Here is a 112265-nt window from a genome sequence, read left to right on the forward strand (position 1 = left end):
CGGCATGCCGTACGGTCCGAGCGCCCACGGCGCGCTGTACGCACTGCCGATGTCGAACGTGACCGCCGGCGGCACGATCGCCGCTGTCACCACCTACCAGCCCGGCTCCGGTGGCCTCCCGGCCGTCGGCGCCCGCTTCGGCCACGCGGCACGGTAGACGCGGCACGTCGAACAACGGGCACGCACCCGTCACGTGCGTGGGAGCCGTCGGGGCCCGTACAGGGGCTTCGGCGGCTCCAGCCCGTTCCGGCCCCGGCACGGCGCGCCTCAGGCCGACGCCGGCGGCTCAGGCTGAGCGGACGTCGGCAGACGTCGTCCACCGGGCGGGCGGGGGCCGCCGCGCGGCCGACGAGGCTGCGCGGCGGTCCGTGGGCTCCGGGAAGCCGCGGCCGGTCCCGGGGCGGAGCGGGCGGGTCAGCCGCCGGTGGCCGGCAGGCCGTGACCGCCCCGTCCGGCGTAGACGCTGTCGTAGACGGGCCTTTCGACTCCTCCCGGGTCGGCGAGCACGTTCTTGACCTGGCCGTCGACCACGAACGTGGTGGAGCCGCCACCGTCCAGGTTGAGTGCGTCCACGGCTCCGAGATCCTGCATGATCTTCGCCAGGTCGTGGATCGGCACACCGAGGCGCTCGCCCTCGGTCTTCGACGTGACGACGACGAGGAGCGTTCGGCCTGTAGCGTCCGTGCCGATCGCCGTACGGGGGTCCGGCCTCTCGTTGCCGCCTTCCTCCGGGGGCACGACCTCGTTGTCGCGCATCAGAAGGTGGGTGCCGTTGACGACGTCGACGGACGGATGGGCGGGATCGAGGGCGAGGTCTTCGTCGTCGGCAGGGTCGGTGTTGAAACCGATGTCGGTGACCTGCTGCGTCCTGACGAGTTTCGTTCCCACCTTGGCGTGCTCGTCAAGCCACTTGGCTCCGGCCTCGTCGCCGTTCTGCGCCGAGCCGATGCCCTGGAGGACCATTCCGTTCGCGGGAATGGCGGTGCCGCCTCGCTTGGCCGTCTTGCTGACGACGTAGCCCCCGGCGTCGACGGCGACCTCGACGCCCTCGGCGTTGTCCGCCTTCACGAAGGGCGTGTGATCGGGGTACGGCGTCCGCAGGCCGTAGCCGGAGGTGAAGACGACGATCTCGCCGTCGTCCTCGTAGTAGGGCCCGCTCTTGATCACCCTGCCCTTCTCGTCCACGTACTGGAGCTTGCCGGCGGCGTCCCGGACCGGCTGCCCGTCGGCGTCCTTGAGGAAGGGAGGCAGCCTGTCGTCGGCGCTTTGTCTGCAGAACGGGATCCAGCCCGGGTACCGATTGACTCCGTCGAGCGTGCGTATCGCGTCGTCGGCGTCGCCCGCGGTGGACCCGAGGGATTTGATCTGCAGCGTGGTGGTGATCCTGGTGAAGTGCGGCCGACCGTGCTGGAGGACGACGGCGTTCTGTCCGTTCGTGCAGGACGCTCCCTGCACGACGTCCTCCTGGACCGAGGCCACCATGGGGATCGACCGGTCCTCGAGGATCCCCTTGCCGGCGGCGTCCTCGTCCTTGTAGGCGACGGAGTAACCGCCGTTGACGCCGACATGGGGTCGGTCGGCCGCCGAGGCGCCGACGGTGGCCAGCATCTTGGTCGTGGCTTCCTTCATGCCCACTGCCGCGCCCACTGTGCTGCGCACGGAGACCGCCCCCTTGTCGGGGTCGATGACCGCGACACGGACCACGAGGGGTGAGGAGTCGGCGGAGTACGTCGTCCGCTCGACCCCGTCCGCCACGACCAGGTGATGGGGCGTCAGTCCGTCCAGGATCGAGGTCACCGGGTCAGGTGCGGGGGTGGCGATCGCGCTCGCCGCGGACTGGGTCAGCGCCAGAGTCACCAGGGCGACGGGCAGCGCCGCGACACGGCGCACACGCTGTGCACGGGGTCTGCGAGCGATGACGGCTGTGACGGCCGGAGTACGCGTAATGCCGGATGTGTTCGCCATGGTCAGCACCCCGACTCGGAGTCGGCGAGCTTGTGGGAGCTGAATTTCGATCGGAGGGGCGTGGGAAGGGTCGTCTCCTCGCCGGGCAGCAGGACGTAGGCCCGGAAGGACGTCCCCTGGTCCTGCCACCTTCCGGTGTAGCCGGGCTCCGGATAGAAGCAGGCGACCTTGTCCGACCGGTTGGAGACGGACACGACCGCGTCGTTCCAGGTCTTGGAGTAACTGCTGTTGCCGGACACCCCGTTGCCGAGGTCGTCCTGCGTGGTGACGCCGCCGACACCGCGTCCGCTGGGGCCCTTGAAGATGCACACGCGCGTGGCGGTGCAGCGCTCGAACCCGGTTCGGCAGGCCGACTGCGACTTGACGAACTTGTGCGAGGCGGGGGTCATGTTCGAGAAGTCGGCGCCGAGCGTGGCGTCGCCGGTTCGCTCGGGCGTGACGGCCTGCATGGCGGTGCCGCCGTACTCGGGATCGTCGTACAGACAGCCCCACAGAAGGGTACGGTTGCGGACCGACCGGAAGGTCTTGCCCTGCAGGCGTGCGTCGGTGGCGTAGTCGAGTTCGACGCCCGGCGAGATCGCGACCATGTCGCCCTTGCCGCCGGGCTCGGTGTACAGGCAGAACTTCGTCGGCTCGCAGTCGGCGTAAGCCGCCTGTGCCGACCCGGTCTGCAGCCACACGAGGGACGCGGCGAGAGTCACCACCGCCAGGCCTGCCAGAGACAGGCGGTTGAATAAACGTCTGATCGTGTTCATGGGCGTGAACGATATAGGGGTTGGACCGCTCATCACCCACTAAATGATCGATCACCTCGCCCTGGACGGGACGGCTGCCGCCTCCTTGTCCGCGATGGCACGGTGCGCGATCGCGTCGCCCAAGTCGTCGGCAGCCCCACGTAGTTGTCCGCCGGCACCGGTCGGACGGGTCACCGGCCGGCCGAGCCGTCGGGCTCGACCACCCGGAAGCGTTCCGCGACGACGAGAGTGTCGTCGACGACGACCGGGGTGTGCCCCAGGTACTCGCTCACGCCCTCGCTCCGCGTGACCGTGTCCCCGGCTCGCGCGAAGTCGTCGTCGATCTCCTTCATGGGAACGACGCGCACGCCGACGAGCTCGACGGTGACGGCCGGACGACCTTCGGAGTCGATGACCGGGAACCGCTGACCGGTCACCGGCACCGCCTCTCCGGCGTGCTCGTGGATCTCCAGGAGACCCCGTGAGCGGGGCCTTCCTCGGACCGGTGCGCTCACTGTGCCTGAGCGGCGGATTCCGCGGAGGGAGCATAGCCTTTCGAGTGGGACGGCACTCCGGGACCGCGCCGCAGTCTCCCTGTCAACCGCGGCCGGCTCTTGTGTGTCGGCGACGCGTGAGGGGTGGAAGGAGCAGACCAATGAATGCACAACGCGTGAGGCGTCTCCTCGCGGCCTCCGCGGTCGGAGTTCTCATGGCCGGGGGTGCCACGGTCGGCGCAGCGAGTACAGCCTCAGCCGCCCCGGCGCACCCTTCACCCCTGGTCAACCGTGACTGGTGCGATCACCACCGCTGGTGGAACGACGATTGCAACTTCCACGACAACTTCAACGACGGCGCTGTCGTCGTCATCGTGGTGGTCTGAACGGCATCGGGACGGAGCACGACCGAGGGCCGCCGCTGCACTGCAGACGGCGGCCCTCAGCTCTGTCCTCCTCCGTCAGGGCCTGCCGGCTCCACCCGGGGTCCTTGACGATCCAGGACGTCAGAAGGAGGAGTTGGCGAACCAGTGGGCCAGCAGTCGCTCGTCTCCCTCGTGGGCCAGGGCCTCTGCCTCGTAGGGCAGTCGGCCGTAGAGGAGAAACAGCAAGTCGGCGGCGGTTCCCCGGACGGTCGCGTCGGCGGCGGCCGCGGCCGGGTGGGCGGTGTCGAGGCCGAAGCCGTCGGGCCGCAGGCGGACGACCCAGGCGTCGTCACCGTCGGTCGCGCGGAAGCGGATGGTGCTGTCGCTGCCGGACAGGTTGGCCACCTTCGGGGCAAAAAAGGCGGCGAAAGGCAGATTGACGAGGAACTCGTCGATCCCGTCGACCGCGGCCGGGCGGTCCACGGCGGGCCGGAGCCCGAGTGCGAGCTCCGCGTCGGCCCGGTGCAGCAGTGTCTCGAAGAGCATCCGGCGTGCCCAGAACCGGGCGTGCTGGTCGGCGCCCCATGCCCACATCGGCAGGTCCGGGTCGGTGGCCGCGAAGGCGTCCGCGGCCACCGTCGCGCTCTCGGCCAGCCAGTGGGCGTATCCGTTCACACGGTCCGGGAGCCGAAGGCCCACTTCACGTGTACGCGGGGGTTCCTGGATACGTGCCCGCAGCAGGACGGAGAACCAGCGCTGGACGCTGCCCGCGTGCTTGACCAGGTCGGCCAGCGTCCACCCGGGGCAGCTCGGCACCGCTGTGGCCATGTCCGCGTCCTTGATCACTGCGACGAAGCGGGCGGTCTCCGCTTCGACCGCCGCGCGGTGGTCGATCGTGCTGACGACGGACGCGTGCTGGGTGGGGTCGGACGGCTTCATGGTGAGCATGCCTTTCGGGGAAATTGCGCGTGGCCTTCATGGTGGCCGCCGCGGGCGGGAACCTCACGGCCGGGGTGGGACCCGGCGTACCCCGCCGAGCCCCCACCCGGTCACCTTCGGCGTGGCGCTGCCGATGGCGAACCGCCCTGCACCGTGGTCCGCCACGCCGAGTGCCCGATTCCTCCGGCACGGCCGGACATGCCGAATACCTCCGCTCAGGCGGCGGCAGTTCGGCCCGGGCCGGGGACCGTAGGAAATCGGAACGGTTCCGGGTCGCGGCCGGGCTGGATGAACCAGCACTCCCCCGTGCCGTCTCCGGTGACGATCCGCAGCACCGTGTCCGCCACGACCTCGGCCGGGATGATCGGCAGTCCCTGGCTGGAGAGGATGTCGCGCAGCGGGTCGATGATGCGCGACTCCGCGAAGCCCGGGCAGACGGCGTTGAAGCGCACGCTCTCCGGGGCGAGAGCCGGCCCCAGGGAGCGGGCGAGTCCCACGACCGCGTGCTTGTTGGCCGCGTAGACAGGGTCGAGCGGTACGGCCGTCAGCCCGGCCAGGGACGCGGTCGCCACGATCGAACCGCCGCCGCGGGCCCGCAGCGCCGGCAGGAAGGCGTGAGTGCCGAAGACCACGCCGTCGAGGTTGGCGCCCATGGCGCGCCGGTAGCGTGCCAGGTCGAAGTCGTCGCCGAGGCCGCATCCGGTCGCCACCCCGGCGTTGAGCACCGCGATGTCGACGCCGCCGCACTGCTCCACGGCGAAGTCCACGAGCGCGCGGTTGGCGTCGGGGTCGGAGACGTCGCAGGCGAGGAAGTGGCCGCCGGTCAGGTCGGCCACCTCGCGGCCGCCCCGTTCGTCGAGGTCCGCGACGACCACGCGCGCGCCCGCCTGCGCCAGCGTCAGCGCCGTGGCGCGGCCCAGGCCGCCGGCGCCGCCGGTGACGACGGCCACCTTGCCCCGGAGCGCGGCGCCGTCCGCGGGTCCTTGCCGCTCGGCGGCGTCGCTCTCGACGGCGGTCACGCCAGTTCCAGGACGAGCTTGCCGACGTTCTCGCCGCGGAAGAGCATCCCCAGCGTCTCGGGGAAGTCGTCCACGCTTCCCGTCACCACGTGTTCCTTGACCTTGATGCGGCCGTCCGCGATCCAGGCGGAGATGTCCTGCGCGGCCTGTGCGTAGCGCTTGGCGTAGTCGAAGACGACGAAGCCCTCCATGCGGGCGCGGCGCACGAGCAGCGAGAGGTAGTTGGACGGGCCCTTGACCGGCGTGGCGTTGTTGTACTGGCTGATCGCGCCGCAGATCACGACGCGCGCGTGCATCGCCAGCCGGGTAAGGGCCGCGTCGAGGATGTCCCCGCCGACGTTGTCGAAGTAGACGTCGATGCCGTCGGGGGCCTCGCGTCGCAGCGCCTTCCTGACGTCCTCGGCGCGGTAGTCGATCGCCGCGTCGAATCCGAGTTCGTCGGTGAGCATGGCGCACTTGTCCGGCCCGCCGGCGATGCCCACGACCCGGCAGCCCTTGGCCTTGGCGATCTGACCGGCGATGGTGCCGACCGCTCCGGCCGCGCCCGACACGACGACGGTCTCGCCGTCCTTGAGGGCGCCGACGTCCAGCAGGCCGAAGTAGGCGGTCATGCCGGGCATGCCCAGCGCTCCGAGGTACGTCGAGGGCGGGGCGAGGGAGGTGTCGATCTTCAGTGCGCCCTTGCCGTCGGAGACGACGTACTCCTGGACGCCGAAGGTGCCGACCACGTGATCGCCGGGCTGGTAGTCGGGGTGGTTGGATGCGGTGACCTCGATGACCGATCCGGCGCGCATCACCTCGCCGATGCCCACCGGCGGCAGATAGGAGGGGCGGTCGTCCAGCCAGCCCCGCATGGCAGGGTCCAGGGAGATGACGCGCGTCCGGCCGGCGAACCGGCCCGGGCCCGGCTCGTCGGCGGGCTCGGAACAGTGCTGCCAGTCTTCGGGCTTGACCTCGCCCACGGGGCGGGCTGCCAGACGGATCTGGCGGTTGGTCGCAGACATCGCGTCTCCTGTCGTTCACGGCTTCGCCCTCGCAGGGTACCGACCAGTAGGTATGTAGGGGGGCGTGACCTTCGCCACAGACCACATCGGCGGACATCGAGCCGGCCGACGTCGAGAGCCGGTGGCGGCCGGGATCAGCTGGTGCGCCGCCTGCGCAGGCGGGGTTCTTCACCCCAGGAATGCCGCGGTGGCCGCCACGAACCGGTCGGCGTCGTCGACCCAGGGGTAGTGGCCCGCTCCGGGCTGAACCACGAGGCGGGCGTCGGGGAACAGCGCCGCGAACTCGGCCGCCGACCGAGGAGGGCTGTTCATGTCGAACTCTCCGGTGAGCAGCAGTACGGGGGCCTCGCGGGCGGCGAGCGCCGCACGTGTGGTCTGCGGGTCGAAGGCGCCTTCGGCCGCGAAGAGCGTGACGGCTTCCTCGTTCTCCGGCCGGCCGGCCGAGTGGAGGCGCCGGGCCGTCGCGTCCCATCGGCCCCAGAAGAAGGGAGCGAGGGCTTCCCAGTCGCCGCCCGCGCCCTCGGCGATCGCCTCCAGAGCGGCGAACGCCTGCGGGAACCACGACTCGTGCGCACGGAGCAGCGCAAGCTCCCGCCGCGTCTGCGCACTGACCGCGATGCCGACGGCCCGGGGACTGGGGCCGATCAGGGCGAGTTTGCCGACGTTCTTCGGATACCGGGCCGTGTACTGCGTCGCGATGTTCGTCCCGGCGGAGTGGCCGAGCAGGTCCATCCGAGGGAGCGCGAGGTGCTCCCGTAGAGCCTCGACGTCGTCGACCAGATGATCGCAGCGGTAGGTGGAGGTGTCGTCGGGGATCGCGGACCGCCCGGTGCCTCGGAGATCGGGAATGATCAACTTGCGGTGGGCGGACAGGCCGCCCAGGTCTGCGAGGTAGCGGGAGCCGGCGGGACCTCCCGGGAGGCAGACGAGCGGGTCGCCGTCTCCGGTCACACGGTAGGCGAGCCGGGTTCCGTCAGGTGCCGAGAAGGTGGGCATGGCGCGGATCCTGTCAGTCATAACCCGGTTGTACAACTGGGTTATGACACCGGGCCGGTTCGGTGTATAACCGGGTCATGGCAGGCGAGGAGCACGCGCACCATCAGCCCGGGACGCTGACCGAGGAGCAGGCGAAACGCATGCTCGCCGGCATGAACGAGGTCATCCGCGCGGGCGAGGAGATGCGCCGGCTGCGCGCCGACATGGTCAAGCTGTTCGCCGACTTCGGCTGGACCCAGGACAGGATCGCGCGGCTCACCGAGATGAGTCAGCCCGCCGTGTCCAAGCAGGTCATGAAGTACAGGACGGGCGAGCCGCTCCCCCCGACGACGTTCTCCCTCGACCAGTACGACGTGCCCTGGCTCGAAGGACGCCTCTGGGGCCTCGCCGAGGAGATCGCCGAGAACCATGACAGCGCCCGCTGCGCTCGCTGTCTCCACGCCCTCGCCAGAGGCAAGAAGCGCTTCACGCCCCAGAACGTCGACGAGTTGCGGCGCCTCGTCGAAGAGGACCTCATGGCGCACCGGACGGAGATGCCGAGCAGTTACCGCAGCGCATACGACGAGATCAGTCGCGGACTCGACATCCCCGCGAGGGTCACCGCCACCGGATCGGCTTCCATGCGACGTGCCCTCGCCTGCCAACTCCAGCGCGACCGGCTCAGAGGCGACTCCTGAGCGGTTGTCACGACGACCGGAGCTCCGCGCCCTGACCGATCCGGGACGGCGTCCGCACGCGCGGCCTGTCCGGCGCCCGGCGCCCCGCCGCGTCCGGCGGCCTCTCGCCGTACGCGGCCAGTCAGCGCAGGAAGTCCAGCAGCGCCTGACCGAGCTCGGCCGGCGCCTCTTCGGGCAGGAAGTGGCCGGCTTCGGGGATGACCAGCCCGGTGACGTCCGTGGCCACCATGCGCATGGTCTCCTCCGGCATGGCGCCTGTGCTGTACTGGCCGCCCACCGCCAGGACCGGGATGGTCAGCGGGCCCTCGTCGCGCCAGCGCAGGACGTGTTCGGCGGATGTCTCCAGAGTCCGGTAGAACTCGAAGCTGGCCCGCAGGGCGGCAGGGTCGCGCAGCTGGTCGACGTAGACATCGATGACGTGCTGCGGGATGGCGCCGGGGGTGGCGGTCCTGGACGTGAAGGTGTGGCCGAAGTAGATCTCCTCGCGGCCGGCGACCATGCGCTCGTTGATGTCCTGCAGCCGGTTGAAGGCGAAGTGCCACAGGAATTCGTTGGTGGCCGGGTCCGACATCAGCGGCGGGGACGGCGAGACGCCGGGGAGGATCGACTCGGCGCCGACGAGCCGGGTGACGCGGTCGCGGTGACTCGCGGCCAGTGCGTGGCCGACCAGCATGCCGAGGTCGTAGCCGACGACGGCGAAGCGGTCGCGACCCAGCGCGGTCATCAGGGCGGCCATGTCGTCGGCGAGCGTGGCGGCGTCGTCACCGGTGGCGGGCTTGTCGCTGGCGCACCAGGTCGAGGACCTCTGGGCCCGTCTGCCGGCGACCTCGCCGCCTCCGCGCGGGACGCCGATCCGTCATCGCACGCCGGCGCACCTGAGGCCCGACCGGGCGATCGCCCGGGTACCTAACCGGCACGCACCTCGGTGTTCTGGCATGCGTGCAGCAGCCACCTGCCGTCGTCCTGCTTGGTCATGACGTAGAGCGGAGCTCCTTCGCTGTCGCCCTCTGCCGAGTGGTACACCTGGCGGACCTTGACGGCCGCCACGTCGGGCCGCAGGAACTGCGTGTGCACCGCCTCGTAGGTGACCTCACCGTCCCAGCTCGCGGTGGGCAGGACGGTGCGGGTGAACGCGGCGATCGCGTCGAAGCCGATGAGGACCTTGCCGTGTGCGGTGGTCCACAGGGCGTCAGGATGGAACAGCGCGAGGAAACCCTCCACGTCCTTGGCGCGCTGGGCGCGCTCGACGGCGGCCACGACCTGTTCGATGGCTTTGATGTCTGCGGTCTCGGTGGTCATGCAGGCCACTTTGGCACCTCAAGCACGCTTGAGGTCAAGGACCACACCGAAAGCAGGGCAGACAAGTCGGTTCAGTGTCAGGGCAGTTGGGGGCGGACGGCGGCAGCATCGTCGGAACGCCGCTCCGTCAGACATGGATTCCGTGATGGCTGACCACGCCGGGCGCGGTCAGCGTGGTGAGGGGCACGGACGGTGACTGACGAAGGTCCTGGACAGAGGAGACGTAAGCCGTCCTGATGTTCCAGACGCCGTCACGGCACGTGAGGTGGACCGTGCGCAGGGGCGGCACCGGAAGTTTCCAGAATGCCCGCAGCGGCGCGGCCAGGGCGTGGACGAGCACGGCCTGCAGCACGGGCGCTTCGACGATGGCCAGGGTGCGGGCGGTGTCCGGCGGCAGCTCGCTGAGCCAGTCCCCGATCCGCTCGCAGAGCCGGCGCGTGGTCTCGCCGCCGTGCGGGGCGGCGTCCGGGTCGGTCAGCCACCTGCTGTACCCGTACGGGTCCGCGGCGACGATCTCGGCGACCGTGCGGCCACGCCAGGCGCCGTAGTCGATGTCGCGCAGCTCGGGCTCCACCGCGGCCCGCAGTCCGAGGGCTGTGGCGACCAGCGCGGAAGCCACCGAAGGGGACATCAGGGTCGCCGTGTGCGCGGGAAGCGACGCCAGGGAGGCGCCCGCGCCGTCGAGGTCACGCTCGCTGAGCGGTGCGGGGCCGAAGGTGGTGTGCGTCGGACGCACGCACAGAAGTGTCAAGCGGATCGTCATGCGGACGCCTCCTCGTCGGCCCGGTGCTGGCGACAGTGCAACGCCATGCTCCCCAGGGTTCGGGCACGGGCCTGCCGCAGCAATCCGCCAGGAGACCGGAACACCCCCGCCGACCGGCGTATCGACGTCACACCCGACGTAATCTCTTTCCGTGCCGACCTCCCGCCTCCATCGTGTCGCCGTCCTCGTGCTCGAGGGCGCCAAGCCGCTGGATGTCGGGATTCCCGCGCAGGTGTTCACGACCCGGGCGAGCATGCCGTACGAGGTGCGGGTGTGCGGGGCGACACCGGGGCTCGTCACCGGCGGGGACGGTCTCGCCTACCACGTCGGCCACGGTCTCGACGCGCTCGCGTGGGCCGACATCGTCTTCGTCCCCGGGTACCGGTCCCCGGACCGCGACGACCCGCCGCGGGCCGTCGTCGACGCCCTGATCGCCGCCCACGCCCGGGGTGCGCGGCTGGCCGCCATCTCGACGGGCGCCTTCGCGTTGGCCGCAACGGGCCTGCTCGACGGCCGGCGCGCCACGACGCACTGGCACTACACGCGTGCCCTCGCGGCGGGGCATCCGCTCGTCCGGGTCGACGAGAACGTGCTGTTCGTCGACGAGGGCAGTGTGCTCACCTCGGCCGGCGCCGCCTCCGGGATCGACCTGTGCCTGCACATCCTGCGGGGCGACCTCGGCGTGGCCGCGTCCAACCACGCGGCCCGGCGCCTGGTCGCGGCTCCCTACCGCAGCGGGGGCCAGGCCCAGTACGTGCCGCGCAGCGTCCCCGAACCGATCGGCGAGCGCTTCGGCGCCACCCGCGAGTGGGCGCTGCACCGGCTCGGTGAGCCCCTCACCCTCGACCTGCTGGCGCGGCGGGCGGGGGTCTCGCCGCGCACGTTCTCCCGGCGCTTCGTCGAGGAGACCGGTTACACCCCGATGCAGTGGGTGATGCGCGCCCGTGTCGACCTGGCCCGTGAACTGCTCGAAAGCTCGCAGCGCAGCGTCGAGCAGATCGCCGCCGACGTCGGGCTCGGCACCGGCGCGAATCTGCGCCTGCACTTCCAGCGCATCCTGGGCACCACACCGAGCGAGTACCGGCGCACCTTCACCCTGGGTGAATAACCCGCCCGGCGCGCTCGCCATGGCGAGATCCTTTTGAACCGTGGCGATCACGCCACTGTCAGCGGTGCCGGACGCGCAGGAGTCTGGTGGCGAAGGGAAGGGACATCACTCATGACTCGCATCGCCATCAACGGATTCGGCCGCATCGGACGCAATGTGCTGCGTGCGCTGCTGGAGCGCGACAGCGCCCTCGAGATCGTCGCCGTCAACGACCTCACCGAGCCCGCCACCCTCGCCCGGCTGCTCGCGTACGACAGCACGGCCGGCCGGCTGGGGCGCCCGGTGACCGTCGACGAGGGCGCGCTCGTCGTCGACGGCCGTCGGATCAAGGTGCTGGCCGAGCGCGACCCGGCGCAGCTGCCGTGGGCGGAGCTCGGCGTCGACATCGTCCTGGAAGCCACCGGCCGCTTCACCTCGGCGAAGGCCGCCCGCGCGCACCTCGACGCGGGCGCCAAGAAGGTGCTCGTCAGCGCTCCGTCGGACGGCGCCGACGTCACGCTCGCGTTCGGGGTCAACACCGATGCCTACGACCCGGCCGTGCACACGGTCGTCTCCAACGCCTCGTGCACCACCAACGCGCTCGCACCGCTCGCCGCGGTCCTCGATCGGCTCGCCGGCATCGAGCACGGGTTCATGACGACGGTGCACGCCTACACGCAGGAGCAGAACCTGCAGGACGGCCCGCACCGCGACGCCCGTCGCGCACGGGCCGCCGGGGTCAACATCGTGCCGACCACGACCGGTGCCGCCAAGGCGATCGGCCTGGTGCTGCCGAACCTCGACGGCAAGCTGTCGGGCGACTCGATCCGCGTACCGGTGCCGGTGGGCTCGATCGTCGAACTCAACACGACCGTCACCCGTGATGTGACGCTCGACGACGTGCTGGCGGCGTACCGCACCGCGGCCGAGGGGCCGCTCGCCGGGATCCTCGAGTACTCGGAGGACCCGCTCGTGTCGTCCGACATCACGGGCAACCCGGCGTCGTCGATCTTCGACTCGGCCCTCACCCGCGTCGACGGCCGACACGTGAAGGTGGTCGCCTGGTACGACAACGAGTGGGGCTTCTCCAACCGAGTGATCGACACACTCGAGTTGCTGGGCGCCCGCTGACCGGACCGGGCTCCATCCCGGCTGACGTCTCGCGGGGCACGGCGGCCGCCGCCGTGCCCCGCGAGACGGTCCCCGAGGTGTCGCGGGTGGGCCGGTCGGGCGGCGTCCCCGATATCCGAGTGAATATGGGGAAGTTGCTGCGTAGGGTGACGAGCGTGGACCCAGCTGACTTCTACACCGGCATCGTCGCGGAGATATACGGACCGCTGAAGTCCTTCCCTCAGGACCACGAGCCCTACGCAGCCTTCATCCGACAAGCGGGCATGCCTGCACTGGAGTTGGGGTGCGGGGACGGTGATCCCCTGCTCGAACTGCGCCGCCTTGGCCTGGACGTCGACGGCGTTGACTCGTCCGCCGACATGCTGGAGCGGCTGAGACGCCGGGCAGACGAACAGGGCGTCCGCGTCACCGTGTTCCACCAGCGCATGGAGGCTCTGAACGTGCCTCGCCGCTACGGGGCGATCTTCCTCGCCGGGCCGACCTTCACGCTGCTCCCCGACGACGCGACAGCGACGGCCGCCTTGCGCGGCATCCGCGCTCACCTGGCTGACGGCGGTACCGCCCTGGTGCCTCTGTTCACTCCCGCTCCGACCCCTGCGGAACAGATCGGCCGGGTGCGCACGGCCGTCGGTCCCGATGGCGCCGAATTCCGGGTGTCTGTCGTCGCCGAACAGCGGGACGAGGCAGCCCGGACACAGACGACGCTGCTGCGCTACGAACGCCACCATGGCTCGGACAGCATCGTCGAGGACCGCCCGTGGACCATGCACTGGTACCCCCGGGAGCGGTTCGAGGAGCTCGCGGCGGCTGCCGGCCTGGCCGTGACGGCGGTCACCGATACCGCCGGCAGGCCGGCCCCTGCCGATGCCGCCGAGTTGCTGTACTTCCGGCTGCACGTCGCCTGACCTCCCCGCCTGAGAAGTCAGGGGACCACCTGCGCGACAGTGCCACAGCACGCGACGGTCGGGGGCCCGCTCGTCACGGCGGCCCGATACTGCTCCGTCAGGCTGTGCACATACCCGGAACTGTGGCTTCCACCACGGCGAGTGCGGTGTTGTGCTGGTGAGATCGCGGGATGCTCGGTTTCCTCATCCGTCGCCTGCCGTTCTCCCGCGAATTCCCGAACGCCCCGCTCATTAGGGCGTGGAGAGCACTCCGGTGAAGAGCGAGGTCGGCTTTGCTGACCATGTGTCAGTCAGGGCATGGCAGAATCCCCGGCATGCCGTTGTGCGACTACTTCTCCGCCGCTGACGACGAGGCTGCCGTCGCCGTCCTCCGGGTTCCGGAAGGGCCGGGTCGGTCGGGCCTCGACGTGGTCTCGCTGAAGAACATCGACCCGGTCGTCGCGATCGCCCGGCTAGAAGCGATCATGACGGGCTGCAGCTTCGCGGAGGCCGGCGGTCGTCCGCGATCCGGGCAGCTGCTGTCCGACCCGGAGGAAGGCGGGGCGTTCGTGGTCAGCCTGACGGACACCTTGGCCGCCGCCCTCGCTTCGGCGTCGCAGGACGACCTCGACCGCTTCGCGGAGCCGTGGTCGAAGACGGACGAGCTCCGGCAGACGGGCATCAGCGTCGAGTCCACGACTGGCGTTCTGCAAGCCCTGGCCGGTCTGGCTCAGCGCGCTCACACCTCCGGCCGGCGGCTGTACTGCTGGTGGGCTCTGTGACTCACCGACGTCCGGTCCGCACGGGCCGCCGCCCGGGGACCGAGGAGGCGGCCGGACCGGCCATCACCCCGCATGCCGTTCACCGGCGTGTCGCTGTACCCTCTCCGACCCGTTTGCGGCGCACCAACTCATCCGCCGCCTGCGGCCATTGTGCGTACCAGAAGTCGAAGCCTGCCTGAGTCAGTCGGCCCGGAACGACACGGCGGCTCTTCAGCAGCAGTTCGGTGTCGGAACGCAGAGCGAACGCGCCGACCTCGGCCATCCACTTGGTCGCGGGGAGACCCACCGGTACACCCCACGCGGAGCGCAGGGTGCGCATGAACGCGCGCTGCGGCAGAGGATGAGGTGCCGCCAGGTTCACCGGCCCTGCGATGTCCTCCCGGTCGATCAGGAATTCCACCGCGCGCACGAAGTCGTGTTCGTGGATCCACGACACGTACTGCGCCCCGCCGGCGACCGGGCCTCCGAGCCCCAGGCGGGCCAGTCCCAGCAGGACGGCGAAGACCCCGCCGGGGTCCGGGCTCATCACCATGGCCGAGCGCAGCGCGACCTTGCGTGTGGCCGGCGTTTCGGCCTGCTGCTGAGCCTGCTCCCAGGCCTTGGCGATCTCGACGCTGTACGCCCAGTAGTCCGGAACGCCCGGCTCGGTACCGCCGATCAGGCCGGCGGCCTCGTCGTTGGGGGCGTCAAAGCGGTGTGCGTACACCGTGGCGGTGCTCATCTGCAGCCAGACCCGGGGCGGTCGGGTGGCGCCCGCGATCGCGGCGCCCACGACCCGGGTGGAGTCGACCCGGGAGTTCATCATTTCGTGCAGGTTGGCGGGCGTGTAACGGCAACTCACAGTGCGCCCGGCCAAGTTGATCACAACATCACTGCCGTCCACCACCTCCGCCCATGGCCCCAGGGTCCGACCGTCCCATTGGATCTCGCCCTCGCGCCCGGGGCGTCTGGTGAGAACCACGACCTCGTGGCCGGCGGCGTCCAGTGCGCGCTTCAGGACCGCGCCGACCTGCCCGGTCCCCCCGGGAATCACAATCTTCACCGGCTGCCCCTCCTTCGTCCGAGGTGAGCCTAGACCTAAAGCTGAACACGTTCAAAATTCGGGGACGCGGAGGGCTGCGACGTCGACGGTCCAGACCTCCTGGTCGCAACACCCTTGCCTGATCGCGGCGAACAGCATCGTCGGCCTCCGGCGCGGCCACGTCTACGCTGGCGGCATGACCTTGGTGTGGGTGACGGGCAATTCAGGGACCGGCAAGTCCACGGTCTGCGGGATGCTGCGAGAGCGCGGCCACGTCGCGCTCGACGCCGACGAGGACGGCTTCAGTCGCTGGTTCGACCGCGCCGACGGCGAGGTGGTGACAGACCCTCCCTTTCCAGTTCCCGGAGGTTGGCTCGATCGCTACGGGTGGGCGATCGTCCGCGAGCGCGTTCAGAATCTCGTCGATGAGTCTCGTACCGGAGTCATGTTCTTGTGCGGGTCGGCGGAGAACGAGGCAGACGTCCTCGACCTCTTCGACATTGTCGTGTGCCTGGTGATCGACGAGGCCACGCTTCGCCACCGACTCGCGACCCGCACCACGAACCCGTTCGGCCGGCATCCCGAAGAGCTCGCAGCGGCACTCGAGTGGAATCCTCGGATGCGAGCGATGTACGAAAGCCGCGGTGCGACGATCATCGACGCCTCCAAGCCGGTGACCGAGGTGGTGGACAGCGTGATCGACGCGGTTCAGGGACTGGGAGGCAATGCGTAGGACTCGCCGTGAGGCCGAGATCCGTCACAGGCCGGCCCAGTAGGGTCGTGGCATGACGACTTCCGTTGCCGGCAGCGCTTTCGACTCACTCCAACTCGACGCCGTGCGCGATCAGGAGACGCTGCGCCGGGCCTACGAACTCCCCAGCGACGCGGCGATGCGCAAGCAGATGACCGAACTCACCGAGCAGACAAGGCGGTTGATCGGCTGCTCGTCGCTGGTTCTGATCGCCAGCGCGGACGCCGAGGGCAATTGCGACGTTTCCCCGCGCGGCGGCCCTGCCGGGTTCGTCGCGGTCCTGGACGCGCGGACGGTGGCCATACCGGACGCGACCGGCAACAAGCGTCTCGACACCCTGCAGAACGTCATCGCCACCGGGCGGGCCGGGCTTTTGTTCATGACTCCGGGGCGCACCACGACGCTCAGGGTGAACGGCCGGGCCTGCGTCTCCACTCGCCCGGAGCTGCTGTCACAGCTGACCGCCGTGGGCAAGCCGCCGGCCAGTGCACTGGTGATCGGGATCGAGGAGGTCTACCCGCACTGTCCCAAGTCGCTGCTGCGCAGCGGGGCTTGGAAGCCCGAGCAGTGGCTGCCGGCGGATGCACAGCCGACCTCGGCCGAGGTGACGCTGGCCCAACTGCGGATGCCAGGGCTGACGATCGCCGACATCGAGCAGGCCGAGGCGGATTCGCTGAAGTACCGGTACGAGTGACGGCCGACCGGCCAGGGGTCACCTGACACCTGTCAGGCGCTCCTCCCGCGCTTTCGGCGGGAGTCGGCAGCGCCTGACAGGGCCCGGCAGACGGATCACGCGGCGTTCGCCGGGCTGTGCGGGCAGAGCAGTTCTCGGTTGCACCGCGCAACGACCGCCGGACGCCGTTTTCGCGCGGTCGCATGGCTTCCTCGACGCAAGCAGCGGCGCGGCTGACGGCACCCGAAGCGTGTTGGTCCGGTAGGTCGGTCGGTCAATGATCGGAATAGCTGAAGTCGCCCACTGTCCAGGCACTCACGTCCTCGATGGCGACGCGGTACATCCCGCCCGTCTCCGGGATACCCACGGTGCCCTGCAGGATCCGGGCGACGTGGAAGTGGAGATGAGTGGGCGGCCCGTCCCCTTTCGCCGCGGCGTCGAAGACCGCGGAGAACTCGCCGAGATCGGCGGAGTCCGTCAGCACCTCCGAGACCCTCTGCCTCCACATGGCTTCTGGAGCAAGCCGACCGGTGATGACAGCACCACCGGTGACCACGGTCAGAGACATCTGACTGCTCTGCCCGGACTCCACAAGAGCGGCGATGTCAACGATCAGCTCGTCAGGCTTCGACATGAGACCTGATTCTATCCACCCGCCCGGCGCGCGGCTGCGGCAATGCCACTGAGCGAGGCGTGGACAGCGCCGTCCCGGTGGACGCTTCTTCAGTCCTGGCAGCCGCATCCGGCGGCACTCTTGGCCTCGGTCACGGTGACGGAGGGGTCGGCCGCCTGTTCGCCCGGGGTGCAGCAGGCGGTGACGCCGCAGCAGGAGTCGCCTGTCGTGGAGGTGTCCGGTGCGGTGGCAGGGGTGGGCTTGGTGGCGCGAACGATGGCGGAGTGCATGCCGTCGGCTACCGGGTGGGTCGGGGTGATCTCGATGTCCTTGAAGCCGGCCGCCTCCAGCCCCGCGCGGTATTCGGCGAAGGACAGTGCGCCGGCGATGCAGCCGACGTAGTCGCCGCGTTCGGCCCGCTGTTCGGTGGTGAGGGTGTCGTCCGCGACGACGTCGGAGACACCGATCCGGCCGCCGGGCCTGAGGACGCGGAAGGTTTCGGCGAACACGGCGGGCTTGTCGACGGACAGGTTGATCACGCAGTTGGAGATCACGACGTCGATGGTGTTCGCGGGCAGCGGGACCGCCTCGATCGCGCCCTTGAGGAACTCGACGTTCGTCGCGCCGGCCTCCGCGGCGTTGGCGAGGGCCAGCGCGAGCATCTCCTCGGTCATGTCGAGCCCGTACGCCTTGCCGGTGGGTCCGACGCGGCGGGCGGAGAGGAGGACGTCGATTCCGCCGCCCGAGCCGAGGTCGAGGACGCGTTCGCCCTCGCGGAGTTCGGCGACGGCGGTGGGGTTGCCGCAGCCCAGGGAGGCGGCGACCGCCGCGACCGGCAGGGCGTCGCGCTCGTTGGCGGCATAGAGGGTGGAGCCGAAGTCGTCGTCGATCTCGACCGGCTCGGGCCCGCAGCAGGCGGTGCCTCCCCCGGTGACCTTCACGGCCGCCGCGGCGTACCGCCGGCGGACGGTTTCACGCAGGTCGGCGGTGGTCTGCTCGCTCATGACTCACTCCTAGACGATGGGCCGCACATGGGTCCGGAACGGCCTGTATCGATGTTCATTGATGCAACCTTGCGCCTTGAATCGAAAAACGTCAACATAGAGGCATGTCGAAACAAGAGCTTGCTGTGATCGGCCAGGACGCCGGCTGCTGCCCGGGCCTGTCCGCCGCCCCCCTGGAGGAGGACCAGGCCGCCGAACTGGCGAAAGTGTTCAAGGCACTGGGTGACCCGGTCCGGCTGCGGCTGATGTCGATGATCGCCTCGCGCGGTGAGGGCGGGGAGGTGTGCGTGTGCGAGCTGACTCCGGCCTTCGAGCTGTCCCAGCCGACGATCTCCCATCACCTGAAGCTGCTGCGCCAAGCCGGCCTCATCGACTGTGAGCGCCGCGGGACCTGGGTCTACTACTGGGTGCTGCCCGGCGTTCTCGACAAGCTCGCCGCGTTCTTGACCACCGCCCAGCCCGCCGGGGTCACCGCGTGAACGCCTCCCTCGGCCGCAGGGTCGTCGCCGAGGCGGTCGGCACCGGCCTGCTGGGGGCGGTGGTGGTCGGCTCCGGCATCCAGGCGACCGAGCTGTCGCGGGACGTCGGTGTGCAGCTGCTCGCCAACTCCTTCGCCACGGTCCTCGGCCTGGGCGTGCTCATCCTGCTGCTCGGGCCCGTCTCCGGCGCGCACTTCAACCCGGTCGTCACGCTCGCCGCCTGGTTCGGTGGCCGTCGCGATCCAGACGGCCTGGCCCTGCGGGACGTCGCCGCGTACGTGCCCGCCCAGATCGCGGGCGCGATCGGCGGCGCGGTCCTGGCCGACGCGATGTTCGCCGAGCCGCTGGTCGAGTTCTCCACCCACGATCGGTCCGCCGGGCACCTGCTGCTGGCCGAGGTCGTCGCCACGGCCGGGCTGGTCCTCCTGATCTTCGGCCTCAGCCGGATCGGCCGCGCCGCGCTCGCCCCGGCCGCGGTGGCCTCCTACATCGGGGCCGCGTACTGGTTCACCTCCTCCACGTCCTTCGCGAACCCGGCGGTGACCATCGGCCGGACGTTCACCGACACCTTCGCCGGCATCGCCCCTGCCTCCGTCGCCCCGTTCATCGCGGCCCAGCTGCTGGGAGCCGTGCTCGGGCTGGGGGCCGTCGCCGTGATCTACGGCCGCCCTGCCCCCGCCCCGGATGACATCGTCGTCCCGCACGGCGAACCGGAACCCGCCGTCTCCTGATTGATCCGATCTCCCGAGAAAGCCCCCGCCCATGAGCTCTTCCGCCACGCCGCGTCCGTCGGTGCTCTTCGTCTGCGTCCACAACGCCGGCCGCTCCCAGATGGCCGCCGCCTTCCTCGCTCACCTCGCGGGCGGCCGCGTCGAGGTTTGCTCCGCCGGGTCCTCCCCCGCCGACGACGTCAACCCGGCCGTTGTGGAGGCGATGAGGGAGGTCGGCATCGACATCTCCGCCGAGACCCCGAAGATCCTCACGGTGGAGGCCGTCCAGGCGTCCGACGTCGTGATCACCATGGGGTGCGGCGACACCTGCCCCGTCTTCCCCGGCAAGCGGTACCTCGACTGGCAGCTCGACGACCCGGCCGGGCAGGGTGTCGAGGCCGTACGCCCCATCCGTGACGCGATCGAGGCCCGCGTCCGGGTGCTGATCTCGGAAGTGGCGCCGGGCTGACGGTCAGGTCGCTCCCTTCTCCATCCGCTGGACATGGGCGACGAGCCGGGTGCTGCGCGCCTGCCCGGTTGCGCCGGATGGATCGAGGATGCGCTGGACCGTTTCCCGGACCGGTCCGAACGTCAGGTCCTCGCGCTATGGGCGATGCGATACAGCACGTTCGGACGCAGTGGCCCTTCGGGAGCGGTGGGGTCGTCGAAGTCGTCGGCAGGGTCCCGGGTCATGCCGATCCGTCGCATCACCGCCTGCGAACGGAGGTTGGTCGCCGTCGTGACAGCGAGGATCTCGGAAAGTCCAAGAGTGTCGAAGCCGTGGGCCAGGACCGTCAGCGCGGCCTCGGTGGCGTAGCCCTGGCCCCAGGCCGGGCGGGCGAGCCTCCAGCCGATCTCCACGCCTGTGAACGGCATGCCGTCATCCACCTGGTCCAAGCCCGCGAAGCCGATGAACTCGCCCGTCGCCCGCACCTCGACCGCCCACCACCCATGGCCTCGCTGGTCGAACTCGGCCTGGAACCGAGCGACGGAGGCATCGCACTGTTCGCGGGTGAGCAGGTCGCCCAAGTGCTCCCGAACCTCGGGGTCGGCATTCATCGCCGCCCATGGTTCAAGGTCGGAGTCCCGCCATCGACGGAGAGTGAGGCGATCGGTACGCAGTTCAGCCATGCTGCCCAGCCAACGTGAGCTGTGCGCCCGAGGCAATCCCTTTTCCCTCAGGACGACATCTCCGCGCAGGAAGAAGAACCGGCACGGCTCGCTCTCAGGCGACCTTGTGCGGCCACAGCGCCAGCGCCGCGTCAGTCACCGTCGGCCTGCCGCGACCGTGTCGCCGGTCACTGGTCCTCAGCCGTCTCTCTCCGCGGTCTTCCGCGGATCGTCCGCCAGAATGCGGTCCGCCAGCCGCCCGACGAACCGGTGGCCTCGCTCGAACTGGTCCACCGCCCCGGCGACGGACCGGTCGACGTGGGCAGCGGTTTCGACCACCTCGCGATCCAGGTGGAAGCGCTCGCCACCACTCTGGAAGCGCTCACCGAAGCCGGCCTGAGGCCCGGCCCCCTCCAGCACCCGGGCGGCCCCCACGGCCCGAAGGCGTCGTGGCTCACGGAGTTGGGGACCATTGGTGCAGCCGTTGGCGCTGAACGGCGTCCGGCGCCGATTGCTTGAGTCTCCAGCAAGGGGAGACCTGAAGGTGGGGACATGAACGGTCACACGCTCTACTCGATCGGCGAACTGGCCCGGCGAACCGGTATCACGGTCAAAACCATCCGGTTCTACTCCGACCGCGGGCTCATCCCGCCCACCGACCGCAGCCCGGCGGGCTACCGCCTCTACGACAACGGCGCCGTCGCACGCCTGGACCTTGTCCGAACCCTGCGCGAGCTGGGCCTGGACCTTGACGCCATCCGGAAGGTCATGGACCGGGAACTCCCGCTGCCGGAAGTCGCCGCGGCGCATGTCGAGGCGTTGGACGTGCAGATCCGCATCCTGCGCCTGCGGCGCGCAGTGCTGGCTGCCGCAGCGAGGCGTGAGGCCACCCCTGAGGAGACGGATCTGATGCACAAGCTGGCAAAGCTCTCTGAAGCGGAACGCCGACGGCTGGTCGGTGACTTCCTCGACGCCGTCTTCGGTGGCGTGGGAGCCGGTTCGGTGTTCGTGGGGATCAGGCGCTCGATGACTCCGCAACTGCCGGACGACCCCGATACCGAACAGCTCCAAGCGTGGGTGGAGCTGGCCGAACTGGCCGAAGACCCGGAATTCCGTGCCCATGTGCGGCAGATGGTCGAGGACCAGGCGGCCGGGTGCATCCCGCACACTCCCCCCAGCCGGCACAGCGTTTTGGCCGTGATCGTCCGCGACCAGATCGCCCCGGCTGTAGCAGCCGGCATCGAACCGGCCTCGCCCCAGGCCGATCCGATCGTCTCGGCCCTGGTGACCCGCTGCGCACACCTCTTTGAACACCGGGACGATGCCGAGTACCGGCGGCATCTCCTCACCCGGCTGGAACGCTTGAACGACCCTCGCAGAGAGCGGTACTTCTCGCTGCTCGCGGTGATCAACGGCTGGCCTGGCCCGGAGAGTCTTCAGCCGGTGCTCGACTGGTCCGTCCACGCTCTGCGAGCACGGACACAGCGATGACGGGCGGCCGGAGCATCGCCTGCACCGCGTCTGTCATCGGCGGCCTTCCGCTTGCGCGTCACTCCTTCGCCAGTGGTGTGAGGAAGATCCACACGTGGCCGAACGGGTCGCGCAGCGTCGACTGGCGTGCGCCGTAGGGCATGTCGGCGGGCTTGGTGAGCAACTCGGCGCCGGCGGCCGCTGCCGTCGCGGTCAGGCTGTCCACGTCCGGCACGTAGACGTGCAGCGCAACCGACGGCGCGGTCCGGTCGGGAGCCGAGAAGGGTGCGTCGGCGTCTCCCAGCATGAGCGTGGAGCCGTGGATGCCGATCTCTGCGTGCGTGATCCGCCCGGCCTCGCCTTCGAGCCGGAAGAGCTCGACCGCGCCGAACGCTTTCGCGTAGAAGTCGATCGCCTCAGCGGCGCCGTCGACCATGATGTGGGGAATGACCGCCTGCCTGTGGTGCTCGGGTATCTCCATGTGGATCACGGTAGGGCGGCTGCGGGCGCTGGAGATCGGGCCACGGCCTCACCCTGCCTAGGACCTTGGGCCTAGGGTCCTCGCTCAAGCGGGCTGCCGGTGAACGCATCTTTCAGTCGGGCCGCGTGAAGTCGATGGTCTGCTCGCTCGTCGCGGGACCGGTGGTCTGCCATTGTTCGGGGCTGAGCAGGCGGGTTCGTGCGGCGAGGCGGCGCAGGGCGGCGATGGCGGCCTCGTCGAACGGGGCGCCGCTGTAGCCGACGTACGCCACGACGCCGGGCGTCGGCTCCCACGCCAGGGCGCCGTTGCCGCCGAAGGCGGACGTGATGACAGCGGGCTTGCCGTTCACGGTTCCCGCGGGCCGGGCGCGGGCGGCGTACAACTGGTCTTCGAGTCCGCCGCATCGGGTGGCTCCGGTGAAGGTGAGGCCGCCTGAGAGGGCGTCGGCTTCACCGGTGTCGGTCGAGTCGTACCGGGTCTCGTGCAGGTAGGGCGGTCGCGAGGTGCCCGCGGCCGTGATCGAGAGTCCGGGCGGTGGTTCGACGTGAGGGCGGCCCGAGGCGATGCCGGTGGCGGAGGCGACCGCGATCAGCTCGGGACGGGGCAGGTCACCGCGGACCCGCGCGTATGAACCCGCGATCGGCCAGGTGATCTCATGCTCCAGGGCCCTTCCCGCGACGCCGCCGACCTGGACCGTGCGTCCCTCCTGCGGCGCCGGCACGGGGAAGGTGACTACCGCGCCGTGCCGCCCCAGCGATCCGTCCCGGCGTCGTACGACCACTGTCGCCGGGCCTGCGGAGGCCCTGCGGTCACGCCTGATCAGCGTGGCGCCCTCGGGCAAGGGCACCCCTGCGATCACCAGGCCGGGGGTCTGTCCCGCCCTGACCACCGCGTCCGGCCCCGCCGGAAAGGCGCTGCCGGAAGGCGGCGCCGACGTCGGGCTCGCAGGCGCTGCCGGGGTCTGCTCGTCCGGTCCACCGCCCACGGTCGTCACGCCCACCGCGAGCGCCGCCGCGAGGATCACGACCGCGACCGCGATGCTCAGTCTGCGTGACGGCCTCCAGGGCGGGCGATCCGGTCCGTTGCTGAGCACATCCCCCATGTCCGCAGTCTCCCCCAAGGTTTCGGGGATGTACAGGTCGGCGGCAACCGGGGGCGCTCTGCGGCGCGACGGTGGGTCAGGGTGTGTGCCGGGGCGGTCGGCGTGGCGTGCGAGGTGTGCGGATGCGTCGGGCGGGTTCGCACGCTCCCTGTCCGGGGTGCGGCTGCGCGCGGCAGGGTGTGCGGGGTCGGTTGGCCATGGGGAGGTGGGCGCGGGTGAGCGATGTTCGTTTCGACGGCCGTGTGGTGGTCGTGACGGGGGGAGGCCGTGGACTGGGCCGGGAGTACGCCCTGTTGCTCGCGGCGCGGGGCGCGCGCGTCGTCGTCAATGACGTGGGGACCGGGATCGACGGGTGTGGGGCGTCGCCGTCACCGGCGCACGCGGTGGCCGAGGAGATTCGTGTGCTGGGCGGGGAGGCGGCGGCCGACGTCCACGACGTGGCGACCGTGGGCGGCGCTCGCGCTGTGACCAGGGCCGCCGTGGAGCGTTGGGGACGGCTGGACGTGCTGGTCAACAATGCGGGCATCTCGATTTTGCGCCCGCTGGGGGATCTGTCCGACCAGGAGTGCCGGCGTGTGCTGGACACCCATGTGGGCGGGACGCTGAACATGGTGCGGGCCGTCTGGCCGCACATGGTCGCGGCGGGGTACGGACGGATCGTCAACACGTGTTCCGACGCCGTCTTCGGCGATGCGGGGCTGAGCGTCTACGCCGCCGGAAAGGGCGGTGTGCTGGGGCTGACCACGTCGCTGGCCGCCGAGGGAGCCCCGTACGGCATCAAGGTCAACGCGGTCGTGCCGATCGCCGCGACCCGCATGTCCCTTCAGGCGCTTCAGGGCGACGAATCGACGGCCGGCCTGCTCGTCGACATGTTCCCCGCCCGCCTCGTCGCGCCCGTGGTGGCCGTCCTGGCCCATGAGGACGTGCCCTGCACGGGCGAGTTCCTCCACGCGGCGGGCCGTCGTGTCGGGCGGGTCTTCCTGGGGGCCACCGAGGGAGTGGTGTGGAAGGAGGACCCCACACCCGAGTCGGTCCGCGATCAACTGCCCGGCGTCCGCAGCACCGAGGAGTTCCGCACGCCGCAGAGCGTTCGCGCGTCCATGGCGTTCAGCCTCGAGCGGCTCGGGATCGGGGGCGGTGAGCCGCTCACGCTGGACCTGACGACGCCGGAGGCCGTGGACGAGGGTCGCGTGAGCCCGGTCGAAGACTGAAGCCGGCGGGGCCGGAGCGCTCCAGCTCGTCGGCGGCCGCGCGGGCAGAGCCGCGCCGCGTGCACACCGGGTGAGCCGGGTCGCCCTGGGACGTCGGCGCATCCCTGGCGGTGACCGGGGCCGCCGAGGCCGCCGCCGTCTCGTCGAGGCCGCGACCCGGGCCGTGCAGCTCTTCAGAAACTCCGGGAGGACTCCGTGCCGCAGGACGTCGACTTCGACCTTCCCGACGCCGTGGCGCCGAGTCCCGGGCTTGACGAGGCGCGCCGTCGCAATCTGGCATGGGTGCGCCGCATGGGCCTGGTCACGGACGACCGATCCGTCGCCTGGTACACCTCCTGGGACATGCCGCGGCTGGCCGCTCTCGGCTTTCCCCGTGCCCGGGGGCGCGCTCTGAGGCTGTGCGCGGACACGATGGCCTTCTTCTTCGTCTTCGACGACCAGTTCGACGGCCCGCTCGGCAGGGACCCCGCGCGCACCGCCCGCGCCTGCCGGCGGCTGACAGACATCGCTCACGGCGCGGCTCCGCCCGCCGGGGCCGATCCCTGCACGGCGGCCTTCGCCGACATCCGTGCCCGCGGTGTGCGCGGCGCCCACCCCGCCTGGATCGCCCGCACCGCGCACGAGTGGGAGTACTATTTCGCCGCACACGCCCACGAGGCGATCGGCCGCCTGCGCGGGGCGCCCGCCGACATGGAGGCCTACCTCGAGGTCCGCCGGGGCGTCGCCGCCACCGATCTGCCCCTCTCCCTCGGGGAGCGCGCCGCCGGCATCACCGTCCCCGCGGCGGCCTTTCACGCACCTCACCTGAGGATCATGCGCCGGACGGCGATCGACGTCACCTTGATGTGCAACGACGTGTACTCGCTGGAGAAGGAGGAGGCTCGCGGCGACATGGACAACCTGGTCCTCGTCCTCGAACACTCCGGCTCCCTCACCCGCGCCGAGGCCGTCGCGGCCGCGGTCGACCGAGTGAACCGGTGTGTGGGACGGTTCGGGGAACTCGCCGCCGAGACGCCGGCCTTGTGTGCCCGACTCGGGCTCAACCGCAGGGAACAGGCCGCTGTGGACGTCTACGTCGACCTCATGGCCGCGTGGATGAGCGGCTACCACACGTGGCAGCGCGAGACGCTGCGCTATCGCACCGCTCACGAGGTGGTCCCACCGTCGGGGCCCGGCTATTTCGACCAGGTGCTGTAGCGCGGCCGCACGCCGGCCGCGTCCCGGTTTGCCGCTCCCCCTCGTCCTCCTCGTGCGCCCGGCCCGCTCGGCACTGTTCGCCATGGCCCCCCTGAACTCCGCCGACGGCCGCAGCGGCCCCGCCTCAGCCGACAGCACCGGCCGCGCCCGGCTGCGTGCCCGGAGCCGGCGGTGACGGTCCATTCGGGGCAACGGCGGGCGTCGTACTGCGGGGCGCGCGGGGCGCGGTCCTACATTGGGGCGTCATGACAGACGTAGCGCCTGATCACGCTCTCGGCCCAGGACGACGCAGCGCCCTTTCCGGGATCCTCGGCGTGGCGGGGGCCACCGTGCTGGCCGCGGGGTGCACCCCCACGCGGGCCTCCTCCGCCCAGGCTCCCACGAGCTCGGCCTCCGCCTCCGCCTCCGCCGGCGGGCCGGCGCCCGGCGTGATGACGCTCTTCGACGACCCGGAGTTCAATTTCGGCGGGCTCCTGGCGCTCGGTGGGGCCGATCAGGGCAGCGCCGACGTGGGCGAGGTGCTCACCGCCGTGAACACGATCAACAAGGCGGGACTGTCGGCGCAGAGTTACGTCGACACCTTCAGCAAGCTCGGCGACCGGCTGATGAAGGCGCCCGAGGGCGGGCGTCCTGACCAGGAGACCACGCGCTTCCGGGCGTTGAGAGCGTCGCAGTACTACGCCCAGGCGCTCTTCTTCGTCCTCGGTTCCCGGGACCCCGGCCGCGAGGAGGACCTGTACAAGGCGTGCCGCGGCGCATGGGGCACCTTCTGCAGGCTGTGCGACCCGGCGCCGGTGACGGCGAAGGTCGCGTACGGGAAGACCTCCATGCCCGTGTGGCTCTTCCGCCCCGACGCCTCAGGGCGGCGGCGCCCCACGGTGATCCTCACCAACGGCAGCGACGGGCAGAACGTCGACATGTGGACGTACGGTGTCGCGGCCGCCCTGGACCGGGACTTCAACGCCCTGGTCTACGACGGTCCCGGCCAGGGGCAGATGCTCTTCGTGGACCAGGTGGTGTTCAGCCCGCGCTGGGAGACCGTGGTCACGCCGCTCGTGGACTGGCTGACGGCCCGTTCCGACGTGGACGCCGGCAAGATCGCTCTCACCGGCCTGAGCATGGGAGGCGACCTGGCGCCCCGCGCCGCGGCCTTCGAACAGCGGATCGCCGCGTTGGCGGCGATGCCCGGATGTCTGAATCCGTGGCTGGCCTTCGGGGAGCTTCAGAAGGTGCTCACTCCGGACAAGGAGGAGACCAACACCATCTGGAACAAGGAAGTCGCGCCCCAGCTGTCTCCTCCCGAGGCCGCGACGGTGAAGAAGCGCTTCGAGCCCTTCTCCGTGCCGGCGATGCTCGCCGCTCGGCAGGGCAAGATGTTCACCGACTTCTACACGCCTGCCAAGCTCATCCAGTCGATGGACATCACGGACGTGGTGGGCCGGATCAAGGCGCCCACCCTGGTCCTCGACTACGACTTCGAGCAGTTCTATCCCGGCCAGCCGCGCCAGATGTTCGACAAACTGACGGCTCCCAAGGAGTATCTGAAGCTCACCACGGCGACCGGCGCGCAGCTGCACTGCTCGCCGATGGCTCCCCGGCAGCACTGCGAGGTCGTCTTCGACTGGCTGCAGGAGACACTCCAGGGCGGCTGACCCCCGAGAGCGCAGCGCCGGGCCGGGCTGCGCTCCCCCGGGCATCCGGCCGTTCCGCGATGGCTACCGCCGGTCCGCGTCGTCCGCGGTGAAGCGAGGCGGGGTCAGGCGCTCTGAGCCGAAGTCACCTGAGATCATGGCCTCATGAGCACACCACCGGACGGGTTGCCCGTCTACCGAGTTCTGACCGGCCCGGACGACGAGACGTTCTGCCGCCGTGTGAGTGAGGCGATCGGGCTCGGCTACGAGCTGCATGCCGGCCCTGCCGTGACGTTCGACGGCGAGAGGGTCGTCGTCGCTCAGGCCCTGGTGTGGCCGGCACGGTCATGACGGCACCTCGGCCGGACTCACCGCTTCCGGTCCAGTAGCCTGTCATCGGTGACGACACGTCGGCGGCCGTCCACCGTTCGCCGGTCTCCAGCAGGGCAGCCCTTCTCGGGTGCTGTTCGTCTGTTCGCGGGTTGACCACCTTGTGTGAACCGGCCGCGTCCGTTCGGACGCAGCTGTGGCGCGCCCCCGTGTGCCCGCCCCTCCCCGTGGTTTGAGTGATCCCGTCTTTCCGGTCGATCCGTGGCGCCGTTTTCCGGCGGGCCGCGGGATCGCCCGGTCCGCCGGGCCCATGTGGGAGGTTCAGTGAAAGCGTCAAGGTGGTGTGCCGGCGTCGTCGCAGCCGCCGGTCTGTCCGGTTCGCTCGTCATGGGGGCGTCCGCCCCGTCGGCCGCGACCGCGGCCGGCCACGGCGGTGGAGCGGAGACCCCCGGGCCGGCCCGGTCGAGCATGTCGACGCCCGCCCCGGTCGGGTCGCTCGCGCAGCCGGGAGACGGGCAGGACGGGTACGGTGAGCCGCGCGCGTGCAAGGGCCTGGTGCCGTATCCGATCCTGGAGGCCTACCGCCGGTACTACTTCTGCGGTGACTGGCGGCTGGGCCCCCGGCAGTTGCCGGACCGCGGTCCGGTGGGTGACATCCTCAAGGGCTACAAGCGGCTCGGCGGCCTCACCGCGGTGGAGTTCCTCGACCGGTGGTGGAACCCGGCCGCCGATTCCGGCCAGGGCGACTGGCGCTATCCCGCGGACGACGGCTTCGCGCACAACGCCCAGGGCGGTGTGATCGCGGCGGCGCTGGTGCTCCACGCGGGGCAGGACATGATGCTCGACCGCTTCGGCAACGAGGCGGGACGCTTCCTCGCCCCGGCCGGTACGAAGTACGGGCTGCGGGCCCTTCCGCCGTCGAACCTCAACACCTCGGACCCCCGCTACCCGCACGACTACCACCTGTACCGGCTGGCCAAGGACGTCACCGTGTGCGCGGGTCCGCAGGCGCCGGCGTTCGAGCAACCGGGCACCGGCACCCAGTACGTGACGTCGAGCAAGTTCTGCCCGGACATTCCCCCGACGCGCGTCATCGACCTGGTGAACAACGGCACCCTCGTACGGCTGAAGACGACGCAACCGTCTTCGCCGTGATCGCGACGCTCCCGGTGGGAGAATCGCTTCATGGACCGGTTCGAGTTGTGCCGCGCCCTTCGGGCGGCCGGGGTGCCGGAGGCGTACTACGAGATCCAGGACTGTCATCGCGGGCCTCATCCGGCCGACCGCTACTTCCTCGAGAAGCGCGGTGGCGTGTGGGTGGTGGGCGTCCGTGAGCGGGGTTCGCGGGACGTGCTCGAACGGTTCACGGACGAGGACCAGGCGTGCCGGTGGCTCCACTCCCGGCTGACCGAGGAGGGGCCGCCGCCCGTCCCGCCCACTGCCGAGGAGATGGATCAGCTTCTGCACGACAGTGACGGGATTCAGCGCCGGGCCCGGGAGGCGCTGGAGCGGGCTCTGGCCGAGCCCCGCGATCGGCCCGCCGAGGGGCCTCCCGCCGAGCGGCCTCCCGCTGGGAAGCCCCGCACATCGGAGCCTCCCGCCGACGAGGGTCGTACACAACCCCCGTCGGCGGGATGACCCCGTCCCCGCGCGTGGCGGGGCCGCGTCACGCGACGGCGGTGCCCTCCAGTTCGACCATCAGGGTGGGGATCGCCAGCCGCGTCACCCCGAGCATCGTCGTGGTCGGCGCCACCCGCGCGGCACCCAACCGCGCCGCCAGCAACCCGTAGTGCTGGAAGAGCAGGTCGACGTCGGTGGTGCAGACGTTGAGCCGGACGAGATGCGCGAGGGACATGCCGGCCTCGCTGAGCACCGCCTCCAGATTGTCGATGCTCAGCGTCAACTGCGCCGCCATGTCACCGTCGTGCTGGGGCTTGCCTTCGGCGCTCATCGCTGTCTGCCCCGAGATGTACAGGGTGCGGCTGTGCCCGGACACCACCTCACCCTGGTTGAATCCCAGCTCCGTCGACCACGTCACCGGGTTGACCGCTGTTCGTTCCATCACCACGTCAGCTCCGTTCACATCGTCAGAAGTACGCGCGCACGGCCGTCAACTCGACTGTCGGAGACAGATGTTGACGTCGTGCGGCATGAGCCTCTCGCCTCATCACGACATCCTCTGTCAGGTATCTCGCTAGTGTTCTCGCATGCGAGCCGACCGGTTGGTCTCACTTGTGCTGCTGCTGCGCCGGCACGGCAGGCTTACCGCGGACGCGCTGGCCCGCGAGCTGGAGGTCTCGACCCGCACCGTGCTGCGTGACGTCGAGGCGCTGTCCGCGGCAGGTGTGCCCGTCTACGCCGAACGCGGCCGGCACGGCGGTTACGCGTTGATGCCCGGCTTCCGGACCGAGCTCACCGGGCTGAACCACGACGAGGCCCTTGCTCTGCTGACGGCCGGATCGGGGCGCGGTGAGCAGGTGTTCGGCCTCGGCTCGGCGCTGGCTTCGGCGATGCGGAAGGTGTTCGACGCGCTGCCCGAGAGCCATCAGGCGACCGCGAGCGACGCGGCCCAGCGTTTCCTCTTCTCCCCTGAGAGCGACCTGCTCTCGCGCCGGCTGGTCACCGATGAGGTGCCGGACGCCACCATGATCGAGGTGCGGCGCGCGGTGCTCGCCGGACACAAGCTGCGCATCCGTTACGCGGCCACGGGCGAGGCTCCCCGGTGGCGTACGGTCGACCCGATCGGCCTGGTCACCGTACGCGACCGGGGCTACTTGCTGGCCACGAGGTCCGGCGAGGACCGCACCTACCGGCTGTCGCGGCTGTCGGCCGCCGAGGAACTTCCCGAGGCGGCGCAGCGGCCGAACCGGGTCGACCTGGACCGCGTCTGGCGGGAACGCTCCGCCGGGTTTCTCTCCGGTGGCGACCACATCACCGTGCTGGTGCGGGTGAACCCGGAGCGGAGGGAGGAGTTGCTGGACACCGCGCTCGCCGTCCGCGCGGAAGAACCCGGCGCGGACGGTCGGCTGCGGCTGGAGGTGACGTTCCAGGACGCACGGCACGCCGAGTGGGCGCTGTGGCAGCTCGGTACGGACGCGGAGGCCCTGTCCCCGACGTCGCTGCGCGCCGCCCTGCGCGACCGGGCGGCCGCGGTTGCCGCCCTCTACACGGCCTCGCCCGGAGAGTGAGAGGCCGGCTGTCCGTGTGTCCGGGAGCCGCTCGCCCAGCCGTTGTCTCGAGAGTCCTCCGAAACACTTCCTTCATTCGGGAAGCGTTCAGGAGTAACGACCGGCTCCTAGCGTCCCCCTTCATGGACGCAAGGGAGTTCACGCGTCCACCCCCCACAGCAGTCCCCCACCCGCAGCAAGGAGGCGCGGTATGAGCACCGAGCCACGACTGGCAGAGGTCACCGAGCCGGGACCGGCGAAGAAGACGGAGCCCGGTGCCGACCAGGCCGTCAGGGAGACCTTGGAGGACTACACCCTCCGCTTCGCGCCCCGCAGTTACCGCCGCTGGACCCCGATGGTCGTGGCCACCACGGCGCTCGGCGGCATCGCGTACATGGCCGACTTCTCCATCGGCGCCGGCATCGGCCTGGCCCACGGCACCGGCAACGCTCTCGTCGCGATCGCCGTCGCCGCGGTCGTCATCTTCGTCACCGGCTTCCCGCTCGCCTACTACGGCGCCCGCTACAACATCGACCTCGACCTGATCACCCGTGGCTCCGGCTTCGGCTACTACGGTTCGGTCCTCACCAGCGTCATCTTCGCCAGCTTCACGTTCATCTTCTTCGCCCTCGAAGGCTCGATCATGGCCCAGGGCCTCAAGCTCGGCCTCGGACTTCCGCTGTGGCTGGGCTACTTGGTCTCCACGCTGATGGTGGTTCCGCTGGTCGTCTACGGCATGAAGGCGCTCAGCAAGCTCCAGGTGTGGACCACGCCCGTCTGGCTGGTGCTGATGGTCGCCCCGCTGGGCTATCTGATCGCCACCGACCCGGGCACCGTGGACCGCTTCCTCTCCTACGCCGGCACCGACGGCGAGGGCGGCGTCGACACCGCCTCCGTCCTCCTGGGCGCAGGTGTGTGCCTCTCCCTCATAGCGCAGATCGGTGAGCAGATCGACTACCTGCGCTTCATGCCGCCCAAGACCGAGGCGAACAAGCGCGCTTGGTGGACGGCCGTCGTCATGGCCGGGCCCGGCTGGGTCGTCCTCGGCGCGCTCAAGCAGGCCATCGGGGTCTTCCTCGCCGTGTACATTCTCGCCGAGGTCGGCGCGGAGGCCGCGCCCGAGCCGATCCAGCAGTTCCGCGGCGCCTTCGACGCGATGATGCCGTCCTGGCTGGTCGTCCCGCTCGCCGTGGCCCTCGTCGTGATCAGCCAGATCAAGATCAACGTCACCAACGCCTACTCCGGCTCGCTGGCGTGGACCAACTCCTTCACCCGGGTCACCAGGCACTACCCCGGCCGCATGATCTTCGTCCTGGTCAACCTCGGTTTCGCGCTCGCGCTGATGGAAGCCGACATGTTCAGCTTCCTCAACGACATCCTCGGCTTCTACTCCAACTGCGCCATCGCCTGGGTCGTCACCGTCGCGACCGACATCGGCGTCAACAAGTACCTGCTCGAACTGTCCCCGATCCAGCCCGAGTTCCGGCGCGGCATGCTCCACGCGGTCAACCCGGTGGGCGTCGTCGCCTTCGTGGCCGCCTCCGGCCTGTCCATCGCCATGTACTTCCACGCCCTCGGCGACACCCTGCAGCCGTACTCCCCCGTCGCCGCCGCCGTCATCGCCTTCGTCCTCACCCCGATCATGGCGATCGTCACCCGGGGCAGGTACTACCTGCGCCGCACCGACGACGGCATCACCGAGCCGCTCCTGGACGCGGACGGCAACCCCAGCGCCGTGACGTACCAGTGCCATGTGTGCCGAGAGGATTTCGAGCGACCCGACGTGGCCGCCTGCGCGACGCACGACGCCGTCGTCTGCTCGCTGTGCCTGAGCACCGACGGAGTCGGCGACCACGTGCTGCCGGATGTTGGTCGGCGTCCGTCCCCAAGAGGCAGCGCTGCGTGACGGGGGCTCTTCGCGGCGGGGACATACAGGATCTAACAGTGGCGAAATGACCGCCATCTGCGGTTGCCTCTGGCAGAGTCGACGCGTGTTCAGGGGCCGCGAAGCCAGGCGCCCCGTGCGCCCAGCTATCCGGGGAATGCCATGCGCGACGTACGAGGCGGCTGCGGCCGGAACAGGGGCCGGAGGGCCCCGGACGGTGCTCTCCGCCTGATCAGCGAGGCCGTGAGTGCGGTCGCGTCCGGCCGGAGCCGTGCGATCGTCGTCAACGGCGAGGACGAGGGCGGCGTCGCGGCCGTGGCGTCCGCGTGACATCCACCGACCAGCGGGCCGAGGGCGCGGGACCGTTCACCACCCGGCTCACCTGGCGTCTTCCCGGCGGCGGCACCGCGGTGTGGGAGTCACGGGCCGCCCGGCGGCGCGGCGTCATCGCCGTCCGCGCGCCCGGCGCGCCCACCGGTCGGCATGCCACCGCCGACAAGGTCTCACTCAGCCGTTTGCGCCGGCTCAACGCCGTCGCCGCGACCGCCTTCGTGATCGGCGGCGCGCTCTTCGCCGTCGGGGCCGGCGTCGCCCGGTTCGGCTCCGGGGACGCCGTCTCGTCCGCCTCGGTCTACTTCGCCGGCGGGTTGTTCTTCAACACCGGCGGCTACGTCTCGCTGCTCCAGGTCGTCAACGCCCCCCGCCATGTGCCCGGCGGTACGGGCCGGCTCGTCACGCGCGACTGGCGCTGGTGGAGCTACGAGCCGACCCGGGTGGACTGGCTGAGCGCGTTCGTCCTGTTCGCCGGCACACTGGTGTTCGCCGTCGACCTGCTGGACTCCTTCCTCCAGGGTTTGAGCGTCCGGCAGGTCAACCGGTTGATCTGGGCGCCTGACGTGATCGGCTGTGTGCTCTTCCTGGTCTCCGGTCGTCTCGCGTTCGTCGAGATCTGCCACGGTCGCAGGCACTGCGTGCGCCGGCGCAGTCTCGGGTGGTGGATCGTCGCCGTGAACCAGCTCGGCTCGGTTCTCTTCATGGTCTCGGCTCTCGCCGCCTACACCCGTCCCGTCACCGGCAGCATGATCAACGCCGACATCGCCGACTGGGCCACCCTTCTGGGCGCCGTGTGCTTCTCTCTCGGGGGCGTGCTCCAGCTCTACGAACGCCCGTGACGGGGGCGGTGTCCAGTCGGCGTGCCTCAGTACGGCGCGGACGGTCACGCTGGAGGGGGCCAGCCGGAGTCCGGTGTTGCGCAGGGCCACGGCCAGGGGGTGTGCCAGCTGCTGGCCCATCCGGCCGGCCTGGCGTGCGGCTCGGGCCACGGCCTCGGTGCGGGGGCGGCGTTCGGCGTCGTAACGGGTGAGCGCCGATTCGACAGTGGGTTCGGAGGCGAGCGCGGCGGCCAGTGTGGCGGCGTCCTCCAGTGCCTGGCACGCTCCCTGGCCGAGGTTCGGGGTCATGGCGTGTGCCGCGTCGCCGAGCAGTGCGATCCGGCCGTGGGTGAAGGAGGGCAAGGGCGTTGCCAGTTCACGGATGTCGTGGTGCAGGACGGCGTCGGCCCGGGTCGCTTCGAGCAGGGCGGGGATCGGGTCGTGCCAGCGGCCGAACCGGCGGCGCATGACGGCGAGCGCGTCCGTGTGGCGGGTGCCGGGCGGTGAGTTGAGCACCGCGTGCCATTCGGCTCTGCCGTCGGCGAAGGCGATGTGGCCGAACTCGGCGCCCCGGCCCCAGGTCAGTTCGAAGTCGGTGGCCAGCGTCACCGGATGCTCGGTCACGGCCCGCAGGACGGTGGAGCCGGCGTACACGGGGCCGGGGTGGCCGGGGAACAGCCGGCCGCGCAGCCGGCTGTCCACGCCGTCGGCCGCCACGACCAGGTCCGCGTCCAGGACGCCCTCCTGGACCGGCACGCGTGCCCGGCCGGGGTCGGAGCAGTCCACGGACATCACCTCGGCCCCGATGACCAGGCACTGGGGTGGCAGCGCCTCGCGCAGCAGCCGGTGCAGCACGGCCCGCGGGATGCCGACGATCGGTGTGCCCAGCTTGCGCTCCAGCACGGCCCCGTCCATGCGGGCCAGTCGGCCGCCGCGGGGCGTGCGGGCCGCCGGTGTACTGGGGGGCGTGCGGCGGCGCGCACCGCTCGGCCGACGCCGAGGACGTCCAGGGCGCGGATGCCGTTGGCGTGCAGGGAGATGCCCGCACCCACGTCGGCCAGGACGCGGGCGCGTTCCACGACCGTCACCTCCCAGCCGATCCGGCGCAGGCCGATCGCCGCGGCCAGCCCGCCGATACCGCCGCCGACCACGACCGCGCTGCGGCCCGTGCCGAACCTCTCTCCTGACATCGCACCCCTTCCGCCCCACGCCTTTTCGGCGGAGCACCGACGGTTCAGCCGATGTCCGCGCGCATCCGGCCATAGGCAGCCGACTCACGAACGACAGTGACCCGGCATGCCCCACCGTGTACATGCTCCATCACGAACTCAAGGAGATCACCATGAGAACGAAACTGAGGGCACTGCTGGGTGCCTCCGCAGCCACGGCGACGGTCGTCGGCACCATGCTGGCGGGAGCCGGAACGGCCCATGCCGCCACGCTCTACGGCTGTCCGTCCGGTGCCGTCTGCGTGTACGCCCAGGACCAGCCCGCGAACAGCAGCACGTTGACCCATGCCTACTACTCCTACGGAGCTCACAACCTGTCCAACCAGGAAGGTTGGCACTGGGTGATCAACAATCAGACCGGTGGGGCCAGCACGACCATGTGCTACGGCTACAACGGAGGCAACTGCACGGGCACGACGATCGCGGCGGGGAGCTGGTCCGCGGAGAACCTCTCTCCCATCAACTCGATCAGGCTCAACCGACCGTAGGACCGGGCCACTTCAGCCCGTGGAAGCTGTCCGCTCCGCGCGGTTCCCGGCTGGGGCGGACAGCTTCTCGCCGCGGCTGTCCCTGCTCGCCTCACCCTTGTTCATGGCTCAATGCCGTTCAGTCCAGGCCGCCTTGGTCCGATCTAACGTGTAGATGAGCGTGCACGTGCCGTCCAGCAGCGCTTCGAACCCCTCCGGGCCGAGAGACGCGGCGAACTGCTCGATCAGCCGCTGCTGTTGCGGGTCGGTCTCCGTCTTGCTGTCGTAGAGGGCTTTGAGCCGTGAGTCGATCATCATGAGCGCTGCGCTCACATCGCCGGCGGAAGCGTACTCGGGGTCGCAAGGCGATGACACGGGACTCCTCTTCGTACGGCCGCGTCGGGCGGCGCGGCATGTCCGTACGGTAGCCCTCAGGCCGGTGGCGGGCGGGGCGAATTCCGTTGCGCGGCCGCCCTCCGACCACGTTCGGGTACGCGGCCGTGCGGGGGTTCGAAATGCCGGTGCTGCCCGGGTCCTCACGGCGGTACATTCGGCGCGGGGCGTGCCGGGGAGAAGGCTCCGGGGTCCCTGGGGCCGGTCAGGCCGGGGGGCGATGCCGATGATGTTCGGGTATGCGGACGAGTGGTGGGTGCTGCTGCTGTACCCGGCGGTGCTGTGGGTGCCGTTCGGGCCGTTCGCCATGGTCTCGCTGGGAGTGTGGTGTGCCTCCGGTCCGGGTCCGCGGGCCCGGTTGTGGTCGGTGCTGGTACCGCTGGTACCGGTGGTGGCCTCGGCGATCTCCATGATCTTCCCGCTGAGCCGGTGGGACCGGCCGGTGAGGGTCGACGGCGCCGTGGAACCGCCGGCGCAGCTGTACGACTTGCTCGGCTGTCTGGCCGTGTACGTCGGGGGCATCACGGTGCTGCCGTGGCTTCTCGGCTACGGCGGCACGCGCCTGGTGCGCTTCCTACGGGAGCGTCCGCCCGAGGCGGGCGAGGGGTGACAGGGCCATCAGGGCCGGCGACAGCAGCATGCCCGCCGCTGTCACCAGGAGGCTGGTGCGCGTCCCCCACGTCTGCGCCAAGAGGCCTCCGAGCAGTGAGCCGAGCGGGGTCATCCCCATGCCCACGAAGTTGATCGTCGCGGCCGCCCGGCCTTGCATTCCGTCGGGAGTGACGGTCTGCCGGACCGCCATGATCGTGACGTTCACCAGCTGACCGAAGGTCCCGAAGACGAAGTTGACCGCGAGGAGCGCGGCAACCGTCATCGCGGAGGAGCCGTGCAGCGCGGGCACCAGCAGGAACACACCGTCGCCGAGCGCTGCGGCGGACACGAGAACAGCGCCGTGCCCGAAGCGGCTCGGCAGGCGGGCGGCCAGCAGGGAGCCCAGGAGCGCGCCCGGCCCCGTCGCCGCGAGGGCCAGCCCGACGACGGTGCCCGACAGGTGCAACTCTCGCGGCATGAACAGCAGATAGACGGTCATCACGGCCGCGAAGAAGAACTGGAAGGCGGCCGAAGCCATGCATACGGTACGCAGCGTCGTGTCGCCGACGACGAAGCGGAGGCCGGCACGGATGCGCCGCCAGACCCGAGCAGGACGCTCCGATTGTTCCAAGTGGTCTTCTTTGCTTGTGCGTTCCGGGATGGGCTCGGGGCGGCGGATCCGTCGTATGGAGAGGAACGACAACGCGAAGAACACCGCGCTGGAGGCCGCGGCGATCGGCGCCGACAGCACGGACACCAACACGCCGCCGAGAGCGGGCCCGCCGATCTGGGCGGCGGACCGACTTCCCTCAAGTGCGCTGTTGCCCCTCACCAGTTGATCGCGTGGCACCAGTCGCACCAACGACGTCTGGTAGGCCACGTCGAAGAACACGGACAGCGCGCCGACGGCGAAGGCGGCCGCCACCAGCGCCGGCAGACCGAGCCCGCCGAGGAGGCCGGCCACGGCGACGGCCCCCAGCACCAGGGCACGGCCCGCGTCGGTCAGCACCATCAGCGTGCGGGTCCGCCGACTGTCGACCCACGCGCCGGCGAAGAGCGACAGCAGCAGGATCGGCGCCTGCCCCACCGCGCGCAGGACACCCAACTCGCCGGCCCCGACGTCGAGCATCAGGACGGCGAAGAGTGGCAGGATCACCAGGCAGGTCTGTTCGCCCAGTTGGGAGACCGTCTGCCCCACCCAGAGGCGAAGGAAGTCGCGGTCCCGCCATAGGCCGGACGCGGCGGAGGAAGAGGACATCACAGGAGACCCCTCGGGGACGACCGAAGACGAGTCCCGCCGCCCGGCGCAGCAGGGGCACGCCGAGGGCTTCAGGCAGCGGGAAGGGAAGGCTCGCTGCTCCGTGCATCAGGGGCAGTACCCGAGGCACGGTCCCCCGTCAGGCGGAGCGTCGCGAGGGCTGCCAGTCCTGCGAGCGTGCCGAAGGTGAGGGCGGCCGGAGTGCCGTTGCCGAGGGCGGAGAACAGATGGGTCGGGCCCCAGACGGCGACCGTGTCGTCCATCGCCATGTGCAGCACCTGGCTCGCCAGCAGTCCCAGTACGGTGGCGCAGACCGTTCCCACCGCCATCGCCGGGGCCGTGGTGCGGGTGAGCAGTACGGGCAGCAGTCGTAGCGCCCACCACACCACCGCCAGCGTGACCACGTCGGCGGCCCGGTAGAGCAGCCACTCGCCGAACGGTGCGGTCGACGGACCCGCCCAGCCGCCGAGCAGCAGCCACTGGCGCAGCAGGTCGCCGGGCTCGGACAGCAGCCCCGCGCCGCTGAACGAGGTCTGGATCCACGCCGCGGCGGAATCGTAGGACAGGATGACCAAGGACAGCGCGATCACGCCGGTTCCGACGCTCGCGGCCAGACGGGCGGCACGCGGCGGCACACTCCGGCGGGGCACCGGGTCCGTCCCCTTGACGGCGGCACGCGCCACGAGCACCGTGACGCCTGCGGTCACCAACGCCGCGAACACCACGACCGCGCCGCTCGACGCGACCACCCCGGCCAGCTGCGGCAGGAGCCGGTAACTGCCGCGCCCCCGCGACGCGATCAGCCACGGCGCCGAGACCGTGACGGCCAGCGTTCCGGCGACCGGGCCCCATGCCCACAGCGCGAGCAGCATGGCCGGGGTGCGGCCCTGCGTGGGCGGGATTCGGCGGGCCAGAAGCAGTGCGCCGGCCACGAAGAACGCGAAGACCGCGAAGAACCTGATCTGCATGGCCGTGTGGTAGAGGTCGGAGTACTGGCCGGCGGCGCTCACGGCCGGGTCGCCCGCCGATGCGTCGTACGATCCCGTCGGGGGGTCGTACGACCAGGGGGCGAGCCACCTCTGGAGTTCCGCCGCGGATTCGATGCTGAACACGGTTGACGCGCCGCGCAGTTGGAGTGCCTGTGCGCTCGCGCCCGCCCACCACAGCAGCAGCGTCATGAGCACTCCCCCGACCAGTGCCGGTATCACCGCGCGTCGATACGTCATGTGTCTGTCCCCCGCCTCGGCCCGGCCTCGGTGGCCGTTGATCGTCGATCAACCGAAGAGTAGGTGATGAGGTCTCCGGCGTGTGCACCCGTTTCGATGGAGAAACAGAGCCCGATGCCCGCCAGATCGGTGAAGAAACCAGGGAAATTCGTTGTGTGTTCTTCTATTTGCCGGGCACCAGAAGCGTCGGAGGTTGATAACTATGGTTCCTTTGCTTCTCGTTCTTCTGCTGGCTCTGATCCTCTTCGGCGCGGGCTTCGCGCTGAAGGCTCTCTGGTGGATCGCCGTCATCGTGCTGGTCGTCTGGCTGCTGGGCTTCGTGATGCGCAGCGCGGACTCGGGCGGACGCAAGGGTCGTTGGTATCGCTGGTAGGCGACCCACTGAATGACGAGCCTGTGGGCCCCGGGAACATCCGGGGCCCACAGGCTTGTCTCCTCTCAGGGACCCAGGTGCACCATGGCCGCGCGGACGAGTATCGCTTCGGGAAAGGGGACGGTCGACTCCACACGACGCACCGCGTCGTGCAGGGCCAGTGCGGTGCGTTCGGGACGCAGCCCTCCCATGGGGCCGGTGATTCCCAGGTACAGATGTTGCGTGACCCGGGCCGCCATGAAGTCGTCGAGGCTGCCCAGCATGGCGATGACATGGGCGTACCCCGCGGTCTGGAAGGCCGCAGCGGTCGACATGTGGCTTGACGCGCGCGGAGTGGCGGTGTCCCTGCCGGACAGAAAGGCCAGGGCTCCGTCGACGGGCAGGGGCAGCGGCAGCCGCAGCCAGTCGAGCAGTTCGGTGCCGGGGCTTCTCGGAAGCTCGTCCTCGGCGGCACCGGGACCGATGAAGTGGACGCAGGGGTGGTCGCCGAGCGCCTGGCTCAAGCCGGTCGGCGTGGCATCGCTCGCGTTGATGAAGGTCGCCCCCGGGATATAACGACGGGCCTCGTTCAGGTGGGGGAACACGGACCTCGTGCCGTCCGCGACGACGAGCACCCGGGCTGTGGTCGCGCCGCGGAGCCGGATCATCCTCGACCGGGCTGCCTTGAGCGCGCGAACGCTCGGTGTGTAGGAGTGCACGGCATGGTCCATGGCCGTGGTGGCGTCGCCGGCGGCATGGAGGGGCAGTGCGGCGAAGGGACCTGTGGGGCACCACCACATCCTCGGCAGATCCGTTCCCGAGTGCCCCGGAGGGGTGGCCGGGGACTCGTCGGGCCGCGGGAGAGAGGACTCGGTGCGCCCCATGATCAGGCCGGCCGTCGACATCACCGGTTCCACCGTGGTGTGCCACAGCCATGCGAGCAGATTCGACGTCTCCTGGGCCCGGTCTCGCGGGTCGCGGTGCACGGCCTCATTGCGGTGGTACCGCGCGCGGCGGTCGACGGCGTCCCACTCGGGCAGGGGCAGGGAAGAGATCCCGTGACGTGTGGCGATGAGCGCGTCGCAGCGGCACGCGGCGGCGTTCAGCACGGCGATGGGACCATCGGAGGCGGCCGCGATCATGTCGTCCGCGGTCATCGCGGTGAAGAGGTGCTCGAAGCCGGGTGTGGCCCGAAGCGTCTGGAGCAATCCGTCCGCCTGGGCCGCCACTTCGTGCCGGCGCAGCAGCACCGGTGGTTCGGCCGCCCCGGTTTCCAGGTCGAGCAACGCCCACAGCCACCGCAGTTCTTCCGCGAGGCCGGGAGCGGCTTGGGTGAGCCGGCCCAGACCGGTGCGGGCGAACTCGGAGTGCGCGGACAGCAGAGAATTACGCTGCTCCACGAACTCCATTGCGCGCCCGGGCTCTCCCGTCTCGATCGCGCAGGCGGCTGCTTCGCCCGTGCCTTCGGCCCATTCGCGGACGATGTCGTCGTGGTCGTGACCGGACAACAGCATGAGCGCGGGGATGCCCCGGGTGACGTCCTCGTGGCTGCGGATGATGTCGTCGGGGGCGTCGAGCCGCCTGGCCAGGCGGCCCTGGAGCAGCGCCGCCCGCAGGCGGGTGACGGGCGGCGTCCGGGAACTGCGGACGACATCTGCCAACGCGGCAGACGTGTCACGAAGGAGCGACGGAGACGCGAAGGGGTTGTTCGTCTCAGCGAGCTCGGCCATGGCCGTGGACACCGCTAGCAAGGCATCCTCCGTGTACGGAAGGCCTTCGAGCGTCTCCCGCTGCGCCTGGTCGAAGAAGCTCAAGGCCAGTTCGGCATCCGTCACCGAATCCCCTGGCTCACCGGTCCCGGTCATCAGCGCCCAGGCGAGGTCGACGACACACGCCCTCCGCATGGAGGGCGTGACACCCAGAGTCGTGTTGATGAGGGAGTCGAGGATGTTGATGGCCTCCTCACGCTGCGCAGCCTCACCGGTCAACTTGAACTTGCGCATCAGAGTGCCGGCGAGACGGGCCTTGGCCAGGGGCGTGTGCGGGAACGCGCGCGGACCGCTCGCGGCCGACCTCGCCACCTCGACGGCTTGGTCGAGTTCGCCCGTTCGTCCGAACTCGCGGCCGGAGTCGACCAGGCAGCGGTTGAGGCTGACGAGCGCGGCCTGCCTCCACACCGACGCTTCCGGTGCCAGGTCGACGGCCTCGAAGGCAAGAACCCGTGCCTCGTCGAGGTCCGCCCTGCTGCCGACGAGCCGGAACCGCAGGCGCAGGGCGTCGGCGAGGTCGATCAGCAGGTTGACCCGTTGCGGCAGGGCGCTCGGCGATACCATGAGGAGGGCGCTGCGCAGCTGGGACGTCGCTTCGTCCAGGGCCCAGCGTTCGCCCGTCGAGCGGAATCCGGCCATGGCCACCATCGCCCGCACGGCCTTTGTCTCGGTGTGTTCCGGTGCGCGGCTGCTGTGCCCCAGCCTCTCGGCCCGTCGAAGGTCGGTCTCGTCCTGCGTGGTCTCGTACCGCGCCAGATGGATGCGGATGAGCGGAAACGTCATGGTGCTCGGCGGACCGTCCTGGTGTACGGGATGCCGCCGTACGAAGGACAGGGCTTGGTCCAGGTGTTCCGGGCGGGCCTCCGACTCGAACAGGGTCAGGCGGGTGCTGAGCAGTTCGGCGGCGGAGCGGTCCGATCCCGGGTGCGTCCACGGCAACGGCTCCAGCTCCGCCGCCACCTCGAGGGCGGTCAGAGCTGTCGCCAGGTCCGAAGGATCCCCGGTGTGGGCAAACCTCTCCCGATGTGCGGCACCATAAGTCGTTTGAGCGTGCCGGCGCATGGCGGCGTCGTCCACTTCGCCGCTGAGCTCGATGGCCCGCTCCAGCGACGCGCGCGCGCCGAAATGCGCGCCATGCAGATGGTGTGCCAGAGCCGCCTCCGCGCCGACGCCCGGACACCTCCGCGGTGAGTACCCGTTACGCACGGCGTGTTCGGCGAGGGCGATCGCCTCGGTCAGCGCCTGTTCGTCAGTCGTGGCGAGGAAGCGCTGAGTGAGATTACGAAGCTCGTTCTCGGCTCGGGGGGCCAACTCGTCGCGGGGTCGCCCCCGTTCGAGGAGGCCGTACAAGTCATCGAGCCGCTCCTCCTCCCCCACGTCCCGGTCGGGCTCGGCCGTGTGCGGGCCGATCGCGTAGACATCGCCCGAGCCGGTGTGCAGATGGACCGTGCCGTGCCCGACCTCGGTGTCGACGACGGTCCCGCTCGCGATCTGGACAGAGCGCCGACCCGCTTCGGTGACGACCTCGACGACCCGGGGGTTGGTGTCGGGGACGAGAATCGCCACGGCCCCGGGTCCGTCGACGTCTCCGAGCAGCAGGCCGCCTTCCTCGGTCCGCCGCACGCCCAGGCGAATCCTGTCCACGGCCTGGGCGATCGGGCGGACGGCGTCGAGGCCGATGTCCGGCAGCGGGCCCGGGTCGAGCGCGGGGGCGTGGGCGCGGGACGCGTTGGCCAGGCTCCAGGCGCCGGCGGTCGAGCGGATCTCCTGGGGCAGTCGGGGCCATGACTCGGCGAACCATCCGGCCAGCCCCGTCCGGTTCTCGGCCACCAGCGCGTGCAGGGCGCGGTCGAGCTGTCGGGAGGCGGCGGCGGTGTCGCCGTTGAGGGTGAGCCAGGTGACCTGCTCCTCCAGGAACAGGGCCGGTGACAGGTCGCGGTGGAACTCGGTGACGACGTCGATGACACGCCTGAGGCCGGGATCGTCCGCGAGTTGGAGCACCAGGCCGGCCCGGAGGGAGGGGAGGCATTCCGGGAGCAGGGAGATCGCCTGCGGGGTGCGGGCGGCCACCCAGTCGCTGAACCAGAGGTCGGCCTCGTCGGCGGCGTCGAGGTGCGGCAGGACGCGCAGGCGCACGGCCCTGATCAGCTCGGGTTCGATGCGGGTCGCGAAGCTCAGCGCCGTGGCCAGTTGCACGGCGCCGTCCGGGGGCGGGGGCGGCAGCTCGGACAGCGGTTCGCTCATCGCGTTCTCGCCCGTACGACGGCCCGGGCCCGGCCTGTGGTGGTGGAGCGGTCCCAGGTCAGCTGGGGCAGCAGCTGTGCCGTCCGGTCGAGTCTGCGGTTCGGCGGGTAGGGGGTCAGCGCCACGACGGGGCAGCCGGCCCTCGTGACGAGGCCGACGAACTCCTCCCAGTCCTCGGGGTCGGGCCCGCTGTCGTGCGAGCGGCCGCCCACTCCGAGGTCGGAGAGGAGCAGGACGGGTGTTCCGCGCGCGGGCGGTTCGTAGCGGGCTGGCCGTCGGCGGCGGCCGGGGCCCGTTCCGTGGTGGGGAACGCCCGAGAAGTGGACGACGTCGACGAGATCGGCGCCTACGACCTCGCGGATGCGGGTGACGAGGTCGTCCTGATCGCGGCGGAAGGGCTGCATGCCGATGCTCCGGTCGACGAGCACCTGTGCTCCGTGGCGCAGGGTCGGCACGGGCCTGCGCGGGAGCCGGGTGACGGGGCGGCCGTGCGCGAGCGTGTCGAGCAGGGCCGGGATGTCGACGGGCCCCTCGTCCACCTGCCGGGACAGGGTCGTCCGCAGGATGGCGCTCGTCCAGCGAGGGGTGAGCAGGGGCAGGTGCGGCAGTGTCGCTCGCCGGCGGGCGACCGGTTCGGCGAGGGGTTCGTCCGGTGCGGGGGGCGCGACGGGCGGGTCGGTGCGCACCGGGTCGAGCAGGGGCAGTCCGGCCGTCGCGGCCGTCGGTTCCGGGTGGTGTGCCTCGTCCGCGGGCGGTTCGGGCGCGGTGTCGTCCTCGGCCGGGGAGGGCGGCTCGTCGACGCAGTCGTCTTCGGTGTGGTGGGCTGTCGGGTGGCTGCCGGGCACGGACGGCCAGGTGCGGGCGGGCCGGGGCTCCTCGGCAGGTGCCGTGGACGTGGCTTCGTAGCCCAGCAGGCGGAGGATCTTCGTCTCCTGTTCCTCGTTCTGCGCCACTGCCAGGGCCCGGACGACGTCGCCGATCCACACGCGCGCACGCACCGGGTCAGCCTCCGCTCTGCCGGGGCTTGAGCAGGGTGAGGTTGCGGAGCAGGTGCCACTTGGGGTGGCCGGGGCGCAGGCCCATGGTGCGGCAGGCGCGCAGCGCGTCCAGGAACTCGGCCGTGCTGGGCAGACGGTCGCGGCTGACGTTCTTCTCCTCGCGTGCCTTGGCGAGTTCCTCGGCGAGGAGCATCACGAGTTCCATGGTCTCGTCGCCCATGGCCACGTTCTCGTGGGCGAGGTGCAGTTCGGCGATGCGCACGAGGCTGTCCTCGGTGGGCGGGGGCAGTTCGAAGGTGATGCAGCGGCGCAGGAAGGCCGGAGGGAGTTCGCGTTCGCCGTTGGTGGTGATGACGACGAGGTGCGGGTCGACGCCGTCCTCGCGGCATACGGTGGCGCCGGTCTCGGCGATCGTGAACTCCTGCGAACCGAGCGGCACGAGAAGGCCGTTGGGCATGTCGGGGTCGGCTTTGTCGATCTCGTCGATGAGGACGACGGCTCCCCTGGCCCGTTCCTGACGGTAGAACCGTTCCAGCGGATCGAGGCGGTCGGGCGGCTTGAGCAGGCCGCCGCGCGTGCGCGCGGACTCGGGGGCCAGGGACCACCACAGGACGCCGGGCTGGAGGTATCCGCCGTCGTTGCCGTGCATGCGGTGCGCCTGGGCGTCGGCGAGGCGGCGCACGCTGTCGAACGTCCAGAGCAGGTCGGTGGCCTGGGTCCGGGACGTGACGACATGCTCGTAGTAGCGCAGGTGCCTCTCGCGGGCGAGGAACGGAGCCAGGGAGGACTTCCCGGATCCCGGGTCTCCGCTCAGCAGCAGTGGCCGCTCGGTGGCGAGGGCGACCTCGACCGCGAGGCGCAGGTCCTCCGTCATGTCGTAGGGGCGGCCGTCCCGGGGGTCCGGGCCGTGCAGGACGCGTGCGGTCACAGGACTCCTAGTCGACATGGAGCAGACGCTCGGGCAGTTTCTTCAGGCGGCCGACGCGGACGCGCGCGGTCACCTCGGTGGAGGCGGTGAGAAGCGGTTCCAGCAGGACGGGGTTCTCGAAGGAGGCGCACGCGTCGGCTTCGGGGGCCGCGTTGCCGGTCGTCACCATGACTATCAGCCAGGAGAAGAGCCGGTGGAGGCGCGCGACGGCTTCGGCGAACTCCGGTTCGGGCGGGAGAGTCTTGTCGATGACCAGGTAGTGCGTGCGGTCGTCGAGGTCGTCAGGGAGGATGCGGTCCTCGTCCGCCACGACGCCGAAGAACAGCTCCCACACGGCACTCTCCCAGTCCTGGACGCGCTCGCCGACGCGGTCCTCGCCGGTCGGCAGGTCTCCCAGCGCCTCCACCTCGTAGCCGTAGGTGGCGCCACAGGTGGCGCGTTGGATGTACTGCTTGGCGGTGCCACGCCGGGAGGCGTTGAGCAGGACGGTCAGGTTCTGGGGGCGCCTGCCAGGGGCGGGCAGCGCCGGACGGGCCGCCTCCTCGTCCACCCAGGTGGCGGTCAGGTCGCGGATCAGCCCGCGCAGCGCGGTCTGCGGCATCGCCGGGGCCAGGAGGTGCAGCGCCTTCTCCATCCGCTCGGGCGGCGCGACCAGGAACTGGCGGGCGAGGAACAGGCAGCCGCCCTGCCCGCGGGTGACTTCGGCGACGTGCTTGTGGTCGAGTCCGAGCGCGGTCGCCGCCTTGCTCAGGACGCCGGGGCGGGTCACTTGGGACAGGTGCGTCTCCAGGCGTTCGAGCCACTCGGTCATCGGCCCGTCGTCGGGGCCGGGTTCGGGGAGTTCGGCGAACCGTTTGAGGACCTGGGCGGCGACCGCGTCGGCTTCCTGCTCCGATTCGCCCTGGACCCGGGCGAACTGAATGGGTCTCAGTTCTCCGAGTCCGGCTTTCTTCACCATGCCGGTGGAGGGGACGCCGAGCAGGACCGGAATCACGTACACGGGTGAGCCCAACGCCCGCCGCCACATGAGAATGTTGACCTCGCGCCGCACCCAATCGGATTTCAGGGCTTTGTCGTTGAGCAGAACCACCGCCGCGTGGCAGCGGGCGAGCCAGTCGACGACTTCCGGGAGCCACTCGTCGCCCGGCGGGAGGTCCTCCTGGTCCACCAGGGGAGTCCAGTTCGCGTGGCGCAGTCCGGCGGCGATCTTTTCCAGCACGGTGGTGGCGAAGGCGTCGCCGCGCGCGCTGTGGCTGATGAAGGCCTCCCTCACACCCCGATTGTGATCCATTGCGCGCCGTCGTGCGAGGGGGTCCGCCAAAGTGCCCGTGTACCGGGGCTGTTCACAGTCCGGCGTCGAACTCGGGTTTGGCGACGATGATCCGCCAGCGGCGGTGTTCCTCGGTCAGCGTCGACTCCACGGCGAGGGCGAGGGCGCGGAAGGCGGCGCCGCGGTCGTCGGCGGTGTGCTCGGCGATGAGCCGGCGCAGTGTGTTCTCGTGGCCGAGGAGTTCCTGGCGGGTCTCGCGGTACGACACGGACAGCCGCTGGAAGGCGAGCAGGTTCTGCACCGCGAGCACGCTGTTGCACAGGGGCGGCAGTCCCGCCGCGAGCAGCGCGATGACCAGGGACACCGTCGGCCGTCCGGTGCCGGGAGCCAGCGTGAGGAGGAGGGCGTAGCCGAGGGCGACGGCGACCGCGGTGACGACGGCCGCTTTGGCGACGGCGCCGAACCTGAGTTCGGCGCGGTCGCATTTGTCGGCGGCGAGCCGGAAGTAGCGGGCCTGACGGCGGACGCGGTGGTCGAGGTAGGTTCGCATCCGCTCGACGGTGTCGGCGTGGGCGGGGCCGGGCCGCCGCCAGACCTCGTCGCGCCAGTGCCGCTCACCGCCGTCGTCGTCGCGGTCGCGCAGGTACAGGAGTTCGTCGAGCCGGGCGGGGTCGGAGGCGGCGATGAGGCTCAGCCGGGCGTCCCGGGTCCGGGGCACGACGTCGGGGTCCAGCCCGAGGTAGGGGCCGGCCTGCGCCACGATGAGGAACATCTCGCGGCGGAACAGCTCGGTCCTGGTCCGGCTGACGACCCACGGGCGGGAGGGCTCCTGTCTCCTCCACACCGTCCAGATCATCGCGAGCAGCAGCAGGACCTCCGCGAGGACGAAGCCGCGGCCCAGGTCGCCGCCCTGCGGGAGCAGCACGGTCTGCACGGTCAGGAACGTCACCGCGAGCGCGGGCAGCACGGCGAGGCGGATACCCGTCGCCCGGTAGCGCCCCTGCAGGTCTACCGGTTCGTGCGCGGTCGACGTCCCGGCGGCGGGACGGCGGATCACTCCGGGGTGGTCGAGGGGGCGGCGCACCTCCGGCGGCGGGGTCCATGCCTCGCCCGAGGAGGCGTCGGCGCGACGGCGCCGGCGGTGGGCCCACTCCCGGCCGAGCAGATAGCCGCTGTCCAGCACCACCAGCAGCCACAGGGCGCCGAGCACCGGCGCGCCCGCGAGCAGCGCGGGTGTCCCGGTCCACGCCGCCGCCGTGGTCCAGCCGGCGGTGACCGCCGTGGTCGCCACGACACCTGCGACCCGCCCCGCGTTCGGCATGCTCCGGTCCCTCCTTCAGTCGGCGAGGCGACGTTAGCGGCAACCGGGGCCTCTCAGGGGGCTGTTCGGCGTTGAAGGCGCGAGGCGGTGGGGCGTCGACAGTGATGCGTCGCCCTGTCTCGGGGCGGGGGCCGGGCCTGGCCCGTCGGGCGGGGATCACGGCGCGTACGCTCGGACGCATGGCTGAGCATCGAATGGTCGACGTGAACGGAGTGCGGCTGCACGTGGTGGAGGAGGGCGAGGGGCCGCTGGTGGTCCTTCTGCACGGCTTTCCCGAGTCGTGGCACTCCTGGCGGCATCAGCTGAGGCCGCTGGCCGATGCCGGCTTCCGTGTCGTCGCCCCGGACCAGCGCGGCTACGGGCGCAGTGACGCTCCGGCCGACGTCGAGGCGTACACCATCCTGCATCTGGTCGGCGACGTGGTGGGTCTGATCCGGGCCCTGGGCGAGGAGTCGGCGTACGTCGTCGGGCACGACTGGGGTGCGCCGGTCGCCTGGCACACGGCGCTGCTGCGGCCGGACATGGTGCGGGGCGTGGCCGGTCTGAGCGTGCCGCCGCCCTCCCGGGGTGCGGAACCTCCGCTGGTCTCCATGGAGAAGCGGTTCGAGGGCCGTTTCTACTGGAACTACTTCGCCCGCCCCGGTGTCGCCGACGCCGAGTTCGCCGCGGACACCCGTACCACGCTGCGCAAGTTCCTCTACTCGGCCTCGGGTGACGTCCCCGGCGAGATCAAGCAGCCGCTGGTCGACCCCGGGCGGGGCTGGTTGTCGGCCATGCCCGATCCGGAGGTGCTGCCGCCGTGGCTCACCGAGGACGACCTCGACGCTCTCACCGAGAGCTTCTCGCGGGGCTTCACCGGGGCCCTCAACTGGTACCGCAATCTCGACCGCAACTGGGAGCTGACCGCGCCCTGGGACGGCGCCGCCGTCACCCCGCCCGCCCTCTACGTGTACGGCGACCGCGACCCGGTGCCCGCTTTCCCCGGCACGCCGGAGTTCATCGCGATGCTCGCCGACCGCATGCCCAACCTGCACCGCCCGCCGGTCGAGCTGGCCGGCTGCGGGCACTGGACGCAGCAGGAACGGCCCGACGAGGTGAACGAAGCCCTCGTCGACTTCCTGCGCGCCTGTTCCTGACCCGGTCGGGGGACGCCGTTCGGTTCGCGGCCGGACCCGCTTTCCTCATCCGGTGGGGGTTCCTGGCCTCGGCGGGGGTTTCACCAGGCGGCTCTGGCGGGTGTGCTCGCCGCCCGCCTGCCCGGTGTCGCGTGCCGGGCGCGGTGAGGCCCGAGCCCTCGACGCGGGGCAGCAGCCGGTCGAGCCGGCCCGGCAGCCACCAGGCCTTGTCGCCGAGCAGGGCCAGTACGGCGGGCACCAACGCCATCCGCCCCGAGCAGGCCCTTGCCCCAGCCCCGTTGGAACACGGCGACGACCGCGCCGAGCGCCGCCAGCAGGCAGCCGAAGGCCGCCTTGACCGGCACGGGCGGGAGCCGGATCGTCGCCTGCCGTGCGCGGGATGCGCCTGTGGCCCGCACGGGTTGCGCGGGCCACAGGCGGTCGGTCTCCGTCAGAGGGCGCCGCGGGCGGCCAGCAGACCGCAGACGCCGGTCACGCTCTCACACTCTGCGTTGCCCGCGGCCAGCACGGCGCGGGTGCCGGGGACGCCTTCCACGTCGAAGACCGTGCTTCCCGCGCTCGTCGAGGTGAGGTCCGCCGGAAGCTCCTCGTCGGTCCAGGTGTGGCCGTCCCAGCGGGACAGCAGTGTGTGGCTGCTGCCCTGGGGCGCCCAGCCGGCGACCCACACGTTCCCCGATCCGTCCACGCCCGCGGCGTTCACCTCGTCGACCCCGGGGACCGAGGTCGGCTGCCACGCTCGGCCGTCCCAACGCGTGGACAGCACCCCGGTGGGCACCTGCGGATCGTTGGTCTTGCCGAGCACATGGACCGTTCCGCGCCGGGTCGACACGATGTGGTTGGCCATCCAGCCGGGGCCGTACTCGTAGGGCACGGGGACGGTCCTCACCGTCCAGCGCCGGCCGTCGAAACGGTAGAGGAGGGGGGTGGCGACTCCGCCCGCCTCGGTCAGGGCGCTCACCCATACGTCGTCGGGGCCGGTGCCGGTGACGCCGAGCGGCTGCACCGGCCTGCCGTCCGGGGCCTGGGGCAACTTGGTACGGCTCCATCCGCGGCCGTCCCAGTGCTCCAGGTGCCCGGCGTACGCCTTGTCCGGGTCGCCGGGGTCCGCCGTCGGGTTCCAGTCCATCGTGGTCAGCCACACGGAGTCGGCGCTCACCGACTTGAGTTCGAGGACGAAGCGGATCCAGCCGTCGGCGGGCGCCGGACGTGACACGGCCTTCCAGCGGGTGCCGTTCCAGTGCTGCAGCACGATCGCGCCGGTCGCCTGCGGGAGCGCGGCGCCCTTGCGGAGCCGGTCCGCCGTGGCGTCCGGCAGCCGGTCCAGGAGCGTGTCCGGCAGCCTGGCCGCGGTGCGGCCGTCCGGTGTGCGGGCGGCCGCCGGGGAGGCGGTGCGGGCTTCGATGTCGGTGTAGGTCCCGGCCGCCCAGACGTCGTCGGGAGCCGAGGCGGCCACCGCCTCCCACTGCGCGGGTCTGCCGCCGGTGCCCGCGGTCGGGACGTCGCTCCACCGGGTGCCGTCCCAGTGCTTGACCGCCGGTGCCGTGGCCAAGGACTCGTCCGTCTTCCTGCCGACGGCCCACGCGTCGGTCCGGCCCGTCGCGGTGACGTCGTAGAAGTCGGTCGACTCGGCTCCGGACAGCGGCAACGCCAGTCGCCAGGAGGTGTTCCGCTGCTCGGCCGGTGCGGGAGTCTGCGCGTGCGCCTGCGTGGCGTACGGTGCGAGGGCGAGGACGCAGGCCGCGAGCGCGGTGGCCACGCGGGGGGCGGATGGGGCCGAGCGTCGTAAGGATGTCGTCATCTGCTTCTGTGCTCCTGTCGGATCGCGTGTTCTCGCGGAGGGTGTCCCGCCGGATGACGGGCGTTCAGCGCCGTGCGGCGTCCGGCACCGTGATCTGGCTGTCGCCCCAGCTCATCCGGGTCGTCGCCGAGTAGTTCAGCGTCGTGCCCGCGCCGAGGCCCGCCTCCAGGGCCCTGGCCGACGGTTCGACCAGCACGAGCTGCTCGCAGAGCATCGCGCCGGTGGCCGGGTCCACGACCAGCCGCTGTTCCACGCTCCCCAGCGGGGTCCGCGACGTGCCGGGGAAAGCGACCCCGACGCCCACGCGGCCCAGCGGGTCGGTGACCCGGCCCAGCCCCCGCACACCGGGCAGTTCCGCCATCACCCGGTACGCGGCCGCCCGGACCTCGGGCGTCACCGGCATCGTGATGAGGTCGGCCGCCTGGCGCATCACGTGAGCGGCGGGGTTCCCACCGGCTTCCGCGTCGCTGTCCTGCCCGTGCAGGCTCTCCAGCCGTCGGCGCAACTCGCCGCTTTCGGAAGGCAGTTCACGCAGGTCCTGGTAGGAGACATTGCGCGGGCCGAGGGCGTAGATCTTGTCGTGGGCGTCCGTTCGCATGACCATCGGCCGCAGCGGTCCCATCGTGTGCCCCAGTGTGCCCGCGCCGGCCGCCTCCGTGGCCACGGCCTGCACCGTGCGGGGCGAGCCCGCCGCGCGCCAGCGCGTCTCGTCCGCCTCGGTGCGGGGGGCGGTCACACCGTCCAGACCGGAGATCATCAGGCTCCGGGTCCCCGGACGCACCCCCACCGACCACTCGCCGGTCGACGTGGTGCGGACGGCGAACAACCCGCCCCGCTCCCCCACGACGTCCACGTCCTGCGAGCGCGTGGTGGTCTGCCAGTACGTTCCCTCGGCGGCCGGCTTCTCCGCCTTCTTCGCCGCGCTGAGCAGTTGGAGGCGGACGTCGCCCCGGGCGTCGGACGCCGGCGAGCCCGGCCCCGCAGGGGCGGAGGCGGACCGCGGGGGCGTGCCCGGGCGACCTCCCGAAGGATCGCCGTCGAACGTGCTCACGACCACCGCGGAGGCAGCGACGGCCGCCAGGGCCGCCGCGGTCCCGAGCGGCCGGAACCCGCCCCTGAGCCGCCCCGGCGCCCAGAGGCGCGGCGAGTGACCGACCGTCGCGGCAGCCAGGATGCGTGCCAGGTCCTCACGCCGGCGCGGGGAGTCCGCCAGTGCTGCGGGGTCCAGTTCCTCGGGCCGGGCGTCCGCGAGGATCTTCATGACGTCGGGCCGCCGTGGCCGTTCGTGGGTGTGCTTCATGCGAGGGCTCCTTGGCGATCGGTGCGGTGCGGGGTCCGGGCGGGGGGTTCCGTCCCGGGGGCGGGTGACGGCTCGGGTGCGGATGCCGGTGCCGGCAGGGACCTCGGCGCCGGGGCTGGTACGGCCCCCTGTGCCGGCGCCGGGGCTGGTACGGCCCCCGGTGCCGGCACGGACGCCGGTGTCGTGTCCGCCGTGTGCGTCGGCTCCAGAGCTCTCTCCAGACGGCGGCGGGCCCGGTGCAGCCGGACGGTCAGCGTCGCGGTGGTGCAGCCGAGGACCCGTGCGGCGTGCTTGGCGCTGAGTCCGTGCCAGGCGATGAGCGTCAGCAGTTCCCGGTCGGCGTCGGACAGGCTCGCCAGGGCCTGCAGCGCCGCGTCCCGGTCGGTCACGTCCGCCGCGACGTCGCCGACGTCCGTCCGGGCGCCGCTGCTGATGCGCTGCGCCTCGGCGACGGCGAGGGAGTACTGACGGCTGTCCCGGCGACGCAGCTCGCGCACCAGGTTGCGCGCCACTCCCAGCAGCCAGGGCAGCGGAGGTTGGGAGATGTCCCGCACCCGCCGCCAGGCCACGGTGAACGTCTCGCTGGTGATGTCCTCCCCCACCTGCCGTCCCACCAGGCTCGTGGCGTAGGCGAGGACGCGCGGATAGCACTCCTCGTAGACGTCCCGGAAACGTTGGGCATGTGTCATGCGCCGTCCCCTCATATCGGCTCTGTCACCTAGCAATGCGCGCAGCGGCGCACTTCTTACAGGGAGAGGTGCGATCCCGGCCGGGGGCTGGGGCCGAGGGGTGGGAAAAACGGCGCGGGCGGCGCTCGCGCGGTGTGCGCGGGCGCCGCCCGGGGCGACGTGAAAGGCGAGGAAAGCGAAGGAACTTGTTTCTTGAAAGGAAGTGAGAAGGAAGCCCCTTCATGGCCTCGCCGCGGGTAACGCTAGCACTCAGGCGGGGATCAGGTCGCCGAGATTTTCGAGGGTGATGACCCTGGAGTCCGGGTGGAGCCCCTCGGGGCGTTCGAGACCGATGTAGATGACGGGCTCGTCCGGGACCTGATCGCGGTTCCACAAATCGACGGTTGCGGGGTCGGACATCAGCTCGACCAGGTACCGCACCGTCAGCTGCTCGCGTTCCACGACGGCGCGCACGACTTTGGACACCGACACCTGGTTCTCCTCGACCCGGTTGGCCGCGGAGACGCCTCTGAGGTACAGGTGCAGCCACTTCGCGCGCCACCGGCCGTCGTCCTCGCGCAGGAACACCAGCGGCAGCGCCACTCGGCCCACTCCGCGCAGCTCCGACTTCATCCGCACCGTGCGCGGCTCGAAGGGCCGGCCCTTCTGCTCGTCGTCGCGGAGCATGAAGCCGAAGAACGACTCCTCGACCTGCTCGAAGTTCTCGCCGGCGAAGATGTTGACCTGCGGGACGATGAAGGTGCTGCGTACGCGGTCCAGAGTCAGGTCGATGAACTCGGAGGCGCCGTCGGGCGCCTCGGTGACGTCGCCCGAGTGCGTGCCGCCGACCGTCTTGAGGGAGGTGTAGGAGAGCCAGGAGTCGGTGCTGAAGTCGGAGTGCAGCAGCAGTGCCGAGAGGTCGAAGTCGGTCCGGTGCCCGGTCTCCTTCCAGTACACGAAGAAGCGCAGCTTCTCGCCGTCGACCGTCGAGGTGGAACCGCGCGGCAGGACGCCGAGCCCGGCCGCCTTCGCCCGGCCGCTCAGGGGGAGCGCCACGTCGAGGACGTCGGGGTCGAGCAGCAGCCGGCCCGGCGTCGGGAGGCGGCGGCGTGTCTCCGCGTCGAGGGCGGTGACCAGACGGTCGCGGTCGGCGGCCGGCACCGGCCGCCGGGAGTCGGGGGCGACCCAGGCGCGGCCGCGGCGGTTGACGAAGATGCGGGGCTCGGCGGTCTCCCGCTCCCGGTTGTGGAAGTGCTCGCGCACCGACAGCACGACCCGGCCGGAGACCCCCGGTGCGACCTCGATCGCGGCGGCCACCACGGCGTCCCGTTCCTCCTGGGTGGCGGCGAGGCGCAGCAGGTGGTCCAGGGCGCGGAACAGCTTGCCCGGTGCCGACTTGAGCAGTCGCACCGCGCCGGGCACGTCGAAGTCGTCGAGCAGCTTCTCGACGCGGCTGTCGAAGGACCGCGCCTCTTTCTCGCCGCGCGCCACGGCGAACACGTCGGCGGCGTGCGGCCAGCGCGGGTACTCGTGCGGGTGGAGGCGCTCGCCGAGGCGCTTGAAGGGCTCGCGATGCGCGTGGACGTCGGCCAGCTTGGCGGGGTTCGCGGCGACCACGGCGTCGAGCGCGGCGAGCAGCGCACGCCGGACCGGCCGGGGCAGAGTGCGGAACCGGGTGGGCTCCTGCAGGGTCACGTCGCCGCCCGACAGCGCGCAGGCGAGCCTCAGCACGTCGGCGACGGTGTCGAGCATGAGGTCCGCGCCGGCCTGCAGTCGGGCCGCGTTGACGACCGCCCGGTTCTCCCGGACGGGGATCGACTCCGGCTGGGGGCCGAGCGCGCACCGTCCGGCGAGGGTCGCGAGGTCGAGCAGGTCCTCGTCGCCCAGTGGGGTGGTGCTGCCCGCCAACGCCAGGTAGAGGGCGGTGAGTTCGTCGTCGAGGTCACCGCCGAGGTGCAGCACGGTCACCCGGTCGCCCGCCGAGGCGATCAGCTCGTCCTGCGCCGCGAGCATCTCCTCGTAGGTGTGCTGGTAGCGGCCGTAGGTGGGCAGGCTGAGCAGGTCGAGCACGCCGTGCGCCAGCTGCGACAGCACGTTCGCGTGCGACTTCTCGTCGCCCAGCGCCTTCGCGACGCATCGCATCCAGAACTCTTCGGTGTCCGGCACGTTGGCCGGGAAGTCGATGAAGTAGCTGTTGTGCCGAACGTGGTCGCCGACCATCTCGCGCACGGTGGCCAGCGTCCGCTTGGCGTTGTACAGGACTGCGGTCTCGGACAGCCCCGACAGCCGCTGCAGCAGCTCCGCCGAGAGCTTGAAGCCGACGGAGGTCAGCGCGGCGTCGAACTGCCTTGCCGCGGCGCTTCCTTGGCCGGCGGAGCCCTTGGGGGACGGGAGGCGGTGGGTGTGCCGGATGACCAGCGATTCGAGACTGTGCGCCATTCGTGGATGATCGCAGAGGTGTACGAGTCGGCGCACAGGGGTTTTTCCGCCCGCTGACGCGCTGCCAGGCGGCCGTGGACTGCGTGGGCCGCTCTCACACCTGGCGGAGAGTCGCGGAGCGCTGAAAAACCTGTGGAACGGTGCCGCTGTGCGGCTCTAGCGTGCTGCCGCACCTTCAAGTCGTCCAGTGAAAGGTCGGCCGTTGTACACCCTGTGAGATCTCCCGAGCGCTGATCTGTCGCGCGTCGCGCCCATCGTGCGCCGCGCTCCTTTCTGCTGCGGTCTTCTCACTGGAACCGGTGTACTTCTGTGCTCAACACCTGGGTTGTCATGCCCACCCGCCTTCCGCTCGTCATCCGCCGTTGTCACGCGTGCGCGTCCGCGCGCTTCCGGGCGAGCGGCAAGTTCCGCGTCAACGCGAACCACAAGCTCCTCGACGCCTGGCTCCTCGTGCTCTGCACCGGGTGCGGGGAAACGGCGAAGCTGACGCTCCTGGAGCGGATGAACATACGCTCCTTCCGGCCTGAGCTGCTGACGCGGCTGCATGCCAACGACCTCGGTCTGACAGCGGAGTTGCTTCAGGACCCGGTCGTGCTGCGCCGCAATCGCGTCGCCCTCGACTGGGACGGCGCCTGGCGTCTCGACACCGGCGGAACGGATCACTTGGACCGCGAGGTGATCGACGTCTCGGTCCGCTTCACGGCGCGCATCCCTGTCCGGCCGGTTCGGCTCATCGCCGAAGGGTGCGGTCTGTCGCGAGCCGAGGTGGAGCGACTGATCGCGGAGGAGAAGCTCGTGTCGGCAGTCCGGCTGCGGGGCAAGCTCGCCGGCGACTTCAGCTTCACACTGAAACGCTGACGCCGGCTCCGCCTCGGTCGACAAACGAGGTGCTGCCCACCGGAGACGATCCGGTGGGCAGCACTGTTCTCAGGCGTCCTGGGCGCCCTGCTCGAAGAAGGAGCCCTTCTTCAGCCTCTCGTAGGCGGGTTCGGCTCTCGCCATCCACGCGTCCACGTCAGCCGCCATCGAGGGGAACCTCTCCTTGAGCGGTTCCGCCAGCTCGGCGATCGCCTCCCAGGAATCGGCCAGGTACGTCTCGTTCTCCAAGCCGATCGCGACGGCCACCCGGAACTGATCGTCCGACTTCAGCCACTGTTTCGCCACCTCGATGATGCGAGCCACATCGTCGGCGTCGATGATCCACGACATGGAGAGGAGCTGCTCGGAGACATAACCCGGGACGACGTTGGGCGCCCTGTGGTCGACCAGGAAGTCCATGACGTCTTCCACTTGCATGAATCACAACCTCCGGGTTCGGCTCCGGCTTACGTGGCTTCGGCAATGACCTCTCTGCATCGAAGTTCACCGTGGCCTGGCCCCACCAGTCTTCGGTTGGCTGCCCTGCCCTTCTCGGTCGCCGAAGCGGTGACGCGAAGGGGCTCCACACGGCCTGCCCGTGCGGAGCCCCTTCGGTCAGACGGAAACAGCGTCAGGTGTCCAGCCGCTCCGCTGTGTCGAGGACGTGGCGAGGCAGCTTGGAGTCAGCTCCCAAGACCTCGATGCCCACCAGACGGCCGTCCTCGTCGAAATCGAGGTTGATCATTCCTCCGACCGCGACCGGGTCGCAGGGGTACATGCGTGCGACCTGTGGGTGTGCCTGGGGCTCACTGAGGTACACGTATGCCGCATTGGCCTTCGCGTCGAAGGTGACCCTCAAGTCCGTCATCTGCGACCTCCGCTGCCCTTGAGACGCTGGATGTAGTCCCTCCCGATGTTGGTCATCACTGTATTGATGTTGCCATCGATGGTCTTGGCGATGAACACCTTGGACGCGGCGTCGTAGTAGCCGATCTTGTTCTGGCCTTCGTGCTCGTAGGAGAACGGCGTCTGCGCAAGGACTTGCCGAGCGGTGTCCAACGACACCCCTCGCTCCCTCAGACGCTGCTGAGCGTGCGAGGTGAAATCGCTGGCGTCGTCGGCAGCGTCTGCAACGTCTTCGACGTCATCCGCCGCGTTGGCTCCAGCGTTGTATGAGTCCCAGGCGTCATCGGCGGATCCCGCGTCCGCGAAGATCTCGTTCTTCCCGCTGCCGTTGCACTGGCACTCCTGAGCGTGCCCCGGCATCAGGCCCTCGCAGTTGTGCACGAGGACTGACGTGTTCTCGGCCGCCACGTAGTACGTGTGGAGATCGGAAACGGTGAGGTTATGGACTTCTTCCTGCTGGACGGTCCGACGCTGGATGGAAACGATCTGGAGGAAGGACCCCGCCTCGGTCCGGAGCTTCTCGCCAGGCTTCAGGTCGTTGGCCTTGATCCATCGGCCGAGTTCGGCAACCCAGAACGGGTGGCCGTCAGTCGCCGTGACCTGGGCAGTCTTGGTGCCCATCTTTCCGTCGACGTCGATCGTGACCTTGACGAGGCGCTTCAGGCCCTGGCCCTTGATCTCTGCCGTGATCGTCTCGATCCGGGTCTCACCCGTTGTCGGGTCCGTCGCCACGACCTTGTCGCCGGCCTTGACCTTCTCGATCGGCTTCCTGCTGCCGTCGGCCATCAAGACCTTGGTTCCCGGGACGAAGCTGTTGCACTTTCCGCCACCGCCCTCGGCCTTGCCCGAGCCGCCGCTGCCGCTTGTTCCGCCCTTGCTCTTGGACGAGCCGCCTGACGAACCGCCGGGCTTGCCGCCGCCCGACTTCGAGCCGCCGCCCTTTCCGCCGCCCCCGTGGGACGAGACCTTCGGGGCTGCCTTGGCCTGGGCCTGCTTCTGGACCCGGTTGCCTGTTTTCCTGGCTGCGGCTGCCGCTCTGTCCGCTGTGCGTTTGGCTTGCTCGGCTGCCTTCTTCTTCGCTCGCTGCGCCGCCAGCTTCTTGGCTCGCTCGATCGCGGCCTTCTTCGCTCTCAGCGCCGCCGCCTCGGCCGCCTTCGCGGCCTTCAGGACGAGCTGGGCCGCCTTCTTCGCGGCCTTGAAGGACTCGATCGCCTTGATCGTGCGCTTCACTGCCTTGATGACGGACGGGATCTTCCCCAGCTTGGTCCACGGGATCGCGTCGACCGCGATGCCGACGCAGGACCACATGTCGCCGCCGAAGCACGCCATCGCGTCGTTGATGCCGATGAAGTCCTTCAGCGTCTCCCACGCCACGGCGAGGATCACCGAGGTCATGGACTTGCCCATCATCGACTGCGCCTGCGCGACCTGCGCCGCCGACAGCCCCGCGCCCGCGAGGGCCGCGGCCCGCTCGGAGGCGGTCAGCGAGATGGCCAGACCCGTCGGGTCGGACATCGTCACCGGGTTGTTGTGCGCGTAGGTGTAGCCGTTGGACTGCAGGACGTCGTTCAGGTCCAGGACCGGGTCGGCGGACAGGAAGCGTCCGACGACGGGGTCGTAGAGGCGCGCGCCCAGCGGCTGGTAGCCGGAGGCGTCGTCCTCGGTGGCGCCGAGGAACCCGGTGTGCGTCTGCAGGTTGACGCCGGTCGTGCTCGCCGCACGCTGGTTGCCGAACGGGTCCTGCTTGCGGATCCGGACCGGCATCTCGCCGCTGAGGGCGATCTCGGCATAGGCGCTGCCCTGGTGGTCGGTCGTGATGGCGACCAGGTTCTCCGCACCGGTGCCGTAGACGTAGCGCGTGACCGCGCCGCCCGGGGCGGAATAGGTGCGCTGGGTGTTGACCGGGACGCCGCCCTTCTGGACGGTGACCTCCGCCTCGCCCAGCATCAGCGTGGCCTGCTTGCCCTTGATAGTCAGCAGACGCGAGCCGTCGGGGCCGTAGATGTGACGGGTGTCGTTCTGCGGCGACCACTGCTGTTCGGCCTTGGCGGCGTCACAGGTCGCCAGCACGAGCGGGGTCGAGTTCGCCGAGTTGGCGTCCTTGACCGCGACGCACAGGCCCGAGGCGACGTGAGTCAGCTGACCGGAGGTGGTCCGCTTGAGCTCCTGGGCCGCGGAGCCGTCGCACTTCTGGAGCTGGAGCGCCGATCCGGCCGTGTCGGCGGCGGGCTGCACGCACCAGTTGTCGTAGACGTTCAGCGTTCCCCGGTTGGCGTCGGTCTGGCCCGGGGTGGTGCTGAAGCGCCAGTTCTGCGCCGGGGAGGCGTTGCAGGCATACAGCTGGAGAGCCTGTCCCGCGGCGGCCAGACCGCTCTTGAGGTCCAGGCACTTGTCGGCGAGGCCCACGTACGGGGTCTTGCCGGCGGTGCCCTGGCCGGTGATGCGGTCGACCTTGCCGTCGTACGTCCAGCTCAGCGACTGCTTGTCGCCGTTGTCGACGGAGGTGACGGTCTTGGTCTCGCCGGTGAGCTCGTACAGCCGCTCCGCCTCGGCCTTGACCTGCGCGCCGGCCGGCGTGGTGTAGGTCTTCGACACCTTGGTCAGCGTGCGCGGCTGGGTGCCGTCGGCCTTGCCGTAGGCGTAGGTGGTCGTGGCGTCCTTGGCGGTGTTGCCGGTGAGGTCCTTCTCGGTCAGCTTCTTGCGGTTGCCGACCAGGTCGTACTCGTACTCCTGCCAGTAGCCGGAGTTGTCCTTGCCGGCGGCCACGTCGAGGGTGCCGTCGCTGTTCTTCGGGCCGGTGCAGGCGGTCTGGTCCTTGGCGGTCCAGGCCGACTTCAGCTGGCCCAGCGGGTCATATGTGAAGCACTGCCGCTCCTCGATGCCGAGGGAGCCCTCCTGTACGGAGGTGACGTTGCCGGACGGGTCGTAGGCGTAGGAGCGCTGCGAGACCAGCCACGGGTTGTTCGGGTTCTTGCCGACCAGGGAGGTGTCCCCGGGCTTCTCACGGAAGACGGACTGCTGCTTGAGCTCGCCGCTGGACTCGTCGAAGGTGTTCTGCGTCCACACCCGGTAGGGCTGGGCGCCGAGCGTGGAGCGCAGCACCTGGCCGTAGGGGTCGTAGACCGTCTCGGCGCCGTACCAGTCCTTGCCGGAGATGGAGAGCGGCTTGCCCTCCTTGTTGTAGCGGACGACGAGCTTCTCGGCGTCGAGCTTGCCGACCTTCGGCAGCGTCGACTCCTCGAGCACGCCGTTGTCGCTGTACTTGTAGGAGTACGTGTACGAGGTGTCCAGGCCCCAGGTGTCCTTCAGGGACTGCGGCAGGGTCAGCGTGGTCGAGGTCGGCTGGTAGTCCTTGTCGTAGCCGTTGACCTGCTGGGTGTAGGCCTCGCCGTCGGTGTAGCGGGTGGCGGTGTGGGGCATGCCCTTGCCGCCGGGGGCCAGGTCGTAGGTGAAGCCGGCCAGGAGCGGGCCGTCAGCGGTGTTGAGGTGCTGTTCGGTGGGCCGGGACAGCAGGTCGTAGTTGTTCCAGACCTCGGTGCCGCGGGCGTTCCTGGTGTGCAGTACGCGGTCGTACTTGTCGTACCACGTGGTGGTGGTGCCGGTGTCGGGGTCGGTGGCGGTCTCCTGGCGGCCGCGCTTGTCGTACGTCCACGTCCACGGGTGGGCGGTGTCGGCGGAGTTGGTCGCCTTCACCATCTGGCCGCGGGTGTCGTAGTCGTACTTCATCGATGTGAAGCCGCCGGGAGCGGCCGCGTTGAAGGTGTCCACGCGCTTGGTGCGGCCGAGGGCGTCGGTGTAGACGCGGTAGTCGGAGGTGCCCTCGGGGTTGTCGACCTTGGACCAGTCCAGGCCGTACTCGTAGCGGGTGGCCCGCGCCGGGACCGGTTCCGACTTCGACTCGCCGGTCAGCGGGTCCGCGACCTTGAGGACCGGCGTCTCCTGCAGCACGCGGCCGGAGCCGTCGTAGGTGTAGCGCGTGATGTTCGGGACTTCGGTGTCGCTGACCGGGCTGAACAGCTCGCCGGGCTTGGCCTCGTACGTCAGGTAGGCGTTGTTGGTCTGCCACACCTCACCGGAGCTGTTGTACAGGGTGTCGGTGATCAGGTGGCCGCCGCCGTCCGCCTGCTCCTGGGTCTGCCGCTCGCGGCCGAGTCCGTCGTACAGGGTGACGGAGGTCTCGACGCGGTCGTTGTAGCCACGCGAGTAGGTGGTGACGTAGGGGGGCTTGCGGTCCTCGCCCTCCTTGTATTCGGGGATGGTGTAGACGGCCCGGAAGTCCGGCACGGCCGCGTCGGAGGGGGCGCGGTCCGCCGCCCAGGCCTTGACCAGCCGGCCCAGGGGGTCGAACTCGGCCTGGGTGACGTGGTTGTTGGCGTCGGTCGTCTTCAAGGTCGTGCCACGACCGGGTTCGACCTCACGCGTCTGGGCGTGGCCGACGGCGTTGGTCTCCACGACGGTGAAGACCTGACCGATCGCCGGCTTGTAGGTGATGGTGCCGGAGGTCTTGTAGTCCATGTCGGTCATGCGGGTGACACGGCCGACGTCGTCGAACTCGGTGGTGCCGCCCGTCTGCCAGCCCGTGCCGGCGTCGTTCAGCGACCAGGACTCGGTGGCCTCGCCCTTGGTGGCGGCGGCGAGCGCGGCCCCGTAGGTCTGGCCGTCGTAGGCGGTACGGGCGCCGCCGGTGAGTGTGGCCAGGTCGCCGAAGTCGGCGGCCGCGCAGGTGGTCGGGGAGACCAGGACCTGCTTGGTCAGGCCGATGATGTTCTTGACGGTCTGGTGGACGTACTCCGACCTGGTGCAGGACTCGTCGCCGGTCTTGCCGGTGTCGCCGAGCGATTCGACCAGGGTCGGCAGACCGTACTCCGGCTCGTACGTGGTGCTGGTCTTGACGATCCGCTCGGTGCGGGGGTCGTCGGTGTTGGTTCCGGAGGACTTGGTGTACGCGATCTCGGTGGGCTCGGTGACCCGCCAGGCGTACACCGGGTCCAGGCCGTCGTCGCGGTCGCGGTGGGCGAGTTCGGTGGCGGCGGGGACGGTGACGCTGCGGGACACCCAGTCGGTGTCGGCGTCGCCCGGCTCGTTGTAGTCGAGCTCCTCGGCGATGCGGCCCGCGAACGCCTCGCGGTCCTTGGCGATCTCCGCGCCGGTGATGTCCTTCATCGACACGGTGTCGCCCATGCCGCGGAAGAACCGGGTGATCGACTTCGACCGCTTGGAGCCGATGTCGGCGTTGTCCGCACCGGTGATGACCGTGGTCTGCTCGACACCGGCGAACTGCGAGTAGGTCCGCGTGGACTTCTTCGTGAACTCCGCGTCGGAGAGCTTCCAGCCGGGGTTCTTGTACTGGTACTCGGTCTTGGTCGCGAACGCGCCGTCGACGTTGGGGAGTTCCTCGATGGTGTCCACGACGTACTTGTGGAACCAGTCGATGTCCTCGACCTCGGGGTCCGGGGACCAGAACATCGGGTAGCACAGTCGGGTGTTGGCCTTGAGCCCGGCCTTGTCCTTCTTGTCCGGCAGGCCGGTGCCGGTGGCGCAGTCGCCCGCGGCCGGCTTGTAGGTGACGACGGTCTCGCCGCCGTACTCGTTGATGACGCGGCCGATGCGCAGCCGGGAGAAGCCGGGGCGCGGGTCGTTCGGGCGCATCACCCGGTTGGGCATGTTCTCGGCGTTGGATTCAAAGCGCACCGCGTTGATCGTGGCGCTCTTGCCCGCCCGGTCGTAGCCGGTGCGCTGGACGGACTCCAGCCACAGAGCGGTGTTGGGGCCGGTCTTCAGAACGGGGAAGTTCTGCTTGAGGGTGTGCTTGTCGACCGTCTGACGGGCGGTGGTGCTGGACAGACGCTGCGCCTCGGTGGTGATCTCCGTCAGGCGCTTGCGGCTCCAGAACGACGGGCCTGCGTTCCAGCACTTCCTGGTGTAAGTGGAGCTGACGGCCTTGCAGTTGAGGTCGGCCGGGGTGTCGTACCAGATGCGGTACTTGCCCGGGTCCTTGTCCTCGAAGTTGGCGTCCGAGCAGGCCAGGCCGCCTTCGGGCAGGCATCGCTCCTCGACCTTGAACTTCACACTGGCCGGGGCGGTCGCGGTGAACAGCGTGTTCGCGCGCTGACCGTAGTCGATGTGGTCGAGCCAGCCGTCACGGTCGTAGGCGACGGGCTTCTTGAAGTCGAAGTTGCGGGCGTAGTAGTTCTGGTCCTTCTTCCACCACAGCGACATGGCGTTGCCGTGGACGTCCTCGACGTAGTCGAGGTTCCAGCGCCAGGCCTGGGTGCAGGCGGAGCCCTTCCAGTCGCCGGCCTTGTAGCAGTCCTCGCCGTCGTGGTTGCCGTACACCGGTACGGTCAGCACGGAGTTGGTGACCGGCCGGCCGGTGTCCCAGTCCGGCAGCTTGTGCTTGCCGAAGTGGTACCTGGTGCCGTCACGGGTGGTGACGACCCAGTACTCGCCCTTGTAGGCGCCGTTGCCGGACTTGTCGTCGCGGACCCGCTCGATCTTCGAGCCGTCGCCGTTGGCGGTGAACCACTCGCCCTTGCCCTGGTTCTTGTCCTTGTCCCAGACCAGCTCGGTGGTCATCCCGCCGAGCGAGAGGGTGGCGTTGTTCGAGCCCCAGCACAGGTCGGCGGTGCGGTGTGTCTTGTTGTTGGAGCCGTCCTTCTTGGAGTCCTCGCGGCAGTTGGCGTACGTCCGGGTGATGGAACCCGGGTTGTAGTCCCAGCCGTCGCCGATCCAGGAGGCCTGGTTGTTGGTGGCGGAGGTGCGGCCGTCGACGGACTGCGAGGAGTAGCCGAGGGACACCTTCGGCATGAGACCGCCGGCGGTCTCGGGCACCTGCACGTCGTAGGAGTAGGTGAACGCGCCGGAGGAGGAGCCGGCCGACCAGGAACCCGACGACAGCAGCGGGGAGGCGGTGAAGTCGCCGGAGGCGGAGGCGCCGGTGTCCATGGCGCCGATGACCTGCGGTCCGGAGGCGTCCACGACCGGCAGGACGTCGCCGCTTCGGAACGAGGCCGTGCGCGCGGAGGCGCCGGACGTGGTGGCGCCCGGGTTGCCGCCGAGCAGATCGGAGACCGGGACCGAGCCGGTGAGGATCTTGCGGTTGGCGGCCTTCTTCGCGGCGGTGGTCTTGGTGGGGGCCTTCTGCGCCGGGACCACCTTGACCGAGCTGCGCAGCCGTTCGGGCTGCTGCTCGTCCTTGCCCGACATGGTCGCCGTGCCGCTGTCGGGAGCGCAGTCGCCGCTGTCGGGCGCGTCCATGACGCAGTTGGGCAGCAGCACGAGGCCGAACCGGTCCGCGGCCTGCGGGCCGTAGAGGTCGGCGAAGCCGGTGGTGTCGACGGCGAGCGCGACCTGCGCGGTCGGGTCGGCGGTGGCCGGCGGCGTGACCTTCATGATCAGGCCGGAGACGTTGGCGTCCTGGGACGTGCTGGGCGCGGCCAGGTCGACCTTCCACTCGCCGGCGAGCGCGGCCGGGTCGGCGCCCGCGGGCACGCCGACGGCGATCGGCAGGTCGTCGACCGGGACCGTGGTGCCGGGCGCGGTGTCCGCCTTCAGGGTGGCGACACCGGTGTCCTTCGCCCAGGGCGTCACCGCGCTCGGCGCGTAGGGGTCGACGGGAACCTCGGGGGCGGTGGTGAGGTTCTTCTCCGCCTCCTCGTCGGCCGGCAGTGCGGTGCTCTCCGGCAGATCGGGGAGCTTGACCTGCTCGCGCGTCATGCCGGGGCCGGGTATCGCCCAGGCCTGCGCGCTGAGAGTGCCCACCAACAAGGCCGAGGACAGCAGTAGGACGGTCGCCGCACGGCTTTGCCGGCGGCGCCGTCGTTGTGACTCCGTTCTGACCGGGCGTGAACGCCCCAGCCACGACGGCGGACTTTGAGCACGCATACGCGTCGACCCCACCAAGGCATGCAAGAAGAACGACAGATGGAGATCGCACCCTCTGTCATCACCCGCACACAGTTCAACGTGGATCCGGGAGAGTTCCTGAGGTCGATGTGACCTGCCCCACAGGACAAGTGATGACTGATCGTCAACTTTGTTTCCAACGTGGCCAGATGACTGAAGTCGGCTCCTATGGCCGCACTTCAGGTGAGCAAAAGCCGCAAGTCGCGACACGATCAACAACCGCCAAAACACTCACCATTGCATCGTCACAGCTTCCTAAAATCTTCATATGTGGACCTGTTGAGAAGTTCGTGTGATCGTGTCCGCGCCCCTGCCCCGCGGCCTGCCGACCGGGGCCGTACGTGCCGTCTGCATCGTCCGCGTTCGTTTCCATCCGCCTGGTTCACACGGGAGTAGACCGTCGCCGTGTCCGCGCCGCCTCGTTTTCTCAGCCCCTTCGTGCGCACGCGCACCAGGTTGGCTCTCAGCCTCGGCCTCGTACTGGCCGCCCTGACCACCGCGCTGTTGCCGTGGTGGCACCCTGACGATCCGTCACCTCCACAAGCCCGCAGGGCGACCGACGCCCGGCAGGCCGGCACCGGCCCGCGCGACGAGACGGCCGCCCAGGCCGAGGCCCGCCGCACCCGCAAACCGGTGCTCGTCGACACCGCCACCACCGCCGACTCCCAGACCTGGGCGCAGCCGGACGGGCAGCTGCGCACCCGGATCACCGCCCTGCCGCAGCGGGCGAAGAACGCCGCCGGCGTCTGGGCGCCGATCGACAACCGACTGCGGCGGGTGAAGAACGCCGCCCGCGGTCTGGGCGTCCAGCCGGCCAACCCCGCCCGGCCGGTCCGCTTCGCGAGCGGCGGCGCGGGCAAGGACACCGCCCGCGCCGACCGCTCCTTCGCCCGGCTGCCGCTGACCGACGGCCCTCAGGCGCAGGAGACCGTCCTCGCCGAGGTGGACGTCGACGGCCACACCGTCGCCTACACCTGGCCCGGCGCACTGCCCGAGCCGGTGCTCGACGGCCCGCGCGCCCTCTACTCCGAAGTGCTCCCCGGCGTCGACCTGTTGCTGGTCGCGCGTGAGGAGGGCGGCTTCGCCCAACTGCTCGTCGTCAAGAACGAGGAGGCCGCGCGGAGCGAGGCGCTGGCCACGGTGGCCTACGGGCTGCGCTCGGCGACGGCCGTCTTCCGCGAGGACGAGGGCAGCACCCGCGTCGTGGTGCAGGACCGCTCCGGCCAGGAGGTCGGCTCCATCCCGACCCCGTTCGCCTGGGACTCCAGCGGACGTGACCCGGAGCTCGACGAGGGCCGGGGCGCCCCGCGCACCTCGGTCGCCACACCCGCCGACGTGCTGAAGCTGTCCGGCCTGAGTGGCATCGAGCCGGGCGCCCACAGCGCCCCGGTCCCCGTCCGGCTCGCCGGCGAGGGCACCGGCGCCGCCCGCCTCGACCTCCAGGCCGCGCGGAGCGGTCTGTTCACCGACCCCGCCGTGAAGTACCCGGTGTTCGTCGACCCGCCGCTCAACACCGGCTGGGCGGCGTGGACCGTGGCCTACAAGCCGTATCCGAACAGCAGCTTCTGGAACGGCACCAACTTCAGCTCCGGCACCTCCGACGCCCGCGTCGGCCGCGAGAAGGAGACCAACGGCACCGCCCGCTCCTTCTGGCGGATGAAGTTCAGCACCAGCCTGAAGGGCGCGGACATCTCCAGCGCCACCTTCAAGGTGCTCAACAACCACTCCTGGTCGTGCACCAAACGCGAGTTCCAGCTCTGGCTGACCGGCGCGATCTCCTCCGGCACCACCTGGAACAAGCAGCCGAGCTGGTCCTCGGAGATCCAGCGCAAGTCCTTCGCGCACGGCTGGTCCGCCGCCGAATGCAAGGACGAGTACGAGGCGTTCAACGTCGAGTCGGCCGCCCAGAAGGCGGCGAACGGCGGCTGGTCGAGCATCACCCTCGGCATGCGCGCCACCAGCGAGTCCGACACCGAGACCTGGCGCAAGTTCCAGGCGACCAGCGCGACGCTGGAAGTGGCCTACAACCGGCCGCCCGCCACGCCGGGCAGCGTCGCCAGCAAGCCCGGCGGCGCCTGCAACCAGACCGCGGCCGGGGCCACCGTCGGCAAGACCAACCTGGTCCTGTCGGCGAAGTCCTCCGATCCCGACGGCAACCTCAAGGGCCTGCGCTTCAGGTTCTGGAAGTCCGGCGCCACCGTGCCGCCCGGCACCCTCGTGACCAACCTGTCCAGCGGCAAGGCCAGTCTGACCGTCGCCGCGAGCACCCTGGTCGACAAGGGCGTCTACTTCTGGGACGTACGGGCCGAGGACAGCAACTCCCCCTCGGCGGTGTCCGCCTACTACCCGACCAGCGGCAACCGCTGCACCGTCACCGTCGACGGCTCCGGCCCGCCGCCGCCCGACGTGGACAGCGACACCTTCCCCGAGTCCACGCCCGACGCCCAGACCTGGGCGAAGGTCGTCTTCGGGCAGAAGGGACCGGTCACCTTCACCTCCGAGGGCGCGACCAAGTTCCGCTGGTCCATCGAGGGCAACGACCCCGTCGAGGTGCCCGCCACGAACAACACCGCCACCCTGTCCGCCTTCGAGCCGGCGCACGCGGGTCCCAACACCCTCCAGGTGTACGCGTACGACTCCCTCGGCAACCCCAGCAAGCGCACGGACTACACGTTCTACGTGCCACCGCGGGACAAGGCCGACGGCCCGATGGACACCGGCGGCGACGGTGTGCCCGACCTGCTGCTCGTCAACGCCGACGGCAACCTGCGCACCTGCGTGGGCGGTGACGACGGCGACCTGTACAACTGCCTCGCCGCGTCCTACGACGCCGCGAAGAAGCCCGACCCGCAGGGCCACTGGTTCGACCCGGCCACCGGCAAGGCGGCCCTGATCGCCCACTACCAGGACACCTATCCCGGTGACGGGGCCACGGACCTGTTCGCGGTCTCCCCGGCCGGCGACTTCTGGCTCTACCCGGGCGACGGCTACGGCAGCTTCGACGTCACCGACCGGATGGAGATCCGCCTCCCCTCGAACGCCCCGACGCCCTCGACGTGGACGCAGATGAAGGCCGTCGGCGACATCACCGGCGACAAGCTGCCCGACCTGGTCCTGCGGGCCGGCCCCGCGCTGTGGGTGCTGTCCGGCTACACCGGCGCCACGTTCCAGACCGCCACGCAGATGAACTCGGACGCGTGGACGCGCCGTGAGGTCGTCAACGTCGCCGACATCAACGGCGACAACACGCCCGACCTGCTGTGGCGCAACCTGGACAACGGCAACATGTACGACCGCCAGGGCAAGCCGGGCGCTGTCGCCGGGAGCGTCGACCTCAACTCGCTCAAGCTGGCGTCCGACTCCCTCACCGGCAAGGACGAGCCGTACGGCACCAGCTGGACCGAGGCCAACGTGCCCACGGCCATCGGCATCCCCGACGTCAACAAGGACGGGATCCCCGACATCTGGGCCCGCCTCGCCAGCGACGGATACACACGGATCTACAACCCGTCGCGGACGAACACCAACGCTCCGGTGAAGGTCGTCCTGACGGTGAACTGGAACACGGTCAAGGCCTTCGGCTGAGCCGAACCGCGTAACGGCCGGGCCCCGGCCACCCTCTCAAGGGGTGGCCGGGGCCCGGCCGTCGTGCGCGCCGCTGATCGTCAGACCAGGTCGTTCTTGTAGAAGATGCTGGAGCGCCGGTCGCCCTCCTCGCCGGTGGCGAAGCCGAGGAAGAGACGCGACTCGCCGCCGTCGGTGCGGTAGATGGCGAGCCCCTCGGGCTCACGGTAGGTCAGCGTGGAGCCCGCCTTGGTGAGGGTCGGGCCCTGGGCTATGGCACCGGTGTTGACGTTGATGCTCGTCAGGTAGGTGTTGCCCGGCTCCTCGTTGGTCTTGGAGTAGGCGGTGCCGGTGAGGAAGTACATGTACGAGCCGTAGAGGGTGTAGCCCTGCGGCGTACCGGAGATCGCCGGCGGGGTGAAGTTGACCAGCGGGTTGCTGAAGTCGCCCTGGTCGGTGTCGGAGACGTTGTAGACGGCGATGTGCTTGCCGCCGTCCTTGTGGTACCGGACGATCATGCGGTTGTAGACGGGGTCGATGGAGCAGGTGTACTCGGTGGCGCCCGAGATCGGCTGGAACCTGCCGAAGCTGGTGGAGGAGGCGTCCAGCGTGGTGCCCGCGGTGTACTTGACGTAGGCGAGCTTGGTGCCGTAGCCGTTGCCGTTGGCTTCCGTCTCGATCCACAGGTAGCTGGAGGAGCCCGAGGGCCGGACGCCGAACGCGACACCGTGGCCGAAGCCGTTGAGGTGCATGTACGAGACGTAGTTGCCGTCGAAGTCGAGCTGGCTGATGCACAGGTCGCCGTCCGATTCCGCGCTGCCCGACCGCTTGGCGGCCACGAACAGGCGCTTGTTGACGGAGTCGAAGGCGAAGCTCTGCTGGACCCGTACGCTGTGCAGCTGCTTGCTGCGGAACAGGTCGTAGGACGGCTGCGACAGGTCGAACCGGGCGCTCCCCGGGACCGCCGCGGAGGCGCTCTGGGCGCCGTACCCCAGTCCGACCGCGGCGAGAGAGGCACCGGCGCCGGTGCGCAGAAGTCCGCGACGGGACAGGGGCGAACGGAAGGCTTCGGTCATGGCGCAACTCCTGAGTACTGCGACGAGCGATGAGATCAACATCAACGACCGTACGCAGCGCGGCGGGTGCGATCGTGCGATGGTCCGGGGACCTCACCCGCTTCTCCCCCATCCCTCCACAGGGCGGGCACCTGGGGGACACATCGCTTCAGCGTGACTGTGTGCGGACGTTGTTGACGGGGCGTCGGTGGAGAGGCTTGCGGCAGGCGGTCGGGCGGCGCCGTCCGAGCGGAGCAGCGCTTTCACTGTCGCGGGTGCGACGAGTTCAGGCGGGCTGCCTGGCGGGTCAGATGGTCGCGTTCGGCGAGGTCGTGGGCCTTTCGGGCGGCTTCGGCGTACAGCCGTGCCGCGGTCTTCGGGTCGCCGTCGCGCTCGTGGAGATAGGCGGCGACCGCGGTGTGGCGGGGCAGTCCCGCGTCCAGCTCCGCGAGTGCCGCGAGTCCGGCCCGCGGGCCGTCCGCCTCGCCGACGGCGACCGCGCGGTTGAGGCGGGCCACGGGGCTGTCGGTGAGGCGGATGAGCTCGTCGTACCACTCGACGATCTGCACCCAGTCGGTCTCCCCGGCGGTGGGCGCGTCGGCGTGGAGGGCGGCGACCGCCGCCTGGGCCTGGTACTCCCCCAGCCGGTCGCGGGCGAGGGCTTTCTGCAGCACGGTGACGCCTTCGGCGATCGCCTCGGTGTCCCATCGGCCTCGGTCCTGCTCGGCGAGCGGCACCAGGCTGCCGTCGGGCGCGGTGCGGGCGGCGCGCCGGGCGTGGTGGAGCAGCATCAGCGCGAGCAGGCCCGCCACCTCGGGGTGGTCGATCGCGGCCGCGAGCTGCCGGGTGAGCCGGATGGCCTCGGCGGCCAGGTCGACGTCGCCGGAGTAGCCCTCGTTGAACACCAGGTACAGGACCCGCAGGACGGTGGCGACGTCGCCGGGGCGGTCGAAGCGCACGGTGGAGACGGTGCGCTTGGCCCGGCTGATCCGCTGGGCCATGGTCGCCTCGGGCACGAGGTAGGCCCGGGCGATCTGGCGGGTGGTGAGTCCGCCGACGGCGCGCAGGGTGAGGGCGACGGCGGAGGACGGCGTGAGCGACGGGTGGGCGCACAGGAAGTACAGCTGGAGCGTGTCGTCCGCCGCCGGCGCTGGGCCGGGCGCCGGCTCCTCGTCGACGAGATCCTCGCGCCGGCGGCGGGCGGTGTCGGCGCGGGCGGCGTCGAGGAACTTGCGCCAGGCGACGGTGACCAGCCAGCCCTTCGCGTCGCGCGGCGGGTCCGCGGGCCACCCGCGGACCGCTTCGACCAGCGCTTCCTGTACGGCGTCCTCGGCCGCCGCGAAGTCGGCTCCGCGGCGGACGAGGACGGCGAGGACGCTCGGGGTGAGGCTGCGGAGCAGGGCCTCGTCCATCGACCAGGTCACTCGGTGATGGTGGGCGGGGCGGCCAGGAACGGGCGCACCTCGAGCCACTCGTGGATGGGCTTGCCGCCCGCACCGGGGGCGGCGGACAGTTCGCCGGCCAGCTCGACGGCGCGCTCGTGGCTGTCGACGTCGATCACCATCCAGCCGGCGATGAGGTCCTTGGTCTCGGCGAACGGCCCGTCGGTGACCGGCGGGCGTCCCTCGCCGTCGTAGCGGACCCATGTCCCCTCGGGGGCGAGCGCCTGCCCGTCCACGAACTCCCCGGTGCGCTCCAGCCGGGCGGCGAAGTCGTTCATGTACTGCACGTGGTCCGAGATCTCCTGGGGGCTCCACTTGTCCATGGGGATGTCGTTCACCGCCGCCGGGGCGCCGCGGTAGTGCTTGAGCAGCAGGTACTTGGCCATGGTGCTTCTCCTCGGTGCTGATGCGACCCATTGTGGTCGCGTTCACGGCGGGGACGGAGCGGAGCGGGGATTCTCGACACGGGCGGCGGAACTTTTTTCAAAATTCCTCGGATCGGGAGCGGCCGCGACCGGCGGGGCCCGCCGTTCCAGGCGTTTTCGGTGTCCGGGTGCTGCGCCGAGCTGAGCGGACACGACCGTCGGGTCGGGCCGGGATGTGACGGTGGGGAGGGCACCGGGTCGGAGGAGCCGCTGTGGGTAGGCTGCTCGGCATGGTGCGTGGGTGGGGTTGGGCCGTCGTGTTGGCGGTGTGCGGGGTGTTCCTCGCCTCCTGGGTCGGTCTGCGGGGTGGCCCCGGGGTGGGCCTCGCGGTGCTGGTGGTGTTCCTGGGGGTCGCCGGGGTGCATTCTCCGCTGGTGTTTCCTCGGTCGGTCGGGGCTTTGGAGGCGCAACGCCGCAGTGCTCTCGACGGGCGGCCGGTCGTCTACTGGCGGCCGGGGTGCGCGTACTGTCTGCGGCTGCGCTTGCGGTTGGGGCGTGGGGCGCGCCGGCTGCACTGGGTCGACATCTGGCGTGACCGGGACGGTGCGGCGGTGGTGCGGGCGATCAACGACGGGAACGAGACGGTCCCCACCGTCGTCGTGGACGGGCGGCCGCACACCAATCCGGATCCTGAGTGGGTGCGCAAGGTGGTCCGGTCCGGCGGGTGATCAGGGCGGAGGGGGTGGGCCGGCTGCCAGGCTGTTGTCGACCAGGGTCAGGAACTCCTGGTCCGTCAGGCCCAGTTCGCGTGCCTGAGTGATCACGGCGTGCACCGCCTCGGTGAGCCGGGCCTGGTCCGCGACGCCGGGGGTCGCGGCGATCACCGCTCCCCTGCCGCGGCGCAGTTCGATCAGGCCCTCGTCGCGCAGTCGTCGGTAGCCGCGCAGCACCGTGTGCACGTTGACGCCCAGCGATTCGGCGACCTCGCGGGCGGGGGGCAGCCGCTCGCCGGGGGTTGCGGCGCCGCGCGCGATCGCCCCGCGGACACAGGCGGCGATCTGCTCGCCCAGGGGGACGGGAGAGCCCGGAAGCACGCGGAAGAGCACGCCTGTTCACGCTCCTGCCGTGCGCCGGTCCACCAGGCCGTTGAGCAGCGCGGCCGCGGTGGCGGAGTCGTCGACGGTGATCACATAGTCACGTCCCGCCGCCGTGCGGACCGAGAGCGCCTCGCCCGAACGCAGCACCACGCCACGCCGGTCGGGGCGTATCCGGTAGCCCCAGCCGCCGAAGTCGCCCATGGCGTCGACCTGGACGCCGGCGGCGCTCACCACGTCGGCGAGCGGCAGGGCGAGTCGGGGCCTGGGCAGGACCGTCGAGGCGACCGTGAGCCCGCGTCGGTCGACGGTGACCCGGACGCCGGCGAACGGTGCGCAGACCAGGCCGAGGACGAGCGCCGGCAGTCCCGCCCGCCACGAGCCGAGGGCCATGGCCGGCAGTGCGCCGACGACGACCGCGCCGGCCGTGAGCAGCAGGGCTCGGGAGGTGACGGTGCGGCTCCAGGCCACGGCCTCGCCTTCGGCCAACGTCATCGAGGGGCCCGGCGGTGTGGGCTCGGAACGTCCTCCGGGACCTGCCAGTCGCCAGGCGAGCGCGCCGGCGGCCACGCCGGCGAGCAGCAGGACGGCGATGTGCCAGAGCGGCAGGCTCACTTCGGCCGAGTCCCGGGCGTCCCTGTTGGCCAGGACGGTGAGCACCAGCGGGTAGCCGAGCGTGACGGCCGTGCCGGCGCCGGAGGCCACGGCCAGCCTCGCTCCCGGGTCCTTCCTGGAGAGGGCGGCCAGGACCGTGAACAGCAGACCGAGTCCGGTGAGCGCGCCGACGCCGGACCACAGCGCGGCGGTCCGGCTCATGAAGTCGTCCGCCCTGCCGTCCGCCGCGAAGTGGGTGGCGATACGCGGGGGCAGCCGGTCGTGGCTGATCAGGAAGGTGACCGTGTAGGCCGCGACGGCGACGGCGAACGGTACCGCTGTGAGGACACTTCTGCGAATGACCGGCATCCGACTCCCCCAGGTCCATTGTTCGTATTGAGCTAGAACAATAGGACCTTACTGCCGGAGTCATTCGTTCCGCTCTCTTCAGGTGAACTCCAGGACGTCCCGGACGGGCCGGCGGGGTGTGGCCGGGCCCCGAGGGCCGTATCCGAGACGCAGGACCATCTGCACCTGACCGGCGCCCGAGAGCGGGTCGCGGGTCAGCAGGCGCAGGTCTGGGGTCTCCAGGGCGTGCGAGGTCAGCGAGGTGGCCAGGTCCGCCCGGGTGGCCGTCAGCAGGACGCGCTCCAGGGCCTGGCCGGCTCGCAGCCAGTCCGCGGGTGCGTCGCCGGGGGTGCTCAGCAGGGCGAGGTGCGGGGTGTGCTCGAACGTGGTGGCGCCACGGTCGGCGACCCGGCGGTGGGCGGAGAAGTCGCGTACGGGGGCCTTGCCGTCCCACTTGCGGGGGCCGAAGGCGTACTCGGGGACCCCGTCGACAGCGGCGTCCGCGTCCGTGCCGAGCCGGGTCCAGCGGACCAGGTCCTCCTCGGCGTCCGGGTCCAGGGCGTCGCGGCTCTCCGCGTCGCGGACCAGGCCGAGGACGGTCTCGGAGTGCCACGGGCCGGGGAACACCAACGTGGCGCCCTCGCTCACGGCGGCCTCCCGAAGGGCGGTGCGTACCTCGTCGGGGATGTCCCTGTCGGCGAAGGGGTGACGGCTGGTGTGCCGCTCCCGGATCGCCGGGTACAGCGGCGCCAGTTCCTCGTCCCGTGTGTCCTCGGGCGCGTCGGCGAGGTGGACGGCGGCCAGGAGCCGTGGGTCTCGGGGATCGGGCAGAAGAGTCGTCCCGGGGATGAGGTGCGCGTCCGCGGCGGCGACGCGCAGGTTGAACAGGGCGGCCCCGCAGCCGATGTGCAGCGCCCGGTCGCCGGGGTCCGAGCGGGTCATGGCCCGCTCGGGGTCGCCGCGCAGCAGCAGTACCCGCTCACCGGCGAGGTAGCGAAAGCGCCACGGCTGTGCGTTGTGCATGGAGGGGGCGGTGGTGGCGGCCGCCACCAGGGTGCTGATCGTCTTCTCGTCGAGTGGTCTCTCGGCCATGGCGTCCTCCTTCTGTGGTGACGCGGAGGGGAAGGGCGGCGGCCAGGAGGTGTTCGCCGTCGGCGCCCTGTGGTCGGGGACGGGCGCCGACGGTCCCGGGCCGGGTTGCCGGTGGGCCGGTGAGGAAACCCCCTTCTCTCTGCGGCAGCTCCACGGCGGCTGCGCGGCGTGTGCTCGGGGACCGTCCGCCGGGCAGGCCTCAGCCGAAGGGCGGCCGGGTGAGTGTGTTGTCGCTGGGCCGGTCCGTCAGGTAGGCCCTGACGTTGTCCGCGGTCGTCTCCGCGATCTGGAACACAGCGTCGCGGGTGAAGTAGGCCTGGTGGGACGTGATCAGGACGTTGTTGAAGGTCATCAGCCTCGCCAGCCGCTCGTCGGTCATCACCTCCAGGGACTTGTCGAGGAAGAACACCCCCGCCTCCTCCTCGTACACGTCCAGGCCCACGCCGCTCAGTCGTCCCGCGCGCAGCGTCTCCAGCAGCGCGTCGGTGTCCACCAGACCCCCGCGGCTCGAGTTGACGAGGATCGCGTCGTCCTTCATGAGGTCGAGGGCCTTGGCGTCGATCAGGTGGTGCGTGTCCGGCAGCAGCGGCACGTGCAGGCTGACCAGGTCCGCCTCGGCGAACAGACGCTCCCGCTCGACGTACCGCATGCCGAGGGCCGCGCAGTCGGGGTTCTCGGCGACGTCCCAGCCCAGCAGCCGCATGCCGAAGCCGTGGGCGATCCGGGCGAACGCGGTGCCGATCTTCCCGGTGCCCACCACGCCGACGGTCCTGCCGTGCAGATCGCGGCCCATCAAGCCGTCGAGCCGGAAGTCGAACTCCCGGGTGCGGTGGGCGGCCCGCACGATGCGCCGGTCCACGGCGAGGGCGAGCGCCCAGGCGAACTCGGCGACGGAGTAAGGCGAGTACGACGACACCCGGGCCACCGTCAGCCCGAGTGCGCGGGCCGCGGTCAGGTCGATGTTGTTGTGGCCGGTGGCCCTCTGGGCGATCATCCGGGTGCCGCCCTCGGCGAGCGAGCGCAGCACCTCGGCGTCCAGGGTGCAGTTGACGCTGCTGAGCACGACCTCGTGGCCGGCGGCGGTCGGGACGGTGTCCCGGTTGAGGAACAGCTTCAGGCAGCGCAGCTCGTGGCGGTCGGCGAGGTCGCCGTCGAACGCCTGCCGCAGCAGCGGCTCCTCGTCCGTGAGGACTCCGTACGCGGCGATCTCCACGTGCTCCCCTTTCTCGGACTTTCCCTCGGACCGGACGATCACCTCTCCACGGTAGGACGACGGCCCGGTGCGGGGCAGGGCCGTCCGGCCCTGGACGGGGGGACCTGTGGGGGCGGCTTCGGCCGCGGTCATGCCCGGGGAGCGAGGCGGTGCGCCAGGAAGGGTTCGCGGCTGAGGACGGCGCCCGTGGTGACGCCGACGGCGATGGCGACGCACACCACGATCAGCCAGGAGAGCAGGACGAACACCGAGCCGGCGGAACCGTAGTCGGCGAGAGCCCGGTTGAGCGCCCGGGGCATGTAGATCCCCGCGGCCAGCGACAGCGCGGTGACCGACACCGCCGTGAGCACCGCGCCCGGCAGGAGAGGGGCCCAGGAGACGACCGAGCCCATCAGAAGGTGCTGCGTCCACCACCACAGCGCCGTCTGCGTCAGAAGAACGAGGGGGACGCCCAGCCACATTCCGAGGCCGAAGCCGTCCCGCAGCGGTCCCTGGACCAGCAGGAAGCCGACCCAGAGAACGATCCAGGCGAGCCAGCGCCAGGGAGCGACGCGCGCCTCGGACCGGGGGATCGCCCACGCCCGTCTGCACAGCCGCTGCATCGCACGGCTCACGGCGGTCGCCGAGATCAGCACCATCAGTCCCCCGATGATGCCGGTGGCCTGCTGGAGTTCGTCGTCCGGGGGCCGGAAGGCGTGCTCCAGCTGCGCCTTCGCCTCACCGGTCAGGCCGAAGGCGTCGCTCACCGACGCCACGAGCTGCTCCTGCAGCGCCGTCGGGGCGTACGCGCCGAGGACGAAGAGCAGCGGCACGGCGGTGAGGAAACACTGGGCGGCGAGGCGGGTGGCGGAATCGAAGATGTTCACCGCCGCCATCCGGTCCACCAGGCGCGTGATCACCGGCAGCCGGATCTCGAGGCGCCTGTGGACGGCCTCGGCCCGGGCTGCCAGCTCCGCGGTCCGCAGCCGCCACCAGGACGGGCGCAGCACGCGGGGCGCTCGGCGGCGCGTGCCGGAAGTCTCCATCGGCTCGCTCCTTCCTGTGACCAGGGTGCGGGAAGCGGCCCTGGTCGGCACCCGGCGGCTCGCCCGTCGGGGCACGGCGGCACGGCGGCACGGCGGCACGGCGGAGATGCGTTGATCGATCTCCGTGCATAGGCTCGACGCGTCGCTGCACGACGGGATCCCGCCATGGTCTTGGACCTGCTGCTCATCGCCTTGGCCATCACCCTCGACCCGCTTCCCCTGATGGCCTTCGTGCTGGTCGTGGCGTCGCCACGGGGTGTGTGGAGGGGGTTCGCCTTCGTCCTGGGGTGGCTGGCGTGCTTCGTCGTGGTGATCACCGCGGTGCTGTCGCTGACCGGTGGCCGGCCGCCTCCGCCGAGATCGCCGCCGTCCACGGCGGCCCTGGCGGCGAAGCTCGCGATCGGCGTCGGGCTGGTGGTGTACGGGGCGTACCGGCACCGCCGTGACGCTGCCCGGCACGGCTCACCCGCCCGGTCGGATCCGTCGCGCTCGGGACGGGCCCGCTCCCCCGGCGACGCGCGTCAGGAGCGCGGCTCGATCGCCACGGCGGCCGGGCTGGCGGTGCTTCTCCAGCCGTGGGGGCTGGTGGCGGCGGGCTCGGTGACCGTCGTGGAGGCGGACACCTCCCACTCCTCGACCTGGCTGGTGCTCGTCACCTTCTGCGTGCTGGCCACGGCCAGTCTGCTCGCCGCCCAGTTCTACGTGGTGTGCGCGCCGGCCTCCGCGCAGCGCCGGCTCCTCGCCCTGCGCGCCTGGATGGAGCGCCGCGAGGAGCGGGCCGTCGTCCTGGGCAGCCTCGTGCTCGGCCTGTGGCTGATCGGGAAAAGCGTCTACGAGCTGACCGGGTGACGTGTCCCGATCAGCGCCGCCGTCCCCATGCCATCGCCATGCCCGGTCCCAGTTCGGCGAGTTCCGGTGCGGCCAGATAGGCCAGCGCCTCGTCGAGGGCGTCGGCGGTGTCCTGGCCGGCCCCCTCCAGTTCGGGTCGCATCCGGCTCCAGGTCTCCGACCAGAAACGGGCCGCGGGGCCGCCCGTGACCAGGGGCGGGCAGTACAGCTCCGCGCCGACGTCGCGCAGTCCCTCCTCCCTGAGGAAGTGCGGGTACGCTGGCACGGAGGTGATGTCGGTGCCGATCGTCTCCTTCAGCACCCGCCACATGGCGTCCATGGTGCGCCGGTAGGCGGAGGAGCCGTCCAGGATGTCGGGCACGTCCACCGCGTCGCCGAGCACCAGCCGGCCGCCCGGGTTCAGCCAGCCGGCGAGACGCGAGATCAGCCGGCGCCGTCCGGGCAGGTGCATCAGGACGAACCGGGCGTGGATCAGGTCGAAGCCGCCCGGACGCAGACTCTCGTCCGTGAGGTCGGCGGCGACCGCGCGCAGCCGGGGGCCTTCGAGGTGGGACAGGGCGCTGGTGTCCCTGTCCAGGGCGACCACCTCCTCTACGCCCGCCTCCTCCACCAGCCAGCGCGCCACCGTTCCCGTCCCGGCGCCGACCTCCAGGCAGCGCAGGCCCGGGCCCGCGCCCAGGGCCCGCAGGCGGCGGACGGTGACGGGGTCGTAGACCAGCGCGGCCGTGTCGATCCGCTCGGCCTCGCCGGGGTGCTCCGGCTCGAACAGGTCCTCTCCGTATCGGCCGCCTGTGCCGGCCCGAGCCTCGTCCTGCGGTCGCGGAGCCGTCATGGCGACCTCCTTCGCGTACGGACGGGCGGCCCTGGTCACCGGCCCCGCCGTCGGGATGCTCCCTCCTCAACTGTGCCGCCCGACGGGGAGCCGCGCCGCTTCACCTCGCCCCGGAACCTGCCCGGGAGAGGTCGTCGGCCGCCGAATCCGGTCGCGGGTCCGGGTTCGCGTCGGGCTCCGGGGGCGGTGGGGCGTCGTCCCCCGACCGCTGCCGCTCGCGCTCCCGGTCCCCCGGCGGCATCGCCGACACGGCCTGGAGCGCGCGGGCCAGCAGGTGCGCGCGGGCGGCGGCGATGGGACTGAGGACGGCGAGCAGAAGGACGTAGCTGGCGATGAACGGAGCCAGCCGGTCGTCGAGTCCCGCGCCGGCGGCCATGGAGGCCAGGATCAGCGCGAACTCGCCGCGGCCCAGGAGGGTGGTGGCGATGTTGGCGGTGGGCTGGGCGCCGTAGCCGTACAGGCGGGCCGCGAAGAGTCCCGCGCCGACGTTCATGGCGATGGTCAGGGCCACCGCGGCGGTCACGGGCCCGGCGACGGTGACGAGGTCGGCGGGGTTGATGGCGAGACCGAACGCGAAGAAGAAGATCGCGGCGAAGGCGTCCCGCAGGGGATGCACCAGTTCGCGGATCCGTGGCCCGGAGGGGGTTCCGGCGAGGATGAGGCCGACCATGAAGGCGCCGATGGCGTCGACCACACCGAGGACCTCGGAGACCCCGGCGACGAGGATGGCCGCGCCGAGGAAGCTGATGACCAGCAGTTCGTTGTCGCGTACGGCGATCAGACGCCCGATCAGACGGGTGCCGTAGCGTGCGGCGACGGCCAGCGCCATCAGGAACGCGAACGCCTTGGCCGCCTGGAGGACCGTCTCCGTGATGCCGTGGGCGCCGCTGATGACGGGCTGGAGGGCGGCGAGGTACAGGGCGAGGAAGATGTCCTCCACGACGGTGACGCCCAGGATGAGCCGGGTCTCGGGGCGGCTGAGCCGGCCGAGGTCGACGAGGATCTTGGTGACGATCGCGGAGGAGGAGATGCCGAGGACGCCGGAGAGGACCAGGGTCTCGCGTGCTCCCCAGCCCAGGGCGAACCCGAAACCCAGGCCCGCGCCGACGTTCAGCAGCAGGTAGACGCCGCCGACGGCCGACAGACGCCGTCCGCCGCGCCGGAGGTCGTCGAGGTGGAACTCCAGACCCAGGTAGAACAGCAGCAGCACCAGCCCGAGCGCGGAGAGCATCTCGAAGTCGTGCGGGTCCTCGACGAGGACCAGGCCGGGGGTGTGGGGGCCGAGCAGGATGCCGGCGAGCATGAACAGGGGGATGGTCGGCAGGCCGATCCGGCTGCCGAGGCGGGCGAGGACGGCGGCGGCCAGGAAGGCGCCGCCCATGGCGAGCAGGGTGTCAGCATGTCCCACGGGTCACCGCCTTCCACAGCGGGGCGGGCATGACGTGCGGTGGTGAGCGGAAGTGGATGCGTCCTCCTGCGGGTCGGGGATCTTGGTCATGTGCCTTGTGGGCTCAGTGGGCTGAGTGCCCGTCAGCGGTGGTGACGGTCGTCGCCGGGCCGGGCCGGCGCCGGTAACGGCACAGTGTGGCGGTCCGGGACGCGGGGCGACGGCGCGGTGAGGAGATGTGTCGCCATGCCGGCCGTGACCAGTCCCGTGGCGAGGAGCAGGCCCTGCGGCAACGCAACGCCTGCGACCAGCGTCACCGCGGCGAAGGCCAGCAGGGCCCAGGCCGGGCCGCGCCGTCGCGATCGCCGCAGCGGGCGCGGTGGACGGGTGTGTTCCGTGTCGAGCCCGCGCGGCAACGGGGGGCCGCCGGGCGGACTCGGTGGTTCGAGCTCGTGCGGGGAGTGGGCGCCGGGGTGGGACATGCCTCCTCCTTCCGGGGACCGGTGGCGGGGGTGACTCCACCCTCGCACGCGACGGTGCGGCGCGGCATCGGGCACGATACCCATGTTCGGGCTGCCGGCGTCAGCCCGCGACGCAGAACTCGTTGCCCTCCGGGTCCTGGAGGACGGTCCAGGTCAGGGGGCCCACGGAGTGCTCGCCGACCTCCGTGGCGCCCAGCGCTGTCAGGCGCTCCACCTCGGCCCGCCGGTCCTCGGTGTGGAAGTCGACGTGGAGCCGGTTCTTGCCCGCTCTGGGCTCGGGCACCTTCTGGAAGCCGAGGGCGAGCGGCTCCGCGCCGACGATGACGAACTCCCCGCCGAAGTCCTGGGCGATCTTCGCGTCCAGGGCTTCGGCCCACCAGGCGGCCAGCGCACGGGGGTCGGCACAGTCGACAGTGATCATTTTGGGTTCCAGGGTCATACGGCACACCTTAGAGAACGGCGCACGCTGAAATAGCGAGCCGGGCGACGGTGGTCAGGAGGTGGTCGTGTAGGCCTCCGCGTCGAACCGGTCGAGGCGCCGGCGCATACGCCCGGTCGACCAGGGCCAGCTGAAGCTGTTCACGCCGTGCGCGTCAAGGTAGTAACTGGAGCAGCCGCCCGCGTTGTAGACGGTGGAGGGCAGTGCCTCCTGGACCTCGGCGCGGAAGGCGGCCTGGACTTCGGGGCGTACGTCCATGCTCGTCCAGCCCGCCGACCGGAAACGGCGCACCGCCGCTGCCACATAGGCGAGTTGGGCTTCGAGCACCATGAACGCCGAGGAGTGCCCGGTGCCCAGGTGCGGGCCGAGGAGGACGAACGCGTTGGGGAATCCGCTGACGGCGGTGCCCAGATAGGCGTCGGGGCTGCCCTTCCAGTGGTCGTCGAGGCTGGCGCCGTCGGCGTCGAACACGCGGGTGGCGATGGGCATGTCGAGGATGTGGAAGCCGGTGCCGAGGATGACGGTGTCGACCTCGGCGGTGCTGCCGTCCGCGCCGACGACCCGGTTGCCTCGGACGCTGTCGACCGCGGTGGGGTGCACGGTGACGTTGGGCCGGGTCAGCGCCGGATAGTACGAGTTGGACAGCAGCAGGCGCTTGCAGCCCAGGGTGTGGTCGGGGGTCAACGCCCGCCGCAGTGCGGGGTCCTTGACCGTCGCCCGCAGATGCAGGCTGCCGATCCTCTGCACCGCGCGCAGGAGGGAGGGGTGGCGGAATCCGACGCCCAGAGTTTCCAGCGCCGCGTACTCGGCGTTGCGCAGGGCGCGTTGGGCCGCGGGGAAACGTCGCATGAGCCGGCGCTCGACGCGCGGGACGTGGTGGTCGGGCTTGGGCAGCACCCATTGGGCTGTGCGCTGGAACAGGTGCAGTCGGCTCACCCGGGGCTGGATCTCCGGGACGAACTGCACGGCTGACGCCCCGCTGCCCACGACCGCCACCCGCGCGCCGTCGAGGGGGTGGTCGTGGCGCCAGCGGGAGGAGTGGAACACGGGGCCGGGGAAGTCGGCGAGGCCCGGGATGTCGGGGGTGAGCGGCTCGTGCCAGGGGCCCGCGGCGGAGATGAGGAAGCGGGCGGTGTACCGGCCCCGGCCGGTGTCGACGTGCCAACGGGCTTCGTCCGGCCGCCACTGCGCCCGGGTGACCTCGGCGCCGAAGTGGATGAGGGGCGTGATCCCGTACCGGGACGCGGTGTCGGTGAGGTAGGCGCGGATCTCGGCCTGGCCGGCGAAGGCGCGCGTCCATTCGGGGTTGGGCGCGAAGGAGTAGGAGTACAGGGCGGACGGCACGTCGCAGGCACAGCCCGGGTAGGTGTTGTCCCGCCAGGTGCCGCCGAGTCGGTCCGCCTTCTCCAGGAGCACGAGGTCGCGTACGCCCGCCCGGCGCAGTGCCACGGCGGCTCCGATGCCGCTGATGCCGCTGCCTATGATCAGCGCCTCCACGTCGAGGGGTTCGGGGGGCGGACGGGTGTCCTGGGCGTCGTCGGGTCGAGGCATGTCGAGGGCTCCTGTGGCGGGGCGACGGGGAAGGTGGCGTAACTCAGGCGCGTGGTACGGGTGTTGCCGTAAGGGCGTCGCGGACCGCCGCTCGCGTCGTGCGCAGCGCTGTCTCCAGCACCGCGGGGCGGCGCCGGGCGTCCATGAAGTTGCCGCCCATGATGTCCAGGTCGGCGGCGGTGGGTTCGAGGCGGATCACGCGGGTGCCGGCGGCTCGCAGTGCGGCGCATTCGGCGTTCAGCACGCCGGTCATGACGCGGCGCAGCACGGCCTCCGCCCGGCCGAGTCCGGTGCGGCGGCCCGGAGCGGCCGAACTCATCGGCGCGACGATGTACACCTCGTCGAGTCCGCGGTCGGCCAGCAGGTCCGCGGAGGTGGGTGAGCTGATGCCGCCGTCGGCGTAGAGGCGGCCGTCGACGCGCACCGGGGGGAACCAGCCGGGGATGGCCCAGGAGGCGCGGAGCGCGTCGCGCAGGGCGGCCTTCGGGGCGTCGGGGTGACCGAAGAGAGTGCGGCGGCCGGTGTCGAGGTCGGTCGCCGCCAGCCAGGTCGCGGGGTGGCTCACCCATGCGCCGTCGGGGGCGAGGCGGTCGGCGAGGGCGGCCAGCCGGGCCGCGTCGCCGCGCCCTCGGGGCAGCAGGCCGGACAGGCCGGTCAGGGCGGGCACGGCGCCGGCGAGGGCGTGTACGGCGAGCCGGGGCGCTCCGAGCATGAGTGCGGGCCGTGGTGGTGTCCGGCGGGGCGGGTGGGCGAAGTGCCGTGCCAGTTCGGGCCAGGCCGAGGCGGTGACTGGTGCCGCGGCAGGCGACGTCTGCCCGTGAAGGAGCGGCGTCCGGTGAATGCCGGTGCGTGCCGGGCGTCGCGACGGGGCAGTCGTTGCCTGCCGGGGCGCCAGCTGCGCGGCGAGGAGTTCGTCGACGCCGACGCCTGCGCCCAGCAGGGCCGCGAGTTCCGCGCCGGCCGAGGTGCCCACCAGGACGTCGGCGTCGCGGGGGTCCCATGCGGTGGCCTGCCGCAGCGAGTGCAGAGCGGCGACGGTCCAGGCGGTGCCGAGGGTGCCGCCGCAGCCCAGTACCAGGCCTCGGGAGGGTGGGGTCACTGGCCGCTCCGCTCTTCGGTTCTTCGGTCGGGATGCCGATGGCGCACCGGTGCGACACCTGCCGGCACCGGGAAGACACCGGTGGGATACCGGCGAGATCCGGATACTAGCGGTATTCGAAAGGGGGCGACAGAGCGCGCGGAGATAGAATCCGTGAGCCAGTCGGAGAGGCTTCCCGGGAAGCCGCGCGGAACGGACCAACGGGAGAAGGACACAGCACATGGCCCGCCTCAGCCGCGTCGAGAGTCAGGAGCTGACGCGCGAGCGGCTCGTCGCGACCGCGCGCACGCTGTTCCTGCGCAAGGGGTACGCGGCCACCTCGCTCAGCGACGTCGCGGAGACGGCCGGCTATTCCAAGGGCGCGGTGTACTCCAACTTCCGCAACAAGGACCGCCTCTGCCTCGCCGTCCTCGACGACATCCGCGCCGAGCAGCTGGCCCTCCTCACCGACTCCGTGATGGGCGAGGGGGCGGTGGAGAGCCGTCTCGCCGCGTTCACGGCCTGGGGCGAAGCGCATATCGGCGACGAGGCGTGGACGACGTTCGAGGTCGAGTTCCTCACCCGGGCGCGTCACGACGACGAGCTCCGGGGGGAGATGACGGCCCGCGTCGGCGTGATCCGCGAGATGCTGGCCCAGCTGCTCGAAGCGCTGGCCGAGGAGGCCGGCGTCCGGCTGGCCATGCCCGCCGACCGGGCGGCCACGATGCTGCTGAGCCTCGGCATCGGACTCGGGGTGCAGCGGGTGGCCGATCCTTCGGTCCCCACGGCGGTGCTCACCGACACCCTGCGCCTCGTCCTGGGACTGGACGCCGGGCGCTCCTGAAACCCTGTGCCGGCGGGCCGTTCCCCCCGGGGCCGGGACCCCGCTGCCCGCCCGGTCTCGGGCGTCCTGTGCGGCGTCGGTGTGAGAGTCTGGGGACAGGGGCCTGTCTGTGGATGGGACCGGGACATGGGTGCTTTGAGCGTGCCCTCCGACGGCGGCTGGGGCGATCCGCTCGGCCTGTCGAGTGTCGCGCTGGCGGTCGTGGACGCGGACGGCTGCGTCGAGTACTGGAGTTCGGCGGCTGAGGACCTGCTCGGTCATACGCCGGCCGACGTGCTGAACCGCCCGGTGCTGTCCCTGCTCGACGACTACGCCGCGTCCGCCGCCCGGCGGCGCGGACGGCCGGCGGACGGCCACTGGGCGGGAAAGGTCTCGGTGCGTCACCGCGCGGGCCACCAGGTGGAACTCGCGCTCCAGGTCCGCGCCCTGCCCGCGGACGGCGGGCGGGACGGCTGGCTCGTCGCGGCGTGCGCCGCCGCGAGTCAGCGTCAGTGGGATCTCCGCCAGGCGGCGGTACACGGTCTGCTGCACGGTTCCCCGATCGGGGTGGCCGTGCTCGACACGCAGTTGCGCTGCCGTTGGGTGAACGGCCTGCTGGCCGGCATGGAGGAGGTCCAGCCGTCGGAGCAGGGGCTCGCGCCCCGTCCGGCGGCCGACGTCGGCGGGCAGTTGGCGCCGGCCGTGGAGCGGCAGGCCAGGCAGGCGCTGACCGCGGGTGAGACCGTGTCGTCCTTCGAGCATGTGACGCCGTCGCCCGGGTCCCGGCGGCCGCTCCCGGGGTGCCTGAGGCTGCGTTCGTCCGTGCCGCTGCGCGACGGGTCCGGCACCACCGTCGGGGTGTGCCAGAGCGCGGTGGACTTCGACGACCAGGACCGCGCGCGTCAGCGACTGCTGCTGGTGAACGAGGCCAGCGAACACATCGGAAGCACCCTGGACCTGGAGCGCACCGTCGCGGAACTGGCGGAGATCCTGGTGCCCCGGGTCGCCGACTTCGCGGCGGTGGACCTCCTCGACGGCGTCCGGGACGGGCGGGAGCCCGGGCCGCCCGGTGACCGGGGCGGTCGGGCCGGTCTGATCCGCGCCGCTCACCTGTCGATCCGCGCCGATCATCCGGAGGTGGTCGTAGACGTCGGCGCCGCGACCCGGTATCCGGCGCGGTCGCCCCAGAGCCGGTGCCTGGCGTCGGGCAGATCGGTGCGGACGGCGGCGGTGACGCCTTCGACGGGCTGGCTGAGCGACGATCCGCTGCGGCGGAGCCCGTTCTTGCGGATAGGCGTGCACTCCCACATGGTGGTGCCGCTGCGGGCGCGGGGCGTGACGGCGGGGGTGGTGACCCTGCTGCGCTGGGAGAACCCCGATCCGTTCGACGAGGACGATCTGCTCCTCGTCGAGGAGTTGTCAGCCCGGGCGGCGGTGTGCGTGGACAACGCCAGGCGGTTCGCCCGTGAGCACAGCGCGGCGCTGGCGCTCCAGACCAGTCTGCTGCCCCCGGTGCTGCCCCAGCACACGGCTGTCGAGGTGGCGTACCGCTATCTTCCGGCGGACGCGGAGGCCGGCGTGGGCGGGGACTGGTTCGACGTGATCCCGCTGTCCGGAGCGCGGGTCGCCCTGGTGGTGGGGGACGTCGTGGGGCACGGCATCCACGCGGCGGCCAGCATGGGGAGGCTGCGTGCGGCCGTGCAGACGCTCGCCGACATGGACCTGCCTCCCGAGGAACTGCTGGCGCACGTCGACGACCTCGTCCTGCGGCTGGCCGAGGAGGCCGAGGCGAGCGCAGAGGGCCCGGTGGTGGTCGGCGCCACGTGCGTGTACGCGGTGTACGACCCCATCGTGCACAAGCTGTGCCTGGCCCGCGCCGGGCACCCCAGCCCGGGGATCGCGCACCTGCGGGAACCCGTCGGGTTCCTCGACGTCCCCGCCGGTCCCCCGCTCGGCCTCGGGGGCCTGCCGTTCGAGTCGGTCGAGATCGAGCTGGAGGAGGGGAGCGTCCTCGCCTTCTTCACCGACGGGCTGATCGAGGCGCACGACCACGACGTGGACACGGGGCTGGAGCGGCTGTCGTTCGCGCTGGCGCATCCCGACCGGCCGCTGGAGGAGATCTGCGAGACCATGGTGCGCACCCTGCTGCCCGACCGCCCCTGGGACGACGTGGCCTTCCTCGTCGTGCGGACCCGCACCCTGAGCCCCGACCGGGTGGCCTCCTGGGACGTCCCGTCCACTCCGTCGGCCGTGGCGGAAGCCAGACGCCTGGCGATGGCGCAGCTGACCCGGTGGGGCCTCGCCGATCTCGCCTTCACCACGGAGCTGATCGTCAGTGAGCTGATCACCAACGCGATGCGGCACGCGCACGGCCCCATCTCGCTGCGGCTGATCCATGACCGCATCCTCACCTGCGAGGTGTCCGACGCCGGCAACACCTCCCCGCGCATGCGGCGGGCGCGCCACACCGACGAGGGCGGGCGCGGCCTGTTCCTGGTGGCGCAGGTCGCGCAGCGCTGGGGCACGCGCTACACGCCGCAGGGCAAGACGATCTGGACGGAGCAGGCGCTGCCGTAGCCGGGGCCGGCACGGAAGGCTTCGGCGCGGGGTCGTTCTACTCGGGCAGTCCGATGAGGAGCAGGGTCACGTCGTCGTCGTGCGTGGAGGTGTCCGGGATGAGGGTGTCGACCAGCAGGGCCGCGGCCCGGTCGAGCGTCCCCGCGTCCGCGGCCGGGCGGGTCAGGACGGCGCCCAGCGTGTGGGCGAGGACGTCGATCTGGGCGTCGATGTCGGTGCCGGGCCGTTCGACCAGACCGTCGGTGTAGAGGGCGAGCGCGGTGCCCGGGGGCAACGGGTGCGTCGTCACTCGGTACGGCACGCCCTCGCCGCGCGCCTGGTTGACGCCCAGCGGCACGTTCACGTGCGTCGTCAGCGGGCGGGCGGCGTCCTCGGGGCGCAGCGCGATGGCCGGCAGGTGTCCGGCCGAGCACAGGGTGACCTCGTGGGCGTCGTGGTCGATCACCAGGTAGAGGCAGGTGACGAGCTGGTCGGCGAGGTCGCCGACGAAGGCGTCCAGTCCGCTCATGAGCCGTCCGGGCGGGATGCCCGTGCGGGCCAGCGCGTGGGAGGCCGCGCGCAGCTGCCCCATGACGGCCGCCGCTTCCAGGCCCCGGCCCATCACGTCGCCGATGACGACGCCCGTGCGGGCCCGGTCCAGCGGGATGATGTCGAACCAGTCGCCGCCGACCCCGGGGTCCTGCGCGGACGCCAGGTACCGGTGGGCGCTGGGCAGCCAGGGCAGTCGGGGCGGCTCTCCCATGAGGCTGTGCTGCAGTGTGTAGGCGATGCGCCGGTGCTGTTCGTAGCGTTCGGCGCGTTCGCGCTCGATCTGCCTGCGTTCGGTGATGTCCCGCACGGTGAGGAACACCAGCACTTCCCGTTCGGCCTGGAAGGTGCTGACGCTCACCTCGACGGGGAAGGCCCGGCCGGCGCTGTGCAGTCCGTACAGGCCCGTGCCGAGCACCGCCGGCCGCGGGCGGCGCGCCCCGAGGTAGCGGCGCAGCAGGGCGTGGTGCCGTGCGCGGTGGGGGCCGGGCACCAGGTCGTCGACGCTGGTCCCGACGAGGTCGGTCGGCAGGTGGCCGAACACCTGTTCCGCCTGGGCGTTGGCCATGACGATGGTGCCGTGGCCGTTCGTGATCAGCGTGGCGTCGGGGCCCGACTCCAGCAGGGCGAGGAAGCGCCGGTTGGTGCGTTCCGCCTCGCGCTGGGCGGCGACCCGTTCGGTGACGTCGGTGACGACTCCGCACACGGCGTAGGGCGCGCCGTCCGGATCCCTGAGCGGGAAGAGGCTGGTGAGGACGTCTCGTGGGCCGCCCGGCAGCACGACGCGTTCCTGACGTTGCACCGGGGCTCCGCTTTCGAGCATGTCGAGGTCGGCGGCCCGTGCCTGACGCGCCAGTTCCGAGGGGAGGACGTCCTGGTCGCGGCGGCCCAGGACGTACCGGCGCGGCAGGCGGGTGCTCTCCTCGAACGTCGTGTTGACGGCGAGGTAGCGGCCTTCGAGGTCCTTGACGAACACGGTGGCGGGGGTGTGGTCCATGATCGCCTGGAGCAGTTCGTTCTGCCTGACCTGCCACTGGGCGCGCTCGTGCGCCACCTCGGTGCGGCAGCCCACGACCAGGGCGACGAAGATCACGACGGTGAACACGACGACGTGGCCGCAGACCAGCAGCGCGGTCGCCATGCGGGTCCCGTACAGCCCGGCGTCCTCCCCTGCCAGGGTCGCCATGCCGAGCAGCAGCGGCGCGACGACGGTGGTGACGATCAGCCGGCGTCCCAGGGCGCCGGTGGTGCCCGCGTTGGTCAAAAGCGCGGCAGGCCCTTCGCCGGGCCGGGCCAGGAAGGCCGCGACGCCCAGCAGCACCAGGGCGAGCGCGGTGTGCAGGGCCATGCCCGCGTAGTCGCCGAACCGCTCCAGCTGGGGCACGCGGTAGACGAAGCCGTAGAGGCGCACCATGCCGGTGGCGGCCACGGCCAGTCCCGGGATCTGGCTCGTCCAGGCGGGCAGCCGGGGCGCGCTCGCGCACAGGGTCGCCGCGCTCGCGAACAGCAGGGCGACGAGCGTGTTCGGCGCCATCCGCCCGGGCGCCGCTATGCCCCCCGGCGCGCTCTCCTGAAAGAGGAGTTCGTCGACGCGGAGGTTCGCACCGGTGAGGTACTCCGCGGCGGTGAGCGCGCAGATCACGACGACCAGGACCGCGGCGACACGGACCGCGGCGGTCGTCCTGCGGTCGACGGGTCTTCGGACGACGGCGGCCAGGGAGAGTCCCAGCGCCGTCAGCGCCACGGCGGTGTTGGGCTTCATGGACGCGTCGGCGGCGAGGAGCAGGCCCTTCAGCAGGTCGCTGCCGATCGTCCAGCCGACGAGACCCATCATGCCGAGGGCGGCCGCCACGAGAGCCGCGCCCTGGGCCGCGGCGCGGGCGGCGGCCAGTGCCCTCGCATGGAAAGGCAACGCCCCGGTCCGCACGGCCTCACGCGTGCCGTGCAGACCGCGAGTGCGCCACTTGCTGTCTGCCACAGGTTCCCGTCCTCGTGCGCGAACGCCCCGCCAGCATGAATCAGCTTAAATGCTGACGACAGCGGCGGGTCGGCGATCACGAGGGCCCGACGGGCGGATGCCGGGCGTCACGGCGTGACGACGGTCAGTCGTCGCCTTCCAGGTCGCCCTCCGTCTCCAGGTACACCTGCCGCAGCGCCTCCAGCACCGCCGGGTCGGGCTTCTCCCACATGCCCCGCGACTCCGCCTCCAGCAGCCGCTCGGCGATCCCGTGCAGCGCCCAGGGGTTGGCCTCCTGGAGGAACTCACGGTTGGCGGGGTCCAGGACGTAGGTCTCGGTGAGCTTGTCGTACATCCAGTCGGCGATCACGCCCGTCGTGGCGTCGTAGCCGAACAGGTAGTCCACCGTGGCGGCCAGTTCGAAGGCCCCCTTGTAGCCGTGGCGGCGCATCGCCTCGATCCACTTGGGGTTGACGACACGCGCCCGGAAGACGCGGGAGGTCTCCTCGACGAGGGTGCGGGTGCGGACCGTCTCCGGCCGGGTGGAGTCGCCGATGTAGGCCTCGGGGGCGGTGCCGCGCAGGGCGCGGACGGTGGCCACCATGCCGCCGTGGTACTGGAAGTAGTCGTCGGAGTCGGCGATGTCGTGCTCGCGGGTGTCGGTGTTCTTCGCGGCCACCGCGATCCGCTTGTACGCCGTCTCCATCTCCTCGCGGGCCGGACGGCCGTCCAGTTCACGGCCGTAGGCGTAGCCGCCCCAGACGGTGTAGACCTCGGCGAGGTCGGCGTCGGTGCGCCAGTCGCGGGAGTCGATGAGCTGGAGCAGCCCGGCGCCGTACGTGCCCGGTCGGGAGCCGAAGATACGGGTGGTGGCGCGGCGTTCGTCGCCGTGGGCGGCGAGGTCGGCGGTGACGTGCGCCCGCACGTGGTTGGCCTCGGCCGGTTCGTCCAGCGAGGCGGCCAGGCGCACCGCGTCGTCGAGCAGGCCGACGGTGTGCGGGAAGGCGTCGCGGAAGAAGCCCGAGATGCGCAGGGTGACGTCGATGCGGGGCCGGCCCAGCTCTTCGGCCGGGATGGCTTCGAGGCCCGTCACACGGCGGGAGGCGTCGTCCCAGACGGGGCGGACGCCGAGCAGGGCGAGGGCCTCGGCGACGTCGTCGCCGGCGGTGCGCATGGCGCTGGTGCCCCACAGCGACAGGCCGACGGAGGTGGGCCATTCGCCGTTGTCGCTGCGGTAGCGCTCCAGGAGCGAGTCGGCCAGGGCCTGGCCGGTCTCCCAGGCGAGCCGGGAGGGGACGGCCTTGGGGTCGACGGAGTAGAAGTTGCGGCCGGTCGGCAGGACGTTGACCAGGCCGCGCAGCGGGGAGCCGGACGGGCCCGCCGGGACGAAGCCGCCGTTCAGCGCGTGGACGGCGTGGTCGAGTTCGCCGGTGGTGGCCGACAGTCGCGGGACGACCTCGCGGGCCGCGAACTCGAGGATGGCGGCGACCTGTTCGCCGTGCCCGGCGGGGACGGCGGCCGGATCCCAGTCCGCGTCCTCCATCGCCTGGACCAGGGCGCGGGCCTGCTCCTCCGCCTGGTCGGCGGTGGTGCGGGTGGCGGCCGACTCGTCCAGGCCGAGGGCCTCGCGCAGACCGGGCAGTGCGCTGGCGCCGCCCCAGATCTGGCGGGCGCGCAGGATGGCGAGGACGAGGTTGACGCGGTCGGCGCCGGCAGGCGGGGAGCCCAGGACGTGCAGTCCGTCGCGGATCTGGGCGTCCTTGACCTCGCAGAGCCAGCCGTCGACGTGCAGGAGGAAGTCGTCGAAGCCGTCGTCGTCGGGGCGGTCGTCCATGCCGAGGTCGTGGTCGAGCTTGGCGGCCTGGATGAGGGTCCAGATCTGGGCGCGGATCGCCGGCAGCTTCGCCGGGTCCATGGAGGAGATCTGGGCGTACTCGTCGAGGAGCTGCTCCAGCCGCGCGATGTCGCCGTAGGAGTCGGCGCGGGCCATCGGCGGGACGAGGTGGTCGACGAGGGTGGCGTGCGTGCGGCGCTTGGCCTGGGTGCCCTCGCCGGGGTCGTTGACGAGGAACGGGTAGATCAGGGGGAGGTCGCCGAGGGCGGCGTCGGGGCCGCAGGCGGCGGACAGGCCGGCGTTCTTGCCGGGCAGCCACTCCAGGTTGCCGTGCTTGCCCAGGTGGATCATGGCGTCGGCCCCGAAGCCGCCGTCGTCCCCGCGCGCGGCGATCCAGCGGTAGGCGGCCAGGTAGTGGTGGGACGGCGGCAGGTCCGGGTCGTGGTAGATGGCGATGGGGTTCTCGCCGAAGCCTCGCGGAGGCTGGATCAGGATCAGCAGGTTCCCGTAGCGCAGGCCGGCGAGGACGATGTCGCCCTCCGGGTTGCGGCTGCGGTCGACGAACATCTCGCCGGGCGCAGGACCCCAGTGCTCCTCGACCGAGGTGCGCAGCTCCTCGGGGAGTGTGGCGTACCAGCGGCGGTAGTCGGCCGCCGGGATGCGGACGGGGTTGCGGGCGAGCTGCTCCTCGGTGAGCCAGGCCTGGTCGTGGCCGCCGGCCTCGATCAGCGCCCGGATCAGCTCGTCGCCGTCACCGGAGGCGAGGCCCGGGATGTCGGCGCCGCCGAAGTCGTAGCCCTCCTCGCGCAGCCGGCGCAGCAGGGCCACGGCGCTGGCGGGGGTGTCCAGGCCGACGGCGTTGCCGATGCGGGAGTGCTTGGTCGGGTAGGCGGAGAGCACGAGCGCGAGGCGCTTGTCGGCGTTGGCGATGTGGCGAAGTCGCGCGTGGCGTACGGCGATCCCGGCGACGCGGGCGGCGCGCTCGGGGTCGGCGACGTAGGCCGGGAGTCCGTCCTCGTCGATCTCCTTGAAGGAGAAGGGGACGGTGATCAGACGGCCGTCGAACTCGGGGACGGCGATCTGGCTGGCCGCGTCGAGCGGGGAGACGCCCTCGTCGTTGTCCTCCCAGTCGGCGCGTGAGCCGGTCAGGCACAGGGCCTGGAGGATCGGGACGTCCAGCGCGGTGAGCGCGCCCGCGTCCCAGGACTCGTCGTCACCCCCGGCGGAGGCCTCGGCGGGCTTGGTGCCGCCGGCGGCGAGGACGGTGGTGACGATGACGTCGGCGGCGCGCAGTTCCTCGATCAGCTCGGGCTCGGGGGCGCGCAGGGAGGCGACGTACAGGGGCAGCGGGCGGCCGCCGGCGTCCTCGACGGCGTCGCACAGGGCGCCGACGAAGGCGGTGTTGCCGCTCATGTGGTGGGCGCGGTAGTAGAGCACGGCGACGGTCGGGCCGTCGCTCTCGGAGGCCTCCCTGGGCAGCGGGCCCCAGGTGGGGGCGGCGGCGGGGGCGTCGAAGCCGTGGCCGGTGAGCAGGACCGTGTCGGAGAGGAACCGGGCGAGCTGCTCCAGGTTGGCGGGGCCGCCGTGGGCGAGGTAGGCGTGGGCCTCCGCGGCGATGCCCACGGGGACGGTGGAGGCGGCCATCAGCTGGGCGTCGGGGGCCTGTTCGCCGCTGAGGACGACGACCGGGCGCCCGTCGGCGAGGAGCAGGTCGAGCCCCTCCTCCCAGGCGCGCAGCCCGCCGAGGAGGCGTACGACGACCAGTTCGACGCCGTCGAGGAGGGCGGGCAGGTCGTCCAGGGGCAGCCGGGCGGGGTTGGCGAAGCGGTAACGGACCGGTCCGTCGGCCGCACGTGCGCTGAGCAGGTCGGTGTCGGACGTCGACAGCAGAAGGATCATGCGTCGTCTGGCCTTCCTCGGGGTCCGCGCCCCGGGCGGTGTCGGACGGCGGGAGTTCCTGACTCGCCCGGCCTGTCCGTGGCCGGGCTCACAGTGGCGGGACCGCGCCGGATTCGCACCGGGCTTCCTCCCCTGTCGCCGTCTGGCGTGAGCGGATCGGGTGATCCGCCAAGAAGCATAGTAGGGGGCGGGGCAAGAGGGCCCGGGGTGCATCGTGCCTGATGGTGGGTATGCTCGCCGCCATGTCCACGGCTGACCTTCGTTCATCGCCCCAGGCCCCGCCGGCCTCACGCGAACGCGGTGACGCCTGCCCGGGTTCGCTGCGGTTGCACACGGCGGACGACGGCGCGCTGGCCCGGATCCGTGTCCCCGGCGGCGTTCTGACCGTCCGGCAGGCGCGGACGCTCGCCGAGGCGTCGGCGCGGCTGGGTGACGGCGAACTGCATCTGACCTCGCGAGGGAACGTGCAGGTGCGTGGCCTGGGCGCGGGCTGCGGTGGGGAGTTGGCCGCGCTGCTGGACACGGCCGGGCTGCTCCCTTCGCCCGGTCACGAACGGGTCCGCAACATCGTCGCCTCCCCGCTGTCCGGTCTCGACGGACGCGGCCGGCTCGACGTACGGCCGTGGCTCACGGCGTTGGACACGGCACTGTGCGCGAGCGAGCCGGCGCGGGCGCTGTCGGGGCGCTTCCTGTTCGCGCTCGACGACGGGCGCGGGGACGTGGCCGGGCTCGACGCGGACGTCACGCTCCGGGCTGCGGCGGACGGCGGCGCGGAACTCGGCCTCGGATCGGCCGGCGAGGCGCTGCTGGTGTCCGTCGAGGACGCGCCGCGCGCCGCCCTGGCGGCCGCCGAGACGTTCCTTCAGACCGTGCGGGCCACGGGGACCGGCGTCTGGCGGGTGGACGAACTCCCCCGCGCTCACGGCTCGTTCATCGATCTGGTCGGCCGCCGCCTCGCGGGTGACGGCATCGGCCATGAGCGGTGCGTCCGGGACGCCGGACGTACGGACGGGCCTGCCCCGGGAGCCGTCGGCGCCGGCCTGTCGGCGCATGTCCCCTTCGGTCGCCTCGCGGCCCCTCAGTGGCGGGAGCTGACCGATGCCGCCGTCGGCGAGATGCGTCTCACGCCGTGGCGCGGTGTGGTTCTTCCCACACCGCGCGCGGACGTCGACGCGTCCCTCGGCCGTCTCGCGGCCGCCGGCCTCGTCACCGATCCCTCCTCGCCCTGGGTACGCGTCGGGGCCTGCATCGGCCGGCCCGGGTGCGGCAGGTCGCGGGCCGACGTGCAGGCCGACGCGACCGAGGCCCGCGCGGCCCTCGCCCCGGGCGGCCTCCCCCTGTACTGGTCGGGGTGCGAACGCCGTTGCGGACATCCCCGGGGCGACCGGATCGACGTGGTCGCCGCACCTGAGGGCGGCTACCTGCTCTCGACCGCCGTGACCGGGCAGGAGCCCCGCACCATCACCTTGGACCATCCCTCCCGACTCGCCACCGCCCTGGCAGCGATCACCGCATGAGCCGCATGACGACCGAGAGCAGTGAGAAGAACACCGTGACGAAGTACGAGTATGAGAAGGACGGCGCGGCCATCTACCGCCGGTCCTTCGCCACCATCCGGGCGGAGGCCGACCTCGAGGGTCTGCCCGCCGACGTCAGCCAGGTCGCGGTCCGGATGATCCACGCCTGCGGCATGGTCGACCTCGTACGGGACCTGGACTGCACGCCCACCGTCGTGGCCCGCGCCCGCGAGGCCCTACGTTCGGGCGCGCCCATCTTCACCGACGTGCAGATGGTGGCCAGCGGAGTGACCCGCAAGCGGCTGCCCGCCGACAACGACGTGCTGTGCACCCTGTCCGACCCGTCGGTGCCGGGGCTCGCCGCCGAGCTGGGCACCACCCGCACCGCCGCCGCGATGGAACTGTGGCGGGACCGGCTGGAGGGCTCGGTGGTCGCCGTCGGCAACGCGCCCACCGCGCTGTTCCGCCTGCTGGAGATGATCGACGAGGGCGCGCCCCGGCCCGCCGCCGTCATCGGCGTGCCCGTCGGGTTCGTCGGCGCCGTCGAGTCCAAGGACGCGCTGGCGGCGCACCCGTCCGGCCTGGAGTACCTGGTGGTGCGCGGGCGCCGGGGCGGCAGCGCCCTCGCCGCCGCCGCGCTCAACGCGATCGCGAGCGAGGAAGAGTGAGCGGCAAGCTGTACGGCGTCGGGCTGGGCCCCGGCGACCCGTCCCTGATGACCGTCCGGGCCGTCGAGGTCATCGCCGAGGCCGATGTGATCGCCTATCACAGCGCCCGGCACGGCCGGTCCATCGCCCGCTCGATCGCGGCGCGGCACATCCGCGCCGACCACGTCGAGGAGCCGCTGGTCTACCCGGTCACCACCGAGACCACCGACCACCCGGGCGGCTATCAGGGCGCCATCGACGACTTCTACGCCGAGGCGTCGGCCCGGCTCGCCGCGCACCTGGAGGCGGGGCGGACCGTCGCGGTCCTCGCCGAGGGCGACCCGCTCTTCTACGGCTCCTACATGCACATGCACAAGCGGCTCGCCGACCGCTTCGACACCGAGGTGATCCCCGGGGTCACCTCCGTGTCGGCCGCCGCCGCCCGGCTGGGCGCCCCGCTCGTCGAGGGCGAGGAGGTGCTGACCATCCTGCCGGGCACGCTCCCCGAGGAGGAGCTGACCGCGCGGCTCTCCGCGACGGACGTGGCGGTGGTGATGAAGCTGGGCCGCACCTTCCCCAAGGTCCGCCGGGCGATGGAGAGTTCCGGCCGGCTGGGCGAGGCCCGGTACGTGGAGCGGGCCACCATGGCCGGGGAACGGGTCGGTGAACTCGCCGATGTGGACGAGGAGTCGGTGCCGTACTTCTCGGTGGCCGTGCTGCCGAGCCAGGTCGACGCGGAGCGGCCCGCGGCGCGCGAGCGCGGCGAGGTGGTCGTCGTCGGGACCGGGCCGGCCGGACCGCGGTGGCTGACGCCCGAGACGCGGGGCGCGCTCGCCGCCGCCGACGACCTCGTCGGCTACACCACCTACCTGGACCGGGTGCCGGTGCGGGCCGGCCAGGTGCGGCACGGCTCGGACAACCGGGTCGAGTCCGAGCGGGCCGAGTTCGCGCTCGATCTGGCCCGGCGGGGGCGGCGGGTGGCCGTCGTCTCCGGGGGCGATCCGGGGGTCTTCGCCATGGCGACGGCCGTCCTGGAGGTCGCCTCGCAGAAGGAGTACGAGGATGTCGCGGTGCGCGTGCTGCCGGGCGTGACCGCCGCCAACGCGGCCGCCGCCCGCGCCGGTGCGCCCCTCGGGCACGACTACGCCACGATCTCGCTCTCCGACCAGCTCAAGCCGTGGGAGGTCATCGCCGAACGGCTGCGCGCGGCGGCCTCGGCGGATCTGGTGCTCGCCCTGTACAACCCGGGCTCGCACAGCCGTACCTGGCAGGTGGCCAAGGCTCGCGAACTGCTGCTGGAGCACCGGGAAGCGGACACCCCGGTCGTGGTCGCGCGGGACGTGGGCGGCTCCGGGGAGAGCGTGCGGATCGTGCGGCTCGCCGACCTGGATCCGGCCGAGGTCGACATGCGGACGATCCTGCTGGTCGGCTCCTCGCAGACGCGGGCCGTACGGCGCGGCGACGGCGAGGAGATCGTCTGGACGCCTCGCCGGTATCCCGAGGCATGAGGAGCGCCGGCGCCGACCGGGACCGGGGGTTGCTTCCGGTGGGCGCCGGCCGGCAGACACTCGTCGTCGAGACCGGCCGGCAGGCACTCGTGGTCGAGACCGGCCGGCAGGCACCCGGCGTCGAGACCGGCCGACGGGGGCCCGGCGTCCGGACCGGACGTGAGGCCGGCCGGGGGCCGGAAGGCCGCCAGACCGACCGGGGGCCCGAGAGCCGTCAGACCAGCCGAGGGCCGGAAGGCCGTCAGGCCGGCCGGCGGCCGGAAGGCCGTCAGGCCGGCCGGGGGCCCGAGAGCCGTCAGGCCGACCGGCGGCCGGAAGGCCGTCAGGCCGGCCGGGGGCCCGAAGGCCGTCAGGCCGGCCGGGGGCCCGAAGGCCGTCAGGCCGGCCGGGGGCCCGAAGGCCGTCAGGCCGGCCGGGGGCCGGAAGGGCGTCCGAGGCGTTCGGTGATCCATCGGGCCGCCTGCTCCGGGTCGGTCGCCACCGGGACGCCTTCGGGGGCCTCCGGGCGCCGGACCACCACCACCGGAACCCCCGCCTCTCTCGCCGCCGTCAGCTTCGGCGCGGTGGCCGCTCCCCCGCTGTCCTTCGTCACCAGCACGTCGACGCGGTGCCGGCGCAGCAGCTCGCGTTCGCCGTCCAGGGTGAAAGGACCCCGGTCGAGCAGCACCTCCATACGGGGCGGGTGCGGCGGCTCGGGCGCGTCGACGGACCGGACGAGGAACCACAGGCCGGCGAGGTCCGCGAAGGCGGCGAGGCCCATGCGCCCGGTGGTCAGGAAGACCCGCTCCCCCAGTCCGGGCAGCAGCCCGGCCGCCGCCTCCAGCGAGGAGACCTCGTGCCAGCGGTCGCCCTCGACGGGGACCCAGCCGGGGCGGCGCAGGGCGAGCAGGGGAACATGGGCGGTGGCGGCGGCTCGCGCCGCGTGGAAGCTGATGGTCCCGGCGAAAGGGTGGGTGGCGTCGATGAGCGCGTCGACGGCGTTGTCGCGCAGCCACGCGGTCAGGCCCTCGGTCCCGCCGAACCCCCCGACGCGGACCTCGCCCGGCGGCAGCCGGGGAGCGGCGACCCGCCCCGCGAGGGAGCTGGTCAGCCGCAACCCGGGAGCGCCGTGCAGCAGTTCGGCGAGGCGGCGGGCCTCCGTGGTGCCGCCGAGGATCAGTACGTGCATGGAAGTCCAGGTCCGTTCATGAGCGAGTCACAGAGCACCGGCGAGGCCGGGGCGCAGGGCGCCGGCGAGGCGAAGGGCGGTCGCACCGCGCAGCTGAAGCACACCGGTCTGCGGCCCGGCTGGACCACGGGCGCCTGTGCGACGGCGGCCACGACGGCCGCGTACACCGCGCTGCTGACCGGCGAGTTCCCCGACCCGGTGACGATCACGCTGCCCAAGGGGCAGACGCCGTCCTTCGCGCTCGCGGCCGAGGAGCTGAGCGACGCGTACGCGATGGCGGGGATCGTGAAGGACGCGGGCGACGATCCCGACGTCACGCACGGCGCGCTGGTGCGGGCCACGGTCAGGCGGCTGCCCGCCGGGTCCGGCGTCGTCTTCCGGGCCGGCCCGGGGGTCGGGACGGTCACCCGGCCCGGCCTGCCGCTGCCGGTCGGCGAGCCCGCCGTGAACCCGGTGCCGCGCCGGATGATGTGCGACCACGTCGCCGAGGTCGCCGCCCTGCACGGCGGCACGTCGGACGTGGAGATCACGGTCTCCGTGGACCACGGCGAGGAGATCGCCCGCTCCACGTGGAACCCCCGGCTCGGCATCCTGGGCGGTCTGTCCATCCTGGGCACGACCGGCATCGTCGTCCCGTACTCCTGCTCGGCATGGATCGACTCCATCCGGCGGGGCGTGGACGTGGCGCGGGCGGCGGGGCGCACGCATGTCGCGGGGTGCACCGGGTCGACGTCGGAGCGGACGGTGGTCGCCGAGTACGGCCTGCCCGAGGACGCCCTGCTCGACATGGGCGACTTCGCGGGGGCGGTGCTGAAGTACGTCCGCCGCCACCCCGTCGACCGTCTCACGGTGTGCGGCGGGTTCGCCAAGCTCTCCAAGCTGGCCGCGGGCCATCTCGACCTGCACTCCGCCCGCTCCCAGGTCGACAAGGGCTTCCTCGCCGAACTCGCCCGGCGCGGCGGCGCGGACGAGGCGCTGGCGGCGGAGGTGGCCGACGCCAACACCGGGCTCGCCGCGCTCCAGTCGTGCATGGCGGCCGGGGTGCCGCTGGGCGACCTGGTGGCGACGGCGGCCCGCGACCAGGCGCTGGCCGTGCTGCGGGGCGCTCCCGTCGCGGTGGACGTCGTCTGCATCGACCGGGCGGGGACGGTGGTGGGCCGCAGCACGGTCGCCTGACCGCTCCCGGCGGCGGCCGGGTCAGTCACCGGCGACGACCGGGCCGACGCGCAGGCGGTTGCCGTCCGGATCCCGCAGGCGCAGCTCGCACCCCCACGGCAGCTCCTCCGGCCGTACACCGAACTCCGCTGCCACCGCGTCGAGATCGACGACCCGCAGGTACACCAGGGTGTCGGGCCGGGCGTCGCCCTCGTGCTCCGACAGGTACAGCCGGACGCGGCCTCGGGCGACCTCGGTGAACACGGGCAGGCCGGGCTCGAACCGGTGCTCCCACCGCTGCCGGAAGCCCAGCCGCGCGTACCAGCGGGCGGCGGCCCCCGCGTCCCGTACGCGCAGGATGGGAACGACTTCCTCGTGCGCGTCGCCCGCGTCGGCCTGGTCGCTCAGCATGTGTGGCGGTCCCGGTCCGGGGAGTACAGGTGGCTGTCGCGGAAGTGTTCGGCGGCCAGGGTCCGGCCGACCATGATGACGGCCGTGCGCAGGACGCCCGCCTCCTTCACCTTGCCGGCGATCTCGTCGAGCGTGCCGCGGATGACCAGTTCGTCGGGGCGGGAGGCGTAGGCGACGACGGCGGCCGGGCAGTCGGCGCCGTAGTGCGGGAGGAGTTCGTCGACCACGCGGTCGACGTAGCGGACGGCCAGGTGCAGCACGATGAGCGCGCCGCTGCGGCCGAGCGTGGCGAGGTCCTCGCCGTCGGGCATGGCGGTGGCCTGCTGGGCGATCCGGGTGAGGATGACGGTCTGGCCGACGGTCGGCACGGTCAGTTCCCGCTTGAGGGCGGCGGCCGCCGCGGCGAACGCGGGCACGCCCGGGACGACCTCGTAGGGCACCCCGGCCGCGTCGAGCCGCCGCATCTGCTCGGCGACGGCGCTGAAGACCGAGGGGTCCCCGGAGTGCAGCCGGGCCACGTCGTGGCCCTCCTCGTGCGCACGGACCAGTTCGGCGACGATCTGGTCCAGGTCGAGCCGCGCGGTGTCCACCAGCCGTGCGCCGGGCGGGCATTCGGCGAGCAGTTCGCGCGGGACCAGGCTGCCCGCGTACAGGCAGACCGGGCTCGCGGCGAGCACGCGGGCGCCGCGCACCGTGATCAGGTCGGCGGCGCCGGGGCCGGCGCCGATGAAGTACACGGTCATCTGTCTGCTCCTGAGGACGGATCGGGGGTCTTGTGCACGGCCCACTGGGTCACCGGCATCGCCTGCCGCCACCCGGTGAAGCCGCCGACGGGCACGGCGTGCGCCACGGCCAGTTTCACCAACTCACCGCCGTGCCGACGGCAGGCGCCGGCCAGCAGCGCCTCCGACTCCAGCGTCACGGTGTTGGCGACGAGCCGCCCGCCGTCGGGCAGCGCCTCCCAGCACGCGTCGAGGAGACCCGGGGCGGTGAGTCCGCCGCCGATGAACACGGCGTCGGGCGGCGGGAGTTCGGCGAGGGCGGCGGGCGCGGCGCCGGTGACGACGCGCAGCCCGGGCACGCCCAGCCGGTCGGCGTTGCGGACGATGCGGGCGGCGCGCACGGGGTCGCGTTCGACGGTGATCGCGCGGCACGAGGGGTGGGTGCGCATCCATTCGACGGCGATGGAGCCGGAGCCGCCGCCGACGTCCCACAGCAGTTCGCCGGGTGCGGGCGCGAGGGCGGCGAGGGTCGCGGCGCGGACGTGCCGCTTGGTGAGCTGCCCGTCGTGTTCGTACGCCTCGTCGGGGAGCCCGGGAACGGCGCCGAGCCGCAGGGCGCCGGGGGCGCGTCGGCATTCGACGGCGACGATGTTGAGAGGATCACCGGGCGGCCGTGACTCCTCCCATGCGTCGGCGGTGCTCTCGCCGCCGATGTGCTCGCGCGGACCGCCGAGTTGCTCCAGGACGCGGACGCGGCTCGGTCCGAAGCCGCGGTCCCGCAGCAGGGCGACGACCTCGCCGGGGGTGCCGGCGTCCGCGCCGAGCACGAGGAGCCGCCGGCCGTCGTGCAGGGCGGCGGCGAGGCGGGCGGCGGGGCGGCCGACGAGCGTGACCACCTCGACGTCCTCCAGGGGCCAGCCGAGGCGGGCGGCGGCGTGGGAGACGGAGGAGGGGTGCGGCAGGACGTGCAGGGCGTCGCCGCCCGTCTCCTCGGCGAGGGCGCGTCCGATGCCGTAGAACATGGGGTCGCCACTGGCGAGGACGGCGATGCGGCGGCCGGCGTGCGCGGCGAGGAGCGCGGGGACGGCCGGGCGCAGGGGCGTGGGCCAGGCGACTCGCTGCCCGGCGCACCGCGCGGGCAGCAGGTCCAGTTGGCGCGGGCCGCCGATGAGCACCTCGGCCTCGCTGAGCGCGGCGCGCGAGGCGTCCGTGAGCCCCGCCCATCCGTCGGCTCCGATTCCGACGACCGTGACGGCGGCGACGGCGGGCGGCGGTCCTGGTCGTGCGGGATTCACTGCGCGTACCTCGTGGTTCGGGGGCAACAGGGGCGCACTCTACTGGGCGGTGCACGGCCCCCACCTGCTCGGGGGCCGCTTTCCCCTCGCTTTTCAGCGCCCCGCCGCGGCGGTCGGGCCTACCCGGCCGCCTGCGCCGCTCAGCGGTGTTCGGGGTTGTCCGCGCCCGGCCGGCAGCCGGCGTCCCACTCCGTGCGCTGGTTGCCGTGGGCGGGGACTCCCCCGGCGCGTTTGAGCAGGGCCGCCAGGTGCATCAGGTTCCAGGTCATGAACGCGGTGTTGCGGTTGGTGAAGTCGTTCTCCGGGCCGCCCGAACCGGGGTCCAGGTACGAGGGGCCCGGTCCGGCCGCGCCGATCCAGCCCGCGTCGGCCTGCGGCGGGATGGTGTAGCCGAGGTGCTGGAGGCTGTAGAGCACGTTCATGGCGCAGTGCTTGACGCCGTCCTCGTTGCCGGTGATGAGACAGCCGCCGACGCGCCCGTAGTAGGCGTACTGTCCCTGGGAGTTGAGCAGACTGGAGCAGCTGTAGAGGCGTTCGACGACGCGTTTGGTGACCGAGCTGTTGTCGCCCAGCCAGATGGGCCCGGCGAGCACCAGGATGTCCGCGGCCATCACCTGCTCGTACAAGGCCGGCCAGGCGTCGGTGGCGATGCCGTGCTCGGTCATGTCGGGGTAGACGCCCGTCGCGATGTCGTGGTCGACGGCACGGACCAGTTCCGTGGTCACCCCGCGCGCTTCCATGAGGGACCGGCTCATGTCGATGAGCCCCTGGGTGTGGCTGAGTTGTGGAGACGGCTTCAGCGTGCAGTTGACGAAGAGCGCGCGCAGGTCGTCGAAGCGGTAGCCGTCCTCGGTGGACGGGGTGGGCGATGCGGTCACGGAGGACTCCGGGGAGGGAGAGCGAACAGGAGGGCGTGCCGGTGTCAGCGTCTCCCGGGGCGGGCGCGCCGCCCGGTTGCGACGCACCTCCATCCGGGCACCGGCCGCGGGTGGGCGGCGATGAGGCCGCGTCAGCGCGACGTGGCCGGCCGCGGGTGGGCGGCGATGAGGCCGCGTCAGCGCGACGTGGCCGGCCGCGGATGGGCGGCGATGAGGCCGCGTCAGCGCGGCGTGGCCGGCCGCCGCTTCGCCGCACCGCGCAGTCTCAGCACGAGCACCAGCGCCGACCCGCCGAACAGGACGGCGGTGATCAGCAGCCAGCGGGTGAGGAAACCGTCGGCCGGCAGGCCGGTGGAGTACTCGTAGCGCTCCCTCGTCCGGCCGCTGATCAACGGGAACCACACCAGCAGCAGAAGGCCGGACAGGACGGCCGGCACCCGGACGTACATCGTCCGCTCCCGGTGACCGGCCGCGCCGAGGACACCGGTGACGGCCCTGTCCGCGGACGCGTACAGCGGCAGCAGGACGAGGTCGTGCAGCACCGCCGCGCCCACGAACCACAGCGCCGTGCCGAGCCAGTCGCCGGAGAGCAGGCGCACGCCCGCGTATCCGGCGAGCGCGAACGAGCAGACCAGGAGCAGGATCTGCAGAGGGCTTCCGAGCGGAGGTCTTCTCATGACAGAGCTCTTCTCATGTCGTCACCGGGCTCGCTTCCGTTCGTCACAGGTCCGCGAAGGTCAACCTGGCCACCCACTTGGTGTTCAGAACGCCGGGCGCCGCGGGCACGATGATCCGTGCCGGGTAGCCGTGGTCGGGGGTCAGCGGCTCGCCGTTGACGTCGAGGGCGAGCAGGGAGCGGGGGTCGCGCACCTGGTTGGCCCGCAGGGCGGCCGTACGGAAGGCTCCGTGCCGTTGGAGGGACTCCACCAGGACGTCGGGCGCGGTGTCCGCGTCGTGCCCGGCCAGGGCGGCGAGATCCCGCAGGCGCACGCCCCGCCACCACTGGTCGGAGGTCGACCAGCCCTCGACGCAGGCGATGGGCAGGGCCGAGCTGTGCAGCGTGAGGGCCAGCAGGTCGGCGCGGCTGAGCCGGACGGTCCCGGCGGGCCCGGTGACGGCCAGCCGCCACACCTGGGCGCTCGTCTCCCGCGCGGTGATGCCCCGCGACGCGGCCGTCTTGTTGATCTGGAAGCCCCCGGGGCCGCTGCCCGGGTCGGCGCCCCCGTGCGGCGCGAGCAGCGCCGTCCGGCGCAGCGGGCCGTCCGTGTTCTGCCCCGCGGTGGTCGCGAACAGCAGCAGTGAGCCGCCGCCGACCAGCCACAACGCCCCGCGCCGCGACACCGTGGCGTCAGCGGGCCGCGGGGTGACCAGCGGGAAGTCCGGCTCCCCGCCCGCCTCCTCCTGGGCCCCCTCCCCCTCCCCCTCCCGCATGCGTCGCAGGTTGCGCAGGGCGGCCGGCGCCCTGAGGGCCACGTGCGCCAGGAACGCGGCGAAGAACACCCAGGCGCCGTAGAAGTGCAGCGGGTAGAACGAGCCGGGGAAGACGTAGTCCAGCTGTACGTCGAGCAGGCCGGTCACGAACTCGAAGAGCGCGCCGCCGACCAGCAGGAGCAGCGAGATGCGCTCCAGGGCGTGGGCGAGCGAGCGGACCGGCGGCAGCGCGAAGAGCTTGGGCACCACCGACCAGAGCTTGGCGAGCAGGACGGGGACGAGGGTGACGCCGAGGGTGACGTGGACGCCCTGGGTGAGCCGGTACAGCCAGGGCGGGTCGGTCGGCCAGGAGAAGAGGTAGAAGCCGAGGAGGCCCTTGCCGGGGGTCTTGTCGTTCACCGGCGACAGGCCGGGGTTGTAGGCGGCGTACGACAGCAGCCCGGTGAGGAACAGCACGGTGATGCCCGCGAGCAGCACCACACCGAGGACCGAGGTGAACCGGGGGCCGCGTACCGGGCTGCGCCAGAAGCCGGGAGAGGAGGGGAACCGTGCCATGCGCCGACCGTAGGCGCGGAAGGGCCCGTACGGGGGTGTGCGACTCATGACGAAACGCTGACGTCGTCGTCCCGGGCGACCATCGCGCCGCCTTCCGGCTCTAGCGTTCCGGTGTGACCCGCTCTTCTCACCGTGACCTCGCCGCCGTGGCGGCGGCCGCCGCCCTCGTCGTGGCGGCCGTCGTGATCGGCCGGTACCTCCAGGACGCCCACGGCACCCTCCTCGTCGGCAACGCCCCGCTCTACGGGCGCTGGGGGCCGCATGCCGGTCCGGGCACCCCGGCCGCCCTGGCGACGGCCGCGGCCGTCGTCGCCTACGGTCCCCCGCTCGCCGCTCGTCTGCCCTGGCGTGCCCTGCTGTGGGCGGCCTGGGGCGCGGCCCTGGCCTGGACCTGGTCGCTGGCACTGGTCGACGGCTGGGAGCGGGGCGTCGCTCAGCGGCTGACCACCCGTCATGAATACCTTCAGGTCATCGAGCGCTTCCACGACATCCCGGCCGCGCTGCGGGACTTCGACCGTCACATCCTGCTGCACTCGCCGGACAACTGGCCCGCGCACGTGGCCGGTCATCCGCCGGGGGCGACGCTCACGTTCGTCCTGCTCGACCGGGTCGGTCTGGGCGGCGGGGGCTGGGCGGGGGCCTGGTGCATCACCGTCGGCGCGACGGCGTGCGTGGCCGTGCTGGTGGCGGTGCGCGCACTGGCCGGGGAGGAACGGGCGCGCAAGGCCGCCGCGTTCATCGCGATGATGCCCGCGGCGGTGTGGGTGGGGACGTCGGCGGACGGCTACTTCGCGGCGGTGGCCGCCTGGTGCGTCGCGTTCCTGGCGCTGGCCGTGACCGGGTGCCGGCCGCGGCTCACCGGTTTCGCCGCCGGACTCCTCTTCGGCCTCACGTGCTATCTCTCCTACGGCCTCACCCTCTTCACGGTGATCGCCGGCGCCGTCGTGCTGCTCGGCGCGCGGCGGGTGAGGCCGCTGCCGTACGCCCTGGCGGGAGCGGCGGTCGTGCCGCTCGCGTTCACCCTCGCGGGCTTCGACTGGTGGGCGGCGTACCGTCTGCTGGTGGAGCGCTACTACGAGGGGGCCGCCGGGGTACGCCCCTACGGCTACTGGGTGTGGGCCAATCTCGCCTGCACGGTGCTGATCGTGGGCCCCGCGACGGTCGCGGGCCTGCGGCGGACCGGCGCGACGCTCCTCGCGGGGCGCGGGCGGCTCCGCGCGAGCGTCCTGAGCGGACCGGACGCATCCGGTGTCCGTGCGGACGTCCGTCTCGCGCTGCTGGTCGCCGCCGCGCTCGTCGCGCTGCTGACGGCCGACGTGTCCGGGATGAGCAAGGCGGAGACCGAGCGCATCTGGCTGCCGTTCGCCCCGTGGCTCGCGGCCGCGTGCGCGTTCCTGCCCCGCCCGCGCGCCTGGCTCGCCGCGCAGGCGGTGCTCGCGCTGCTGCTCAACCACCTGTGTCTGACGGGATGGTGAGGCGCGGCAGGGGTGGGCGCACCGTGCGGCGGGGACCTGCTCGTCTCAGAGCTCCGAACAAAAGGCGAGCCGGGCTCCACTTTTGTTCGGAGCTCTTACGGAAGAATGACGCGGTGGGCGTGGCCCTGCCGGGCGACGGGACGGCGCGCCTACCCTGCGGTCCATGCGTGTACTGGTCACCGGCGGCGCCGGTTTCATCGGGTCCCATGTCGTGGAGGCACTGCGGGCGGGCGGGCACGAACCTGTGGTGTTCGACCTGCGGGAGGGGGCGGGCCGCGATGTGCGGGACGCGGCGGCGGTCTCGTCGGCGCTGGCCGGCGTCGACGCCGTGTGCCATCAGGCGGCGATGGTGGGCCTGGGCGACGGCGTCGCCGACGCGGCGGACTACGTCTCCCACAACGACCTCGGGACCGCCGTGCTGTTGTCGTCCATGGCCCGGGCGGGGGTGCGGCGGCTGGTGCTCGCCGGTTCGATGGTGGTGTACGGGGAAGGGCGGTACACCTGCGGGAAGCACGGGGCGGTCCGTCCGGGTCCGCGTACGGCGGCCGATCTGTCGCGGGGGCGCTTCGAGCCCGTGTGCCCGGAGTGCGGGGCTGATCTGGCCCCGGGGCTGATCGGCGAGGACGCGCCGGCCGACCCCCGGAACGTGTACGCGACGACCAAGCTCGCGCAGGAGCACCTGGCTGCCGCGTGGGCCCGCTGCACGGGCGGATCGGCGGTGTCGCTGCGCTACCACAACGTCTACGGGCCGAGGATGCCCCGGGACACGCCCTACGCCGGCGTGGCCTCGTTCTTCCGTTCCGCGCTGGCGCGGGGCGAGGCTCCGCGGGTCTTCGAGGACGGCCGCCAGCGGCGGGACTTCGTCCATGTGGAGGACGTGGCGCGGGCCAACGTGGCGGCGCTCACGGCCGGTTCGGCGGACGGCGTGCTCACGGTGTTCAACACCGGCAGCGGTGAGCCGCACACCGTCGGGGAGATGGCGTCGGCGCTGGCCTCGGCGTACGGCGGGCCGGCCCCGGTGGTCACCGGTCAGTTCCGGCTGGGCGACGTACGGCACATCACCGCGGACTCGACGCGCCTGGGCGCCGAGCTGGGCTGGAAGCCCGTGGTCGGGTTCGAGGAGGGTGTGCGGGAGTTCGCGGCGGCGCCCCTGCGCGGGGAGTGAGGGGCCTGTCGGCGGGCGACGTCCGCGTTTCGTAAGGGGTGGACATCCGATTCGCGCCCTTTGTCTCCGTAGGGTGAGTGACGTGACCAACCCATCCCGCTCACCGCTCGTCGACGTCGTCCTGCCCTGCCTGAACGAGGCCGAGGCTCTGCCCTGGGTGCTGTCCCGGATCCCGCCCGGGTGGCGGGCCCTCGTGGTGGACAACGGCTCCACCGACGGCTCCGCGGACATCGCCCGCGCCCTCGGCGCGACCGTCGTCGACGAACCGCGCCGCGGCTTCGGCGCGGCCTGCCACGCGGGGCTCGCCTCGGCCACCGCCGACATCGTCTGCTTCTGCGACTGCGACGCCTCGCTCGACCCGACGTCTCTCCTGCCCTTCGTCGAGGCGGTCCGGTCCGGCGACGCCGACCTGGTGCTCGGACGGCGGCGGCCGCGGGCCCGGGGCGCGTGGCCGGTCCACGCACGGGTGGGCAACCTGGTGCTGGCCCGGCTGCTGCGCCGCCGCACCGGCCTGCGCCTGCACGACCTCGGCCCGCTGCGCGCCGCCCGCCGCGAGCCGCTGCTGGAGCTCGGCCTCACCGACCGGCGCAGCGGCTACCCGCTGCAGATGGTGGTGCGCGCCGCCGACGAGGGCTGGCGGATCACCGAGCGCGAAGTGCCGTATCTGCCCCGGGCCGGTGTCTCCAAGGTGACCGGCACCTGGCGCGGCACCTGGCAGGCCGTCCGCGACATGAGCCGGGTGCTCGCCGACCCGGGCGCGCCGGCCCGTGCCGCACAGGAGGGGACCCCTCGATGACCACTCTGCTCGTCATCGCCAAGGAGCCGCGCCCCGGACGGGTGAAGACCCGCCTCACCCCGCCGTTCAGCCCCGAGGCGGCCGCGGCCCTCGCCGAGGCTGCGCTCACCGACACCCTCGCGGCGGTGGCGGCCGCTCCGGCGACCCGCCGGGTCCTCGTCCTGGACGGGACGCCGGGACCCTGGCTGCCGCCCGGCTTCGAGGTGGTGTCCCAGTGCGCGGGCGGCCTGGACGAACGGCTCGCGGCCGCCTTCGCGGGCTGCGACGGCCCGGCCCTGCTGATCGGGATGGACACCCCGCAGGTGACGCCGGACCTGCTCGCCGAGGACTTCGCCGACTGCGACGCGTGTTTCGGGCCCGCCGAGGACGGCGGCTTCTGGGCGCTCGGGCTCGCGGACCCGGATCCGGACCTGCTGCGCGGAGTTCCCATGTCGACCGCGAGCACCGGAGCCGTGCAGCGGGGCCGCCTGGCGGCGGCCGGCCTGCGGGTACGGGACATGCCGCGCCTGCGGGACGTCGACACGGCCGCCGACGCCGAGGCGGTCGCGGCGGCGGCGCCCCACAGCGGGTTCGCCGCACTGCTCGGCCGGCTCACGGTCGTCAGGCGAGGCTGATGGGGGGCGCGAGTTCCACGACGTTCAGCAGCCGGCCGTCCTCCAGCCGGGCGGCGGCGCGGGCCAGGGCGCGCACTCCGGCGAGGCCGATGAACTCCAGTTCCCTCATGTCGACACGGACGTCGCCCGGCGAGGCCGGCGTGGTCTCCAGGGCGGCCGCGAGGGTGCCGGTGTTGCGGTGGTCGACGCTGCCCACGACGCGCAGGGCGCGCTGCCCCTGCTGGAAGGTGGGGATGAGCCGCAGGGTGCTGTCGCTGTGCAGCGGCTCGCACTCGACGACCGCGCCGTGGCAGCCCTGGAAGGCGTCCAGCCGGTCGGCCGGGGAAGCGCCGGGCGTCGTACTGGCAGACGACGGAGGCCCGGTGCCCGGAGAAGACCTGGTCGACCTTGGTCTCGTACTCGTGGAGCCGGTCGGCCCCGGGGACGTCGCGCAGGGCCCAGCCCATCTCGCCGCTCACGCGGAAGCCGGTGCAGCCGGCGGCCAGCGACTCGGCGGCCTCCTCGCGGAGTGCGGCCACCATGCTGTCGGGGTCGAACGGGCCGGCCGCCAGGTAACTGTCGTCCGCGGTGGTCACGACGAGCCGCCCGGCGTCCAGGGCCGGGCGCGGGTCGGTGCCGGACTCGGTCAGCCAGCCGAGGACGTCCTCGGGGCGGGTTCCGGTCGGCGAAGTACACGACCCGCTCGCCCCGTTGCAGCCCTTCGGAGAGGAAGGCCGTGACCACGCGCCGCTGTTCGCCCTCGTCGGCGAACGCCAGACACAAGTGATCGCCGTGGCCCACGTGCTGGACCCGGGGTTCCGTGCCCTCGTACGTGATCACCTCAGTCCTCAGCCCCTCCCCTGCCGACATCGTCGGCGCTGTCGAACTCAAGCCGCTCTCAAGCTGATTCGGAGTGGGCCGAGCCGGTCCCGCGCGGGCCCACTCCAGTCAGTGCGGCAGCATGCCGGTACAGCGGCCGTCAGCGGCTCAGCGAGGCCGCGGCCTCCTCGACGGTGGTGTGGAAGGTGAAGACCTGGTCGAGGCCGACGACGCGGAAGACGCGCATCTGGTCGGGGTTGGCGCCGGCGAGGCTGAGCGGGGAGCCGGCGGCCTGCGAGCGGTGGTAGGCGGTGACGAGGACGGTGATGCCGGTGGAGTCGCAGTAGGTCAGCCCGGACAGGTCGATGACCACGCCGCGGTCGTCGAACGGGGCGTCCTTGACGGCCCGGGTGAGCAGCGGGGCGGTGTGGTGGTCGAGTTCGCCGTTCACCTGGAGGACGAAGGGTCCCGGGTCGTCGTGCCGCGAGGTGACGGTCAGCGGAAGGTCGGATTCGGTCACCGGTTCTCCTGGATGCGGGTGTCGGGCTGAGCGAGTACGGACAGGGCGAGCAGGGCGGTGTCGTCGCTGACGCCGTCGCCGAGGCGGTGCAGCAGCGCCTCCACGGAGCCGAGCAGGCCGTCGGCCGGACGGTCGCCGGTGTGGGCGGCGGCGGACGTGAGACGGCGGACGAGTCCGTCCTCGCCGAGCATGGAGCCGTCGGCGGTGCGCGCCTCGGTGAGGCCGTCGGTGTAGAGCAGCAGGCTGTCTCCCGGGTGCAGCCGGGTGGTGGTCCGCACGAAGCGGGGGTCGGGCAGCATGCCGATGAGCTGGCCGCCGGCGGTGGAGATCGCCTCCACGGTCCCGTCCGCCCGGACCGCGAGGGCCGAGGGGTGGCCGCCGCCCGCGAGGGTGACGGCGAAGGAGCCGTCGGGCAGCCCCTGGAGCACGCCGAACACCGCGGTGCAGTAGCGGGGGCCACTGCCCTGCTGTTCGCCTTTGAGGACGGTGTCGAGGTTGGTGAGGGCGGCGCACGGGTCGGGGTCGTAGATCGCGGCGGCGCGCAGGGTGTAGCGGGTCAGCGAGGTCAGGGCGGCGGCGTCCGCTCCCTTGCCGCACACGTCGCCGAGGAAGAACGCCCACCGGCCGTCGTCCAGGGGGAAGAGGTCGTAGAAGTCGCCGCCCACCTCCTGCGGGGAGGCGGTGTGGTAGGCGGCGGCCGCGTGCAGCCCGGGGACGTCGGGCAGCGCGGGGGGCAGCAGGGTGCGCTGGAGGGTGCGGGCGAGTCGTTCCGCCTCGGTGCGCCGCTCGCGTTCGGCGGCGACCGTGCGGATGGCCGACAGCCGCAGCTCCAGTTCGTCGATGACGAGGTCGGCGAGGTCCCGCAGGGCGTCGAGCTGGGCGTCCGTGGGCCGGCGGGGCCGGGTGTCGAGGACGTTGACCGTGCCGAGGCGTTCGCCGTCGGCGGTGGTGATGGGTGCCGCCGCGTAGAAGCGGATGCCGAGGCCGCCGTCGAGAAGGGGGTCGGCGAGGGCTCGGGCGTCGGTGACCGCGTCGGTGATCACTCGGGGTTCGCCGTGCAGGAAGGCGGAGGCGCACAGGCCCGGGTCGCGGCTGATCTCGGTGAGGTCGCCCAGTCCGTGGGCGGCCTTGAACCAGACGCGGTCGGTGTCCACGATCGCCACGGTGGCCATCGGCGCGTCGAAGATGCGGGCGGCGAGGGCCGCGATCCGGTCGAAGGTGCCGTCCGGGGGCGTGTCGAGTATCCGGTAACGGCGGACGGCGGCCATGCGGGCCTGTTCGTCGGCCGGTGCCGGCGGGGACGCCTGCGCGGGTCTCGTCGTCATCTTCTTCCGCCCCCGCTGCCCTTTTCGTTTCTCCGGTCTTGATACCACCCGTGGCCTGGTGCCCGGGTACGACTGGCTTATCCTACGAAGCTGTCAGCGCGGGCGGGCGGGTTCCGCGGGGCTGCCGCGACGCGCACGGCGTGTCCGTGAGGTCGGCGGCGGAGCGAAGGGGTGTCAGTGGCGCGCTCGCAGGACGCCGGGCACGAGCCGTCGGGGGCGGCCGCCGAGGTCGACGAGTCCACGGCCGGGATCGGCCTGTTCGCCGCCGAGGCGGGGGTCGGCCGCGACCTCGCCCGGGTGGACTGGCAGGCGACCCCGCTGGGCCCGCCGGCCAGGTGGCCGCAGAGTCTGCGGACGGCGGTGAACATCCTGCTGCCGTCCCGCTTCTCGATGTGGATGGCGTGGGGCCCGGAGCTGACGTTCTTCTGCAACTCCGCCTACCGACGCGACACGCTGGGCCGCAAGTACCCGTGGGCGCTGGGCCGGCCGGCGCGCGAGGTGTGGGCGGAGATCTGGGACGACATCAGCCCCCGGATCGACACCGTGACCGCGACCGGGGAGGCTACCTGGGACGAGGGGCTGCTGCTGTTCCTGGAGCGCTCCGGCTACCCGGAGGAGACCTACCACACCTTCTCCTACAGCCCGTTGCGCGACGACGACGGCACGGTCGTCGGCATGCTGTGCGTGGTCAGCGAGGACACCGAGCGCGTCATCGGCGAGCGACGGATGGCGACGCTGCGCGACCTGGGCTCCGACCCCAGTGTGGTGCGCACCGAGCAGGAGGTGCTGGCCTTCGCCGGCCGGCAGTTGAGCCGCAATCCGTACGACCTGCCGTTCACGCTGGCCTACTTGTTCCAGCCGGACGGTTCGGCCCGGCTGGCGAGCGTCAGCGGGCTGCCCGCCGGGCACCGGGCCGCGCCCGGGTCGATCCCGGCAACCGGCGGTGCCATGGACCTCGCCGACGACGCCGGCCGCCCATGGCCCGTCGAGCCGCTGAAGCGCGGCGAGTCGGTCCTCGTGCCGATGGACGGGGCGGCGTTCGCGGAGCTGCCGTCCGGGGCGTGGCCCGAGCCGCC

At 71.7% G+C, this 112265-nt stretch carries 99 protein-coding genes, 4 pseudogenes and 1 riboswitch (2 of these 104 running past the window's edge); of the genes and pseudogenes, 43 read left to right on the top strand and 60 right to left on the bottom strand.

Features of this window, described 5'->3' with window-relative positions:
* Positions 1-157 carry the 3' portion of a trypsin-like serine protease gene (locus ACIRS4_RS00530; protein ID WP_404187853.1) on the top strand. Its footprint begins 2060 nt before the window's first position, so 157 of the gene's 2217 nt are visible here — the last part of the coding sequence; its start codon lies beyond the left edge, outside the window; the stop codon is at positions 155-157.
* Between the two features lie 257 nt (positions 158-414).
* Here ACIRS4_RS00530 and ACIRS4_RS00535 read toward each other — a convergent pair whose 3' ends face one another.
* The 3 genes from ACIRS4_RS00535 to ACIRS4_RS00545 form a co-directional block, all read right to left on the bottom strand.
* A complete protein-coding gene (locus tag ACIRS4_RS00535) occupies positions 415-1965 on the bottom strand; it encodes a phosphodiester glycosidase family protein (protein WP_404187856.1) in 1551 nt (516 codons plus the stop codon).
* A 2-nt stretch (positions 1966-1967) separates the two neighbouring features.
* Positions 1968-2720: a peptidase inhibitor family I36 protein gene (locus ACIRS4_RS00540; RefSeq protein WP_404187859.1), complete on the bottom strand. Its 753-nt coding sequence runs from the start codon at positions 2718-2720 to the stop codon at positions 1968-1970.
* A 170-nt stretch (positions 2721-2890) separates the two neighbouring features.
* Positions 2891-3364, bottom strand: a complete 474-nt coding sequence (locus ACIRS4_RS00545) for an ASCH domain-containing protein (RefSeq protein ID WP_404187862.1) — start codon at positions 3362-3364, stop codon at positions 2891-2893.
* Here ACIRS4_RS00545 and ACIRS4_RS00550 point away from each other — a divergent pair.
* Positions 3355-3579 carry a hypothetical protein gene (locus tag ACIRS4_RS00550; RefSeq protein ID WP_404187865.1) on the top strand — a complete coding sequence of 75 codons (225 nt, stop codon included), beginning with the start codon at positions 3355-3357 and terminating at the stop codon, positions 3577-3579. The two genes, ACIRS4_RS00545 and ACIRS4_RS00550, sit on opposite strands and share 10 nt — an antisense overlap.
* A 120-nt stretch (positions 3580-3699) precedes the next feature.
* On the opposite strand, the gene ACIRS4_RS00555 is transcribed toward ACIRS4_RS00550, so the two are convergent.
* The 4 genes from ACIRS4_RS00555 to ACIRS4_RS00570 all read right to left on the bottom strand — a co-directional run bounded on the left by ACIRS4_RS00555 (position 3700) and on the right by ACIRS4_RS00570 (position 7516).
* The gene (locus ACIRS4_RS00555) at positions 3700-4497 is read right to left on the bottom strand and encodes a maleylpyruvate isomerase family mycothiol-dependent enzyme (RefSeq protein ID WP_404187868.1); all 798 of its coding nucleotides are present in this window, start codon (positions 4495-4497) and stop codon (positions 3700-3702) included.
* 215 nt (positions 4498-4712) lie between these two features.
* Positions 4713-5516 carry an SDR family NAD(P)-dependent oxidoreductase gene (locus tag ACIRS4_RS00560; protein WP_404187871.1) on the bottom strand — a complete coding sequence of 268 codons (804 nt, stop codon included), beginning with the start codon at positions 5514-5516 and terminating at the stop codon, positions 4713-4715.
* Positions 5513-6520, bottom strand: a complete 1008-nt coding sequence (locus ACIRS4_RS00565; protein WP_404187874.1) for an NADP-dependent oxidoreductase — start codon at positions 6518-6520, stop codon at positions 5513-5515. Before ACIRS4_RS00565 ends, ACIRS4_RS00560 begins: the two co-directional genes overlap by 4 nt.
* Before the next feature lie 168 nt (positions 6521-6688).
* Entirely contained in the window at positions 6689-7516 is an 828-nt protein-coding gene (locus tag ACIRS4_RS00570) for an alpha/beta fold hydrolase (RefSeq protein ID WP_404189716.1), read from the bottom strand.
* A 77-nt stretch (positions 7517-7593) separates the two neighbouring features.
* On the opposite strand from ACIRS4_RS00570, the gene ACIRS4_RS00575 reads away from it, so the two are divergent.
* Positions 7594-8193, top strand: a complete 600-nt coding sequence (locus ACIRS4_RS00575; protein WP_404187877.1) for a sigma-70 family RNA polymerase sigma factor — start codon at positions 7594-7596, stop codon at positions 8191-8193.
* A gap of 121 nt (positions 8194-8314) precedes the next feature.
* Here ACIRS4_RS00575 and ACIRS4_RS00580 read toward each other — a convergent pair whose 3' ends face one another.
* The 3 genes from ACIRS4_RS00580 to ACIRS4_RS00590 form a co-directional block, all read right to left on the bottom strand.
* A complete protein-coding gene (locus tag ACIRS4_RS00580; RefSeq protein WP_404189719.1) occupies positions 8315-9046 on the bottom strand; it encodes an alpha/beta fold hydrolase in 732 nt (243 codons plus the stop codon).
* 53 nt (positions 9047-9099) lie between these two features.
* Positions 9100-9492, bottom strand: coding sequence for an SgcJ/EcaC family oxidoreductase (locus tag ACIRS4_RS00585; RefSeq protein WP_404187880.1), 393 nt, complete (start codon positions 9490-9492; stop codon positions 9100-9102).
* A 127-nt stretch (positions 9493-9619) separates the two neighbouring features.
* Entirely contained in the window at positions 9620-10255 is a 636-nt protein-coding gene (locus tag ACIRS4_RS00590) for a histidine phosphatase family protein (RefSeq protein ID WP_404187883.1), read from the bottom strand.
* Positions 10256-10406: 151 nt separating this feature from the next.
* Between ACIRS4_RS00590 and ACIRS4_RS00595 the strand changes: the two genes are divergently transcribed.
* The 4 genes from ACIRS4_RS00595 (at position 10407) to ACIRS4_RS00610 (ending at position 14139) form a co-directional block, all read left to right on the top strand.
* Complete coding sequence (locus tag ACIRS4_RS00595; RefSeq protein WP_404187886.1) at positions 10407-11363, top strand: GlxA family transcriptional regulator; 957 nt, start codon at positions 10407-10409, stop codon at positions 11361-11363.
* A 111-nt stretch (positions 11364-11474) separates the two neighbouring features.
* A complete protein-coding gene (gap, locus tag ACIRS4_RS00600; RefSeq protein WP_404187889.1) occupies positions 11475-12473 on the top strand; it encodes a type I glyceraldehyde-3-phosphate dehydrogenase in 999 nt (332 codons plus the stop codon).
* A 155-nt stretch (positions 12474-12628) separates the two neighbouring features.
* Positions 12629-13378: a class I SAM-dependent methyltransferase gene (locus ACIRS4_RS00605; protein ID WP_404187893.1), complete on the top strand. Its 750-nt coding sequence runs from the start codon at positions 12629-12631 to the stop codon at positions 13376-13378.
* Positions 13379-13692: 314 nt separating this feature from the next.
* Positions 13693-14139, top strand: a complete 447-nt coding sequence (locus ACIRS4_RS00610) for a hypothetical protein (protein WP_404187896.1) — start codon at positions 13693-13695, stop codon at positions 14137-14139.
* 79 nt (positions 14140-14218) lie between these two features.
* Here ACIRS4_RS00610 and ACIRS4_RS00615 read toward each other — a convergent pair whose 3' ends face one another.
* Positions 14219-15181: a TIGR01777 family oxidoreductase gene (locus ACIRS4_RS00615; protein WP_404187900.1), complete on the bottom strand. Its 963-nt coding sequence runs from the start codon at positions 15179-15181 to the stop codon at positions 14219-14221.
* 175 nt (positions 15182-15356) lie between these two features.
* Here ACIRS4_RS00615 and ACIRS4_RS00620 point away from each other — a divergent pair, with 175 nt between their 5' ends.
* Both ACIRS4_RS00620 and ACIRS4_RS00625 read left to right on the top strand, forming a co-directional pair.
* The gene (locus ACIRS4_RS00620) at positions 15357-15893 is read left to right on the top strand and encodes an AAA family ATPase (protein WP_404187902.1); all 537 of its coding nucleotides are present in this window, start codon (positions 15357-15359) and stop codon (positions 15891-15893) included.
* A 52-nt stretch (positions 15894-15945) separates the two neighbouring features.
* On the top strand, positions 15946-16605 hold the full coding sequence (locus ACIRS4_RS00625) for an MSMEG_1061 family FMN-dependent PPOX-type flavoprotein (RefSeq protein ID WP_404187905.1): 660 nt from the start codon (positions 15946-15948) through the stop codon (positions 16603-16605).
* Between the two features lie 253 nt (positions 16606-16858).
* Here ACIRS4_RS00625 and ACIRS4_RS00630 read toward each other — a convergent pair whose 3' ends face one another.
* Complete coding sequence (locus tag ACIRS4_RS00630) at positions 16859-17218, bottom strand: hypothetical protein (protein ID WP_404187908.1); 360 nt, start codon at positions 17216-17218, stop codon at positions 16859-16861.
* 89 nt (positions 17219-17307) lie between these two features.
* Positions 17308-18201 (bottom strand): arsenite methyltransferase, encoded by an 894-nt coding sequence (arsM, locus tag ACIRS4_RS00635; protein WP_404187911.1) that lies wholly within the window; start codon positions 18199-18201, stop codon positions 17308-17310.
* 104 nt (positions 18202-18305) lie between these two features.
* Here arsM and ACIRS4_RS00640 point away from each other — a divergent pair, with 104 nt between their 5' ends.
* Genes ACIRS4_RS00640 through ACIRS4_RS00650 form a run of 3 tightly spaced genes read left to right on the top strand, consistent with a single transcriptional unit; the run spans position 18306 to position 19859 of the window.
* The gene (locus tag ACIRS4_RS00640; RefSeq protein ID WP_404187914.1) at positions 18306-18680 is read left to right on the top strand and encodes an ArsR/SmtB family transcription factor; all 375 of its coding nucleotides are present in this window, start codon (positions 18306-18308) and stop codon (positions 18678-18680) included.
* Positions 18677-19411, top strand: coding sequence for an aquaporin (locus ACIRS4_RS00645; RefSeq protein ID WP_404187917.1), 735 nt, complete (start codon positions 18677-18679; stop codon positions 19409-19411). The genes ACIRS4_RS00640 and ACIRS4_RS00645 overlap by 4 nt, the downstream gene beginning before the upstream one ends.
* A 31-nt stretch (positions 19412-19442) precedes the next feature.
* Positions 19443-19859 carry an arsenate reductase ArsC gene (locus ACIRS4_RS00650; protein WP_404187920.1) on the top strand — a complete coding sequence of 139 codons (417 nt, stop codon included), beginning with the start codon at positions 19443-19445 and terminating at the stop codon, positions 19857-19859.
* A gap of 122 nt (positions 19860-19981) precedes the next feature.
* On the opposite strand, the gene ACIRS4_RS00655 is transcribed toward ACIRS4_RS00650, so the two are convergent.
* Complete coding sequence (locus ACIRS4_RS00655) at positions 19982-20521, bottom strand: GNAT family N-acetyltransferase (protein ID WP_404187922.1); 540 nt, start codon at positions 20519-20521, stop codon at positions 19982-19984.
* Between the two features lie 237 nt (positions 20522-20758).
* On the opposite strand from ACIRS4_RS00655, the pseudogene ACIRS4_RS00660 reads away from it, so the two are divergent.
* Positions 20759-20962 (top strand): annotated as a pseudogene (locus tag ACIRS4_RS00660) (VOC family protein); the annotation flags it as partial.
* A 90-nt stretch (positions 20963-21052) separates the two neighbouring features.
* On the top strand, positions 21053-21991 hold the full coding sequence (locus tag ACIRS4_RS00665) for a MerR family transcriptional regulator (RefSeq protein WP_404187925.1): 939 nt from the start codon (positions 21053-21055) through the stop codon (positions 21989-21991).
* Positions 21992-22049: 58 nt separating this feature from the next.
* Here the strand turns inward: ACIRS4_RS00665 and ACIRS4_RS00670 are convergent, their stop codons facing one another.
* On the bottom strand, positions 22050-22451 hold the full coding sequence (locus tag ACIRS4_RS00670) for a VOC family protein (protein WP_404187928.1): 402 nt from the start codon (positions 22449-22451) through the stop codon (positions 22050-22052).
* Between the two features lie 112 nt (positions 22452-22563).
* Entirely contained in the window at positions 22564-23553 is a 990-nt protein-coding gene (locus ACIRS4_RS00675; protein WP_404187930.1) for a hypothetical protein, read from the bottom strand.
* A gap of 215 nt (positions 23554-23768) precedes the next feature.
* Here ACIRS4_RS00675 and ACIRS4_RS00680 point away from each other — a divergent pair, with 215 nt between their 5' ends.
* The 6 genes from ACIRS4_RS00680 (at position 23769) to ACIRS4_RS00705 (ending at position 29560) form a co-directional block, all read left to right on the top strand.
* Positions 23769-24764, top strand: coding sequence for an SDR family NAD(P)-dependent oxidoreductase (locus ACIRS4_RS00680; RefSeq protein ID WP_404187933.1), 996 nt, complete (start codon positions 23769-23771; stop codon positions 24762-24764).
* 195 nt (positions 24765-24959) lie between these two features.
* Positions 24960-25961: a terpene cyclase gene (locus ACIRS4_RS00685; protein ID WP_404187936.1), complete on the top strand. Its 1002-nt coding sequence runs from the start codon at positions 24960-24962 to the stop codon at positions 25959-25961.
* Positions 25962-26206: 245 nt separating this feature from the next.
* Complete coding sequence (locus tag ACIRS4_RS00690) at positions 26207-27613, top strand: alpha/beta hydrolase family protein (protein WP_404187938.1); 1407 nt, start codon at positions 26207-26209, stop codon at positions 27611-27613.
* Positions 27614-27757: 144 nt separating this feature from the next.
* A complete protein-coding gene (locus ACIRS4_RS00695; RefSeq protein WP_404187941.1) occupies positions 27758-27943 on the top strand; it encodes a DUF1737 domain-containing protein in 186 nt (61 codons plus the stop codon).
* A gap of 303 nt (positions 27944-28246) precedes the next feature.
* A complete protein-coding gene (locus tag ACIRS4_RS00700; RefSeq protein ID WP_404187944.1) occupies positions 28247-29077 on the top strand; it encodes a TNT domain-containing protein in 831 nt (276 codons plus the stop codon).
* A gap of 30 nt (positions 29078-29107) precedes the next feature.
* Positions 29108-29560 carry a hypothetical protein gene (locus ACIRS4_RS00705; RefSeq protein WP_404187947.1) on the top strand — a complete coding sequence of 151 codons (453 nt, stop codon included), beginning with the start codon at positions 29108-29110 and terminating at the stop codon, positions 29558-29560.
* Between the two features lie 28 nt (positions 29561-29588).
* Here the strand turns inward: ACIRS4_RS00705 and ACIRS4_RS00710 are convergent, their stop codons facing one another.
* Entirely contained in the window at positions 29589-29984 is a 396-nt protein-coding gene (locus ACIRS4_RS00710) for a RidA family protein (RefSeq protein WP_404187950.1), read from the bottom strand.
* A gap of 145 nt (positions 29985-30129) precedes the next feature.
* Here ACIRS4_RS00710 and ACIRS4_RS00715 point away from each other — a divergent pair, with 145 nt between their 5' ends.
* The 4 genes from ACIRS4_RS00715 (at position 30130) to ACIRS4_RS00730 (ending at position 34146) form a co-directional block, all read left to right on the top strand.
* A complete protein-coding gene (locus ACIRS4_RS00715) occupies positions 30130-31110 on the top strand; it encodes a helix-turn-helix transcriptional regulator (protein WP_404187953.1) in 981 nt (326 codons plus the stop codon).
* Positions 31111-31300: 190 nt separating this feature from the next.
* A complete protein-coding gene (locus ACIRS4_RS00720; RefSeq protein ID WP_404187956.1) occupies positions 31301-32995 on the top strand; it encodes a purine-cytosine permease family protein in 1695 nt (564 codons plus the stop codon).
* 141 nt (positions 32996-33136) lie between these two features.
* A complete protein-coding gene (locus ACIRS4_RS00725) occupies positions 33137-33304 on the top strand; it encodes a hypothetical protein (RefSeq protein WP_404187959.1) in 168 nt (55 codons plus the stop codon).
* Complete coding sequence (locus ACIRS4_RS00730) at positions 33301-34146, top strand: hypothetical protein (protein ID WP_404187961.1); 846 nt, start codon at positions 33301-33303, stop codon at positions 34144-34146. Before ACIRS4_RS00725 ends, ACIRS4_RS00730 begins: the two co-directional genes overlap by 4 nt.
* Before the next feature lie 3 nt (positions 34147-34149).
* Here the strand turns inward: ACIRS4_RS00730 and ACIRS4_RS00735 are convergent.
* Positions 34150-35315: pseudogene (locus ACIRS4_RS00735) on the bottom strand (FAD-dependent monooxygenase); the annotation flags it as partial.
* Between the two features lie 152 nt (positions 35316-35467).
* On the opposite strand from ACIRS4_RS00735, the gene ACIRS4_RS00740 reads away from it, so the two are divergent.
* Entirely contained in the window at positions 35468-35842 is a 375-nt protein-coding gene (locus tag ACIRS4_RS00740) for a hypothetical protein (protein WP_404187963.1), read from the top strand.
* Positions 35843-35992: 150 nt separating this feature from the next.
* On the opposite strand, the pseudogene ACIRS4_RS00745 reads toward ACIRS4_RS00740, so the two are convergent.
* Positions 35993-36196, bottom strand: a pseudogene (locus ACIRS4_RS00745) (hypothetical protein); the annotation flags it as partial.
* 244 nt (positions 36197-36440) lie between these two features.
* Here ACIRS4_RS00745 and ACIRS4_RS00750 point away from each other — a divergent pair.
* Positions 36441-36824, top strand: a complete 384-nt coding sequence (locus ACIRS4_RS00750; protein ID WP_404187965.1) for a hypothetical protein — start codon at positions 36441-36443, stop codon at positions 36822-36824.
* Here the strand turns inward: ACIRS4_RS00750 and ACIRS4_RS00755 are convergent.
* Both ACIRS4_RS00755 and ACIRS4_RS00760 read right to left on the bottom strand, forming a co-directional pair.
* Positions 36789-38063: an MFS transporter gene (locus ACIRS4_RS00755; RefSeq protein ID WP_404187968.1), complete on the bottom strand. Its 1275-nt coding sequence runs from the start codon at positions 38061-38063 to the stop codon at positions 36789-36791. The genes ACIRS4_RS00750 and ACIRS4_RS00755 overlap by 36 nt on opposite strands.
* Before the next feature lie 71 nt (positions 38064-38134).
* Complete coding sequence (locus ACIRS4_RS00760) at positions 38135-39289, bottom strand: hypothetical protein (protein ID WP_404187970.1); 1155 nt, start codon at positions 39287-39289, stop codon at positions 38135-38137.
* Between the two features lie 202 nt (positions 39290-39491).
* Between ACIRS4_RS00760 and ACIRS4_RS00765 the strand changes: the two genes are divergently transcribed.
* Positions 39492-39662, top strand: a complete 171-nt coding sequence (locus ACIRS4_RS00765) for a DUF5670 family protein (protein WP_404187973.1) — start codon at positions 39492-39494, stop codon at positions 39660-39662.
* 65 nt (positions 39663-39727) lie between these two features.
* On the opposite strand, the gene ACIRS4_RS00770 is transcribed toward ACIRS4_RS00765, so the two are convergent.
* The 5 genes from ACIRS4_RS00770 to ACIRS4_RS00790 all read right to left on the bottom strand — a co-directional run bounded on the left by ACIRS4_RS00770 (position 39728) and on the right by ACIRS4_RS00790 (position 48171).
* Entirely contained in the window at positions 39728-43654 is a 3927-nt protein-coding gene (locus ACIRS4_RS00770) for a CHAT domain-containing protein (RefSeq protein ID WP_404187976.1), read from the bottom strand.
* Positions 43651-44652, bottom strand: a complete 1002-nt coding sequence (locus tag ACIRS4_RS00775) for a hypothetical protein (RefSeq protein WP_404187979.1) — start codon at positions 44650-44652, stop codon at positions 43651-43653. The genes ACIRS4_RS00770 and ACIRS4_RS00775 overlap by 4 nt, the downstream gene beginning before the upstream one ends.
* A 4-nt stretch (positions 44653-44656) precedes the next feature.
* Positions 44657-45580, bottom strand: a complete 924-nt coding sequence (locus ACIRS4_RS00780) for an AAA family ATPase (protein WP_404187982.1) — start codon at positions 45578-45580, stop codon at positions 44657-44659.
* Positions 45581-45587: 7 nt separating this feature from the next.
* Complete coding sequence (locus ACIRS4_RS00785; protein WP_404187984.1) at positions 45588-46853, bottom strand: toll/interleukin-1 receptor domain-containing protein; 1266 nt, start codon at positions 46851-46853, stop codon at positions 45588-45590.
* A gap of 70 nt (positions 46854-46923) precedes the next feature.
* Entirely contained in the window at positions 46924-48171 is a 1248-nt protein-coding gene (locus tag ACIRS4_RS00790) for a hypothetical protein (protein WP_404187986.1), read from the bottom strand.
* 194 nt (positions 48172-48365) lie between these two features.
* Between ACIRS4_RS00790 and ACIRS4_RS00795 the strand changes: the two genes are divergently transcribed.
* Positions 48366-49307, top strand: coding sequence for an alpha/beta fold hydrolase (locus tag ACIRS4_RS00795; protein WP_404189722.1), 942 nt, complete (start codon positions 48366-48368; stop codon positions 49305-49307).
* A gap of 430 nt (positions 49308-49737) precedes the next feature.
* Here ACIRS4_RS00795 and ACIRS4_RS00800 read toward each other — a convergent pair whose 3' ends face one another.
* The 4 genes from ACIRS4_RS00800 to ACIRS4_RS00815 form a co-directional block, all read right to left on the bottom strand.
* Positions 49738-51063, bottom strand: a complete 1326-nt coding sequence (locus ACIRS4_RS00800; protein ID WP_404187988.1) for a hypothetical protein — start codon at positions 51061-51063, stop codon at positions 49738-49740.
* Positions 51064-51169: 106 nt separating this feature from the next.
* Entirely contained in the window at positions 51170-52405 is a 1236-nt protein-coding gene (locus ACIRS4_RS00805; RefSeq protein WP_404187990.1) for a CU044_5270 family protein, read from the bottom strand.
* A complete protein-coding gene (locus ACIRS4_RS00810; RefSeq protein WP_404187993.1) occupies positions 52402-53094 on the bottom strand; it encodes an RNA polymerase sigma factor in 693 nt (230 codons plus the stop codon). Before ACIRS4_RS00810 ends, ACIRS4_RS00805 begins: the two co-directional genes overlap by 4 nt.
* A 249-nt stretch (positions 53095-53343) precedes the next feature.
* Entirely contained in the window at positions 53344-55512 is a 2169-nt protein-coding gene (locus ACIRS4_RS00815) for a TerD family protein (protein ID WP_404187995.1), read from the bottom strand.
* A 330-nt stretch (positions 55513-55842) separates the two neighbouring features.
* Here ACIRS4_RS00815 and ACIRS4_RS00820 point away from each other — a divergent pair, with 330 nt between their 5' ends.
* Entirely contained in the window at positions 55843-56370 is a 528-nt protein-coding gene (locus tag ACIRS4_RS00820) for a DUF1062 domain-containing protein (RefSeq protein ID WP_404187998.1), read from the top strand.
* Between the two features lie 69 nt (positions 56371-56439).
* Here ACIRS4_RS00820 and ACIRS4_RS00825 read toward each other — a convergent pair whose 3' ends face one another.
* The 3 genes from ACIRS4_RS00825 to ACIRS4_RS00835 all read right to left on the bottom strand — a co-directional run bounded on the left by ACIRS4_RS00825 (position 56440) and on the right by ACIRS4_RS00835 (position 64992).
* Positions 56440-56808 (bottom strand): hypothetical protein, encoded by a 369-nt coding sequence (locus ACIRS4_RS00825; protein ID WP_404188001.1) that lies wholly within the window; start codon positions 56806-56808, stop codon positions 56440-56442.
* 193 nt (positions 56809-57001) lie between these two features.
* Complete coding sequence (locus ACIRS4_RS00830) at positions 57002-57238, bottom strand: DUF2283 domain-containing protein (protein WP_404188004.1); 237 nt, start codon at positions 57236-57238, stop codon at positions 57002-57004.
* Positions 57235-64992 carry a polymorphic toxin-type HINT domain-containing protein gene (locus ACIRS4_RS00835; protein WP_404188007.1) on the bottom strand — a complete coding sequence of 2586 codons (7758 nt, stop codon included), beginning with the start codon at positions 64990-64992 and terminating at the stop codon, positions 57235-57237. The genes ACIRS4_RS00830 and ACIRS4_RS00835 overlap by 4 nt, the downstream gene beginning before the upstream one ends.
* A gap of 594 nt (positions 64993-65586) precedes the next feature.
* On the opposite strand from ACIRS4_RS00835, the gene ACIRS4_RS00840 reads away from it, so the two are divergent.
* Positions 65587-68766 carry a DNRLRE domain-containing protein gene (locus ACIRS4_RS00840; RefSeq protein WP_404188009.1) on the top strand — a complete coding sequence of 1060 codons (3180 nt, stop codon included), beginning with the start codon at positions 65587-65589 and terminating at the stop codon, positions 68764-68766.
* A gap of 80 nt (positions 68767-68846) precedes the next feature.
* On the opposite strand, the gene ACIRS4_RS00845 is transcribed toward ACIRS4_RS00840, so the two are convergent.
* The 3 genes from ACIRS4_RS00845 to ACIRS4_RS00855 form a co-directional block, all read right to left on the bottom strand.
* Complete coding sequence (locus tag ACIRS4_RS00845) at positions 68847-69821, bottom strand: teichoic acid biosynthesis protein C (RefSeq protein WP_404188012.1); 975 nt, start codon at positions 69819-69821, stop codon at positions 68847-68849.
* Positions 69822-70063: 242 nt separating this feature from the next.
* Positions 70064-71212 (bottom strand): RNA polymerase sigma factor, encoded by a 1149-nt coding sequence (locus tag ACIRS4_RS00850; protein ID WP_404189724.1) that lies wholly within the window; start codon positions 71210-71212, stop codon positions 70064-70066.
* Between the two features lie 8 nt (positions 71213-71220).
* A complete protein-coding gene (locus ACIRS4_RS00855; protein ID WP_404188014.1) occupies positions 71221-71628 on the bottom strand; it encodes a YciI family protein in 408 nt (135 codons plus the stop codon).
* Positions 71629-71897: 269 nt separating this feature from the next.
* On the opposite strand from ACIRS4_RS00855, the gene ACIRS4_RS00860 reads away from it, so the two are divergent.
* Positions 71898-72335, top strand: coding sequence for a glutaredoxin domain-containing protein (locus ACIRS4_RS00860; RefSeq protein ID WP_404188017.1), 438 nt, complete (start codon positions 71898-71900; stop codon positions 72333-72335).
* Here the strand turns inward: ACIRS4_RS00860 and ACIRS4_RS00865 are convergent, their stop codons facing one another.
* The 5 genes from ACIRS4_RS00865 to ACIRS4_RS00885 all read right to left on the bottom strand — a co-directional run bounded on the left by ACIRS4_RS00865 (position 72336) and on the right by ACIRS4_RS00885 (position 76973).
* On the bottom strand, positions 72336-72713 hold the full coding sequence (locus tag ACIRS4_RS00865; RefSeq protein WP_404188019.1) for a GntR family transcriptional regulator: 378 nt from the start codon (positions 72711-72713) through the stop codon (positions 72336-72338).
* Between the two features lie 6 nt (positions 72714-72719).
* A complete protein-coding gene (locus ACIRS4_RS00870) occupies positions 72720-73664 on the bottom strand; it encodes a DUF1648 domain-containing protein (protein WP_404188022.1) in 945 nt (314 codons plus the stop codon).
* Between the two features lie 78 nt (positions 73665-73742).
* Positions 73743-74735 (bottom strand): Acg family FMN-binding oxidoreductase, encoded by a 993-nt coding sequence (locus tag ACIRS4_RS00875; RefSeq protein WP_404188025.1) that lies wholly within the window; start codon positions 74733-74735, stop codon positions 73743-73745.
* A 199-nt stretch (positions 74736-74934) separates the two neighbouring features.
* Positions 74935-75948, bottom strand: coding sequence for a 2-hydroxyacid dehydrogenase (locus ACIRS4_RS00880; RefSeq protein ID WP_404189727.1), 1014 nt, complete (start codon positions 75946-75948; stop codon positions 74935-74937).
* 128 nt (positions 75949-76076) lie between these two features.
* On the bottom strand, positions 76077-76973 hold the full coding sequence (locus tag ACIRS4_RS00885) for a YhjD/YihY/BrkB family envelope integrity protein (RefSeq protein ID WP_404188027.1): 897 nt from the start codon (positions 76971-76973) through the stop codon (positions 76077-76079).
* A 165-nt stretch (positions 76974-77138) separates the two neighbouring features.
* Between ACIRS4_RS00885 and ACIRS4_RS00890 the strand changes: the two genes are divergently transcribed.
* Complete coding sequence (locus ACIRS4_RS00890; protein ID WP_404188029.1) at positions 77139-77822, top strand: GAP family protein; 684 nt, start codon at positions 77139-77141, stop codon at positions 77820-77822.
* 10 nt (positions 77823-77832) lie between these two features.
* Here the strand turns inward: ACIRS4_RS00890 and ACIRS4_RS00895 are convergent, their stop codons facing one another.
* From ACIRS4_RS00895 to ACIRS4_RS00920, 6 genes are all read right to left on the bottom strand, one after another.
* Positions 77833-78654 (bottom strand): methyltransferase, encoded by an 822-nt coding sequence (locus ACIRS4_RS00895; RefSeq protein WP_404188031.1) that lies wholly within the window; start codon positions 78652-78654, stop codon positions 77833-77835.
* Between the two features lie 100 nt (positions 78655-78754).
* Positions 78755-80062, bottom strand: coding sequence for a cation:proton antiporter (locus ACIRS4_RS00900; protein ID WP_404188034.1), 1308 nt, complete (start codon positions 80060-80062; stop codon positions 78755-78757).
* A 122-nt stretch (positions 80063-80184) separates the two neighbouring features.
* Positions 80185-80523, bottom strand: coding sequence for a hypothetical protein (locus ACIRS4_RS00905; RefSeq protein ID WP_404188037.1), 339 nt, complete (start codon positions 80521-80523; stop codon positions 80185-80187).
* A 100-nt stretch (positions 80524-80623) separates the two neighbouring features.
* Positions 80624-80962, bottom strand: a complete 339-nt coding sequence (locus ACIRS4_RS00910) for a VOC family protein (protein WP_404188039.1) — start codon at positions 80960-80962, stop codon at positions 80624-80626.
* A gap of 54 nt (positions 80963-81016) precedes the next feature.
* Positions 81017-82513 carry a flavin-containing monooxygenase gene (locus ACIRS4_RS00915; RefSeq protein WP_404188042.1) on the bottom strand — a complete coding sequence of 499 codons (1497 nt, stop codon included), beginning with the start codon at positions 82511-82513 and terminating at the stop codon, positions 81017-81019.
* Between the two features lie 43 nt (positions 82514-82556).
* Entirely contained in the window at positions 82557-83612 is a 1056-nt protein-coding gene (locus tag ACIRS4_RS00920; protein WP_404188045.1) for a patatin-like phospholipase family protein, read from the bottom strand.
* 220 nt (positions 83613-83832) lie between these two features.
* Here ACIRS4_RS00920 and ACIRS4_RS00925 point away from each other — a divergent pair, with 220 nt between their 5' ends.
* Together ACIRS4_RS00925 and ACIRS4_RS00930 are read left to right on the top strand one after the other, a co-directional pair.
* Positions 83833-84435, top strand: a complete 603-nt coding sequence (locus ACIRS4_RS00925; RefSeq protein ID WP_404188048.1) for a TetR/AcrR family transcriptional regulator — start codon at positions 83833-83835, stop codon at positions 84433-84435.
* Between the two features lie 126 nt (positions 84436-84561).
* Positions 84562-86991: a SpoIIE family protein phosphatase gene (locus tag ACIRS4_RS00930; protein WP_404188050.1), complete on the top strand. Its 2430-nt coding sequence runs from the start codon at positions 84562-84564 to the stop codon at positions 86989-86991.
* Between the two features lie 37 nt (positions 86992-87028).
* On the opposite strand, the gene ACIRS4_RS00935 is transcribed toward ACIRS4_RS00930, so the two are convergent.
* Together ACIRS4_RS00935 and cobN are read right to left on the bottom strand one after the other, a co-directional pair.
* Positions 87029-89497 carry a SpoIIE family protein phosphatase gene (locus ACIRS4_RS00935; protein WP_404188053.1) on the bottom strand — a complete coding sequence of 823 codons (2469 nt, stop codon included), beginning with the start codon at positions 89495-89497 and terminating at the stop codon, positions 87029-87031.
* Between the two features lie 124 nt (positions 89498-89621).
* Positions 89622-93209: a cobaltochelatase subunit CobN gene (cobN, locus tag ACIRS4_RS00940; RefSeq protein WP_404188056.1), complete on the bottom strand. Its 3588-nt coding sequence runs from the start codon at positions 93207-93209 to the stop codon at positions 89622-89624.
* Positions 93210-93261: 52 nt separating this feature from the next.
* Positions 93262-93339: riboswitch (cobalamin riboswitch) on the bottom strand.
* Between the two features lie 100 nt (positions 93340-93439).
* Here cobN and ACIRS4_RS00945 point away from each other — a divergent pair.
* Genes ACIRS4_RS00945 through ACIRS4_RS00955 form a run of 3 tightly spaced genes read left to right on the top strand, consistent with a single transcriptional unit; the run spans position 93440 to position 96881 of the window.
* A complete protein-coding gene (locus ACIRS4_RS00945) occupies positions 93440-94726 on the top strand; it encodes a cobalamin biosynthesis protein CobG (protein WP_404189730.1) in 1287 nt (428 codons plus the stop codon).
* On the top strand, positions 94723-95394 hold the full coding sequence (locus ACIRS4_RS00950; RefSeq protein WP_404188059.1) for a precorrin-8X methylmutase: 672 nt from the start codon (positions 94723-94725) through the stop codon (positions 95392-95394). The genes ACIRS4_RS00945 and ACIRS4_RS00950 overlap by 4 nt, the downstream gene beginning before the upstream one ends.
* Positions 95391-96881, top strand: a complete 1491-nt coding sequence (locus ACIRS4_RS00955; RefSeq protein ID WP_404188061.1) for a precorrin-2 C(20)-methyltransferase — start codon at positions 95391-95393, stop codon at positions 96879-96881. The genes ACIRS4_RS00950 and ACIRS4_RS00955 overlap by 4 nt, the downstream gene beginning before the upstream one ends.
* 403 nt (positions 96882-97284) lie before the next feature.
* Here ACIRS4_RS00955 and ACIRS4_RS00960 read toward each other — a convergent pair whose 3' ends face one another.
* Positions 97285-98049, bottom strand: coding sequence for a cobalt-precorrin-6A reductase (locus ACIRS4_RS00960; RefSeq protein WP_404188064.1), 765 nt, complete (start codon positions 98047-98049; stop codon positions 97285-97287).
* An 18-nt stretch (positions 98050-98067) separates the two neighbouring features.
* Here ACIRS4_RS00960 and ACIRS4_RS00965 point away from each other — a divergent pair, with 18 nt between their 5' ends.
* The gene (locus ACIRS4_RS00965) at positions 98068-99225 is read left to right on the top strand and encodes a cobalt-precorrin-5B (C(1))-methyltransferase (protein ID WP_404188067.1); all 1158 of its coding nucleotides are present in this window, start codon (positions 98068-98070) and stop codon (positions 99223-99225) included.
* A gap of 21 nt (positions 99226-99246) precedes the next feature.
* Here ACIRS4_RS00965 and ACIRS4_RS00970 read toward each other — a convergent pair whose 3' ends face one another.
* The 6 genes from ACIRS4_RS00970 to ACIRS4_RS00995 all read right to left on the bottom strand — a co-directional run bounded on the left by ACIRS4_RS00970 (position 99247) and on the right by ACIRS4_RS00995 (position 104496).
* Positions 99247-99615 (bottom strand): glyoxalase superfamily protein, encoded by a 369-nt coding sequence (locus ACIRS4_RS00970; protein ID WP_404188069.1) that lies wholly within the window; start codon positions 99613-99615, stop codon positions 99247-99249.
* The gene (gene cobM, locus ACIRS4_RS00975; protein ID WP_404188072.1) at positions 99609-100358 is read right to left on the bottom strand and encodes a precorrin-4 C(11)-methyltransferase; all 750 of its coding nucleotides are present in this window, start codon (positions 100356-100358) and stop codon (positions 99609-99611) included. Before cobM ends, ACIRS4_RS00970 begins: the two co-directional genes overlap by 7 nt.
* Complete coding sequence (gene cbiE / locus ACIRS4_RS00980; RefSeq protein WP_404188074.1) at positions 100355-101632, bottom strand: precorrin-6y C5,15-methyltransferase (decarboxylating) subunit CbiE; 1278 nt, start codon at positions 101630-101632, stop codon at positions 100355-100357. The genes cobM and cbiE overlap by 4 nt, the downstream gene beginning before the upstream one ends.
* 140 nt (positions 101633-101772) lie before the next feature.
* Entirely contained in the window at positions 101773-102510 is a 738-nt protein-coding gene (locus ACIRS4_RS00985; RefSeq protein WP_404188077.1) for a flavodoxin family protein, read from the bottom strand.
* Between the two features lie 221 nt (positions 102511-102731).
* On the bottom strand, positions 102732-103187 hold the full coding sequence (locus tag ACIRS4_RS00990) for a hypothetical protein (RefSeq protein WP_404188079.1): 456 nt from the start codon (positions 103185-103187) through the stop codon (positions 102732-102734).
* Positions 103188-103230: 43 nt separating this feature from the next.
* Positions 103231-104496, bottom strand: a complete 1266-nt coding sequence (locus ACIRS4_RS00995; RefSeq protein ID WP_404188082.1) for a molybdopterin-dependent oxidoreductase — start codon at positions 104494-104496, stop codon at positions 103231-103233.
* Positions 104497-104609: 113 nt separating this feature from the next.
* Between ACIRS4_RS00995 and ACIRS4_RS01000 the strand changes: the two genes are divergently transcribed.
* From ACIRS4_RS01000 to ACIRS4_RS01015, 4 genes are all read left to right on the top strand, one after another.
* The gene (locus ACIRS4_RS01000) at positions 104610-105971 is read left to right on the top strand and encodes a hypothetical protein (protein WP_404188084.1); all 1362 of its coding nucleotides are present in this window, start codon (positions 104610-104612) and stop codon (positions 105969-105971) included.
* Positions 105972-106134: 163 nt separating this feature from the next.
* Positions 106135-107136 carry an NAD-dependent epimerase/dehydratase family protein gene (locus tag ACIRS4_RS01005; RefSeq protein WP_404188087.1) on the top strand — a complete coding sequence of 334 codons (1002 nt, stop codon included), beginning with the start codon at positions 106135-106137 and terminating at the stop codon, positions 107134-107136.
* An 82-nt stretch (positions 107137-107218) separates the two neighbouring features.
* Positions 107219-107932: a glycosyltransferase family 2 protein gene (locus ACIRS4_RS01010; protein ID WP_404188090.1), complete on the top strand. Its 714-nt coding sequence runs from the start codon at positions 107219-107221 to the stop codon at positions 107930-107932.
* Complete coding sequence (locus tag ACIRS4_RS01015) at positions 107929-108546, top strand: DUF2064 domain-containing protein (protein ID WP_404188093.1); 618 nt, start codon at positions 107929-107931, stop codon at positions 108544-108546. The genes ACIRS4_RS01010 and ACIRS4_RS01015 overlap by 4 nt, the downstream gene beginning before the upstream one ends.
* On the opposite strand, the gene ACIRS4_RS01020 is transcribed toward ACIRS4_RS01015, so the two are convergent.
* The 4 genes and pseudogenes from ACIRS4_RS01020 to ACIRS4_RS01035 form a co-directional block, all read right to left on the bottom strand.
* Entirely contained in the window at positions 108533-108742 is a 210-nt protein-coding gene (locus ACIRS4_RS01020) for an STAS domain-containing protein (protein WP_404188095.1), read from the bottom strand. The genes ACIRS4_RS01015 and ACIRS4_RS01020 overlap by 14 nt on opposite strands.
* Before the next feature lie 133 nt (positions 108743-108875).
* A pseudogene (locus ACIRS4_RS01025) lies at positions 108876-109395 on the bottom strand (MEDS domain-containing protein); the annotation flags it as partial.
* A gap of 109 nt (positions 109396-109504) precedes the next feature.
* Entirely contained in the window at positions 109505-109864 is a 360-nt protein-coding gene (locus ACIRS4_RS01030) for an STAS domain-containing protein (RefSeq protein ID WP_404188098.1), read from the bottom strand.
* Complete coding sequence (locus ACIRS4_RS01035) at positions 109861-111189, bottom strand: PP2C family protein-serine/threonine phosphatase (RefSeq protein ID WP_404188100.1); 1329 nt, start codon at positions 111187-111189, stop codon at positions 109861-109863. Before ACIRS4_RS01035 ends, ACIRS4_RS01030 begins: the two co-directional genes overlap by 4 nt.
* A gap of 177 nt (positions 111190-111366) precedes the next feature.
* On the opposite strand from ACIRS4_RS01035, the gene ACIRS4_RS01040 reads away from it, so the two are divergent.
* On the top strand, positions 111367-112265 hold the beginning of the coding sequence (locus ACIRS4_RS01040; protein ID WP_404188103.1) for a SpoIIE family protein phosphatase. The gene runs 3307 nt beyond the window's last position; only the first 899 of its 4206 coding nucleotides appear in the window; the start codon lies at positions 111367-111369; its stop codon lies off the right edge, out of view.

It is taken from the genome of Streptomyces sp. NPDC101166 (assembly GCF_044768125.1).
Classification (GTDB): domain Bacteria; phylum Actinomycetota; class Actinomycetes; order Streptomycetales; family Streptomycetaceae; genus Streptomyces.

What these genes read in the sequence shown, in the direction of transcription:
- ACIRS4_RS00535 (WP_404187856.1), bottom strand. Translation starts at nt 1,965, where the DNA reads ATGGCGAACACATCCGGCATTACGCGTACTCCGGCCGTCACAGCCGTC.
- ACIRS4_RS00540 (WP_404187859.1), bottom strand. Translation starts at nt 2,720, where the DNA reads ATGAACACGATCAGACGTTTATTCAACCGCCTGTCTCTGGCAGGCCTG.
- ACIRS4_RS00550 (WP_404187865.1), top strand. Translation starts at nt 3,355, where the DNA reads ATGAATGCACAACGCGTGAGGCGTCTCCTCGCGGCCTCCGCGGTCGGA.
- ACIRS4_RS00555 (WP_404187868.1), bottom strand. Translation starts at nt 4,497, where the DNA reads ATGAAGCCGTCCGACCCCACCCAGCACGCGTCCGTCGTCAGCACGATC.
- ACIRS4_RS00565 (WP_404187874.1), bottom strand. Translation starts at nt 6,520, where the DNA reads ATGTCTGCGACCAACCGCCAGATCCGTCTGGCAGCCCGCCCCGTGGGC.
- ACIRS4_RS00570 (WP_404189716.1), bottom strand. Translation starts at nt 7,516, where the DNA reads ATGCCCACCTTCTCGGCACCTGACGGAACCCGGCTCGCCTACCGTGTG.
- ACIRS4_RS00575 (WP_404187877.1), top strand. Translation starts at nt 7,594, where the DNA reads ATGGCAGGCGAGGAGCACGCGCACCATCAGCCCGGGACGCTGACCGAG.
- ACIRS4_RS00585 (WP_404187880.1), bottom strand. Translation starts at nt 9,492, where the DNA reads ATGACCACCGAGACCGCAGACATCAAAGCCATCGAACAGGTCGTGGCC.
- ACIRS4_RS00590 (WP_404187883.1), bottom strand. Translation starts at nt 10,255, where the DNA reads ATGACGATCCGCTTGACACTTCTGTGCGTGCGTCCGACGCACACCACC.
- gap (WP_404187889.1), top strand. Translation starts at nt 11,475, where the DNA reads ATGACTCGCATCGCCATCAACGGATTCGGCCGCATCGGACGCAATGTG.
- ACIRS4_RS00610 (WP_404187896.1), top strand. Translation starts at nt 13,693, where the DNA reads ATGCCGTTGTGCGACTACTTCTCCGCCGCTGACGACGAGGCTGCCGTC.
- ACIRS4_RS00620 (WP_404187902.1), top strand. Translation starts at nt 15,357, where the DNA reads ATGACCTTGGTGTGGGTGACGGGCAATTCAGGGACCGGCAAGTCCACG.
- ACIRS4_RS00625 (WP_404187905.1), top strand. Translation starts at nt 15,946, where the DNA reads ATGACGACTTCCGTTGCCGGCAGCGCTTTCGACTCACTCCAACTCGAC.
- ACIRS4_RS00630 (WP_404187908.1), bottom strand. Translation starts at nt 17,218, where the DNA reads ATGTCGAAGCCTGACGAGCTGATCGTTGACATCGCCGCTCTTGTGGAG.
- arsM (WP_404187911.1), bottom strand. Translation starts at nt 18,201, where the DNA reads ATGAGCGAGCAGACCACCGCCGACCTGCGTGAAACCGTCCGCCGGCGG.
- ACIRS4_RS00640 (WP_404187914.1), top strand. Translation starts at nt 18,306, where the DNA reads ATGTCGAAACAAGAGCTTGCTGTGATCGGCCAGGACGCCGGCTGCTGC.
- ACIRS4_RS00650 (WP_404187920.1), top strand. Translation starts at nt 19,443, where the DNA reads ATGAGCTCTTCCGCCACGCCGCGTCCGTCGGTGCTCTTCGTCTGCGTC.
- ACIRS4_RS00655 (WP_404187922.1), bottom strand. Translation starts at nt 20,521, where the DNA reads ATGGCTGAACTGCGTACCGATCGCCTCACTCTCCGTCGATGGCGGGAC.
- ACIRS4_RS00665 (WP_404187925.1), top strand. Translation starts at nt 21,053, where the DNA reads ATGAACGGTCACACGCTCTACTCGATCGGCGAACTGGCCCGGCGAACC.
- ACIRS4_RS00670 (WP_404187928.1), bottom strand. Translation starts at nt 22,451, where the DNA reads ATGGAGATACCCGAGCACCACAGGCAGGCGGTCATTCCCCACATCATG.
- ACIRS4_RS00675 (WP_404187930.1), bottom strand. Translation starts at nt 23,553, where the DNA reads ATGGGGGATGTGCTCAGCAACGGACCGGATCGCCCGCCCTGGAGGCCG.
- ACIRS4_RS00690 (WP_404187938.1), top strand. Translation starts at nt 26,207, where the DNA reads ATGACAGACGTAGCGCCTGATCACGCTCTCGGCCCAGGACGACGCAGC.
- ACIRS4_RS00695 (WP_404187941.1), top strand. Translation starts at nt 27,758, where the DNA reads ATGAGCACACCACCGGACGGGTTGCCCGTCTACCGAGTTCTGACCGGC.
- ACIRS4_RS00705 (WP_404187947.1), top strand. Translation starts at nt 29,108, where the DNA reads ATGGACCGGTTCGAGTTGTGCCGCGCCCTTCGGGCGGCCGGGGTGCCG.
- ACIRS4_RS00710 (WP_404187950.1), bottom strand. Translation starts at nt 29,984, where the DNA reads ATGGAACGAACAGCGGTCAACCCGGTGACGTGGTCGACGGAGCTGGGA.
- ACIRS4_RS00715 (WP_404187953.1), top strand. Translation starts at nt 30,130, where the DNA reads ATGCGAGCCGACCGGTTGGTCTCACTTGTGCTGCTGCTGCGCCGGCAC.
- ACIRS4_RS00720 (WP_404187956.1), top strand. Translation starts at nt 31,301, where the DNA reads ATGAGCACCGAGCCACGACTGGCAGAGGTCACCGAGCCGGGACCGGCG.
- ACIRS4_RS00725 (WP_404187959.1), top strand. Translation starts at nt 33,137, where the DNA reads ATGCGCGACGTACGAGGCGGCTGCGGCCGGAACAGGGGCCGGAGGGCC.
- ACIRS4_RS00740 (WP_404187963.1), top strand. Translation starts at nt 35,468, where the DNA reads ATGAGAACGAAACTGAGGGCACTGCTGGGTGCCTCCGCAGCCACGGCG.
- ACIRS4_RS00750 (WP_404187965.1), top strand. Translation starts at nt 36,441, where the DNA reads ATGATGTTCGGGTATGCGGACGAGTGGTGGGTGCTGCTGCTGTACCCG.
- ACIRS4_RS00755 (WP_404187968.1), bottom strand. Translation starts at nt 38,063, where the DNA reads ATGTCCTCTTCCTCCGCCGCGTCCGGCCTATGGCGGGACCGCGACTTC.
- ACIRS4_RS00760 (WP_404187970.1), bottom strand. Translation starts at nt 39,289, where the DNA reads ATGACGTATCGACGCGCGGTGATACCGGCACTGGTCGGGGGAGTGCTC.
- ACIRS4_RS00765 (WP_404187973.1), top strand. Translation starts at nt 39,492, where the DNA reads ATGGTTCCTTTGCTTCTCGTTCTTCTGCTGGCTCTGATCCTCTTCGGC.
- ACIRS4_RS00770 (WP_404187976.1), bottom strand. Translation starts at nt 43,654, where the DNA reads ATGAGCGAACCGCTGTCCGAGCTGCCGCCCCCGCCCCCGGACGGCGCC.
- ACIRS4_RS00790 (WP_404187986.1), bottom strand. Translation starts at nt 48,171, where the DNA reads ATGCCGAACGCGGGGCGGGTCGCAGGTGTCGTGGCGACCACGGCGGTC.
- ACIRS4_RS00795 (WP_404189722.1), top strand. Translation starts at nt 48,366, where the DNA reads ATGGTCGACGTGAACGGAGTGCGGCTGCACGTGGTGGAGGAGGGCGAG.
- ACIRS4_RS00805 (WP_404187990.1), bottom strand. Translation starts at nt 52,405, where the DNA reads ATGAAGCACACCCACGAACGGCCACGGCGGCCCGACGTCATGAAGATC.
- ACIRS4_RS00810 (WP_404187993.1), bottom strand. Translation starts at nt 53,094, where the DNA reads ATGACACATGCCCAACGTTTCCGGGACGTCTACGAGGAGTGCTATCCG.
- ACIRS4_RS00815 (WP_404187995.1), bottom strand. Translation starts at nt 55,512, where the DNA reads ATGGCGCACAGTCTCGAATCGCTGGTCATCCGGCACACCCACCGCCTC.
- ACIRS4_RS00820 (WP_404187998.1), top strand. Translation starts at nt 55,843, where the DNA reads ATGCCCACCCGCCTTCCGCTCGTCATCCGCCGTTGTCACGCGTGCGCG.
- ACIRS4_RS00825 (WP_404188001.1), bottom strand. Translation starts at nt 56,808, where the DNA reads ATGCAAGTGGAAGACGTCATGGACTTCCTGGTCGACCACAGGGCGCCC.
- ACIRS4_RS00830 (WP_404188004.1), bottom strand. Translation starts at nt 57,238, where the DNA reads ATGACGGACTTGAGGGTCACCTTCGACGCGAAGGCCAATGCGGCATAC.
- ACIRS4_RS00835 (WP_404188007.1), bottom strand. Translation starts at nt 64,992, where the DNA reads ATGACGCGCGAGCAGGTCAAGCTCCCCGATCTGCCGGAGAGCACCGCA.
- ACIRS4_RS00845 (WP_404188012.1), bottom strand. Translation starts at nt 69,821, where the DNA reads ATGACCGAAGCCTTCCGTTCGCCCCTGTCCCGTCGCGGACTTCTGCGC.
- ACIRS4_RS00850 (WP_404189724.1), bottom strand. Translation starts at nt 71,212, where the DNA reads ATGGACGAGGCCCTGCTCCGCAGCCTCACCCCGAGCGTCCTCGCCGTC.
- ACIRS4_RS00855 (WP_404188014.1), bottom strand. Translation starts at nt 71,628, where the DNA reads ATGGCCAAGTACCTGCTGCTCAAGCACTACCGCGGCGCCCCGGCGGCG.
- ACIRS4_RS00860 (WP_404188017.1), top strand. Translation starts at nt 71,898, where the DNA reads ATGGTGCGTGGGTGGGGTTGGGCCGTCGTGTTGGCGGTGTGCGGGGTG.
- ACIRS4_RS00870 (WP_404188022.1), bottom strand. Translation starts at nt 73,664, where the DNA reads ATGCCGGTCATTCGCAGAAGTGTCCTCACAGCGGTACCGTTCGCCGTC.
- ACIRS4_RS00875 (WP_404188025.1), bottom strand. Translation starts at nt 74,735, where the DNA reads ATGGCCGAGAGACCACTCGACGAGAAGACGATCAGCACCCTGGTGGCG.
- ACIRS4_RS00885 (WP_404188027.1), bottom strand. Translation starts at nt 76,973, where the DNA reads ATGGAGACTTCCGGCACGCGCCGCCGAGCGCCCCGCGTGCTGCGCCCG.
- ACIRS4_RS00890 (WP_404188029.1), top strand. Translation starts at nt 77,139, where the DNA reads ATGGTCTTGGACCTGCTGCTCATCGCCTTGGCCATCACCCTCGACCCG.
- ACIRS4_RS00895 (WP_404188031.1), bottom strand. Translation starts at nt 78,654, where the DNA reads ATGACGGCTCCGCGACCGCAGGACGAGGCTCGGGCCGGCACAGGCGGC.
- ACIRS4_RS00905 (WP_404188037.1), bottom strand. Translation starts at nt 80,523, where the DNA reads ATGTCCCACCCCGGCGCCCACTCCCCGCACGAGCTCGAACCACCGAGT.
- ACIRS4_RS00910 (WP_404188039.1), bottom strand. Translation starts at nt 80,962, where the DNA reads ATGACCCTGGAACCCAAAATGATCACTGTCGACTGTGCCGACCCCCGT.
- ACIRS4_RS00915 (WP_404188042.1), bottom strand. Translation starts at nt 82,513, where the DNA reads ATGCCTCGACCCGACGACGCCCAGGACACCCGTCCGCCCCCCGAACCC.
- ACIRS4_RS00925 (WP_404188048.1), top strand. Translation starts at nt 83,833, where the DNA reads ATGGCCCGCCTCAGCCGCGTCGAGAGTCAGGAGCTGACGCGCGAGCGG.
- ACIRS4_RS00930 (WP_404188050.1), top strand. Translation starts at nt 84,562, where the DNA reads ATGGGTGCTTTGAGCGTGCCCTCCGACGGCGGCTGGGGCGATCCGCTC.
- cobN (WP_404188056.1), bottom strand. Translation starts at nt 93,209, where the DNA reads ATGATCCTTCTGCTGTCGACGTCCGACACCGACCTGCTCAGCGCACGT.
- ACIRS4_RS00945 (WP_404189730.1), top strand. Translation starts at nt 93,440, where the DNA reads ATGCTCGCCGCCATGTCCACGGCTGACCTTCGTTCATCGCCCCAGGCC.
- ACIRS4_RS00950 (WP_404188059.1), top strand. Translation starts at nt 94,723, where the DNA reads ATGAGCCGCATGACGACCGAGAGCAGTGAGAAGAACACCGTGACGAAG.
- ACIRS4_RS00960 (WP_404188064.1), bottom strand. Translation starts at nt 98,049, where the DNA reads ATGCACGTACTGATCCTCGGCGGCACCACGGAGGCCCGCCGCCTCGCC.
- ACIRS4_RS00965 (WP_404188067.1), top strand. Translation starts at nt 98,068, where the DNA reads ATGAGCGAGTCACAGAGCACCGGCGAGGCCGGGGCGCAGGGCGCCGGC.
- ACIRS4_RS00970 (WP_404188069.1), bottom strand. Translation starts at nt 99,615, where the DNA reads ATGCTGAGCGACCAGGCCGACGCGGGCGACGCGCACGAGGAAGTCGTT.
- cobM (WP_404188072.1), bottom strand. Translation starts at nt 100,358, where the DNA reads ATGACCGTGTACTTCATCGGCGCCGGCCCCGGCGCCGCCGACCTGATC.
- ACIRS4_RS00990 (WP_404188079.1), bottom strand. Translation starts at nt 103,187, where the DNA reads ATGAGAAGACCTCCGCTCGGAAGCCCTCTGCAGATCCTGCTCCTGGTC.
- ACIRS4_RS00995 (WP_404188082.1), bottom strand. Translation starts at nt 104,496, where the DNA reads ATGGCACGGTTCCCCTCCTCTCCCGGCTTCTGGCGCAGCCCGGTACGC.
- ACIRS4_RS01005 (WP_404188087.1), top strand. Translation starts at nt 106,135, where the DNA reads ATGCGTGTACTGGTCACCGGCGGCGCCGGTTTCATCGGGTCCCATGTC.
- ACIRS4_RS01015 (WP_404188093.1), top strand. Translation starts at nt 107,929, where the DNA reads ATGACCACTCTGCTCGTCATCGCCAAGGAGCCGCGCCCCGGACGGGTG.
- ACIRS4_RS01035 (WP_404188100.1), bottom strand. Translation starts at nt 111,189, where the DNA reads ATGACGACGAGACCCGCGCAGGCGTCCCCGCCGGCACCGGCCGACGAA.